We start from the raw sequence: 115,343 nt of genomic DNA, 5'->3' as shown, positions 1-115,343 counted from the left end.
GCTCCCTTTTGATTGAATTCATCCTCCATTAAAATTCCATCAGAAAACAATTTATCTTGGTCCCAATCAATCCATTGTCCATACAAACCACCCCAATCGGTCAATTCTTCTATTAATCTATTCGAAATTTTAATGGCTTCTATATCAAGGTTGCAACCGCATCTCACACACCAAATCGGGTCTGCACCAACATCCCCTTCCACTTTTATATCCTTTGTTTCTCCGCATTCACAACAACAGTTCATACATTTCATCTCTCCTTGGATATTACTGGCTGCCCGAAAGAATCAATTGCCTTAGTTGATTTGTCGTCGCCGTCGATGTTAGATAAGTTTCTCCTTCTCCCACCATATACATAAGGGTGCTTCTTTCACCCTCCTCCCCCAACCACAGATGAATAGCGTGAGCAGGAAACCCGCCGTCATATTCCACCATAACATCATACTCCGGCAAGTGTTTATTGATTTTTGATTGATGCTCCTTAACCGAGGTTTTAATTGCCTGTTCGACCGTTTTTATGGATTGTTCGTCTTGGAAGGAATAGATGATTTCTTCATTCATCTCCCCGGCCCCATTTGATATGGATATGTTGATTTCTTTTATCTTTTCATCTAACAAAACCATCGCACTTTCATGGTTTTGTTGACAACCTACAATAAGCGAAAAAACTTACTAGTATAAACAAAAAATATATAACCTTCACTGTCATCTCCCCTTAATAAACGTTCACTCCATATGTACGAATAACCTGATCAATTGGCCTCACTAAATTTGAGGCTGAACAAAGAAACATTTCAACTACACAAGAAAGGACCATTAATTGAATTTATTCAACGAAAGCCGCAATATGGTCTTCTAGATAGCAAAAATAAGACGGGTAAAAAGAAAAAGACCCCGAAATCGCAAGTATCCTTTGCGAAATCAGGGTCGGATGGCAAAATATTTTCATTCAACTGAAGAATGGTTTTTAATCAGGCTTTTTAACAATCTCCGCTACAGCTTCTATATGACCCGTTTGCGGGAACATGTCAACTGGCTGCACTTGTTTTGTTTCATAACCACCGTCTTCCAAGATCCGCAAATCTCTAGCCAATGTCGATGGATTACACGATACATAGACAATTCGCTCCGGCTGCATAGTCACCATTGCCTGTAGTAAATCCTCGTCACACCCTTTTCTCGGTGGATCGACAACAATGACATCTGGACGCAGTCCTTGTGCGTTCCACCATGGCATTACTTTTTCAGCTTCGCCCACATAGAAATCTGCGTTTTCAATCTTGTTTAACTTGGCATTTTCTTTTGCATCCGAAATAGCTTCTGGGACGATCTCCACCCCGTAAACCTTTTTGGCCTTTTGAGCAAGAAACAAGGAAATTGTACCGATACCACAATAAGCATCAATGACTGTTTCGGTACCGGTGAGGCTGGCATATTCCAGCGCTGTATCATACAAATGCTTTGTCTGCGGAGGGTTTACTTGATAAAAAGATTTTGCCGAAATGGCAAACTTGATATCCCCGATAGTGTCATAAATATACTTATTTCCCCACAGCACTTTTGTATTCTTTCCAAAAATGACGTTCGTTTTTTCTTTATTCACGTTATGGACGATAGACTTTATTTGCGGATAGGTTTCATGCAGTTCTTTTATTAATTCTTCTTGTTTCGGGAGTTTCTCTGTCCTGGTGATCAGCACGATCATCGTCTCACCGGTTTGCTGACCGGTTCTTACCATGATATGCCGGAGAACACCTTTATCATTTTCTTCACTGTAAGCCGTGATGCCTAAACGATCAGCGATTCTGCGGACTGCTTCAACCATTCGATCATTCACTTCATCTTGAATAACACATGTATCCATTCCTTCAATGATGTGATGGCTCCGTTTTTGGTAAAATCCGGTGATTAATTCTCCATCTCGTTCACCAACCGGAATTTGGACTTTATTCCGATACCTCCATGGATCATTCATCCCGATGGTTGGATGAACAGGAACATTTTCCAAGTGAGCAATTTTGCGTAATGCATTTTTTACCTGATTTTGTTTCATCTTCAACTGAAGGTCATAACTCATGTGCTGTAATTGGCATCCCCCGCATTGGATGTACACATCACAGGGTGGTTCGACACGATCAGGGCTGACTTCTGAAACATTCAGTAACTTACCGAATCCAAAGTTTTTGTTGACCTTTATCACTTTGACTTTGGCTTTTTCACCGGGCAGAGCATATGGAACAAACAATGGATAGCCATCCACTTTTCCGACTCCAGCCCCCTCATGGGTCAAATCCTGGAAGGTCAATTCTATTGTCTGGTTCTTTTTTACAGGTGGCTTTTGCTTAGCCATAACTATCATCGTCCTTCTTGTAAATTGCTGTCAAAAGTTTACCACACTTCGATTCAGAAAGGAAATTTAGCGGCATGTTTGCTGCACGTTTTGACAAGAACTATATTTCCTGGGAAATATGGTGTTATTTAGCGACAAATAGTAAGAGCCAAACCAGTGCTCCGTCTTTTGGAGAAGTTTGTCTTGCTGATATACTCTCTATCTACAAAAACCTCGCTATAGTAATTTTCACCCAACCGGCGTGAACACCCCTTAATTGTAGAGAGAGACTGCGACATAGTGAAGACTTCCTCTCCTACTGATTACAAATGACTGGTATGGAGTCAAATAGAAAAGGAACAGTCCGAAGACCCCACAGCTGGTGTGTTGCCAGCGAGGAGGCTGAAGCGCCCCCCACGGAAAGGGAGTATTTTTCCGCAACGCTGTATAGGAAGTCACGCTAGTTTATGTCGTAGTTTATGGACCTTGAAACACTGTCTTTTTCTATTTTTCTATAAGACGAGAAAAGAGACTTCCACTTGGGAAATCTCTTTTCTGATGGTTATTGTTTCTGAATTTTCCAGATGTCATTTGCGTATTCCTGAATGGTTCTGTCACTAGAGAATTTGCCGGAATGTGCGATATTTATCAAGCTCTTCGACAGCCAGGTATCTTTATCCCGGTATTCCTGATCGACTAGTTGTTGTGTCTCGGTGTAGGCGTCAAAATCTTTCAAAATAAAGTAAGGATCATTGTTATAAAGCAAGTGGTAATAAATATCCTTGAATTCGATTTCCTGTGAGCCGAATTCCCCACCATTTAACTGATTCATGATATCGGCTATACGCTCGTCTGTATTATAAATATCCCGGGCGACATATGCACCTGTCCGATAATATTCAAATACTTCCTCGGACTGCAAACCAAAAATAAAGATATTCGGGTCTCCTACCAGATTTTTAATCTCGATGTTGGCGCCATCTAAAGTGCCGATGGTAAGAGCACCATTCATCATCATCTTCATATTTCCTGTTCCAGAAGCCTCTTTTCCAGCAGTGGAGATTTGTTCGCTCAAATCCGCTGCAGGAATGATTCTTTCAGCGAGGCTCACATTATAATTTTCCAGAAAAATCACTTTCAGCTTACCTTTGATCTCTGGATCATGATTGACGATAGACGCCACCGTATTGATCAACTTGATGATTTCCTTGGCGAAATAATAACCCGGGGCAGCTTTGGCTCCAAATATAAATGTCCGTGGCGTGATATCCAACTGTGGATGGTTTTTTAATTCATTGTATAAATGGATTACATGGAAAATGTTGAGCAGTTGCCGTTTATATTCATGCAGACGTTTTATCTGAACATCAAATATAGAATTTTCATCTACTACAATCCCTGTTTTTTCATGAATAAAATTGGCCAATGATTCTTTGTTGGCCCGCTTAATTTGGCCAAGCTTGTCAAGAAACGGGCGGTCTTTGGAATAGCGAAGCAGGTTCGTCAGCTCATTAGGGCGGCTGATCCAGCGTGGCCCAATCGTTTCAGTTATCAAAGAAGTCAACTTCGGATTCACCTGCATCAGCCAACGGCGATGCGTGATACCATTTGTCTTGTTGTTGAATTTCTCCGGGTACAATGCATAGAAATTTTTCATTTCCTGCTTTTTAAGGATTTCTGTATGAAGTTTTGCCACTCCATTGACACTGAAACTGCCGACTACCGCCAGTCTTGCCATATGAATTTGATCATCTGCTATAATCGCCATTTCGGGAATTTTGTCCCTTAATTCCGGGTAGTCAAACCAAATCCCCTGGCAGAACCGCTCATTAATTTCGTCGATGATCATATACAAGCGCGGCAACAATGATTTAATCATATCTTTTGGCCATTTCTCGAGGGCCTCACTTAGTGTGGTATGGTTAGTATAGGCCACTACATTGGAAGTTATCTCCCAAGCCTTCTCCCAGCCGAACCCCTCTTCATCCATCAGAATCCTCATTAATTCCGGAACTGTGAGACTTGGATGGGTATCGTTGATCTGAATAACTACCTTTTCCGGTAAATGAGCGAGTGAACGCCGTACATTTTGCTTGTATTCTCGCAAAATGCTCTTCAAACTTGCTGATACCAGAAAATATTGCTGACGAATCCTTAAAATTTTCCCTTCATAGCTTGAATCGTCCGGATAAAGAAACCCGGAAATTTGCTCGATTGATCGATTATGCTCCAAATGATGATAATACTGGGCAGTGTGACTTGTTTGAAGGTCTGATTCCACTGCTGGTGACTCCGCACTCCACATACGCAAGGTATTGACCACTTGATTGTTATAGCCAACAACCGGTACATCATAAGGAACAGCCAAGACTTTATCCGTGTTCTCATGTCTAAACTCCAGCGATCCATTCCGCTTTTTGAACATGTGGACCTCTCCACCGAAGTGGACCTCGACAGCCTCTTCTGCCTTTCTGATTTCCCAAGGATATTCCTCTTTAAGCCAGTAGTCAGGCAGTTCTGTCTGATGGCCATTGATGAACCTTTGTTCAAACATTCCGTACCGGTACCTAATTCCGCATCCATGTCCTGGATAACTCAAAGAAGCCATTGATTCCAAAAAACAAGCAGCAAGCCGTCCAAGGCCCCCATTGCCAAGACCCGGGTCCTTTTCCTGGGCATATATGTCTTCAGGACTGTAACCTAATTTTACAATTGCTTCATTACATTCCTTTAAGAGGCCGATATTCAAAAGGTTACTTTCCACAAGGCGTCCAATCAAAAATTCCATCGATAAATAATAAATCTGTTTAGGCTGCTTTTGCTTATAGTTTTCTTCGGTCTGGGTCCAGCTTTTATTAATCTCTTCATTTACAATCGAACTGATCGCATAGTAAATATCCTTGTTGGTAGCATTTTCGATGGTTGTACCTCGCAGCAACTCCACTTTGCTCTTTATTTCATCCACTAATTCATCTATGGTCCGTTTCGTCAACGTCTTTTTCACTCCCTGCACACCGGTTAGAAACAAGTGTGTCGCTTTTAATAAAAAAACTTGGCAGTTACGCCAAGTTTTTCAGCCCATCCATGAATGGATTATGCTTCTCTATTGGCATATGAAGTATTGATTTTATATACAGACTCTACCATCGATTCATACAAATCTGCATATTCCAACGCAGAATCCTTCCAGCTGAAATGGCTTTTATTTACGTTTTTAAGCAGTTTATTCCATTGTTCCGGCTGATAATAAATATGCAGAGAATAACGGAGTACAGCAAGCAGATCATGGGCATTGTAATTGGAAAAACTAAAACCGTTTCCTGTTCCCGATACTTCATTGTAAGCAGTAACCGTATCTTTTAAACCGCCCGTCTCCCGTACAATCGGCACTGTTTTATACTGGAGTGCAATCAACTGGGAAAGTCCGCAAGGCTCGAACTTGGAAGGCATAATGAAAAAGTCGGCACCGGCATACATCTGCCTTGCCAATCCTTCATCAAAGCCACGGTAGAATGCCAGCTTGTCCGGATTCCGTTCAGCGGCATGGTGGAAATAATGCTCGAACTCTTGATCACCTGTCCCAAGAATCAGGCATTGGACATCTTCCAGAAGGAATTCATCTATAATCGCTTCAAGTAAATGCAGACCTTTTTGCTCGACAAGACGGGTGATTAAAACATACATCGGTTTTTCAGGATCAACAGGCAATCCGAATTTCTCCTGAAGAGCAGCCTTGTTTTCCTTCTTCTTCACTCTTGAATACTTATAATTTGATATAAGATGAGGATCCCTCATCGGATTGTATTCTTGGACATCAATACCGTTGATTACCCCGGTCAGATCCTCCTGCCGGTCTACCAGGATTTGGTGGAGACCTTCTCCATAGTATGGCATCTTGATTTCTTCCGCATAGGTCGGGCTTACAGTAGTAATCTTATCGGCATGGAATATCCCACTCTTCATACAGTTTATAAGCCCATTCCATTCCATCCCGCCGATATGCTCGTGTGACATATTGAACAAGTCATCGTATGCATCGATCGGCACGATTCCCTGGTATTTAATGTTATGGATTGTAAAAATGGTTTTCATATTGTCGACAGGTTCAAAGATTTTTGCAAAAGCTACTGCCAGTCCTGCCTGCCAGTCATGAGCATGTAGGATATCGGGTTCAAAGTCGAGAACGGAGATTGCCTCTATTACTGCTCTGCTGAAGAAAATAAATCGTTCTCCGTCATCATAATATCCATATACCCCTCTTCGGCTGAAATAATAGTCATTTCCGACAAAATAATATATAACATCTTGGTGGGACAATTTATGGATTGTTGCTTCCTGATTTCTCCAGCCTATAGGAACCTGGATAGAGGTGATCAATTCCATCTGCTCTCTCCAGACTTGCGGAATTTCCCCGTAGTAAGGAAGGATCACTCGTACATCGGCCTGTTCTGTGCGGTTTAACTCTTGAGGAAGTGAGCCGACTACATCCGCCAATCCCCCCGTCTTCACAAACGGGGTGCACTCCGATGCGACAAACAAGACTTTTTTCTTCATTTTCCTTCCCCCTTATATAGTTCTCCTTTTCGCGATGACAAATGGTTGCTCTTTGACACCCGTCAGTCGCTGGTTCTCTGTTACGGTAACATCTTTATCGAGTATCACATTTTCGAGATGGACTCCCGGCTCAATGGTACACCTTTGCATCAGGATCGAATTCTTCACAGTGGCGCCTGCTTTAACATGAACGCCCCGGAAAAGGATACTGTTATCGACATCCCCATCGATTACACAACCGTTGGCCAACAACGAACGGTTGACTCTTGATCCTTCTCTGTATTTGGTTGGCGGTTGGTTTCCGATTTTCGTCATCACAAGGGCATTATTGTAAAACAGACTTTCGAAGTTTTCGGTATCTAACAGATTCATATTGTGTCTGTAAAAACTTTCAATCGAGTTGATCACGGCACTATAACCGTTTGTCTCGTACACTTGTACATTCAATCTGTCCAGGTTTGCTTTGATAGCATCGATAAAGAAATGGTCTTTATAATGAGCGATACACTCGTCCACCAACTCAAGCAACAGCTTCTTGCTTATAATATATACCCCTGTAAAAATCCGGTGGTTGTAAGGGTCATTAGAAAGGTTGTTAACCCAGCCTCCTTCATCAGAAGTAATCTTCAGACAGGAATCGTGTTCCGGATACAGTTCATCATACGTAGCGGAAATGAGGGTGATATCTGCTTGTCTGTCCAGATGGAATTGGAAGGCATCCTGGTAATCTGCATTATTGATAAACTGGCTGCCACTTATGAGAACATAAGAAGAACGGCCCCTTTCAAAGTAGTCCCTATTGTTATGAAAATGGCTTAAGTCCCCTTTGGAAATGTCTGAGGGATCGTTCCAGTCAGGCGGCAGTATAAACAGTCCACCGTGCCGGCGATCTAAGTCCCAATCGGCCCCTGTCCCCAAGTGATCCATCAGGGAACGGTATTTTTTTCTGGCAAAAATGGCAACATCCTGAACACCGGACATCACCATATTGGAGAGAGCAAAATCAATCAGCCTGTACCTTGCAGCAAACGGGGCTGCAGCGCCGCATCTAAAGTAGGTAAGTTCATTCAAAAAGTCATGTTCATTTTCCAGATTAATTAGTCCCATCATCGTATCCATTTTATTTGCCTCCTAAGGGTTTACTTTTGACCGTTATAGTAGATATAGCTAATGGAGGGCCTGTCTTCCAGGCCCTTGATATTAATCAAGTCACCAGTTGCAAATTCCCCTCATACACTACCAGAGGTTCCTCATCTGGATTCGAAATTATTTCGACATTATCCGGAATAGTCATTCCTTCCATTACAATTACACGTTCGAGGACAGTATTTTTCCCTACTGTTACACTCGGGTGAAGGATTGATTGCCTGATCCTGCTTCCTTCTCCCACCCCTACATTCTCAAACAAGACAGATTGATCGACGCTTCCAGATATACGGCATCCAGAATTGATCAGCGAACTGGTCACTGTCGCTTCTTCATCAATTAGCTGTGCCGGATAGTTGGAATCATGAGAATACGTCCGCCAATCATTATTGTTCAGCGATACAGAAAGGTCTTCTTGCAGGAGATCCATGTGGGCTTCCCAGTAACTTTCGATTGTTCCAACATCTTTCCAATAGCCTTCAAAACGATAGGCATACAATTTCAAGCCATTTTGAATCATGGCTGGTATGATATCCTTCCCGAAGTCATGGTCGGATTCTGCTGAAACAGCGTCTTCTTCCAAATATTTTTTTAATGTTTTCCATTTGAAAATATAAATTCCCATTGAGGCGAGGTTGCTTTTAGCATGTTTTGGTTTTTCATCAAATTCATAAATGCGTAGGTCATCAGTGGTGTTGAGAATTCCGAATCGGGAGGTTTCTTTCCATGGAACTTCTACCACGGAAAGAGTGGCATCTGCTTCCGTTTCCTTATGATGGCGAAGCAGTTTGTCATAGTCCATATGATAAATATGGTCTCCGGAAATAACCAGGAGATATTCCGGATCGTATTGCTCGATGAAATGAATGTTTTTGGTGATAGCGTCGGCCGTGCCAAGATACCAGCTTCCACCAGAGTGTTCCGTATAAGGAGATAAAATGGAAAGGCCGTCTTGGCGGTCCAGATCCCACGCTTTTCCCACTCCGATATGCTTATGAAGAATAAGAGGGGAATACTGCGTTAGTACCCCTACTGTATGAATCCTTGAATTCACACAATTACTCAGGGCAAAATCGATGATGCGGTATCTTCCTCCGAATGGAACGGCTGGTTTTGCCAGGTTTTTCGTCAACAGCCCCAGTCTTGTTCCTGCTCCTCCAGCTAATAACATTCCGACACATTCTTTTTTCATTCGCTACTCCTCCTCGGCATTATGTTGGTGCATAACTTTTTTGAAAACGGAAATTGCTAGGGGTGGAATCTTCACTTTTAAATACTGGCTTTGACCATGCCACTCTTCAGGAAAGGTGAAATACTCACCTTTGTTGAGCTGACCTGAACCACCGAACGCATCAGAATCAGAATTAAACACCTCCTGATAAGTACCGGCTCTTGGCACGCCGACTTTGTAGTCATAATAAACATTCGGGGTAAAGTTGCAAAGTATTATCAAATCGTCTTCCGTTTGTCTGCCGATTCTCCTGAAAGCAATTACACTTTGATCTACATTGTGTGGATCGATCCAGTCGAACCCGTCCGGTTGATGATCCAGCTCATATAGTGCAGGCTCGTTTACATAAAAATGATTTAAGTGTTTCACATAATCAAATAATGAACGATGAAGGGGATAATCAAAAAGCAGCCAGTCTAATTCTTCTTGGTCTTTCCATTCGATATACTGGCCGAATTCTCCTCCCATAAATAGTAATTTTTTTCCGGGATGTGCCATCATATAACCGTATAACAGCCTCAAATTGGCAAATTGCTGCCACTGATCACCCGGCATCTTGTTGAGCAGGGATCTCTTTCCATGGACAACTTCATCGTGCGAAAGAGGAAGCACGAAGTTCTCAGAAAAGGTGTACATGAAAGAAAACGTCAACAAATTATGATGCCATTTACGATATACCGGATCATATTTCATGTATCTGAGCATATCGTTCATCCAGCCCATGTTCCATTTAAAGTTAAAGCCCAGTCCGCCGGCATAAGTTGGAGCACTGATTGCAGGCAGGTCTGAACTGTCTTCGGCCATCATCAACGTGTTCGGATAGTATTCAAAAACTATTTCATTCAACTTCTTGATGAATGCTATAGCCTCCAGGTGTTCTTCGCCGCCGAAAGAATTGGTGATGCGTTCCTCCCCATTATGCTTGTCGAAATTCAAATAGAGCATGCTCGCAACGGCATCCACCCTGAGGCCGTCTATATGGAACTCTTCCAGCCAGAAGATGGCATTGGAAATCAAAAAACTTTGGACCTCCGGGCGCCCAAAGTCAAAAGTCAATGTCCCCCAAGACCGTTTTTCCGCCTTTCTTTCATCGGCGTATTCAAACAATGGGGTTCCATCAAACAATCTAAGGCCATGGGCGTCTTTACAAAAGTGGCCCGGCACCCAATCCATAATCACCCCTATTCCGTTCAAGTGACATTGATCGACAAAATACTTGAAATCAGCGGGTGTGCCATAACGGCTTGTAACGGAATAATAACCAGTGATTTGGTATCCCCATGACAAGTCAAAGGGATGTTCTGCCAACGGCAGCAGCTCGATATGGGTATAGCCTAAATCCTTCACGTATGGTATTAGTTCATCGACGAGTTCTCGATAGGAAAAGTATTCGCCGTCCTCCTTCGTTTTCCAGGAACCTGGATGCACTTCATAAATATTGATCGGCGCATTGTGCGGTTTCAGCTCTTTCTTCTTTTTCTGCCATTGACTATCCTTCCACGTGTACTCTAAATCGAAAGGCGTAAGTGATGCAGTATTCGGCCGTAACTCTGATTGGAATGCATATGGATCAGCCTTTAAAAAAGGGGCACCGCTTTTCGGAGTGATTTTGTATTTATAGCGGGTACCGCTCGGGATGTCATCAAAAAATCCGCCCCATATCCCTTCCGTATTTAATCTTTTCAACGTATGTTTTTTGTTTTTCCAATCATTGAAATCACCTACTAGCTCTACAGAAAGCGCATTGGGTGCCCAGACAGTAAAGCGGAAACCCTTTTTCTTTTCATGTTGGACAGAATGGCAGCCAAGCATCTTGTAACTGTGATAGTAGGTACCTTGATGGAACAGGTAAATTTGCTGGTCAGAGATGGGAATGGACATAAAATACTCCTTTCCATGTTAGTAATTTGGAATTTTTATAGGAACAAAATAATTTGTTTTTCAGTAAAATAAAGAGGAAAGTTGTAAACGTTTTCTGATGAAAGAATATCTTAATTATAGAAGCCGATGCATAATCAGGATTTAATTCTGCCAAATTTGGGGTATTCTATTATTATTCTATCATGATTTCGGTTAATAGTGTAGAAAATTGGAAATAATGAAAAAATATTCTATAAACTTATTATTCGAAGCATATAATTACACAATAATATGAGAAACGGGGAACTTTACAATGGAAAAGTCCATTGCTTGGATAGATGATGTGAAGATGTTGGCCGTGTATATTGGAGAAACAGAGGTTTTGGGTGAGGAAAAGCCAGTCGTATTTTGGCAGAATAACAGACTGGAAGGAAAAATAGAGAAACTTGCTTCCGACGATTATGCTGTCCTCGTCTTCGAGGAAGAGATCCCATTAGGATATGAGATGGAACTTCAATGGGGAGAACACCGATTCTCCGTACATCCGAGGGGGATTGTCCGTACGCCATGGTTTGATGAACGGTATGATGCTACCGACGAGAAGCTCGGGGCTGTCTATACGGAAACAGCAACCACTTTCTCGGTTTGGTCTCCAACCGCCATCCGAATGACTTTGCATGTCAACGACAATCCATATGAAATGGAGAGAAAGGACAACGGTGTTTGGGAACGGACTTTGGAGGGCAACTGGAAAAACGCCCGGTATTATTATGAAGTGACCACCAACGGAAAAAACCTGACAACCAATGACCCTTATGCAAAAAGCATGACAGCAAACAGCGGATTTGGCATAGTACTAGATTCCGCATCCACTGACCCCTCCCATTTCAGAGATTACGAGAAACCGGCAATCGACCATGCAAAAGATGCTATCATATATGAACTGCATGTGCGGGATGCAACCATTTTTCCAGACAGCGGAGTCGAAAACAAGGGGAAATTTTTAGGTTTATCCGAGAAAGATACGAGAACTTCTTCTGGCCATAGTACCGGATTATCATATATAAAAGACCTTGGCTGTACACATGTCCAGCTCCTCCCTGTCAATGACTTTGCACGTGTGGATGAATCCAAGCCTGACGGGGGGTATAACTGGGGATACGATCCTTTGTATTATCAAGTGCCAGAAGGAAGCTATGCCCTTGACGCCACGGACCCGGAATCAAGAGTAAGAGAAGCGAAACAAATGATCAAAGCATTTCACGAAGAGGATCTTTCCGTCATTCTGGATGTTGTGTACAACCATGTTTTCATCCAGGAAGAATCTCCTTTTGAAAAATTGGTGCCGGGTTATTATTTCCGTTATCACCAAGTGGACATATTAAGCAATGGTACAGGTACAGGCAATGACATTGCCTCAGAACGGCGGATGGTCCGGAAATTCATCCTCGACACTATTGATTATTGGCTTAGTGAATTCCGCGTCGACGGATTCCGCTTTGACTTGATGGGGATAATGGATGTTAAAACGATGCTTGCCATCAAGGAACGCTGCGAAAGGGAATCAGCTCCTGTCCTGCTGCTTGGCGAAGGTTGGGAACTGGACACCCCGCTCCCGCCAGAACAGAAAGCAACTATATTCCAATCACATCAGTTGAAAGGTATCAGCTTCTTCAATGACAAATTCAGGGATTCCATTAAAGGAAATCTTTTCGAGCAGACAGATGTAGGATTTGCCAATGGAGACGGCCGGTACATTGAACTGCTTCCGCAGCTTATTTCCGGTTCTTGTCTGCCCGACCACGGCGAGCAGTCTGTCACGGAACCATTCCAGTCGGTCAACTATGTAGAGTGCCATGATAACCACACTCTCTGGGATAAGCTGGAGCTTTCCAATGAGGAACAGACAAGGGAAGTACGAAAAAGCATTCATCAAATTGCCACCGGTCTGACTTTGCTCAGTCAGGGAATACCGTTTCTGCATGCCGGCCAGGAATGGTTCCGGACAAAACAAGGAGATGAAAACAGCTATATCTCGGGGGATGAAATAAATCAACTGGACTGGAGCCAAAGGGTACGGGAGGCCGAAAACATCGAATGGGTCAAAGCATTGATTGCGTTGCGGAAAAAATACCATATGTTCCGGCTGGCAACTGTTGATGAAATTAAAGAACGGCTCCACATCCTGAAAACACCTGATCCCGTATTTGGTTTTACTTTATTCGGTGATGACGAGGATCTTGCCATCTTTGTCAACCCTCTTCAAAAATCGTTCCAAATTCACCTCCCTTCTCCTGGAAGATGGGAAAAACTGCTCAGCAACCATACTGGCGGGATGTCGCCTTTATGCTGTATTGTTGGGGAACAAATGCACATCGAACCATATGAATTGACCATCCTGAAAAAACCAAGAGTATAAATAAAATACCCGGGCGCATAAGCACCCGGGTATTTTGTATTAATCTTCGACATGATTCTTTCTGTTTTTCTTTTCTTGTTCTTTTTCGACAAAAATCTCCGGAACAAAATATTCGATATGGCGGTAAAGATTGACGAACTCACCTGGAAGATCGCCACCATACTCTCCATCGATGTTCAACTGCATTTTCTCTTCCGTGTGAACCTTGATTCGGTTCGCCCTTGTATGAACAATGAGACTGTCTTCCAAATGAGCTCCTCTCAATGCAAGAGTCGCCACTCGAATAAAATCAGCAACGTTGGCTTTCTTCAATATCAACAAATCAAACATACCATCATCCATGGTAGCACCCGGTGCCAATTTTTCAAAACCTCCAACCGAATTCGTATTGGCAACCAGGAACAACATGATTTCGCCTTGGAACAGCTTGCCGTCATATTCAATCTCTACTTTGGTAGGTCTCAATGAAGGCAGCATTTCGACTCCTTTTAAGTAATAAGCCAACTGGCCAAGCATGGTTTTCAACTTACTCGGAACTTCATATGATAGTTCTGTCAGCTTTCCGCCTCCGGCAATATTCATAAAGTATTGGTCGTTGACCTTGCCAATATCCAATGCCATCGTTCTATCCTCTAATATAACATCCACTGCTTTCTGTATATTTCGGGGAATCGATAGTGCTCTGGCCAAATCATTTGTCGTCCCGACAGGAATGATGCCAAGCCTTGGTCTGTAATCATTACCTGCAATGCCATTGATCACTTCATTGATTGTCCCATCACCGCCGGCTGCTATCACAATATCAAATTTCCTGTCTACAGCGATCTCCGCCGCCTTTGTGGCATCACCGGCGCATGTAGTTGCATGTGCAGATGTTTCATAACCCGCTTGTTCCAAGCGTTCCAAGACACTAGGCAGTTCTTTTTTGAACGCTTCTCTTCCTGAAGTCGGGTTGTATATAATCCGGGCCCTTTTCATAGGTCTCCCCCTGTTCCGTCTATCATTACATCCTGAAAAAGCATGTGATTGATCATTCATCAGATTAGAAGCCAGAAACTTTTCTGTTCATCTTGTCCTAATCCATTATACATCATAGCCGTTTTTGTTCGATTTGAAAAGTTATTTTGGTCGTCATTAAAAAGAATTAGGACCGCTTCGCATTAGAAGCAGCCCTATAGAAAAAGATTCTAACGCTTGTCCATTTCCTCTTTCAGTATCTTATTAACCATCGGAGGATTGGCCTGACCTTTCGTCGCTTTCATGACTTGTCCGACTAGGAAGCCGAGTGCACGGTCTTTTCCGTTCTTGTAATCTTCGATTGATTGTTCGTTCTCATCTAGGATGCCAGTGATGATTTCTTTCAGCTGTCCCTCATCAGAAATTTGGACAAGGCCTTTCTCTTTGACGATTTTTTCCGGATCTCCGCCTTTCTCCACTAGTTCAGAGAAAACCTTTTTGGCAATCTTGGAAGAAATCGTACCGTCTTCAATGAGTTTAATCATTTTTGCAAGTCCTTCAGGTGTCAACTCCAAGTCATGGAGCTCCAACTGCTGCTTGTTCATATAGGCGGAAACTTCCCCCATCAGCCAATTGGATGCCTGCTTGATATCTGCTCCCTGATTGATCGTTTCCTCAAAGAAATCGGACATTTCTTTCGTACCTGTCAGTACCATCGCATCATATGCCGGCAGTTCCAGTTCATTGACATAACGTTGTTTACGGGCATCTGGAAGTTCCGGGATATCTGCGCGGATCCGCTCTTTCCATTCCTCGTCAATGTATAAAGGAACAAGGTCCGGTTCAGGGAAATAACGATAATCGTCAGATCCTTCTTTCACCCTCATAAGAATGGTTTCCTTTGTCTGTTCATCATAACGTCTGGTTTCCTGCAAGATCTCTCCGCCTGACAGCAACACTTTTTGCTGGCGCTTTTCCTCGAATTCCAACCCTTTTTGTACAAAAGAGAATGAATTAAGGTTTTTCAGTTCCGTCTTTACACCGAACTCTTCTTGTCCGATTGGACGTATAGAAAGATTGGCATCACATCTAAGCGAGCCTTCTTCCATTTTACAATCCGATACACCAGTGTACTGAATGATATTCTTCAACTTCTCCAAGTAGGCATATGCTTCCTGTGGAGAGCGGATATCCGGCTCAGAAACGATTTCAATCAATGGTGTACCTTGTCTGTTGAAGTCGACCAGGGAGTAACCATCATCGCTATGTGTCAATTTACCGGCATCTTCTTCCAGATGAAGACGGGTGATGCCGATTTTCTTTTTGACACCGTCTACTTCGATCTCAATCCAGCCATTTTCTCCGATCGGCTGGTCGAATTGGGAAATTTGATATGCCTTCGGATTGTCCGGATAGAAATAATTCTTCCGATCGAATTTAGTATCCGTAGCGATATCACAGTTTAACGCCATAGCTGCTTTCATGGCAAAGTTGACAGCTTCTTCGTTCAGAACAGGCAGAACACCAGGATAACCCAGGTCGATAGGATTCACATTAGAATTAGGCTCTGCTCCGAAATGGTTGAAACTCGGACTGAATATCTTGGAGTCTGTTTTTAATTCAACATGGACCTCCAACCCGATAATCGTTTCAAAATTCATTACTTGGCACCTCCTAATTCAGGTTGTTTTTTGTGATGGTCTGTTGCCTGCTCGAATGCATAAGCAGTGCGGAGCATCGTGCTTTCATCGAAATGCTTGGCGATAATCTGGAGCCCGATTGGCAGGCCTTCGCTCGAGAACCCGCAAGGAATCGACATGCCAGGAACACCTGCAAGGTTGATCGGAATCGTCAAAATGTCGTTTGCATACATGGTCAACGGATCATCGATGATCTCGCCGACTTTGAATGCAGGAGTAGGCGTTGTAGGACCTATGATGACATCGTAGTCTTCAAAAACTTTGTCGAAATCGTTTTTAATCAATGTACGGACTTTTTGTGCTTTTTTATAATAAGCGTCATAGTAACCGGAACTCAATGCGAACGTACCGAGCATTATCCGGCGTTTCACTTCATCTCCGAAACCTTCGCTTCTTGATCGCTTGAACATATCCAGCATATTGTCTGCTTGTTCAGAACGGACGCCATAACGGACACCGTCAAAGCGGGCAAGGTTTGCAGATGCTTCTGATGAAGAAAGAAGGTAATAAGCTGCAACCGCATAGCGGGAATGAGGCAGGGATACTTCTTCCCAAGTAGCACCCAAGTCTTCATATACCTTTAAAGCATTCATGACAGCTTCTTTCACCTCTGGCGCTACTCCTTCCTGCAAATACTCAGACGGAACAGCAATACGAAGCCCTTTAACATCTTGCTTAAGTGCTTCACTATAGTCCGGGATGTCTACATTGGCAGAAGTAGTGTCCATTGGATCATGGCCGACAATGGCCTGCAGCAAATGAGCGTTGTCTTCCACTGTCCGGGTGATCGGTCCGATTTGGTCTAAAGAAGAAGCGAACGCCACTAAGCCAAAACGGGAAACAAGACCATATGTAGGTTTTGACCCAACAACACCGCAGAATGCAGCCGGCTGGCGAATCGAACCCCCAGTATCAGAACCTAAAGAAAAGAATACCTCTTTTGCAGCAACAGCTGCAGCAGAACCACCACTTGAACCTCCAGGCACATAATCTGTATTCCAAGGATTGCGTGTGGCATAATAGCTGGAGTTTTCATTGGAAGACCCCATCGCAAATTCATCCATATTCAGCTTTCCAATGTTCACCGTTTTTTCCTGATCCAATTTCTGAACAACCGTTGCATCATAAAGCGGATCGGTGAAGTTGTCTAAAAACTGGCTTGCACATGTGGTGCGGAGACCTTTTGTTACGATATTATCTTTAATACCAATAGGCATGCCGAACAACAAGCTGCGTTCCCCTGCTTCCTGTTCATCCAATTCTTTTGCCTTTGCTTTGGCATTCTCTTCATCTAACGTAAGGAATGCTTTGACTTTACCGTCTACTTCATTAATTCTTTGATAAGATTCCGAAACCAAATCACTGACTGTGATTTCTTTTCGATTCAGCATCTCCTGTAACTCTTTTAATGTATAATCAAAAAGCGACATTGCTTTAGGCCTCCTTATTCTAATATGGATGGTACGCGGAACTGGCCATCCTTCTGATCTGGTGCATTTTTCAGCGCATCTTCTTTTTCGATCCATTTTTTCGGTTCGTCTTTACGCATAACGTTCTTCAAATCTAAGACGTGTGTAGTAGGTTCGACGTTTTCTGTATCTAATTCATTTAAACTTTCTGCATAATCAATGATATCACCAAGCTGCCGGGTCATTTTCTCTACTTCCTCATCCGTAAGAGCAAGGCGCGCAAGGTGTGCAACATGCTTTACTTCTTCTTTTGAGATATCAGCCATCTCAGTCACCTCCAGATTTTATGTATCCATATGCTTCCAATCAAAAAAGTCCTTTTGTTTAAAAGCATTTAATTCTCTTATACGATTAATAACAATACTTATGATGATAGCAAAAAAATACGATAATTGGCAACTTGTAGCAATATCGGCTTGAGATTTTTTTATGTTTAAAGATACAGTTTCAATGGAAAAAGACAAGTCAGACAGAACAAGCTGTTTCCCTCCCTTTTTCTTTTTTGTTCATAAGAATCAGTTTGGGCTAAAGAGAAGCTTGTTAAACCATTAAAAAAGAGCCCTTCAGAAGAAGGACCCTTTCCAGGTATTAATATTTGGATTTTGCTTCGTCAAATTCAGCTTCTGCTTCCGGATGCGGTTTACCGGCCATACTAACAAGTACGGCTACAATCAAATTCAACAAGAAACCTGGGACAATTTCATAAAGGTCGAAAATACCCCCAGAAAGGAAATCTCCCCAAACAACTACGGTTACTGCACCGACGATAATTCCTGCGAGCGCACCGTTTCTTGTAATTCCTTTCCAGAACAAGGAAAGCAGAATAATAGGTCCGAACGCTGCACCAAAACCAGCCCACGCATAACTTACAAGCTCAAGTACAGAGCTGTCCGGATTCGATGCGACAAGTGTCGCTATCAATGCAATGATGATTACTGCGCCGCGGCCCACCCAGACAAGCTCGCGCTCACTTGCATTCTTGCGGAGAATAGCCTTATAGAAATCTTCTGCAACAGCCGATGAGGAAACAAGCAGCTGAGAGTCAATTGTACTCATGATTGCAGACAGAATCGCCGCTAACAAAATACCTGCGATAATCGGATCAAATAAGATTTGAGAAAAAGCAATAAAGATTTTTTCAGGGTCTGCAAGCATTTGAATGCCATTTTGGTTGACTACCTCAATACCGAATTGAGACAAAACGCCAACATCCTGTGTATTAATAAACGCAAGCCCTGCAAAACCTGTGAATACTGCCCCATAGAGTCCCAATACCATCCAAGTTGTACCGATAAACTTGGCCATCGGTACATCCTTCGGCGAACGAAGTGCCATGAATCTTGTAATGATATGCGGCTGTCCGAAATAACCAAGCCCCCATGCCATGGATGAAATGATGGCAAGAGTTCCGACACCGGCTACCATGTTCAAGTGACCAGGATTGATCTGTCCTACTGCATTCACAGTGGCATCCCAGCCACCGATAACGAAGATAGCTCTTATCGGTACGATGATCAGCGCTAAGAACATCAAGATCCCTTGAATGAAATCCGTCCAGCTGACAGCAAGGAATCCTCCCAGGAATGTATAGGAAACAATAACTACAGCACCAATCCAAAGTGCCTGTGTATATGTCAATCCGAATGACGCCTCAAATAGCTTTGCGCCACCCACCATTCCAGAAGATGTATAAAAAGTGAAGAATACCAATATGACAATTGCAGAAATCACACGCAATATGTGGGAACCGTCGCGGAAACGGTTTTCTAAGAAGTCCGGAATCGTGATGGAATTATTTGATACTTCCGTATAAACTCTAAGTCGCTTCGCTACGAACTGCCAGTTCAAATAAGCACCAATTGCAAGCCCGACAGCCATCCATCCTTCTGCCATTCCTGTGGCATAGATAGCACCAGGCAATCCAAGTAATAGCCAACTACTCATATCGGAGGCACCGGCACTAAGTGCGGCAACTCCAGGCCCTAACCTTCTTCCACCAAGTACATAATCTGATAAGTCATTAGTTAATCGGTAGGAAATGACCCCAATCAGGAGCATACCCAATAAATAAACAATAAACGTAATTAACGTTGCTGTTCCCATGTGTTTCTATTCTCTCCTCTCAGTAAATAAAGTGATGATCGACAAAATAATCAAAATCGGCATAGGTACAAATAACCAAAACCACGTTGCACCTGTAAGTGCGAAATCTTCCATTTTTCTACCCCCTTTTTATACATCGTGTATGCATTTTCGTTTTTATCATGCATCGAACGGTAAAAACGAAAACACAGACACAACATTCCAACTATAACACAACATAAAATTCAGAACATTCAGTAATATATTTAAAATTCCATTCAATTAATAAATATGCACTATATTTCGTTTATTTTTGTATATTTTACTCTATGGATAATATCTATTCATGAAATTTAATAAAATTAAATGAGCAATTTTCCCTGTATGCGCTTTAATTAACTGTTTTTGTTTTGTTAAAAGTAGACAAAAAAATACCCGGAACAAATGTGTTCCGGGCAAGATAATGAAGATAATTTATTTTCGGTTGATTAATAGAAAAGATCGGTGGAAAGAACTCCAGGTTCAGCATCTCTGTGTGCTAATTCAAAAGATAGCACTCCTGGCTCCGCATCTCTATGTGCCAATTCAAAAGATAGCACTCCTGGCTCTGCATCTCTATGTGCCAATTCAAAAGATAATACTCCTGGCTCTGCATCTCTATGTGCCAATTCAAAAGATAATACTCCTGGCTCTGCATCTCTATGTGAGAAGTCTTTTGCGATATTTCCTGTTTCGTTTGCTACAAATAATAATCCCCCTACCATTACAGTGGCAGCAATTGTTCTAATAAAAGACTTTTTCATCATTTATTCCTCCTATATTTTTATTAATTGTTCATAAGCAAAATTTGTAAGTTTATAATACTTAGTTGATAGTTTATATCTACTTAAGTTTTCATAGTGCTTACCAACCATATTGGCATATACTATTAAACTCGCATAATCCTTTTGCTTCTGCAAATAAGGTATTAATTCACCTACAACTAGGTTTTCAAATTTTTCATTATCTCCATTTAAAGCATAATCATAGGTCTTCAATTCATAAATGTAAGCCTTATACCGACTTTTATCGAGCTGATCAATTATTTCAAATCCTTCATTCACCATTTCCCTACAATCATTATAATTATGACTAATATAATATTCTCGCATTAGGGAAGTTATTGCAATTAGTCTTTCTTTTAACTTTAACAACTCTTTCTTGGCCAGCACCTTTTTATAGCATTTTATAGAATTTAGAGTATCTCCTTTTGATGCATATAAATTAGCCAGATTAATATTAGTTAATTGTATTAGTTCTTCGTTTTTATTTAACTTAGCTAAATGTTGAGCAAGATTATAATTTTTTATCGCCTTATCATAAACCCTTATTCTTCGGTAAGAAATTCCTAATAGTATATGACACTGGGAACATCTTAAGAAATTATAGTTTTTACTAAATGCTTCCAAAGCTTGGTTCGCATAATCAATGACTTCTAGAGTATTTCGTAATTTACTATGTGTTACAGCTATTGCGTATTTTATATCTGCAGTTTCATCTTCACTTAATTCAACTTTGTTGATTATTTCTTCTGCAAGTTTATAATACCTCATGGCTTGATTGGGTTCTTCTATTATAGAGTTGTAGTTCCCATTGAATTTCAGCCAATAATACTCTTGATGTTGGTCAAATGTATCAGTTACTTGTTTAAGATGATTAATTTGTCGTTGAGCAAGCTTGACCTCATCAATTACAAGATAGTATCTAATTTTGTGAATCTCAAACATAGCTTGCAGTTCTGAGTATGATTTACCAATTCGGCTATTAAGCTCTTTGAATAATAAGACTATTTTTTCTTTATCTTGAAATTCAAACAGCATATCAAACCAATCTTGGCACTTCTCTTTAAGATCAGAATCTTCATCCTCTTGCAGCTCTACTCCTAATCTCCCACAGAGAAGATTGATCACATCTGAACTTGGTTCTGTTTTGCCGTTTTCAATTTTCGACAAATAAGATTCTGAAACGATCCCTTCGGCTAACTCTTCTTGTGTCATATTCTGTTTGATTCTATGTAGTTTAATAAAAGGACCAATTTCCATAGATTGCCCACCTCATAAACTCATTTAGGCAAATTTCCTACTTCCCTACAGACTAGAATTAGATAATATGAACTAATCTATAAAGATAGTAATTCCTATGAGTATATAATACCACATCTTGTTAAAATTCATATTGGGAAAGTTTGAAGGGAATATCAGTTATTAACGCCCTAAAAACTTTCCTACTTTCCTAAACCAGGAAACCCCCTTGCCAATTCGACAAGAGGGTTTAAAAAATCTATAGCATTTCAGACGTTGTTTTAGGCTGCATTAGATGGGACAAGTAATCTGGTCCACCGGCTTTAGAGTCTGTGCCGGACATATTGAAACCACCGAATGGATGGTATCCAACAATCGCGGCTGTACACCCGCGGTTAAAGTAAAGGTTACCGACATGGAAGTCTTCTCGAGCCTGTTCGATATGTTCCCGGTTGTTCGTAATGACCGCCCCAGTCAGGCCATATTCGGTATTATTGGCAATGTCAATTGCTTCGTCAAAATTCTTAGCCTTTGTAAAGCCTACAACCGGGCCAAAAATTTCTTCCTGCATAATTCGGGAGTCTGGTGCCAAATCAGCAAAAATGGTCGGATTTACGAACCAGCCTTTGGAATTATCGCCAGTTCCTCCTTCTACAAGTCTTCCCTCTTCCTTGCCGATATTAATATACTCAAGGATTTTGTCATAAGCTGCCTCATCGATGACAGGCCCCATGTAGGTATCATGTAATGCAGGATTTTGGACATTGACTTGTCTTGTCTTTTCCGCCACCCGCTCAAGCAATTCATCGTAAACAGCTTCATGTGCGACTACCCTGGAGCATGCAGAGCATTTCTGGCCGGAAAAGCCAAAAGCGGAATAAGTTATCGCGTCCGCTGCCAATTCCAAATCGGCACTTTCATCAACTACTATCGTGTCTTTTCCGCCCATCTCAATGATAGAGCGCTTGAGCCACTTTTGCCCTGGCTGCACGACAGCTGCCCGTTCGTAAATTCTTGTTCCAACTTCCCTCGAGCCTGTAAAATTAATGAAACGCGTCCGGGGATGATCTACCAGGTAGTCTCCTACTTCAGAACCGCTTCCCGGTACAAAGTTGACTACCCCAGCAGGCATTCCGGCTTCCTCCAGTACTTCCATCAACTTATAAGCAATAATCGGTGTAGCACTGGCCGGTTTCAAAAGAACTGTATTGCCAGTGACAAGTGGAGCCACTGTTGTCCCAGCCATTATCGCGAATAAGAAGTTCCATGGTGATATGACAATTCCCACACCGAGCGGAATATAATGAAGCCGGTTATTTTCAATTTCACGACTGTTGATTTCTTCACCGTTCTTCATCTCCAACATTTGCCGTCCATAGTATTCCATAAAGTCAATTGCTTCCGCCGTATCCGCATCAGCTTCTTTCCAAGGTTTGCCGCCTTCTTTGACCAGATGCGCAGTAAACTCATGTTTACGGCGGCGGACAATGGCAGCAGCCCGGAACAGAATGTCTGCACGCATCTCAGGATTGGTCTTTCTCCACCACTGAAATGTTTCATCAGCCACTTTCATAGCTCTCTCGGCAAGCTCTTGATTCGCTTTGGAAACATATCCGATAATCTCATCTTTATCGGCAGGATTATAGGACACAATTTTATCTTCGGTTGTGATCCGCTCTCCGCCAATGATTAACGGGTACTCTTTTCCAAGCTCAGCTTCGGCCTTTTTGATTTCCGCTTCCAACGCTTTCCGATTCGCTTCAATCGTAAAATCTGTAAAAGGTTCGTGCTTGTACGGTGTTACCATGAACATGACCTCCTTATTCTATGAAAACATCTGCCTGAACACTTGCTATATGGTCTGTCAGGTCAATACAGTTCTAATTTTAACTGATAATTTTGAAGACTTCAAACAATTCCAAGATGCCTATTCATAGATATGGACTTCAGGTTCTTCCTGGCCAGGATCCCTTGTAATCAGGCTCTCCTGTTTATTATTGGAGGTAATATTAATTTCGAGAGCATGATAGGTTTCAAATGTTTCCATAACCAGACCATATACGTACTGTGTAAAGCCGACCACTTCTGCTTTACCTTTAAATTCGATCGGAATTTCCAATTTCATCTTCTTCAGCTGGCCGTCTTCGTAATAACCATTCCCGATTACACTGACATAGTTCGGAAAATACTTAGCGACATCTCGTTCGAAATATTCGACCCTGTCATTGTCATCCGGGTATTTCTCTTCTGCTTCATCTGATGGAAAAAGAATATTTTCCTCGTCGATCGTTTTCCAGTCTTCGATTGTTGTTCCATTAGCGGAAACAGAGGTCTTGGCCACAAAGTTACCCGGGACAAGTGCTCCTCTGTCTTCTTCCCGGTACAAAGCAATCATAATAGGAACATCAGGTACATCTTCCATCGAACGGAGCCTGTCCAACACTTCCTGTGCGATTTGCTTACCCTGTTTCAGCATTTCTGACTGGCTGATTTCTTCGTAGTAATATGGACCACCAATTTCGGTTTGGAAGCGGTAGTTCGATTTCATTGCCAGTCCAATGGAGATTCCGCCGAGTTCGACGACATCCTCGCTTTCTTTACGCAAAAAGTTATGTTCGAGTATGTGGGATAAATACCTCGGGTTATTCCTTTCATCCTCGATTTTCTCCTCGGTTTCCTTGCCTTCAGCATCTTCTATCGCCGGATTCAATCCCGAATCGTCCACTTCGCTTTCTTCATCTTCCTCTTTTTCCTCTGTGCTTTCATCACGTCCAAGCCAGTCATAAATAATATCTTCGTCTAAATATTGGCCTTCTTGAAAGTAATACTGGTCAGGATCAAATGTATCCTTCGCATGCCTTCTGAGCCCTTCTTCAAACTCATCGATATCGAGACGGTTGGCGATTTGTCCGACAATGACACCCCTGGCTTCACTCAGCTTATACGGCAGAATGACCTTATATTCTTCTTCATCGATATTATAGCTTGGGATGATTGCTGTCTCCTGATTTGTCTCATCCTGACTTCCGCTCTCTTCAATCACTTCTTCTCCATTATCAAAGGATGGGGCGCATCCTGCTGTAAACAGAAGAATGCACAAGCCCATCATCCCTATTTTCTTCACTCGTTTCACTCCTACTCATCCAAGGCAGTTTTCAATTGTTGTTCGTCCCAAATTTCCACATCCAATTCTTTTGCCTTGTCATACTTTGAGCCAGCGTCTGCTCCTGCAATCAATAAATCTGTTTTCGCACTGACGCTGCCAGTAACCTTTCCACCCAGCGTTTCGATTTTTTCTTTTGCTTCCTGGCGTGTAAATAGTTCCATCTTTCCAGTCAACACAATTGTTTTGCCAGCAAAAATGGAATCTTCCTTCTGATCGGATTTTCTTATTCCTGTATATTCTGTATTCAAGCCAAGGGCTTTCAATTCATCTATCAACTCATTGACCTGTGGTTTAGCAAAATAACGTACAACCGAATCAGCCATCTTTTCGCCAATTTCATTTACAGCGGTCAAGCGTTGCAAATCAGCTTCGCGCAGACGATCGATCGTTTCGAATTCCTGTGCCAATGTCCGGGCTGCCTTAGCTCCGACATAACGAATACCCAAACCAAACAACAGCCGCTCCAACGAGTTGCCTTTTGACACGTCAATCGCCTTCAGTAGATTATCGACTGATTTTTCGCCCATACGTTCCAGTTGTAGCAGTTCTTCCCTGTCCAATTTATAAATATCAGAAATATGGTGGACAAGGTTTTCCCTGAATAACTGCTCGATGACCTTTTCTCCAAGCCCATCGATATTCATCGCATTCCGCGACACAAAGTGGATGAGCCCTTCTTTCAGCTGGGCAGGACAATTCGGGTTGATGCATCTTAGAGCGACTTCTTCCTCTAGCCTTACCAGCCCGCTACCACAAGCCGGGCATTCCGTCGGCATGTGGAATTCTTCCTCTTCGCCTGTCCGCTGATCCTCCATGACCCGGACGACTTCCGGAATAATATCGCCCGCTTTTTTTATAACAACTGTATCGCCTATGCGGATATCCTTCTCACGAATCAAGTCTTCATTGTGCAAGGAAGCCCTTTGCACAGTGGTCCCAGCCACCTTCACAGGCTCTAATAAAGCTGTCGGCGTTACCACACCGGTCCTGCCTACACTTAGCTCGATATCAAATAATTTGGTCACAGCCTCTTCAGCCGGGAATTTATAGGCAATCGCCCAGCGTGGACTTTTGGCCGTGAAACCAAGCTTTTCCTGCTGATCGATCCTGTCTACTTTGATAACAATTCCATCTATTTCATAGCTTAATTCCGGGCGTTTCTCCACCCACTGATTGACGAAATCGATCACTTCCTCGATTGTCTGGCACTTCCGCCATTCAGGATTCGTTTTAAAGCCCAGTTCCTTCAGGTGCTGCAGACGTTCACTGTGTGAAGCCAGCGTTCCCGCTTCCCACTGCCCTACACCATAAAGGAAAATATCGAGATTACGTTTGGCGGCGATTTTCGGATCAAGCTGGCGAAGTGATCCTGCAGCGGCGTTTCTCGGATTGGCAAACGGTTCTTCCCCATTCTCTTCTTTCGCTGCATTCAAGGCCAAAAACGATTTCTGCGGCATGTAAGCTTCTCCACGCACTTCCATTGCCTCCTGCTGCTTTATTTGCAACGGGATACTGCGGATTGTCCGTAAGTTCACCGTAATATCTTCACCGATATTTCCATCGCCACGAGTAGCACCCTGCACGAATCTTCCATCTTCGTAAGTCAAGGAGACCGCAAGTCCATCGATTTTCAACTCACATACGTAAGTAACGTCTTCTTTCAGACCTTCCCTAACTCTACGGTCGAAATCCCGCAGATCTTGTTCGCTGAATGCATTGCCAAGACTTAGCATCGGAACCGTGTGCTGCACCTTTTCAAAAGCGTCGATCGGTTCCCCCCCAACGCGCTGAGTAGGTGAATCAGGCGTGATTAATTCCGGAAAAGCCTCTTCCAAATCGATTAATTCACGCATCTTCTTATCGTACTCATAATCAGGGACACTAGGTTGATCAAGAACATGATATTCATGGTTATATTTGTTCAGTAATTCTCTTAACTGTTTGATTTCTGCTTTGGCTTGTTCTAGGTTCATGCCGGACACCTCAATAATTTATTCTTTAGTTATTGGCGCGAATTTCGCCAGGAGCCGTTTGATTCCTGTCGGTGCTGGAAAAGCGATGTCCAGTTCCATTGCTTCCCCTTCACCATGTACCTTGACGACAGTTCCCTGTCCCCATTTCTTGTGATTGGCCTTGTCGCCCGGCTGCCAGCCGAGGGATTCTCCACCTGTTGTTTGTTGCTGCTTCATTCTCTTTGCAGAGCGCTTCGGAGCCGCAAACGGATCTGGTTTTTGTTTGGTTCTACCGAGACCGAATGGGGACTGCTTGGTTTCTTCCAATCCATCAATGAGTTCTTCCGGTATTTCATTGATAAAGCGGCTGACGGGGTTCATGTTCGTCCTTCCAAACAACGTCCTCATCTTGGCATGGGTAAGATGCAGAATTTTTTCCGCTCTCGTAATCCCTACATAAGCAAGTCTCCGCTCTTCTTCCATCTCTTCTTCATCCATGATCGAGCGGCTGTGAGGAAAGACGTTCTCCTCCATCCCGACCAGGAAAACAACCGGGAACTCAAGCCCTTTGGCCGCATGCAATGTCATCAATACGACTTTATCATCGCCCATCGGGTCCTCATCGACACGGTCGATGTCGGCAATAAGCGCCAAGTCTGTCAAAAACGCAATCAATGTTTTGTCTTCACTGTTTTCTTCAAAGTGTGTCGTAACCGTTTTGAATTCTTCCAAGTTCTCAAGGCGGCTCTGCGCTTCTATGCTGCGTTCATTCAGCAGCATTTCTTCATAGCCTGTCCCTTTCAAGACGGCTTCAACCATGTCTGTCGCCGACAGGAACTCTTGCTGCTTTGTCCAGTTTCTGATCATTTGTCCGAACTCGGCCAACGATTTGGCCGCTTTGGCACTCACACCCGTAAAGTCCACTTCCTGGACAGCGGTATATAACGAAATACCATGATCCGTAGCGTATGCCTGCAATTTATCGAGGGATGTTTTTCCTACACCGCGTTTTGGTTCATTCACCACGCGTGCAAAACTCAGGTCATCATCCGGATTAGCGATCAGCCGCAAGTAGGCAAGCATATCCTTGATTTCTTTACGATCGTAGAACTTTGTACCGCCGATGATTTGATAAGGGATATTCGCCTTCACAAACGTTTCCTCTACAGAACGCGATTGAGCATTGGTCCGGTATAAGACGGCGATATCCTTATAGCTGAATTCGGACGAACGGACAAATTCCTCTACTTTATCAGCTACATAAAGACCCTCATCCTGTTCGGTAGCTGCTTGATAATAGTTGATTTTCGTTCCTTCCGCATTATCCGTCCACAGATTTTTCGGCTTTCTGCCGGTATTGTTTTGAATAACGGTATTCGCCGCATCGAGAATCGACTTTGTCGAACGGTAATTCTGTTCGAGCATGACAGTCGTAGCATTCGGGTAATCTTTTTCGAAGGAGAGGATGTTCTGGATGTCAGCACCTCTCCAACGGTAGATCGATTGGTCAGAATCCCCGACAACACACAGATTCTGGTAGCGGTCGGCAAGCTGCTTGACCAAGTAATACTGCGCATGGTTGGTATCCTGATACTCATCAACATGAATATACTGGAATCTGCGCTGATAATATTCCAGTACTTCCGGAACACGCGAAAACAGGTTGATCGTCTGCATGATCAAGTCGTCGAAATCCAACGACTGATTTTTCCGCAATGTCTTTTGATAATTCTCATAAACTTCGGCAACCTGTCTCTCATAAAAACCGCCGACTTCCTTACTATACTGCTCAGGGGTAATTAATTCGTTTTTAGCAGAGCTGATGGCACCCAGCATCGCTCTCGGTTCGAATTTTTTCGGGTCCATATTGAGGTTTTTGATTATTTGTTTGATGACCGACAATTGATCACTGCTATCCAGAATGGAAAAATTGCTGTTGATGCCAATCCGGTCTATGTCCCGGCGCAATATCCGCACACACATAGAGTGGAAAGTCGACACCCAAATGTCCGTGGCCTGATGCCCGACTAATTGATATACCCTTTCTTTCATTTCTCTCGCTGCTTTATTGGTAAAAGTAATTGCTAAGATACTTCGTGGAGAGACTTCTTTTTCCTCCATCAAATAAGCGATCCTGTGTGTAAGAGCCCGCGTCTTTCCACTGCCTGCTCCTGCCATGATCAATAGCGGCCCTTCCGTATGCTTCACCGCTTTTCGTTGTTCTTCATTCAATCCTTTCAGCAAGTCACCCATTGTTTGACTCACATAGACACCACCTTTTATCCTTTTACTGCTTTCACTGTCTTCAGAGCCTTTTTGAAATCATCATAAATACTGTTGCCGACTACGATGACATCGGCGTGTTCTTTCATTTCCCGCGCTTGTTCCGGTCCGGCTATCCCGCCGCCATAAAACAAGAGTGTATCGCCCAGCTCTTTACTTACTTTCTCCACTAACAAGGGATCTCCGTATGTTCCACTGTATTCCATATAAAAAATCGGCAAGTGGAACAGGTTTTCCGCCATCTGTGCAAAAGCAATCACATCTTCTTCCGATGGCAGGTAACTATTTGTCGCTTGGAAAGCTTTCGACTCTTCATTCAGGATGCAATATCCTTCTGCCATCAGTTCTTCCCAATCAATTACATTGCCGAATTCTTTTACTGCCTGGTGTTGTATGTCCATCATCCATTTCTTTTCATTACTGTTGAGGACCATCGGTATATAGTAAAAATCGAAACCAGGTGTGATGGATTCCAAATTTGAAACCTCGAGCACACATGGAACGGTATAACGTCGTATTCTAGCCAGCAAATGGAGCACATCATCAAGCGTTACATTATCCGTTCCGCCGACAATGACAGCATCAGTGCCGGAATCACAAAGTTGCTCTAATTCCTTGTCCCCGATTTCCTTGGCCGGATCTAATTTAAAGACATGCTTCCATTTCTTCATATCGTACATGCACTTACTACCTCCAAAAGGATTTCCTATCTTCCAAGCCTTTATAGCGAGAGAAAATATGGTCGGATCGATTTTTATCCATTTACTCATTATAGCAAAAATCCCGTTTACTATTGAGTGAAAAAAGGGTGAACTTACAGATTTATTATGTAAGAATACAGAATATCGAACGAGAAATGGAACAATGCAGCCTACAACATCACCGAATTTACCATATTCGGCAGAAAACGGAAAAAAAGTGCGGGCAGCAAAATACCCGCACTTTTATATTATCTCTCTTTGTCTCTCTTACTCCTGCCCCTGTATGCTACTTTTCGTCAGCAGGAAATGCAAGGCCGATTTGGTTTCTCGTTTCCTCCAGCAATGCAGCGGTAGTATAGGTACGCTCAAACGAATTGACATCCGACTCGGTTTTTCCCTGTTCGATCAGTTCGATGAATGCCTTTGCTTCATAATACATCGCCTGCTCTTCCTGCGGTCTGGAAATATCTTCTGTCGTACCGTCGTTATACTTGATTTCCACACGTGTCGGCGTATTGATATTATCAAGAAGAATACAACCTTTCTCCCCTTGAATCTCAGTCGGTATATGGGAATTCGAGATTTTGGAATACATGACGGCACCGTTGAGGGAATCATAATCGAAAATGACACTTCCCTGCCCGTCTACCCCGGAATCAAGCATTAGGCTGTTCGCCTTCAGGCTATTCGGTTTTCCGAACAAAGCCACCATAGGATAAATGCAGTAAACCCCAATGTCCATCAATGATCCGTTGGACAGCTCCGGTTTGAATGCATTAAGGACTGTGCCTTCTTTATAAGCATCATATCTGGAGGAATACTGGCAATAACTTGCGAAATACCGTCTTACTTCTCCGATTTTGTGCAAGTTTTCCTGTACTGCCTGAAAGTTTGGAAGGAATGTTGTCTTCAACGCCTCCATCAGCAATACTCCTGATTGTTTGGCCGTATCGATCATTTCCCGAACTTCTTTTGTATTGGAAGCGATCGACTTCTCGACCAAAACATGTTTGCCATTTTGCATACATAACGTGGCATGCTCCTGATGCATGGAATTAGGGCTTGCTATATATACTGCATCAAATTGATCGCTCTTGCAGAATTCCTCTATATCTGTGTAGATATTCGGTGCCCCGAATTTCCTGGCAAACTCGTCCGCTTTTTCTTCTGTGCGAGAATAAACAGCGGCTAAGGAGAAGCTGTCCACTTTTGATGCTGCATTGATGAAGTGTTCCGTTATCCAATTTGTTCCGATGATTCCGAATTTGACCATGGTTTGTCCCCTTTCACTGCTACGATGGTTTTGTAAAGTTTAGTTTGTTTCACTCTTCTTCTGTTTCTTTTTTGTTGTCTTCAATTCTGTCCAGGACCATGGAATAAGCATCATTTCCGTAATTAAGACACCTTTTCACACGGGAGATGGTGGTGGTAGAGGCTTTCGATTCCTCGACGATCACCCCATATGTATAACCTTCTTTCAGCATCTTTGCCACGAGGAGCCGCTGGGATAGTGACTGAATTTCACTTATCGTCGCAATGTCATCAAAAAACCGGTAACACTCTTCCTTGTCTTTCAATGAAAGGATCGCCTCGAATAATTGATCTAACTGCTCTCCTCTTAGTTTATCTATTTGCATCCATGTACACTCCTTATTAGAGGTTGTTACTAGCAATCTTATTTGATTGTGACGGAACTTTCCAGCCCTTTACTTTCCGGTAGTACGTTGATCCATGTCTTTCCGGGTACGAAACCAACTTGGCTCCCGTCTTTATAAGGCAATATACGGCCATCGACATTTCTCCATTCAACCACTTGCAGCTTCCCCTTTTGAAGTAGGTAAGCATTTCCTCCAGACTTCAAATCTACTTCACGGCGTCCTGCATCATCGATTACCTTGTGGGCTGTTTCGATTAAAAACACATTGTCCAGTTGGATCGGGACGTTACTATCCAATTCGACTGATTGATCTTCTGCATTGTAACGGCTATATTTCTCCTCTTCTTCATTGTAAACATATCTCGTTGGTGTTGTATCGTAATGGAAGGAAACTTCTGCCGTTTCTCTCCCCTCGATTTTAGCTGTTTCTTCTTCCTGTAAAAACGGCAAAGGTTGATGATCCATCTCCACCTGGTACCCCTGATTGCCTGCTTCTTCATATATATTGTCAAACAATAAATAGGAATTATGTGGAGCCACTCTTGTACTCGATCTCTTGAATAGATAATTATCATTATCGTAATAAGATCCGTTTAAATTATCGACAACTCCGCTGCGAAGCTCTTCTTCTATATGTGTCGCAGCTCCATGATAGACGTACAGCGCACTGTAACCCTTGGCAAGCTGGTAGTAATACTCCCTTGCGCTCCGTACCGGTCCGACTTCAGTTGGCTGCTCACTTTGAAATAGAGCCATGAACCTGGTGATATTGCCTTCTGCCAGAATTTCAAACACAATATCCGCTTTGCTGAGTCCCGTTTGCGGCCTTGCCTTAGCATGGTTGTTCACCATAACGGCCACTATCCGGTCATCGACAGGCTCATTTGTACGGAGCCCTGTGAGCGGATATATATTCTTCCCTTCCACTTCGTTTTCCTTTTCGTCACTTGCAACTTTTTCTTCTTCTGCATTTTGTGGTGGAACCTCTTCACCTGTTTGGTTTTCCGGTCTTTGATCATCCTCATTTTTCTGATCAGAACAGGCAGCCAAGAACAGAAGAGCCAATAAAATTCCGATGAATGACACAAGCCACTTTTTTCTCATAATCCCCACACTTTCTGCCAAGCATTGAAAAGAGGTGATAAAGATAGGAAAACACCACAAATTGTAGTGTTTTCCTAGTAATGCCCTATTCATCTCTCTTTCCATAATTCTACCGCATGATCGCCGGAAATAGAACCTCTTTCTTCTTAACGTCCACAATTCCCTGCGGAGTGATCCTGATGAAAGGCAAGTGTATGGATGATAGAAACAGAAGGTTGTATACTGGATCCGTAAATTGATATCCATAGTCTTTCAACAAGCTCTTGAACGTTTGCTCCAACTCGATAAGCTCCTCCATTTTGCCGTCATACATCATCCCCGCCAAAGCCAGCGGGAGTTCAAAGATGATTTCTCCTTGATCGGCCAACACGATTCCACCGCCGATTTCTTTCATCCTTTTGAAAGCTGTCATCATATCCTGCTTGTTTTTTCCAATGGCTAAAATATCTCCCGTACCTGAATAGGAACTGACAAGTCCGCCAAGTTTATCGGTAAAACCTTTGATAATCGTATTGACCCGCCAGCCGCCATGTTTATCCATGAGCATGAGGAAAGCTTCGGAATGATTTTTACCAAGCTCCTCCACAGAAGCATCGATGGTAAGCGGATAAGCTTTAATGATGACATCATTGACCATTTCCATACCAATCGGCTGTGAAAACTGGAGATCGTCTTCACACAGATCCCAATCAAGAGACAAAGGCTGGACCCCGAGTTCTTTCCATGCAATTGAACGGTCGGAGTCGATTGGTTTTCCATGTTTTTTCATCCAGACACCTTTGGCCAGTACAGCTTCAGGATTCGGATTGTCCTTGGCTGTTAGTATATTGATGTGGGCAACCTGGCCGGGAGCGATACTGCCAAGCCGGTCTCTCATATTGAAGTGTTTGGCCGCGTTGTAACTCGCCATCATATAGGCTTCTTCCACGGGAACCCCCTGCTCGATCGCGATTTGAAGACACTGGTTCATCATCCCACCTTCATAGAAAGAAGGAGTGGACCCGTCCGTAGTCATGGTTACTTGTTCAAAATTAGTCACTCCGAGTTCCCGCATTTCTTTCAACAAATCAGCCAAATCAGGACGAATCGAGGAATACCTCAATCCTACTTGATACCCCATTTGCAGTCGGTCGACCGCTTCCTGCCCGGTCATTGCCTCATGATCAGCGCTGGCTCCTAAAAGTTTCATCTTGACCAAAGTATGCTCGGAAGCTCCAGGGAAATGTCCTTCGATCGGTTTTCCCAGCCGTTTGGTCTCCTGCATCCAATACAATATCCGATCATCGTCTTTCAACACTTGGGGCCAGGATGTAAGTTCCCCACCCTGTACCACCGCTTCATGTTCCAGCCATGCCAGCACTTCCGGATTGTTAAACAGCATTTGTTCGTTTTGCAGGCATGTTTGGGAATCAAATCTTGCCCACCAATACATGGAGACAGGGAAATTCATAAATTCATCCAACAATGTAAACGCTTTCTTTCTGTTTAACAAATAAAGCCAAACCAAGTTGTCATTCATCAAGGTGGTTGTTCCGGTTTGCGCCGCGTATTCAGCAAGTTCTTTTGGGTTATATAATTGGAAAGGATGGGCATGGGGTTCAATGTAACCCGGAACGGCGTATTTGCCCTCACCATCCACTATTTCTATATCGGTAATATCTGCAGGCATCTTATCCCCTACATAGACAATTCTGTCATCATAAACCCAGATATTTGCTTTGATCCATTGCTTTAAAAAAACATTTAAATAGACGACATTTTTAATTATTATGGTTGGAGAAAGCAAACCATCGATAACGGAAACATGTTCTCTAAGTTCCTTGTTTCTCCATCGGTAAAGGTGTTCATTCATGTGAATTCTCCTCAAATGTAATCGTTTACTATATCCTACCACATGTCTCCTTGTTTTCACTAAGTAATTTGCTTTATTGTAACAGAAAGTTAACATTTACAATGCGTGAAAAAGGAAGAACGTTTTCTTCGTCCTTCCTTCAACATTTTTTAAAAACCTATATCTTTACGGTAGAAAAAGTGCTCATCACGGTCGAATCTTTCCAAATATTTGTACACTGAGGACTGTGCAAGGTGCTGTTCCCTTTGTTTGGAGCCCACTAACAGCACTCTTCCTCCAGAAGATCGAAGGCGGGCGCCGTCAAGTTTCGTTCCTGCATGGATGACGAAGCACTCCTCTTTTCCTTCCTGCTTCAATTCCGGGAGCTGTATCCCTTTTTCATAACTGCCGGGATAACCCTTCGAAGCTACAACTGTACCGATACAGTATGCTTCTTCCCAGGCAAGCTGTGGATCTTTTCCCTTTTTCACATCCACAATCACTTGGATAAGGTCGTTTTGCAGTAAAGGCAAGACTACTTGAGTTTCCGGATCACCGAACCTGGCATTGAATTCGATCACCTGGGGACCTTGGTCTGTCTCGATCAATCCAGCGTAAAGGATTCCGGAAAAGGGCCTGCCTTCTTGAACCATGCCTTTTGCTGCCGGCACAAGAATATTCCGTACAGCTGTTTCGACGACGTGCTCCCTCAACTCCGGAATCGGGGCATAGGCACCCATGCCCCCGGTATTTGGTCCCTCGTCGCCATCATACGCCCGTTTGTGGTCACGAGCCGGCACCATCGGGTATACATTTTCTCCGTCTACAAACGCCATCAGCGAAAATTCTTTTCCTTCTAAGAATTGTTCCACCACTATTCTTGATCCAGCATTGCCGAATTGATTGTCCAATAACATTCTGTCGACAGCCGCAAAGGCCTCCTGCTTGTCAACGGCCACCACAACTCCCTTTCCTGCCGCCAGACCGTCAGCTTTGATGACAATCGGAGCTCCTTGATTTTCGATATAAGCCTTTGCCTGTTCAGCATCTGTAAAAGTTTGATAGGCGGCGGTAGGTATGCGGTATTTTTCCATAAAGGATTTGGCAAAATCCTTGCTTCCTTCGATTAAGGCAGCATCTTTTCTTGGTCCGAAAATATTCAAGCCGGCTTCCTCAAATGCATCAACAATTCCCGCATTCAATGGCACTTCCGGTCCCACTATCGTCCAATCAATTTGATGTTCTACAGCAAACGCAAGCAGTTCGTCTATCTGATCATCCCCTATATCTAAACAGACAGCTTTGTCTTGAGTCCCACCGTTACCAGGGGCTGCATAAATTTTCTCCACTTCCTGACTTAGAGATAATTTTTCGATAATGCTGTGTTCTCTTCCACCACTGCCGACAACTAAAACTTTCACCAAATTCCCCCTGTTCTTCGTAGTCCATTATGTAAACCGCGGACGAATAAGCGATCGGGCAATTCCCGACCGCCAGCCATCCTGGTTCCGAATCAATGTTTGAAATGCCTCATCCCGGTAAATACCATCGCAATCCCATGCTTATCACATGCAAGGATGGAGTCTTCATCCCGTTTTGACCCACCAGGCTGGATGATTGCCTTGATGCCCGCTTCAGCAGCAGCTTCTACCGTATCTGGCATTGGGAAAAAAGCATCGGAAGCCATTACAGCACCTTGAGCCTTGTCACCGGCTTGCTCCAAAGCAATTTTGGCAGCTCCGACGCGATTCATTTGCCCTGCACCAACTCCTAGTGTCTGGTCCTGCTTGGCCACCACAATGGCATTTGACTTAACATGTTTAACGACTTTCCATGAGAACAACAACTCTTCTAATTCTTCCTCTGATGGTTTTCTCTTGGTTGGCACTGTTAAATCTTCCGCCGAGACAGCACCGTTATCGGCGTCCTGCACCAATAACCCGCCAACGACGCTGACAACCTTCTGCTGTTTGTTCGCACCCGCTTCCATTGGGATTTCCAATAGTCGGATGTTTTTCTTCACTGTCAGAATTTCCATCGCTTTAGCTGAGAAAGAAGGAGCAATCACAATTTCCAAAAAGATATCCTTCAATTGATCAGCCGTATCTTCATCGACTTCCTGGTTCAACGCTACAATACCACCGAAAATGGACACCGGATCAGCTTCATAGGCCTTTGCAAATGCTTGTGAAATTGTCTGGCCGATGCCCACTCCACAAGGATTCATGTGCTTAACCGCTACAGCGGCTGGACCCTGGTATTCCAATACGATTTCCAATGCAGCATTCGCATCTTGGATATTGTTATAAGAAAGTTCTTTTCCGTGGAGCTGATTGGCGTTGGCGATTGATGCCCCTTTTACATTGCCTTCTTTGTAGAAAGCAGCTTCCTGGTGTGGGTTTTCGCCATATCTCAGTGTCTGGACTTTTTCATATGTAAGAGTGAGTGTATCCGTGTTTTTCTCGTCCGTAATCTCCGAAAAATAACCGGCGATCATCGCATCGTAATTGGCAGTATGGCGGAACACTTTGGCTGCTAGTATCTTGCGCGATTCCTTTGTTAATGACTGTTGTTCGAGCTGCTCCAATACAGGCTGATAATCGGCAGGGTCTACGATTACCGTTACATCGTGGAAATTTTTAGCTGCTGCACGAAGCATTGTCGGACCGCCGATATCGATATTTTCGATTGCATCTTCTTCTGTAACGCCTTCTTTTTCAATCGTTTGTTTAAACGGATATAAATTGACCACTACGATGTCGATCGGGTCAATATCCCGTTCTTCCAACTGCTGTTTATGGGAGGGATTATCTCTTTGAGCCAATAATCCACTGTGGATATTGGGATGAAGTGTTTTTACTCTGCCATCCAAAATTTCATCGAATTTGGTAATGTCTGAAACCGGTACAGCCGGAAGTCCAGCTTCTTGCAGCTTCTTCAGCGTCCCGCCGGTCGAAATGATTTCATAACCCAGCCGATCCAGCCCTCCGGCAAAATCGAGCAGGTTACTTTTATCTGATACACTGATCAATGCACGTTTTTTCATGAGTTGATCTCCTCTCTTGGAATAGATGTTAATAGTGCTTGAATCGTTTTAGGAAAAAGCTCATGCTCTATTGCTTGTATTCTCTTCTGAAGCGTGAGCCTGTCATCCTGTGACTCTATCCGGACCGCCTCTTGTTCGATAATCTTTCCTGTATCCATTCCTGCATCTACAAAATGAATGGTCACACCGGTTAACTTGACACCTGCATCCAGCGCTTGCCCGATGGCATCCTTTCCCGGAAAAGCCGGCAAAAGAGACGGATGGATGTTCACTATCCGATTTTCAAACGCTGATAAAAGCGTCGGTCCGACCAAACGCATGTAGCCGGCAAGGATAATCCATTCAACGCCGATCTCTCTTAGTTTTAAGAGGATTTCCGTTTCATAGCTTTGTTTGGAGGGATATAGTTTGGCATCAAAGGTCCATACAGGGATGGAGAGGGACTCCGCTTTTTCTATTACTTCAGCTCCAGGTTTATCACAAACGAGGATCTCAATCTCCCCATCTACTGTTCCTTTGGTTATTTCTTTGGCTATAAACTCGAAATTGCTGCCTGTACCCGAAGCAAAGACGGCGAGTTTCTTCTTCATTGGCTGAATTTCACTCCCCGCTCCTCCACGACCTCTCCAATCAGAAATGCATTCTCGTTCATTTCTTTCATTAAATCTAATGCCCGGTCTTTTTCTTGCTGCGGAACGATGACCGCAAGACCGATACCCGTGTTGAAAACCCCAAGCATGTCCTCAAAAGAGATACCGCCATACGTTTCTAAAAAGCGGAAAATCGGAGGAATTTCCCACGAATTCTGCTTGATTTTGACACCAAGATTCTCTGGGAGTGCCCTTGGCAGGTTTTCGTAAAATCCCCCACCTGTAATATGCGAAATTCCGTTCACTGTGATGTGTTTCTTTAACTTCTTCACAGCCGAAGCATATATCCTGGTCGGCTCCAACAATTCTTCGCCCAATGGCCGATCCAAACCTGGATAGACCCGATGTAGATCGAGTTCCTTCTCTGCCACAATCTTCCGGACTAAGGAAAATCCATTGGAATGGACCCCGCTCGAGGCAATCCCGATAACCGCATCGCCTGCCGTTACACCATTGCCCGTAATAAGCTGCTGCTTTTCTGCGATTCCGACTACAAAGCCCGCGAGGTCGTATTCTCCATCTTGATACATACCGGGCATCTCAGCTGTCTCGCCGCCGATAAGCGCACTACCGCTTTCCCTGCAGCCGTCAGAGATTCCCTTGACGATTTGTTCGATCTTAAGTGGTTCGTTTTTGCCACATGCTATATAGTCAAGAAAAAACAGTGGGTCGGCACCTTGGGCCAGGATGTCATTCACACACATGGCCACCAGGTCAATACCTACTGTATCATGTTTATCCATTTCAAAGGCAAGCTTAAGCTTCGTACCAACACCATCTGTGCCGGATACTAAAACGGGCTCTTTGTAGGAGAAAGAGGTCAATTCGAACAAACCCGCAAAAGAGCCGACACCGCCCAGCACTTCCTCGCGGTTCGTCGTCTGAATATGCTTTTTCATTAAATCAACTGCTTGATAACCGGCATTGACATCGACACCGGCCTGTTTGTAAATCTCACTCATTGTCCCGCTCCTTCTCTGCTTATGCCTTTTAGTTGTTTCTGCATGGGTCCCGGACAATTATCCTTTTTCCAAGGGAAGGACGGTTTCCGGGTATATTTCCGTCGGATAATTCCCTGTGAAACAAGCATTGCAAATGCCATGCTCGAGCATGTCTTTCTTTTTGACGATCGATTTTTCCAATCCTGCTGTTGTCAGATATGCCAGGCTGTCCGCCCCGATCAATTCACGGATCTCTTCAGTGCTATGATTGGATGCAATCAATTCGCCTTTTGTGGATGTATCTATACCATAGTAGCAAGGGTTTTCGATTGGCGGAGAAGCAATCCGGACATGAACCTCCGTAGCGCCCGCTTCTTTCAAAAGCCTTACAATCCGCTTACTAGTAGTGCCGCGCACAATAGAATCATCGACCATAACGACTCGCTTCCCTTCGACGATTCCCCGCACTGCAGAAAGTTTCATCTTCACCCCTTGTTCCCTTAATTCCTGGGAAGGCTGGATGAATGTCCTTCCTACATAACGGTTTTTGATCAACCCAAGTTCATACGGAATGCCGGTCGCTTCAGAAAAGCCGATAGCCGCAGAAATACTGGAATCCGGAACGCCTGTCACGACATCCGCATCGATTGGTGCTTCATACGCAAGCTCTTTCCCCATCGTTTTTCTGGAAGCATGGACATTAACCCCATCAAGATTGCTGTCAGGACGGGAAAAATAGACATATTCCATGGAACAGAGCGTACGTTGAATTGGTGATGCGAACTTTCTCGAGTGGAGGCCGTTTTCATCTATAATCAATAACTCCCCAGGCTCGATTTCTCTGATATAGGAAGCACCGATCACGTCGAAAGCGCATGTTTCGGACGATATGACATAAGAACCACCGAGCATTCCAAGGGAAAGCGGCCTCAACCCCCGTGGATCGAGCGCCACAAACAGCTGCTTTTCTGTCATGATCGAGAAGGCATAAGCCCCTTTAATCATGCTCAACGCCTGAATAATCGCTTCATCCATGGCAAGGTGTCCGCTCCGTTTAATCAAATGGGCCAGCACCTCCGTGTCCGAAGTAGTCTGGAGGATGCTCCCCTGTGCTTCAAGCTGATTTTTTAATGCATAGGCATTTACCAAGTTGCCGTTATGGGCCAATGCCATACTTTCCTTTTGGGACCGGAAGACAAGAGGCTGTACGTTCTCATAGCCTCCACCTCCCTGTGTGGCATAGCGGACATGACCGAGCGCACTGTTTCCTTTCAACCGGGAAAATTCATCTTGCTCAAATACCTCATTTATCAATCCGTTCCCTTTGTGCAAATGCAAAGCTTCTCCATCGCTTGTAACGATACCCGCACCTTCCTGACCGCGGTGTTGAAGGGCGTGCAATCCGTAATAAGCGACTTCAGCCGCTTTCTCGTGTCCCCAGATTGCAAAAACCCCGCATTCTTCGTTTAGTCCTTTGATTTCAGCAAGCATGGTATAGCCCCTTTCCATAATGCTTTCAAGCTTTCGACAGATTCACACACTACTTTTTCTCCGTTGATAGTCGCTTGATAGCTGCCCGAATCAGTTACTTCTCCGATGGATCGGACATTTTCGACCATAGCCTCGAACTGCTGTCTTTTTTCCTTTGGTACAGACACGACAAACCGGGACTGTGTTTCACTGAATAATTCTGCAACAGGGTCACCATCCAGTACTATCTCTATTCCCAAATTGCCTGCAAAGCAGCCTTCCGCCAAAGCAACAGCAAGTCCGCCTTCTGCTACATCATGTGCAGATGACACAACTCCTGCCTTAATCGCCTCAAGCAGCTGCTCCTGTCGAGTCGATTCCACCTTCAGGTCAATGGCGGGAGCTTTTCCGAAATAGCGGTTTTCCATCACATTCTGCAGTTCACTGCCGCCGAATTCCGCTTTTGTTTCCCCGATGAGGTAAATGGTATCCCCGGCATGTTGGAAAAAGGACGACGTGACATGCGCAAGCGATTCCGCCAATCCTACCATTCCAACAACAGGGGTAGGGAAGATTGCTTGATTGTTAGATTCATTGTAAAGAGAAACATTCCCGCTGATTACCGGTGTGTTCAATGCAAGACTCGCTTCACTCATGCCTTCAACACTTTTTTCCATCTGCCAGAAGTTTTCGGGTTTGTCTGGATTACCGAAGTTTAGTCCATCCGTTAAAGCCATTGGCCTGGCACCGGAGCAGACAATATTGCGGGCAGCCTCTGCCACAGCTATCTTCCCGCCTGTTTCGGGATCCAGGTAAATATACCGGGAATTGCAGTCGGTCGTGATGGCAAGTGCCTTGTCGGTTCCACGGACCCGGACAACCGCTGCATCTGAACCAGGGTTGACCACTGTATTGGTTTGAACCATGGAATCATACTGGTCATACACCCATTCCTTACTGGCAATGGTCGGCTGCTGCAACAGCGCCTTTAATGTTTCTGCATAGTTTTTGATTCCTTCCGGATAATAATCGTCCATTTGCTGAAACGATTGAAAATATTCCGGTACACGCGATGGTTTATGGTAAACAGGGGCATCTTCGGCCAGTGTGTCAACAGGGATGTCTGTAACAATTTCCCCTTTATGCAGCAAACGGAACTGATGATCGTCTGTAACCTTGCCGACCGCTACCGCTTCAAGGCCGTATTTTTCAAATACATCAATGATTTCCTGTTCTTTTCCCTTTTCGACTACCAGCAACATCCGTTCCTGTGATTCGGACAACATTAATTCATATGGTGTCATGTCAAGTTCACGCTGTGGCACTAAGTCCAAATCCATTTCCATACCAGTACCCGCCTTACTCGCCATCTCACTAGCCGAAGATGTCAGGCCGGCCGCTCCCATATCCTGCATCCCGATCAGTGAATCAAAGTGGATGACTTCCAGACAGGCTTCGATGAGCAGTTTTTCCATAAACGGATCGCCGACCTGTACGGACGGGCGTTTGCTTTCAGATTCTTCCGACAAATCTTCCGAAGCGAAGGTCGCTCCGTGGATTCCATCTCTTCCAGTCGGTGCACCAGCATACAGGACAGTATTTCCAATTCCTGCAGCTATCCCTTTTTGAATATCCTTCTGATCGATCAAACCAACACACATGGCATTCACCAATGGATTGCCTTCATAACAATTATCGAATTGCACTTCCCCGCCAACGGTCGGAACCCCGACACAGTTGCCGTATCCGGCGATCCCATTGACAACTTCTTCGAAAAGATATTTGACACGGTCTGTCGTCAAATTGCCGAACCGTAGAGAATTAAGCAGTGCAACAGGGCGGGCGCCCATCGAGAAGACATCGCGAATAATTCCGCCGACCCCTGTCGCAGCTCCTTGATATGGCTCAACAGCAGATGGATGGTTGTGACTTTCGATTTTGAATACTGCCGCTTTCCCTTCGCCAATATCGATGATTCCAGCACCCTCACCAGGTCCTTGTAAGACATGCGGCGCCTTTGTCGGGAACTTTTTCAAGAGGGGCTTGGATGTTTTATAACTGCAGTGCTCGGACCACATAACAGAGAAAATTCCTGTTTCTGTGAAATTCGGCTGTCTCTTCAGCACTTTTTTAATATGCTGGTACTCTTCATCTGTCAGCCCCATGTCTTTGTATATTTTATCTTGTTCAATCAGATCCGGGGTGATTTCAGGCGCCTGCAACATATGCTTCCCTCCAGTGGTTTAAAACGGATTTGAACAACTTCAAGCCATCGGCACTGCCTAACAACTGGTCTGTCGCACGCTCAGGGTGAGGCATCATGCCGAGGACATTCCCTTCTTTATTGATAATTCCGGCAATGTCCGCTACAGAACCATTCGGATTATCGGAATACGTAAATACAATCTGGTTGTTTGCTTCTAATTCGGCCAGTACGTTTTCGTCACAATAGTAATTGCCTTCTCCATGTGCGATTGGTAGAACAATTTTCTCCTGATCGCTGTAGCCGTTCGTAAACTGGGTTTGATTGTTTCGAACGACCAACTCTTCCTGATGGCACATAAACTTCAATTCTTTGTTTCTCAACATGGCTCCGGGGAGCAGGCCTGCTTCCAACAACACTTGAAAACCGTTGCAGACTCCAAGCACAGGGACACCATCTTCTGCTCTTTGCTTGATTTCTGTGACAATCGGCGAAGTGGAGGCAATCGCACCTGAGCGTAAATAATCGCCATAAGAAAAACCACCTGGAAGTAAAATAGCATCATAGTCTTCCAGATTTGCATCCTCATACCAGACTAGTTCCGCTTCTTCCTGAAGAGATTCTGTCACAGCATAATACATGTCTCTGTCGCAATTCGAACCGGGAAAAACAATCACAGCGAACTTCACAGGGCGATACCCTCCTCGATCGTGTACTTGTATTCCTCGACAACCGGATTAGCCAACAACTTGGCACACATTTCTTCTACTTGTTTTTCGACATCGGCGTTTTCGTCCAGCTGCAGTTCCATATACTTGCCTACTCTGGCTTCCTTGACATCCGGATATCCCAACTTATTCAGTGACTCCTGTACGGCTTTTCCTTGTGGATCCAGTACTCCTTGTTTCAAGGTAATGTAAATTTTCACTTTTTTCATATTGCCGCCCCCAAGCGTTGAAGAATATTATCGTACACTGTGATTAAATCTCCTAAGTCTTCCCGAAATACATCTTTATCCATTTTTTCACCAGTTTTCAAATCCCATAGCCGGCAAGTGTCAGGTGAAATCTCATCAGACAGGATGATATCTCCGTTTGCATCCCTGCCAAATTCCAATTTAAAATCGGCAATCGCCAAGTTGATTTTTTCGAAGAAGGTCTGCAACTCCTTGTTTATTTGAAGCGCCATTGATTTGATCTGCTGCAATTCCTCCGGATTCAAATCGGTCAACAAAAGGGCATGCTCATCGTTGATCAGCGGATCATCAAGTTCGTCTTTTTTGTAAAAAAGCTCCACAAGCGGAGGAGTGAAGGTCGTCTTTTCTTTGATACCAAGGCGTCTGGTAATACTTCCTGCAGCTATATTCCTTACCACCACTTCTGCCGGAATGATGCTTGTTTTACGTACCAGCTGTTCCGTATCATTCAAACCTTTTTCATAATGGCTTCGTATTCCTCTGTCCCGCAGAAATTCGAACACTTTCCCGGAAATTAAGTTGTTGTATTTCCCTTTGCCTTCAAAGCTGGCTTTCTTCTTGCCGTTAAAAGCAGTTGCATCATTTTTATAGGAGAGAACCAGCAAGTCCTCATTGTTTTCCGCCTGAAAAACCTGTTTCGCTTTTCCCTCGTATAGAAGTTCGCCCTTCACGTCCCTCACCCCATCCATTTAATTAGTTAAGACCAATCCGTTCGAAGATTCCATCGACATTCTTCAAGTGGTACGTATAATCAAAGCAATCGTCGATCTGCTCCTGCGTCAATAAGGAAGTGATCCGTCCCTCGGCTTCGATCAATCCTTTGAAATGAATTCCTTGCTCCCATGCTTTCATCGCATTCGGCTGAACGATGTCATATGCTTCTTCTCTGCTCATGCCTTTATCAATCAATGCAAGCAGGACTCTTTGTGAAAAAATAACCCCATAGGTCTTATCGATATTTGCTTTCATGTTTTCCGGGAACACCGTCAAATTTTTCACGATATTGGCAAACCGGTTCAACATATAATTCAACGCGATCGTTGCATCTGGCAGGATTATCCGTTCTGCAGAAGAATGCGAAATATCCCGTTCATGCCATAAAGCAACATTTTCATAGGCAGTCACCATGTGGCCGCGCAGCACCCTGGCCATCCCTGTCATATTCTCCGAACCGATTGGATTGCGTTTGTGCGGCATGGCTGATGATCCTTTTTGTCCTTTAGCAAAGAATTCTTCTACTTCTCTTGTCTCTGTTTTTTGCAGGTTTCTGATTTCCACCGCAAATTTTTCAATAGACGTAGCGACCAATGATAATGTCGATACATAATGGGCATGGCGGTCACGCTGCAAGGTTTGAGTGGAAACAGATGCAGGCGTAAGGCCTAGTTTTTCACAAACATATTGCTCTACCTTTGGATCGATATTCGCATACGTCCCGACTGCCCCGGACAGCTTTCCTGCTTCGATCGTTTTGGCAGCCGCATTGAAACGTTCCAAGTTGCGCTTCATTTCTTCATACCAAAGAGCCATCTTCAAGCCGAAGGTGGTCGGCTCTGCATGAACGCCGTGGGTTCTGCCCATCATCACGGTATGTTGATGTTCTTTAGCCTTGTCGGCCAGAATATCGATAAATCTTTCGATGTCCTTGCGAAGAATATCATTGGCCTGTTTTAACAAATAAGAAAGAGCTGTGTCGACTACATCCGTGGAAGTAAGACCATAGTGTACCCATTTCCGCTCTTCTCCCAAGGTTTCTGATACTGCTCTTGTGAATGCCACGACATCATGCCTTGTTTCCTGTTCGATTTCGTAAATGCGATTCACATCGAACGAAGCATTGGCACGGAGTTTTTTCACATCTTCTTCCGGGATGACCCCAAGCTCGCTCCATGCTTCACATGCAAGAATCTCCACTTCCAGCCATGCTTTGAATCTATTTTCATCAGTCCAAATGGACCCCATTTCTTCTCTTGTATAGCGATTTATCATCGTGCTACCTCCTGTAATACATCTGTCTGTTTCCTATGTTATTTTGTTGAACCGCCGCTCATGGCCGCTCTTTTCTCTCGTAAGAGGATCAGGTCCTCGGCTTTTTCACCGACAATGGTAATATGCCCCATTTTCCTGTTTGGTTTCACGCCATCTTTACCGTAAATATGTACATGTGCATTCGCGAATGCCGAACCGTCTTCCAGCAGTCCGTCGATATCCTCACCCAGCAGGTTTATCATTTCGGCAGAGCCGTGGAATAAAACCGGAATCAAAGGAAGTCCGCAGATTGCTCGAATATGCTGCTCAAATTGAGAAACATTGCACGCCTCGATAGTGTAATGTCCGGAATTATGCGGCCTAGGTGCCATTTCATTAAGATAAATATCATCCTGTTTCACAAACATCTCAATGGCAAATGTCCCTACAAGATCCAGGCGCTCTGCAACTGTTTCTGCGGCAGAGACAGCTTTTTCCTTTACCTTTTCATTTACTCGCGCCGGAGCGATGGTCCGGTGTAGAATGTGATTGGAATGTTCATTTTCCGCGAGCGGGAAAAAGGTTATCTCACCAGAAACCGATCGTGTGAATACAATGGATATTTCTTTTTCAAAAGCAACAAATTGTTCCACAATACAGCGATTTGCTTTCTCCAAAAAAACGACTGCTTCATCGATGTCCGCTCCGTCCTGAACCATCATCTGCCCTTTACCGTCGTAGCCGCCCCTGCATGTTTTGACCACACACGGATAGCCGATCCGGTAGACAGCCTCCCGGAGTTCTTGTTCCGTTGTCACGATGGCGAACTCCGGTACTGGGAGGCCATCTTGTGCCATCGCTTGTTTCTCCTGCTCCCTGTCTTGGGTGACTTCAAGAGAATGAGCCCCTTGTGGCAGCAATCCTTGTTTTTCCAAGTATCTCGCAGCTTCTAAATCCACGTTTTCAAACTCATAAGTAACAACATCACTGCAGGTCGCCAATTGTTTAACAGCCTCCATGTCGTCGTATGCCGCTTCAATATGGCGGTCAGCCACCTGTGCTGCAGGGCAATCAGGTGTGGGGTCTAAAACTGCGATGCGATAGCCCATATGCTTGGCAGCTGTCGCCATCATTCTCCCGAGTTGCCCACCACCTAAAATTCCAATCGTACTTCCCGGTAAAATGCTATTTCTCTGCAAGTTGATCCCTCATTTCTTTCACATTGCTTCTCTGTTGTTCCTGAAATGATTCCAATCTTTCTGCCACTTCTTCATCAAAAGCTCCGATGATTTGGGCGGCGAGAAGACCTGCGTTTTTGGCTCCGGCTTTCCCGATAGCCACCGTTGCCACCGGAACACCGCCAGGCATTTGAACGATGGAAAGCAAGGAGTCCATGCCATCTAGCGCTTTCGACTGTACTGGAACACCGATAACCGGTAAGGTTGTTTTAGCCGCAACCATCCCAGGAAGATGTGCTGCACCTCCTGCACCGGCAATTATCACTTTCAATCCCCTGTCACGGGCTTGACCGGCATATTCAAACATATCATCCGGAGTACGGTGGGCCGAAATTACATCCTTTTCATAAGAGATGTCCAACTGATCAAGCATTTCACATGTGTATTTCATCGTCTCCCAGTCAGAAACGCTCCCCATAATCACTCCTACAATTGCCATCTGAAACATTCCCCCTCTTCCCGATTATCCGTGGAAACTAAAAACGCCCATCCATTCCCTCATAAAGAGAGAAGATGAATGGGCATAAACCGGGCGCATGACATGCATCCATTAAACCACAGCACGAAGCCATAGTTCATCCTCCCTCATAGTCCGCCATTTACGGTAGCGGGTAGAGACTATCGGGCCATATTCCCGAAATTATATGAGGTTCCTATTTTATTTATCGTTCATTTTAAATTGTCAGATTCCCTAGTGCAATTCTATGATAACAAGCTTTACTTATTTGGTCAATTAAAATTCGAACAATAGATAGTCGCTTTTTTTTATTGTTCGGATTTGGAGGGTTTCACATCAAATACGATCTTCCGGCCTACAGGTTCATAAGTTATTTCACCGTTCTCTTCCACTTCCTGAAAGACAGGTTCTTCTGTTCTCCGCACAGGGACGAACCCCTCCCTCTCGATCCTGTCGAGACATTGGTCAATCGTTTCTTGCGGCCCTACTTCGAATTTCCTCGAATTATTGGTCGAGCTGGGCTGTCTCTTTTTCTTTTTGTTCTTGTTTTTTGCCACTTTTTATACGACTCCTTCTTACTTGTTTCACCCAGAATCCGCCATAAATTTGTTTAGGTTCGTAAGCAATAATGAAAGCTTTCGGGTCAATGAGACGAATGGTTTCGTACAAGTTCAATTCATACTTCCTAGGTGTCAGGATCTGCATAGACAGTCTGTCTCCGTCCATTCCATAGGCATACCAGCTGGTTACCCCGTAACCTTTATCCCGCAATTGTTTCGTGAACTCAATCTCCGGGTCAGAGGAGATGACATTGACAGTAATATAACCAAGCGCCAGTTTTTCTTCAATAATCGAACCGACCACGACCCCAATCCCAAAACCGAGTGCATAGGCGATGATATTTTGGATTTGATCCAAATTGTCCAGAACTAAGCCTAGTCCGAGAACATAAATTGTTATTTCGAACATACTGACGAAAGCAGCGATATAACGCCTTCCTTTGAGTGTCAGTATCATTCTTATCGTAGAAAAAGTTACATAAACAATGTTGATGATTAAAATAATCGACACCATGATGATTGCATTATCCAGCACGATTCAGCCTCCTAAAAAATTGCTGATTCTTTTACGGAGATGGCAGGCCATTCACCCATAAATAATTTCTTGCATACACTATATCCCATTTAGGTTGGGAAAAACAACTATTTACAGGGGGAAAAAACAGATGGATCCGTTCAAAAACATGAGCGATTGGAAAAGAAACATGGATAGTTTTTTCGGAGACAATTTTTGGAATGAATTTGAAGGGATTTTGAAACCGCAGCTCCCTCAAGTCAATCTCTATAAGAAGGATAAAGAAATCATATGCATCGCCAGCATTCCCGGTCTTCGTGATCTTAACAACATAGAGGTGTTTGTCTTTGAGTCAACCTTGGAGATAAAGGGGGACATTAAAATATCAGAACCCGGCACGCAACTTCTGCAGGAAGAGATTCTCCAAGGGTCATTCGAGCGTAAAATAGACCTTCCATACGCTGTACGGGATGATAAAATCGAAGCAGCTTACCAGCGCGGCTTGCTTGTCATAAGACTGCACCGCCTGATAACAAGTGAAAACAAAACGAACAAGATAGCGATAAAGGATTTGGAAGATAATTATTGACCATAAAAAAAGGGAGCTTTGAACAAAATCAAAGCCCCTTTCCCCTTGCCTTTATCACATTATTATTTGGTTGATTAAATACTTAGTTGAGGCAAACTGTAACATAGTGACAATTCTATTTTTTGAAGTTTTCACTCCTTCTGATGTTAGTTTAGTGCTAACCCAACGCTGTGGTAAAATACTCGCTTTCCACGGGGAACGCTTCAGCCTCCTCGCTGGCAAAAAGCGCCAACTGCGGGGTCTTCAGACTGTTCCTTTCCCGTTGGAGTCTCACATTTTACCACAGCTTTTAATGGCATTCTGTAATAGTAAGAGGAAATAACAGTTGAGGAGTTATAGAGATTTTTCTAACCAAAATGCAGAACATACCAAACCATGAGCCTGGATTTTTGGCTGAAAATAACCCATGTTAGATATATTGAAGGACCACTTCTCACTTGATCAGTAAATCTATCTTGNCATACCAGCTGGTTACCCCGTAACCTTTATCCCGCAATTGTTTCGTGAACTCAATCTCCGGGTCAGAGGAGATGACATTGACAGTAATATAACCAAGCGCCAGTTTTTCTTCAATAATCGAACCGACCACGACCCCAATCCCAAAACCGAGTGCATAGGCGATGATATTTTGGATTTGATCCAAATTGTCCAGAACTAAGCCTAGTCCGAGAACATAAATTGTTATTTCGAACATACTGACGAAAGCAGCGATATAACGCCTTCCTTTGAGTGTCAGTATCATTCTTATCGTAGAAAAAGTTACATAAACAATGTTGATGATTAAAATAATCGACACCATGATGATTGCATTATCCAGCACGATTCAGCCTCCTAAAAAATTGCTGATTCTTTTACGGAGATGGCAGGCCATTCACCCATAAATAATTTCTTGCATACACTATATCCCATTTAGGTTGGGAAAAACAACTATTTACAGGGGGAAAAAACAGATGGATCCGTTCAAAAACATGAGCGATTGGAAAAGAAACATGGATAGTTTTTTCGGAGACAATTTTTGGAATGAATTTGAAGGGATTTTGAAACCGCAGCTCCCTCAAGTCAATCTCTATAAGAAGGATAAAGAAATCATATGCATCGCCAGCATTCCCGGTCTTCGTGATCTTAACAACATAGAGGTGTTTGTCTTTGAGTCAACCTTGGAGATAAAGGGGGACATTAAAATATCAGAACCCGGCACGCAACTTCTGCAGGAAGAGATTCTCCAAGGGTCATTCGAGCGTAAAATAGACCTTCCATACGCTGTACGGGATGATAAAATCGAAGCAGCTTACCAGCGCGGCTTGCTTGTCATAAGACTGCACCGCCTGATAACAAGTGAAAACAAAACGAACAAGATAGCGATAAAGGATTTGGAAGATAATTATTGACCATAAAAAAAGGGAGCTTTGAACAAAATCAAAGCCCCTTTCCCCTTGCCTTTATCACATTATTATTTGGTTGATTAAATACTTAGTTGAGGCAAACTGTAACATAGTGACAATTCTATTTTTTGAAGTTTTCACTCCTTCTGATGTTAGTTTAGTGCTAACCCAACGCTGTGGTAAAATACTCGCTTTCCACGGGGAACGCTTCAGCCTCCTCGCTGGCAAAAAGCGCCAACTGCGGGGTCTTCAGACTGTTCCTTTCCCGTTGGAGTCTCACATTTTACCACAGCTTTTAATGGCATTCTGTAATAGTAAGAGGAAATAACAGTTGAGGAGTTATAGAGATTTTTCTAACCAAAATGCAGAACATACCAAACCATGAGCCTGGATTTTTGGCTGAAAATAACCCATGTTAGATATATTGAAGGACCACTTCTCACTTGATCAGTAAATCTATCTTGAGCGGAGGAAAAATGCGACACTCCTTGAAAATAAAGTTCGATTTTCTGCGTGCGGTGTAAATGCATGGATGTCTTTTCAAAGTCCTGGGGGAAGAGCAGCTTCCGAAGACCCCGCAGTGAGCGCTTTTTGCTCAAGAGGAGGCTGAGGTGCTGCCCCCGGAAAGGGAGTATTTTTCCGTAGCGCCGGACTACCACTCAACCTGAAAAGAATGGAAGGAAGCCCCACTGAAGTTATGTCACAGTTTATGGTAATTGTTTATAAGCAATAATTGGGTGGGGCGTGTTTTTTCACAGCCCCACCCATTTATCAAAAAACTGTTTTTTACTAACTTAAGAAAACAAAATATAGAATGAAGATGATGAACAGGAAGTACATGATCGGGTGTATTTCTTTTGCCCTTCCCTTGATTAGCATCGTAATCGGGTAGAATACAAAGCCGATGGCAATTCCAGTTGCGATACTGTAAGTAAGCGGCATGGCAATGACAGTAAAGAAAGCAGGAACCGCGATTTCGAACTTATCCCATTCAATATCACGTAATGTTGTACACATCAGCACACCAACAATGATCAAGGCTGGAGCTGTTACTTCAGCCGTTATGATACCCAATAACGGAGAGAACAGCAGGGCCAGAAGGAAGAATCCAGCTGTTACAACAGAAGCAAAACCTGTTCTCCCGCCGGCACTCACACCAGTAGTTGATTCTACATAAGAAGTGGTGGTCGATGTCCCTAATGCAGCACCAACAACTGTGGCAGCAGAGTCTGAGAACAATGCTTTACCTGCACGTGGTAGTTTGTTGTCTTTCATAAAGCCCGCCTTGGTAGCGACAGCCACAATCGTACCGGCAGTATCAAAGAAATCGACGAATAGGAAAGTCAAAATGACGACAAGCATCTGAATAGTAAAAATATCACCAAAGTGCGCAAATGCCTGACCGAATGTCGGCGCAAGGCTTGGTACCGGACCGACGACATCATCGATGCCCGTAGGAGGTGCAATCAGCCCTACTACCATTCCGGCAATCGCTGTAATGATCATGCCATAGAATACGCCGCCTTTAACATTGGAAGCAAGCAGTACAACCGTCACAACAACTCCGAATATGGCCAACAAGGTGTTTGCATTGGTCAAATCTCCTAATGCAACTACTGTGTCCGGGTTTCCGACCACAATTCCGGAGTTTTGAAAACCGATAAAAGCAATGAACAAACCGATACCTGCTCCGACTGCCATTTTCAAGTTACCGGGAATAGCATTGATGATTTTCTCCCGAAGACCGGTAAGTGTCAACACGATAAAAATCAGTCCAGATGCCAACACCCCAGCTAATGCTGTTTCCCAAGGAATACCATAACCAAGGACAACCGTGTAAGCAAAAAACGCGTTCAACCCCATACCAGGTGCAAGGGCGATTGGATATTTAGCAAGGACCCCCATGATCAAACTACCGACAGCCGCTGCTAAAGCAGTCGCTGTGAACACGGCTCCCTGGTCGATTCTGGTTACTCCCTCCGGAAGTTCCTCTACACCGACAAGCGCCAATGTCGCCGGATTGACAAATAATATATAGGCCATTGCCAGAAACGTAGTCAGGCCGGCAATGAATTCTGTCCGGAAGTTGGTCCCTAGTTCTTCAAACCGGAAATATTTTTTCATGACTTTTCTCCCCCATTTCCGTCGTTTTTTATAAGGTTTTGTTTAATTTGAGAATAAATACCGATAAGCCATAAAAAAACACTCCTGGCTTAAGCCAGGAGTGTCACCAGAAAAACTCCACCGGGAACTGCCACAAAGGAAGATACCTTCCACGGCAATTCACCAGCGTAGTCAGACCATTTACGGTAGTCCGGTAGAAACTCATGGGCCTTATCCCCAAAATTATACGACGGTGTTTTGTTTATATATTAATGATTACATATAATATATTACTTATTACCTATACACTCGTCAACCCTTTTTCCGAACATTTTGTTTGTAAGAACATCTAACGTTCGTTAAGTTTCCACCTATTCCCATTCAATTGTTGCTGGCGGCTTGCTTGTCACATCATATACCACACGGTTTATATGTTCTACTTCGTTAACGATTCTAGTCGAGATTTTTTCCAAAACATCCCAAGGGATCCTTGCCCAGTCTGACGTCATGCCGTCAATAGATGTCACAGCACGGATGCCAATTGTATAGTCATAAGTGCGCACGTCACCCATTACTCCCACACTGCGGATGTCCGGAAGAACAGTGAAATATTGCCAGATATCCTTCTCCAGACCAGCATTCTTTATTTCTTCACGCAAGATTGCATCGGATTCACGGACAATTTCCACCTTTTGCTCGGTTACTTCACCGAGAACTCTGATACCAAGACCAGGTCCCGGGAATGGCTGTCTCCATACAACTTCTTCTGGCACACCCAACTCCAAACCAAGCGCTCTTACTTCATCTTTAAACAAGGTGTTGAGGGGTTCCAGCAATTCAAATTGCATATTCTCAGGAAGTCCCCCAACGTTGTGGTGGGACTTAATTGTCTGTGCTGTCTCAGTACCGCTCTCTACTATATCTGTGTATAAAGTTCCTTGTGCAAGAAAGTCGATGTCTTTCAATTTTTCAGCTTCGTCATCAAATACGTAGATGAACTCGTTGCCGATTATTTTCCGCTTTTGCTCAGGGTCGGAAACACCTCTAAGTTTGCTCATGAACCTTTCTTCCGCATCGACACGGATGATGTTCATATGGAATCCATCGCGGAACGTCTCCATCACCATATCGCCTTCATTTTTTCTTAACAGGCCATGATCGACAAAAATACAAGTCAATTGGTCGCCAATTGCTTTATGGATCAAAGCGGCAACAACAGAAGAATCGACCCCGCCGCTAAGTGCGCATAATACTTTCCTGTCGCCGACTTTTGCTTGGATTTTTTCCACTTCCTGCTGGACAAAATTTTCCATCGTCCAGTCTCCCTCACATTTGCATGCACCGAATACAAATTGCTTGAGCAAATGATTTCCGTATTCTGTATTTCTAACCTCGGGATGGAATTGAACTCCATACAAATCGTTGTCCACATCACTCATCGCGGCAACTGGAGTGGAGGTACTTGTTGCATCGATTCTGAAACCTTGAGGCGGTTCGAATATTTTGTCACTATGACTCATCCAAACTGTCTGTGTTTCTGGAGTATCTTCAAATAAAAGAGACGGATTGGACAACTTGATATCAGCTTTTCCGTATTCCCGTTCTTTCGCTCTTCTGACATCCCCGCCAAAATGCTTCGTCATCAGCTGCATGCCATAACAAATCCCAAGAACAGGGATTCCTAAATCAAATATCCCCTGATCGCACCTAAAACTGTTTTCATCATAAACACTGTGCGGTCCACCTGAAAGGATGATGCCTTTCGGATTCATTTTCCTGATCGTATCAGCCGTCAACTTATGGGAATGCAGTTCACTGTAAACACCGAATTCTCTTATTCTTCTGGTGATCAACTGATTATATTGGCTGCCGAAATCCAGCACTAAAATCATCTCATTGTTTTCCAACCCGTCCATCTCCTTTACATCATATATTACTTAATCTGTTCTGCATCGATAAAATGCATGCAATATAGAGTTTTAGCAGTAATAATATAATTACTCTGCGTACTCTATTGTATAAAAAAATTCTGCCCTCCAACTATAGGAAGGCAGAATTCTGTTAACTATGCGCATACGGCACAAGAAATTTCCACCTTCATAGTCAAGACATTATCGGTGTCCTGGTAGAGACTCTCGAACCATATTATCGAGGATATATGAAGAATCTATGATAATTAGTTTGATGCAGAATGAAAGAGTCTAAACAAAACTCTTGCAGAATCGTTACTATTCTATCAGTGGGTATACAACAGGTCAAGACAATGCCTGTTTGATTAAATTTTCCCACAATTCAGTCACTTTATTCCATTGCGACTGATCTTGATCATTTCGGTAAATAAGCCGCTCATAATGCTGTGTAAGCCGGGACATTTCTGTGGACTGAAATGCATGGTCTACATCCCTTGCATACTCCCTTAGGGTTTGTCCTTCCTTCCGGACAATCCCTTTATGGCTCAGTATTTTCAATAAATAATGGTAGGCATCCTGATATGTCTTGGCATCATTTCTTTTCTTGTATTTGTTTAACAGAATATAAGTCATCCAGCGGTATCTGGTGTAATACAACGTTATACCAAGAACCAGAACACCGCCGATCCATATGAGCCATGTCCAACTTACCGATGCCTCACTGCCGGCAGAATTGACTGTCGAGCTTTCCTCTTCCTCTCCACCAATTTCCTGATGGTTTGCAGGAAGTTCTTCTTCCTCTTGTTCTTCCGGACTCGAAGCAGCTACAGACTCGTTTTCTTCCCGGTCCTCATAGAAGTCGATCGGGTTGCTGAACCCCTGTGTCGGTTCAAACGGAACCCATCCGATTCCAGGAAAGTAGGCTTCCACCCAGGAGTGTGCGTTTGAATTCGTTACCTCAAATCTATCGAGGTTTTCGGGCGTATCGCCTTGTCTTTGCATCGGTTCTCCACCGGTGAATCCTTTCACCCAGCGTGCCGGGATATCGAGGCTCCGCAGCAGGACTACCATCGATGTAGAGTAGTTATCGCAGTATCCTACTTTTGTTTCGAACAGAAACTGATCGACATAATCCTGATTCGAATTAGGGACAGCAACATCTGTTGTCCTGTATGCAAAACCATTTTGGCCGAAATATTGCTCAACGGCTTTTACTTTTCCATATCGGGTTTCTTCTTCCGACACTATTTGATTGGCAAGATTTCCAACCCTCCGCGGCAATCCGTCAGGAAGCTGCAAGTACATGTCCTTAATGTTCTGCGGGTCATCACCTCCGGCTTCTTCAAGTACATCAATGGAAAAAGAAGGACTGTCATAGCTGACCTGATATTCTTCTCCCGCCTGCCGTTCAGGACCCTCCACGGCAATCGCGCCCGAAGTCCGGTCTAGAAGATAGTTAACATCATCAGCACCAGCTACAGAATCCAAACCATACGGATATACTAATTTGGAAAAGAACGCATTCCGTTCAAACGATACGCTTCCCTCCCTTCTTTCTGTCTCCACTGCAGATTTGTCAAACACAGTCGAATCTATCGACCTGACACCAGTTTGTTCATACTCCGGTTCAGCAGAACGTTCCCACCCTTTACCTGTATAAACATCCTTTGACTCGATTCTCCAGTAGTGAGATTCTTGCACTTCTGCGTAAAACACCGTGGCATTATCCTGAATAAAGGAACCCCCCAGACGGGTATCATCCTCTCCGTATCCTACCTTCTGTACTCCGTTGCCGCCTCCTTCATTGAACCCGGCGCTGTCCGAGGTACTGGTTAGATAGGGAACCGGATCAGGCCACTGCGGATCAAGCTTTGGTGCGGCATAACCGACTATACTGGAAAAGAACACTACAGCAATCAGCGGCAGGATCCATGCAGACATCTTTTTTGCCCCAATGAGCGGCATGGCTTCTTTGCCTAATTCTTTGTAAAAGTTGTTTATGCCAAGAGCAATTAGCGATATGGCAAAAGTACGGACAATTGCCGTGTCGGCACGATAAGTGGTAAAGGTATCCAAGACCGTTAAATAGATAAAAGTCAGCAGGATAAAGAAAAAGACCCGCTTTGCCACAACAAACCAGTAATAAAGCAAGTAACTCATCAGCCAAAGTAATAATAAAAACAACAAACTGCGAAACAATGGTGTTATTTGAATCCATTGCTGGTTTGCCATCATCTCTATATTAAATTGCATGTGCAGATATACGAGGTAGAACCACGCTTTACTGAACATTTGCTCCGATATGAACAAGCCATCAAGCACAAACAAGAGGCCGATCAATTTGAGGGGAGTAGACAGCCACCATTTGATCCTCAACATGGAAATAAGGAAACAAAAAGCGGTATATATCACGAAAACTGACAAGCTGCCTGTCTCGGTCACTGTATCCAAAGGCCGCAGCCACTCCCAAAGCAATAGAAAACCGCATAGATAGATGACAGTTTGATAGAGTAACGGCTGATAATGGCGAATAAAACCATCCATTATGTGCTCACCTCGAATTTTTGCTGGGTTAATTGTTCTTCCGTCAACACGTTCACCGAAATGCCACTGGAGGACAAGTGATGGATAATACGCGTATCTTCTTCCGTTACTTGAGAAGTAGGTTTTATCAAAAACAGAATGATTTTTCGGCTTTTCTTTTTCAAGTCTTCCACCGAGGAAATGGCAGACCACTCTAAATGAGTTGTAACCAGAAATGTAACCAATCCGTTCGGGATTTTCCTAAGTTCTCCGCTCATCTGCTGGGAAAACGAAGCAGTTCCTCCCGGCTGGATTCTAGCCAGGTAGTTCGAGGCTGTTTCCAGCTTTTCAGGGCTTTGGTCAAACGGCACAAAGATTTTTTCCTCTCCAAGTGCCAGGAAAGAAACTTGTGATGAATTGTTTTTTATATATTTGAGCAAGGAACCGGTCACCTCGATACTTCCTTCAAAAGCAACCTCGTTCAATCCAGTGGTTTGACAAGCATCCAGGACAACCAGGATACTGGTGCTCTTCTCTTGTTCAAACTCTTTCGTCATGACGGTGTTTTTCTTTGCGGTGTTTTTCCAGTCGATCCAGGAAAACCTGTCACCCGGCATGTATTCCCGCACACCTGTTACGACGTTAGTGTTTCTTGCATTTATTGTATAAGAAGCAGTGGTACCTTCATCAAAACTGGTAACATTTTGCCTGAATGAAATGTCACGCTGATATGGGTAGACGAGCATATAGCTATCCGTCAAATAAATATGTTCTTTTTTCACAAATCCAAAAAAATCACCTGTCTTGATCCGGAAGGCTTTCAAATGATGTTCACCGCGGGGAACATTGTCCAATGTATAACTAACAGTAAGGTGCCGTCTGAACCACGGGAAAAAGATCGCTTTGACCACTCTTTTTTCTTCAAGCAGATCCGCTTTATCCATATGACGGTACTTCATACGGTTCGTATCTTTTTTTTGCAGACTTTCAGGAAAAAATTCCTCCACCACACAATAATAAAGCGGGAAAGGAATCTTTCTGTACAGATGAATTTCCGCTTCCACGTTTTCAGAAGCACGAACGATATGTTTTGAAAGCTTACGGGAAACAGTCCAATTGGAAATGGGATAGAGCAACAATAGAAACAGGTAGAGGATTATTGGCAAAAAACTGTAAAATAAAAACCAGCTGACAAATCCGCCTTGGAACATGGCGTAGGAGTAGAACACACCAAACAAGACAATCACGGACAGAAACTTCGCTGCCAAGGATAGAGACAACCTCATCTACTATATTCCTTCCGCACCGGAATCGAGACGCCTTCCAACAACTCATGGATAATCATTTCCGAAGTCCTTCCTTCGAATTTCGACTCTGAAGTCAGGATAAGTCGATGCGACAGAACAAACGGAGCCAGGTACTTTACATCGTCAGGCAGCACATAGTCCCGGTCACAAATGAATGCGTATGCTTTAGCTGCTTTCATTAAAGCAATGGATCCTCTTGGACTGACTCCGAGATAGACGGATGCATGGTTTCTGGTGGCTGTTACTAAGTCGATGATGTACCTTTGTACTGTTCTGTCGACAAACACTTCCTTGACCAGTCCCTGAATTTCCAATAATTCGGTCTTATCCATGACAGCCTGGACTTCCTGGATTGGATGTATTCCAGAAGTCTTATCAAGCATTTCCAATTCTTCATTTACGCTAGGATAACCCATTTTCAACTTAAGCAGGAAACGGTCAAGCTGTGCCTCTGGCAATGGGTATGTACCTTCATACTCTATCGGGTTTTGCGTCGCCATGACGAAGAAAGGCCGTTCCAATTCAATAGTCTTCCCATCGACCGTTACGCTTTTCTCTTCCATTCCTTCCAGCAGTGATGACTGTGTTTTGGGAGAAGTTCTGTTTATCTCATCTGCCAGGACAATATTTCCCAGTATCGGACCTCCCCTGAACTCAAAAGCCATTTCTTTAGGATTGTATATAGATACCCCAGTAACATCCGATGGCAACAAGTCAGGTGTGAACTGGATTCTCTTAAATTCGCAATCTAGTGATTTAGCTAGTGTTCTGACAAGCATCGTCTTTCCCACTCCCGGAACATCCTCCAAGAGGACATGCCCTTCTGCCAGCAGAGCGACCAGGCTCAATGTGGCCGGTTCATCTTTACCAACCATTACTTTGCGGATATTTTTCAATACTTTATTAATCTTGGAGTTGTACAAAAAGGTTTGCTGCGTCATAAAAATACATACTCCTTCCAAATTTATAAGTTCATTTACCTATATTTGTCGTTTTTATATTCTATGAAGGAAGTCATCCTCCACCTATAACTATACTACATCTCTGTAGGTACAGTCCAAGCAGTGCCGTTATAAATACTTGTAAATTTTAAATTTTCAGAACAAGTGAACCAACTGCCCAATTTCCAATGGGATAAGCTCTTCCCGGGCACCAGCACAATAAGATATCTTATCTTGAAAAAGAGGGTGATTTTTTGTTTGGTAAAAAGAAAGAAGCAATGAGGCACATGCAGCAACTACCTGGATACGGCAGCCAGCCCTACGGTTACAATCAGCCATATCCTGGCGGTTCCGGTTTTCCGTCATTCGGCCCCGGTTATGGGGGACCATATGGAGGCATGGGACAGTATGGTCAATTTGATGGCCATTATGGAAATATGGGCATGTTCGGACAGCCTGGAGGATTCTATGGACCAATGGGTCAATTTGGCCAACCCGGCGGATCCTATGGTCAGTATGGCCAATCCGGAGAACCTTTTGGAATGATGAATCCTTATGGACAGATGGGCTACGGATCCGGACAGCAAGGCCTTCCTTTTGGACAGCAGTTCCCAGGTGGCTATAATGACTTCGATGACTTTGACTAATAAAGCGATTCTATATAAATAAAAGCTAAAAAAACAAGGAGGAACCCCCTTGTTTTTTTTGTATCTGAACCTTGAGGTGACTTTCTCTTAAAAGAGATTTTGCGGTTTTGGTGCTCCCGCTTCGTCTTGTCCGGTAAGACCGGCCATCATAGGCATCGACTGCTGGATTGTTTTTCCCATGCCCTGACCCTTAGTCATGCTGTAATAAGCAGCTGCTCCTATTCCTACAGACGCTACTAAAGGGATCCACATATTGTTGTTTCGTTTAGCCACAACGATTCACCCCCTTGATCTTGGTTCCTCTTTAATTTCTCCTGTTCGGACAGAACCATGCAAGGAATAATCAGGATGGAACCGGCAAAAAATTCAGGCTGGACAGTATGTATATTTGCCTTTATTCAAGCAATAATACGCCTATTACCAGTTAAGGGAGTGCATTTGTTTGCTGAATTCGAACCAAAGTCTGGAGCTTGTTTATCAGGTGGATATAAGTGGATTTCAGAGGAAATGAAAACATACCTGATCCCGGTCTGGAAGGCATTGGATCCTGTCTACTTTAAGCTCTCCCGTCTCACATACCCTTCCGATGAAGAACTGCCGGAAAATATTTTCCGGGTGAGAATTACAAAATATAAAGGCCGGAACGTAACCCTTTCTGATGGCACTACAATTAATAAAAATGACCTGTTAATAAAAATCCACTTACACAATATCCGACTTTTAAGCGAAATAAAAGACATCAAAAGTGAAGTAACCAGAGGCAGAATCATTTTTCAATATGTAAAACAGTCACTGCCTATTTTGGAGAACTACATTAATAATCATAAAAAAAACAGTGAAATCAAAGGCATTATCGGCATTTCCATGCTGAACAGAGGCTGTCAGCGGCTTGGATTCGATGTGATCGGCATTTCCCATCCGCTCTACCGGAGGTTCAAACGGATCAGTTGCCTAATGATCAACCTTCTTTCCCATAGTCATTCATCCAAATCTTCCTCCCCAAGCTACTTATTTATGTCTAAAGAAAAATTGTCCATTATGTACAACAAAGAAAGCTGTTAAATTCGATTAACAGCTTTCTTTATCTTAGTTGGCAGCCTTCCACGCTTCTGCTTTCTCCTCCGGAAGAGAAAATGCGTGCAGACTAATTTCCGGGCGGCTGCCGATCCGGATGTTGACGCCGGTCTGGCCAAGCCCCTCACTGATATAGAATGGTTTACCATCTCGCGAATGAAGTCCCTTGATCATATTCATTTTCACTAATTTGCCCATCTTGACCAAATGATATGGCTTTGGATAACAGATCTGCCCACCGTGAAAATGTCCGGAGAGGAGATAGTCGAACGAATAATCTTTCATGTGAAGAACGAGGTTCGGGTCATGGGTGAGCACTAAATTGATACCGCCCCTCAGTCCCTTGTAAGAGGACGGTAAATCGCTTCTTTTTGTACTGAAATCATCGATTCCGATAATATTAAGCTGTTTCCCTCTTACATCTACTGTACAGCTTTCATTTCGCATCACTGTGCAGTCATACTGCTGCAGTGTATTTATCAATGCATCCAAGTCTTTATGACGTAAAACATAATCGTGGTTGCCTAAAACGGCATATATTCCATGTGTGGCGTTTAATTTTTGAAGGATTTTCAGATAAGGAATTAGTTTGGGTATCGTGCGCTTACGGTCGAGAAAGTCTCCTGTCAAAGCAATCAAATCAATCGGTTCATCTTTCACTTTCTCATACAGTTCATCAGGTGAAATAGATATATTCTCCAGATGCAAATCGGATAAATGCAAAATATGAAGGACTGAACCTGGGTTGCTCTTATTATCACCGACTTGGATTCTTTTTACAGAAACTTTTTGCGTGTTTTTATAGGCTTTTGTTACACAATATAGTAAAAGAATAAATAATGCAGAGTAGAATAAGATATTCATTTCCATCACTCCCCGATTACTGATTATACAGGATAAGCTATCCGATTGTTACGGTAATTCATGCCAGGGATTCCAATGGTGGACTTGTTCATGATTTATGCTTGAAGAGGTGTACAATGAATCAATCTAAGACTGTTTTGTTCCTGCCATTTTTACAGATGCCCTCCGGACATCATCAGGTGGCGGACTCCCTTATGACAGGGTTAAAAAATCAGCTTCCACACCTCCATTGTAAAAAGTTGGAGATACTATCATACAGCTATGGCAGGACGGAAGCTCTTGTATCTGGAATCTATTTGAATTGGATCAGGTATTTCCCGGCTTCTTACAATTGGCTTTACCGAGGCAGTGTCTATAAGAAAGCCGCTCTTCCGGGAAAGTTCCGTTTCTATGAACTATTATTTTTAACGCACATGAAGAAGCTCGTGGAAGAAATACAGCCAGACTGCATCATCTGCACCCATGCGCTGCCGTCCTACATGCTGAGTCAATTGAAAACGAGGGACCAATTGTCCATCCCGGTTATCAATGTCTATACCGATTATTTTATCCATCGGTTTTGGGGAATCAGTCATATTGACTATCACTTCGTTTCATCGCTTGGCATGAAAAACTTGCTCCTGCAAAAAGGGGTGAAAGAACACCAAATCTATTGCACTGGTATACCAGTGCACCAGGACATACAAGTTATACAAGATTGGGAAAGAAAACAGGACAAATCCCTTTTGTCTATTCTGGTCACTGGAGGCAGTTTGGGTGTCGGGGCTATTACAGAACTGATCGGCCGTTTGTCCCCAGGGGGAAAAATAACCTATTACGTACTTTGCGGAAAAAACAAAGCCTTGTTCCAGTCCATTAAAAACAGGAACAATCCTTTTCTTATCCCGCTCCCATACATAGAAAGCAGGAAAGAAATGAACGATTTATATGATATGGCAGACGGTATTTTAACAAAGCCCGGCGGTGTCACGATCAGTGAATGTCTGGTCAAACACAAGCCTATTTTTATTTATGACGCTTTACCAGGCCAGGAAATGATCAATTTAGAGCAACTGCAAACATTGGGACTTATCTTCCTACTCGATAACTGGAGAAGGATGACATCTCCTCTAGATGAAGTACTGTTGGCTTTTTATGAAAACAATTCAAAATGGAACAACCACCGGTCATCTCTTTCTGCGTATCATCAGCAGCTAGAACCACTTGGTGCAGCTGAAATTATCAGTAAGTTAATTTAAGGCATGAAAAAGGCGCACCCGCTCCTGACGGTTTGCGCCACTTGTCCTCTAAACAATATCCCATGTCACCGGTGTTCCTTTTTTGATATCCTTGCTGACACTTTTGCCAAGCAGGATATCATAGTATTTTGGAGGTAACCCAAGGCCTGGGCGGATGATTCTGACATTTTCTTTGGAAAGAGTTTCTCCCTTCTTCATGTCTTTCACTATATACAAGGAACGCCGGTATTTTTTTGATGCCTCTTCCGCTTTCGTGTAACCATAACGAACGGTTCCAAGCGATTGCCATGCCCGTCTGGTTTCCAGAACGAGCGTCTTCAGTTCCTCAGGTTCGGCTGAAAAGTCCGCATCCACTCCGCCGTCTGCCCGTGACAGGGTGAGGTGTTTTTCAATAATCGGGGCTCCTAAGGCAACACTGGCAACAGCCACCCCGCTCCCTATTGTATGGTCTGAGAGACCGACTTCACAGTTGAACATTGTCTTCATATGAGGAATCGTCAATATATTGGTGTTCTCCGGGGAGGCAGGGTATGTACTGGTACACTTTAACAGAATTAAGTCTTTACAGCCTGCATCTCTGGCCGTTTCGACGGTTTCTTCTATTTCCGAAACAGAGCACATGCCGGTTGAAATGATCATTGGCTTTTTTGTTTCTGCTACTTTACGAATCAATGGTAAATCCGTACATTCAAAGGAAGCAATTTTATAGCATGGTACATGGAGGGATTCCAAAAATTCCACAGCAGTTCCATCAAACGGGGTGCTGAAACCGACCATTCCCAATTCTTTACAGCGGTCAAAAATTGGCTGGTGCCATTCCCACGGAGTGTGGGCCTCTTGATATAGATCGAACAGGGATTTGTTCTTCCAAATACTCTCGAAATCACGGATCATGAAATCGTCTGACGTTTCATTTAATGTCATGGTATCCGCAGTGTATGTCTGGATTTTCAAAGCATGGGCCCCTGACTTTGCCGCCGCTTCCACGATTTCCAGCGCCCGCTCTAGTGATTGATTATGATTGCCGGACATTTCCGCGATAATAAAAGGTGGATGGCCGGTGCCAATTCCCCGTTCCCCTAGTTTGATCTCTTTCAACTTGTTTCACCTCCAAACATGTTTGACAGTTTCGCCCTGTGTACGGGCCATTTATCTGCTGATAACTCCATTTGGATGACGTCGATTTTTTTTCCGTCTTTATGAACCCGGCCGGTGACTCTCCCTGTTGTTTCAAACCCTAATTTAACATGATAACGGTAACTTGCCTTGTTCGTTTCAATCACTTCCGCACAGACCTTTTCAATACCAGTCTCATCAAAGATTTTATCAAGCGCCAACATCGCCATTATTGTACCTGCACCTTTTGGAGCGGACTTTTCCCCTATATAAAAACCCCACTCACATGTTCCTTTTTCCTTGTCGATATTTCTGAAGCTGACCACGCCAAGGCGCTGTATATTTAGCGAAAAAACAAATACCAAGGAACAATCATCATCGGTTACTTTTTCGAACCATTTGCAATGCTCTTCCCAAGTAATGTAATGGTCGGTGTACATCCACTGCTTAATCCGCTCGGAATTACGCCAGTTGAGTACCGTTTTTAAATCTTCGAAGGTGATCGGTTTTAAATGAAAGTCTTCCATCTTTACCATTAGGCTTCACCCTTCACTAGTTCTTCTGCTACAGAACCAAACGCAAAACCATTCATCAACTTTATGGAATTATCGCTCATTTTTTTTACCATGGCAGGACGCGCAATAATGAATTCCAGTTGATCAGCCACTTTTTCCGCATCTACTTCTCCGCTTTTGCCCAGATGCTGAATGGCCCCTAATTCCGATAAATAGGAAAGAATTCCTGTCTGGTTCGGAGCTGTTTCAATTGTGACAGCAGGCAATCCAAGAAGGCACCTTTCCCAAGTGGTCGTACCGCCTGCTCCAACCGCCAGATCCGCTGCGGCCATAAGACTTGCCAAATAATCGATTTGGAAATGAAGATGTACATTCGGGAGGTCATCGCATAACCTGCTGATTGACCGTTGATTTTTATTGGAATAGCCTATCACTACATCGATGGCAAGTTCGGGCCTCTTGAGGAGCAGGACTGCTTTTAGAGCTTTCATTGTTTCATTGGTTGGATCACTCCCCCCAAAGGAAATCAACACCTTCTCCACCATTCCCGTCCTTTCTTTCACAGGCAAATTCCGGAATTCCTCTCTTAACAAAAGGTATTTCGGTCCTAACAATGCAGTAGCTGTCTTAGGAATTAATGTTTGATAGCGTGTTTCCATGTCCTTATAAAGATTCTGATCCAACAGAAGATCACAATCATGGTTACGGTCTGCAAGATCATCAATCACCATTATTTTTTTCGCTAGCGACCTTATCGATTGTTCCCATTTGAAATCCAAACCATAGTGATCAACAACCAGCCAGTCAACATCCTTTTTCCCTTTTAGCACCTTTCTTGTTTGGACAGCGTCTACCTTCCAGTGTTGCTTATGCCAGCGTAAATTATCATCGCTCCTGGAAGTGGCCGGTAAAGGGATAAGCCCAAATCCGTTATCTTTTATATATTCCAACATGTTTCCAGGTAATTCTCGGCAAATAAAAGTAACTTCGGCATTCTTCTGCCGTAACTCTTTCGCCAGGACGATGCACCTCATCACATGGCCAGTTCCAATATCCCGGGAAGCATCCGTCCGTATCAAAATGTTCATATTCTCACGCTTTCAGTCTTTTTTCTGTTCGACGTGGGCATTGATTGCTTTCCATTCCGGCTTCTGTTCAAGCAGTTGGATGATATCTTCCATTGTAAAATGCGGTTTTGCGGGATATAGATTTTCGATTATTTTCCTTACCAATTTGAAGTCTTCCGCGGTGTCAACTGTCCAGCGGTGCTTACTATAGTTGATGGAGTTTGAAACATTTCGGAGATGAAATATCTCCGGGTGGCTGACCATATATCTTGTGACATGTTCCCGTTCTGATTGTAATGAAGCATTCTGATAAGCTTCTGTCAGTGCTTGCAGCGAAAACACTTCCGTGTCCATCCCTCTCGGCAATGTACGGTTTAAGGTGTTAGAGACATATTGGAGCGGATAATCATGGTGAAAAAACGTTTCAGTCACTTTGTCAATTTGGGCCGGATCAATAAGCGGGCAGTCCGCAGTCAGACGGACAATCACATCCGCTTTCTCTCGAACAGCTGCGAGGTAGTATCTTTCTAATACATCAGCTTCAGATCCCCTAAAACAAGGGACATTGATTGACTTGCACAAGGAGACAATTGCATCATCGGCAGATTCCTTTGTGGTAGCAACCAACAGTTGGTCAATATCCCGTGCTCTCTGTACACGTTCTATTTCGTAGGTTAACAGAGCCTTTCCAAGCACTTGTTTAAGAACTTTTCCCGGAAGCCTTGTCGATCCCATCCGGGCCTGAATGATTGCTGCCACTTTCATTTAACCACCTCCATCAGACCGAATAATAGGAAATCACTTTTTCCACCCCGGCAATGACATCATCGATATCCTGCTCCGACATTTTCGGGAACAACGGCAAAGTGATAATTTCCTTATATACCTTTTCCGCTTGAGGACACAATCCTTTTTTAAAACCAAGCTGCTCATAAAATGGATGGAAGTAAACCGGAATATAATGAACATTTACGCCGATGTTTTCTTTTTGCAGCGCCTTGAAAATTTCGTTGCGGTCGGCCTTCAACTTCTTATAGTCGAGTCTTATGATATATAGATGCCAGCTTGATTCACTGTGCTGCTTGTGTGCAGGAATGAGAATGTGCTCGGATTTACTAAATGTCTCGTTGTATTTTCGTGCATATTCTCTCCGCTTTGATACAAAAGCCTTAATCTTTTTGGACTGGCTCACACCCAAGGCTGCCTGGATATCGGTCATACGATAATTAAAACCCAGCTCCTGCATCTCGTAATACCAGGGCTCTTTTAGATGTAGCAATTTTTCCTGATTTCTTGTTATTCCATGGCTTCGGAAAGTAATTAATTTTTCGTAATAGTCATCATTGTTAGTGGTAATCATTCCGCCTTCCCCGGTCGTGATGTGTTTGACTGGATGGAAGCTGAACATTGTCATGTCTGCAACCGATCCGATATTTTTCCCTTTGTAAACAGCACCTAAAGCATGTGCGGCGTCATCAATTACCACTAATCCGTGCTTATCGGCCAATGCCTTTATTTCATCATAATCGGCCGGGTTGCCTGTGAAATCAACCGGGATAATCGCTTTTGTCTTTTCGTTGATAAGCTGTTCGATAGCTTGAGGAGAGATGTTGTAAGTGTGAGGATCTATGTCGGCGAATACCGGAGTCCCGCCCATGTAAAGAATACTGTTGGAAGTAGCAGCAAAAGTCATTGGGGTAGTAATCACTTCATCGCTTTCTGTAATGCCGGCAGCATAGCAGGCGGCATGCAATGCTGCCGTTCCGCTTGAAAAAGCCACCGCATGTTTCGAACCGGTAAAATTGGCAATGGCACTCTCAAAAGCCTCGATTGTTGGCCCTGTCGTAATGTAATCGCCTTTCAGCACATCGACTACGGCTTTGATATCCTCCTCATCTATTGATTGCCTCCCATAGGGCAGATAGGAAGATCGTACCGGCTTTCCACCATGTAAAGCAAGACTCTCTTTGTTATCCATACTCTCATCCTTTAAATTTTTGCTGTTTTAATCCATTCTTCGGTCTTGCTGATACCCTCATCCAAAGTATATTCCGGCTCCCAGTCAAGCAGTTCTTTCGCCTTGCTGTAATCGCATAACAACTTCGGTATCTCACTCTGTGGATGGATATGCGGAATATGTTCAATCCGTTCTTCATCCTCCACGATTAATTCCGCCAACTCATTGATACTGACATCTTCTCCAAGGCCTGCATTGACGATTTCCCCATCAACATGCTCGGAATATCCGGACTCGACAACAAACCGGGCACAGTCTTCCACATACAGAAGATCTCTTGTTTGATTGCCATCTCCGTAAATCTGCAATGTTTTGCCAGCTAATTTGTTTTTGAGGAAAATGGCAACTACTCCACCCTCTCCTCCTGTTTTCTGATATGGGCCATACGTATTAAATGGACGAATAACAACCGCAGGAAGGCCATATGCATAGTAATAGGACAACACCATGTTTTCAGCTGCAAGCTTCGCACCTGCATACGGCGAAGCTGGTTTTACCGGATCCGTTTCATTTATCCCATCGTCGCTTTGGGCACGGTCATAGACCATGCATGTACTCATAAACACGATTTTCACCTTATGCTTTTTACATTGTTCCAAGACATTGAATGTGCCGATGACGTCGTTATCAAATGTCTCTTTGGGACGATCAATACTATCCTGTACATTGATACTTGCTCCAAGGTGATAGCAAACATCAAACTCATTGATAAATAAGTGATTAAGAAACCGATTATCCTTTATGTCACCTTTCACAAACTTGATAAAGTTTTTATGGGCTCTGAGCTTACCCAGATTTTCTATTCTTCCATTCGAAAGGTCATCCAGGACCCACACCCGATTGCCATCTTGCAGCAGCCTGGCAACTACCCACCTGCCAATAAAACCTGCCCCTCCCGTTACAAGAACGTTCAATGCCCTCATCCTTTCTGTCCTTCTCCAACCATCATATTTATTACTGCCAGAATATATTCCAGGAAACCAAAAGTATTCGCCCTTACAGGCTGTTACTGAAAAACATATATTATTGTATAAGCATCGCAATCCTATTAATAATCAAGGAGAATGTCATATGTCTTTTCCTGAAGGAAAAAATGCCATTGAAGGTGACTCTCCCATTGTGATAGTAGAAACAGCCAAGTGCCGGGATTGGCAAAGTTTTTCTTATGCTCCTGAAGGTTGGCATTACTTGTGCGAAACAATTAAGGAGTACAGGGGTAACCCAGCTATAAAATACCAAGAATCTATCTTGCATAAATACTATCAATCCTTCCAACCCAAGACGATTGAGGAAAGCTTGTTTTACGGGGAAAACTCCCCGCTCAAGCGTCTTTTCCAGCCTCAGCGAAATGTGGACCAGTTGCCATGGGGAATTGCCTTCAACATGAACCCAAACAAGAACAATCAGCATTTCGGTCCTAATTCAGAACCTTTCGTACAGAAGGAATTTAGTAGAACCATCAACATTTACAAAAAAATAGCATCCACCGGTTATCAACCGGAGAATTACAAGGACGGTTATATTAAAGGTCATTTCCTGAAAAAGAAAGACGATTATCGTTTTATACTCTCCGGAGGTCAGCATCGCATGGCCGCCCTGGGTGTTTTAGGATATGAGAAAGTAGCCGTCAAAATCTATCCCAAGTGGGAAAGGGTTATTGATATAGAAGATGCCCCCGCATGGCCGCTGGTCCAGGATGGAACTTACAAACTGGACAAAGCCTTGGAGATTTTCAATGCTTATTTCTTAAACAATGGAAGGGAAAGAGCCAAAAAGATAAATCTGCTAAATTAAAAAGCTACCCGATTCTATAGCTAGAATGGAGTAGCTGTTTTTTTACGTCCGGAAAAGCATTAGCGGTCTTTCTCCGAGATTCCGAAGGTTTTTGGTGTAAGTTAAGATTTCCGGATTGCGGCTTTGCAAGTTTTCCCATATCCCTTCCACCCGGTCTGCATTGTATCCCCCTTTCGCTTCTTCTAATGCAGATGCTTCGATAAACACTAATTCAGGATCTTCAAAGAGCATATCGATTACTTGATTGTATTCTTCGAAATGATGCAAGATGCTCAGCGCCAAAATGACATCAAACTTTTCTTGTTTAATGATTTTCCTCAACTCGTCTGCACTTACATGGCGATTGATCAATTTCACTTTTTTATTATCGTTTTGTTTTGCAATATCATTGATTCTTTTATTAGATTCAATCATTGTCACTTCCGCATTGAAGTCTTCTGCGATTCTAAAAGAAAAATAGCCAAAGTTGGCACCTAAGTCGAGCACAGTGAATGGTTTATCTGATTTATACTTGGTTAATTGCTCTTTTATTTTGTTGTATCTATTTTCACATTCACGTTGGCCTTTTTGGACTACTTTACCCTTCACCCAAATATCCTGATACATAATATTCACTCCTTTTATTTTTCGTTGTCCATTTACATTTTGGACCGCATTTATCAACCCGCCACGAACATTTGCTCTAGCTCAATTACCATAAACTGTGACATAACTTCAGTGTGACTTCCTTTCATCCTTTTCGGATTGAATGCTAAGCCGGCGCTGCGGAAAAATACTCGCTTTCCGTGGGGAACGCTTCAGCCTCCTCGCTGGCAAAAAAGCGCCAACTGTGGGGTCTTCAGACTGTTCCTTTCCCACTGGAGTCTCGCATTTTTCCGCAGCTTGGTATAGTGTTCTGATTAGATGAGAAATGATCCTGAAAGGTGTCTAGCATGGTTCTCCCTTCCAAAAATGGAGAAAACCTTTATCAGTATAGAATTCGTAGACTCTCCTATAGTCACTTACTGTACAGGACTCACTACGAGTCTTCGGGATCTTGCCCTTCTCCTAGAGTTTAAAACCATCCATGGATTTACACAGCAAGAGGAGTGTAAGCAGTTTGCCGCTAGGATAGAAAATTTCCATCATTTCTCTAACTTGGATATACTTAATATTAAATTCAGAAAACCTCTAACAGCGAAGGCAGAACACGCAGACTCCTATGGGAACAGCACGCGTCCGAAGACCCCGTAAAGAAGCGTTCTTTGCTTCTGCGGAGGCTGAGGCCGTGCCCATGGAAAGCGAAGTGTTCTGCCGCAGCGAGTACCAACACTCAATGAACATCAGAATGAGAGAAAACGTCACAAAAAATAATTGTCACTACGTCGCAGTTTGCCTCAATTGTGAGGTTGGAAATGAGACAAGAGACTATTTCTGCACACTGGCTATATTTTAGTAAACGGTGGTTAGTTGGGCTGATTGATTAATCTATTAATCAATTTTCTCAGTCTGACGCCTGATAGTTCTGAATCGGGATAGGCATATTTAAGGAAGTTTTGCCTTGTTAGATCGACGTACCCCCGACAATCCGGATCATGGAAATACCGGATGACCTGTTCCCCCAATGTTTGAGGATTAGACTGAACCAAATCTTTCAAGTTGTTATAGTAACCGGAATAACTAGGGATGTTCGTGTATAAAATAAACACCGGTTTATTGGCTAGCATGGCTTCTAATCCTACAGTTGAAGCGTAGGAAACGACACAGTCCACATGGGGAAGAAGATCGTAAAGATCGAACGATTGTGTAGAATAGGCAGTTGGAAACTCGCTTGTAAGGGGATGGGGACTGCTTCCCGGAAAATCTTTTATCAAGATATTTACGTCCAGCTTTTGGCAAATAGTTTTAATAAGCAACCGGTATTTATCCATATTCCGGTTTCCTCTGACGACAATCATGATGGTTTTCTTGCTTTTATCGAGGCCTAGTTGTTTGTATAGTTTCGATCTGGATATATTCGGAAAGCCGAATGCCTGATCAAATCGAGGATGGCCGATGACCTCCACAGAACCTTCGGGAGCACCTCTCTGCAGAAACCAGTCCCGTTCAAAATCCCCATAAACGGCATCTACTGTAGCAATCTTCGGAATATATCCAAACTCATTTCCGACAATGCCATGCTGCATACATATAGTAGGAATCCCTTTTTCGGCGGCACACAAAGCCAGTATCCTGGCTATATAACTGTGTGTGCTGGATAAGATTAGGCAAGACGTGGAAACCTCTTCCAGGAAAAGGATGGATTGGTCGATCCGATTGATGGTTTCCATGATTTTTTTGTTTAACAGCGCTTGGAACATTTTGTCCTGATACAGATGATGTCCTTTATGTGATTTGATGATAGCCCTGGCCCGACTCTGAACTTGCATAATTGCTTTCCTGGTATTGATTGGATAGTCACTCAAATACTTTACCGGTAGATTATGAACATTCTTTGCTACCCTGTGAACCGTCTTCTTTTTGGCATTCTTGACGCCGGCCATCACGATCATTGTTTTAGATCGCTTAAAATGCTCCTGATACGTCTTTTTCGGAAATCGAAGGATGGTATCATAATTGATCACAACTTTCCCATTTTTGTTCTTGACCAACGGTCTCTTTTTGTGGAATCGAACATATTTATTAAAGACTGATTGGACTTGTTTTTGATTCTTGACTTGATTTTTAAAATTGGCACTGAATTCCTCATTCGATAAGGATTCCCACAGATTTTTGTTATTCCTTATCAGGCTTGGTAAGTGGATCAAATAGGATAAAGAAAATCCTTTATACTTCAAGCTCTCGAAGTCTTTTATAAAATCAAGGTACAAAGACCAATAATTCTTCATATAAGTGTTCATCAAATCATCCTAACATTTTATAAATCTAGCTAATCAACTTGTTAACCAGGTTTTTCAGCCTGGCACCGGACATCCCTAAATCAGGATAAGCATAACGGAGGAATTTAGCCCGCTTGTTGTCAGCGTAACTTTTCCACTTACTGGTCGTAAGAACTTTGTTGATAATCTCTCCGAGTGAACGTGGATCGGATTGCACCAATTTCCCCAAGTTTGTATAGTAGCCGGTGTATCCAGAAAAGTTTTCATTTAAGACAAATACTGTTTTTTGGGCAAGCATTGCTTCCAGACCAACTGTAGAGGAGTAGGAGACCACCGCATCTACATTTGGAAATATGTCGTAAATACTGTAATCTTGAGTGGATTTTACAAAGGAGAACTCTTTTGTCAGTGCATGAGGCGTTTTACTCGGATAATTTTTTATAATGATATTAATAGGGAGTTTTTTGGAAACAGTTTTAATTAGTGTCCTCCATTTTGCGATGTCATTATCTCCTCTGACAGCAATCATGAGTGTCTTCTTATTAGAGTCCAGCCCCAACGTTTTATTGAATTTCGCCCGGTCCACTTTCGGTTGTTGAAACGCCTGATCAAATCTCGGATGCCCCACAATAGCAAGCGACTTATCGGCAGCTCCCATTCTTTTGAACCAATCTTTTTCGAACTTCCCGTAAACTGCATCTACTGTGGCCACTTTTGGAATATAGCCAAGTTCACTGGAAATAATGCCATGTTGCATACATATGGTCGGGATGCCCATTTTAGCTGCAACGACCGCCAATATACGACTTCTGTAACTATGTGTAGTTGAAACGATGATACAAGAAACAGAGACCTTGCTCAAAAAAACTCTAGACATTTCAATATGATGGACAACTGTGGCAATATTGTTTAAAAACCATTTCTGAAAGTCCGATCTCTTATAAAAATGGTGATCGTCATATGCCTTAAACATCGCTTTTGCTTTGGTTTGCATTTTGCTTATTGCCTTCCGGGAATCGACTGCATAATTTTCGAGATAATAATATGGGATGCTCTTTTTTCCTTTTTTGGTCTTTTTCTTAGGGACTGTCTTTACTGATTTCACGGCACTTAAATTAACGGTCTTAGTAAGAGGAAGAACTTTCTTCGATTCCAGTCGGGTTGCTTTTAACTTAACACCTTTATGTTCCTTTTTCTTTGAACTGGGTGATTTTGCGTGTTTCTGCCTTCCGTTTGCTGGTTTTGCTGATTTTGCCGGCTTTTTCTTACCGCTTAATAGCTTCCCACTTTTTTTGCCTTTAGCAGCACTTGATTTGGTCTGTTTTCCTTTTGTCAACAAGATCGTGTTAGATGGACTGAAATAATGAGCAATGGTCCTGGGCGGAAAGCGAAGTAACTTATCGACATGTATGACGACTTTTCCTTTTTTATTCTTTACAATAGGCCGCTGGTGCACCTGTACAAACTTATTAAACAAAGCTTGGAATTCTCTTTCATCTTTCACTTGTTTTCTTAGATTCCGAGAAAATCTAGCACCTTTCAACTCATTGTTTATCTGGGCGTTGTTCAACAGTAAACTGGGAAGATGACATAGATATGGAAGAGAGAAGCCCTTATAATTCAATTTTTCAAAGTCTTGTAGAAATTCTACATACAAGGACCAATAATTTGTCAAAAAAGTATCCATAATAACCTCCTGTACATTTTGTTTTTATAGTAATGCAGCTCTTTTTAACAGTGACCTTAATTCATCGGTGGTAATTGGCTCCTGTCCCTTTGAACTGTATGTTCCTGTCCTTGCCTTTTTTGCATTGCTGTATGTTACATGATTACTGACATTACCCGGGATAATATACATCCCCGGCAATTCCAAGGCTGATTTGGATTCATCATGAGTCATCAGCTCTTCATACATCTTTTCTCCCGGTCTTAACCCAACTACTTCTACGTCAATGTTCTTCCGCTCCAAACTATATTTGCTGCACATTTCTTCTATCAAGATGTCTGCCAAATCACCTATTTTAATAACAGGCATTTTCAAGACGAACACTTCTCCCCCTTTCGCCTCTTTCAAAGCCTTGATCGTCAATTCCGTAGCCTGATCCAATGTCATCATGAAACGCGTCATCTCTTTGTCCGTCACGGTTATCTTCTTGCCCTTCAACAACCTTTCTTTAAATAGGGGGATAACTGATCCTCTCGATCCCATCACATTGCCAAAACGGACACTTGCGAATACTGTACTGCCTCTTATTCCATTTTGACCAGCTGCGGAAATCAGCCGCTCAGCTATCAGTTTGGTAGCACCATAGGTATTAGTAGGCGAGATCGCCTTATCCGAGCTGGTAAATACCACCTTTTTCACTTCTTGGGCTATAGCAGCTTTCATTACATTATTAGTGCCATGTATATTTGTTTTAACAGCTTCATAGGGGTTGAATTCACACGATTCCACTCTTTTCATAGCTGCTACGTGGATCACATAATCGATATCACGCATAGCTGTAAACAGACTGTCATAATCCCGAACATCCCCGATAATAAAGCGTAGTTTATCATTGCTGTCCATATCGATAAAAAACTGTTGCTGTTTATATTCATCCCGGCTGAAAACCTTAATTATCCGGGGGGATTCCTTTAAAATACTACGGACAATGCTTCTTCCTATTGTCCCGGTACCTCCGATGACTAAAATTTTCTTGTCTTTAAAATACACACCTTTTCCTTCTTTCCTCGTTAGATTGTTCGTTGCTCAAATTAGGATGATATGCATACTTCTCCCTTGGTACTATATATGTATATTAAGAAATCTAACATCGGTTAAAGACCCCGGCCTATTAATCTCTTAACAATTTATAGGAAAACTTAATTTAGGAAAAGAAGAACCGGGAGCATCCATTTTATTTGGAAACTCCCGGTGGTTAACCCTCAAAATACGAGCATTGAATTTAAGTATAAGAAATCCGGTAAAGGTTTTCGCCCAGTTCTTTTACAACCGTTCCACTTCCACCTTCCACTTCATCGAGCTTACGATAGAATTGACTTATTTCTTCCTTTGTCAAAGAAAATATACGCTTGCGCTTTTTCGCATAACCTTTTTTGACATTCCCGGTTGGTTCCTTGCGGGAAGGTTTATATAATGGAATTTGGTTACATAAGTCAATAATTGCTTCATGGGCATACTTTCCTTCATACCAATGGCAATAACGCACCAAGTCATTTTTACTTTGATCGGTATCTTTATATACCAACGCCTCTTCCAGAATGGAACATACTGCTTCTTTTGTTGAAGCCATAATCCCCAATTGGTTCGGGAGGTTCACCTCCCTCTTGTTAGGGGGAAAAGGTACATAGGATATAAGCGTTCTTCCAAGCAAAGATGCCTCAATACCCGAAGTGCAGCCATTGTGAATAACGACCTTGGCAGCCGCCAGCCATTTCGCTATATTTCCTTCATGAATTACATGGACATTTTTATTAGTACTGAATGCTTTGGAATAAGCTTGAAAGCTTTCGCCAGGATGCGGCCTGATTACAAAGTTCGTTTCCGGATATTGCGTGCTGACTTCTCCCACCAGCTCCAGAAAGCTGAAATACAATTTCTTTATGTGTTTAAAGTGAACATTGTCTTTTTTACCTTTTGCTGAGTTATAGCGGGAAAATCTAGTATTTATCAAGACAAAATCTCCATATTTTTCGATGACTTGTTCAGATTCTTTTTGATAAAGGCGCCTGAATTTCGGTGCCAATAAATCAAATCTTGGATTTCCGGTTATATGACACTTTTCTGCTAGGTCTGGGTAACCCTTGGTAATAATCCTATGCTGGAACTCTCCCCAACAATATTCTTGTACAACTAATTCCAACATATCCTTCCGCATTCTGTCCTGAAGGTACTGCTTCCCTTTGATTAGCAGTCCTTCTTCATCGAGCTCGACAATTTTGTGACGATTAGCATTTGCTCTGGTAATCACTCTTTTCCTGAAGCCATGCGGATAACCTTTTGAAAAGAAGATGCCCTCCGGATATATATCGGAGGCCAATTCGACCATAATATGGTCGCCAATTACTACTTCATATCCTTTTTTTGCAGCATAATATGCCAACAACAGTTTGGCATCTAATTCCCTCACCTTAATTTCCACCGGCAGATATAACCATCGTTTTTTATCCAATCACGAACAACCCTTCTCGAATCCTAATTTTCCATAACCTTTAACCTTCATAACTGTACAGTTGAGCGAAACTGCGACATAGTGACATTTTTATTTCCTGTGATTCTGATGATTGTTAAGACACTTCGCTTTCCTCGGGAACGGCTTCAACCAGGGGACTACTTGAATAAACATCCTTGCTGCCTTGGGTCGAGGAATCTGCTACGAAGCTTAACTGGAAGACGCAGACCGATCATTCGGGGTCTTCGGACTCGCGCTTTTTTCTGCAGGAGTTATTTGAGTTTTTAGACTAGTAATAAGCATGCTAGACATTTTTCTCGAATTCCCTAACAATTAACTAAAAATCAATCCTAAGAAGCGGATAATTTCTTAACTTTTTGAATGTATACTTCATTTTCTGCATGCGGTGGTAAACTCATGGAGGTCATTTCAATTTTTAGAGAAGGACAGTCCCGAAAAACCGCATTGAATGCGACGGAGTGCCCATGTTAGAAACATTTTCAGGATTTTTTCCACTTAATCAGAAAACTATTCTAAGCTGCGGAAAAATACGAGACTCCAGTGGGAAAGGAACAGTCTGAAGACCCCACAGCCGTTGGTTTTCCGGCGAGGAGGCTGAAGCGTCCCCACGGAATGCGAGTGTTTTTCCGCAGCGCTGGACCACCACTCATTCCGAAAAGGATGGGAGAAAGCCACACTTAAGTTATGTCGCCGTTTATGGTTTTAGCGCAGGGTGTACAAGTAAGATAGATTCTTAAATTCATGCAAAATAAGCTTCTTTTCTAATTTATGTTTTCGCCTTCAAGATATCGATAATGTCGTTATAGGCCCGTCTGCTTTCGTCTATCATTGAATCAAGTGACTTCAAAATCACTTCTAGATCGGCTGAATTCGCGCCTGAGTCGCTATTCTCCGAATTCTGCTGATGATCCATTTGGATAAACAAGTAGGTAATCAGCATATCAAGCGTGTTGTTCTCTAAAAAAATGAAGCTATTGTTATCCCTTCCGCTATCAACCTTTTTCATCCTGTCGGTATATTCCTTCATCTGATGACGGATTAATTCTTTCAGCAAATGCTGTTCCTCGTTATTAGTCATCGTTATCCCCCTCTTCCACCTTGCCATTGATACTGATATGGTTAAGTGAGTTGACGCCTTCCTTAATCTCCTCTCCATATACAAATCCCAATATACTCCCCGTATAAGAGGACTTTGGCTGCCATTTAACTTGGAAATTAGAAAAAGATAGTGTCTCGGAAGGCTCCAGGGGATGATCCGGAGTTGGTTTCAGCCAAAACTCCTCTTTTTCTGACGGATCATTTATCCGTTCCCATGCATTTGCCATTCTGATGGTTTGTTTGGAATCTTTATAAGTATATTTTCCGGAGAATTCAAAAGGTGAGGCTGCGGAAACCTTGATACAGATATATGGGTTTGTCAGTGGTTTCGTACCTAAGTTATGGATGTGAAAAGAACCCAGACAGAAGTTTTCCTGCTTTGGTTCATGGGCAATGCTTAAGGAATAAGTGAAATAACTGATAACTTGAAGATTATTTTCGAGGTTCATTTCAGAGACCAATGACCTGATCTCTTTCCAATAAGAGGTATTCATTTCCTGTAAGGCGGCAATCTTTTTGCGGACTTCTCTCATGGTGTGCATGACATTACTCACCTCCATAAAAAATAAAGAGAGGAGTGTACTTCCTCTCTTTATCCTATGCTTGATGATAATTAATCATCACCATTATTGCCATTGCCGTTTCCGTTAGGGAACACTACTGGACATTGTGGTGGAATAGTTGGTGCTGGGCATGGCGGGATTGGAAGAATGTCTCTTGGCTGACAGAAGTCTGCGACAATTTCAAGAGTAACATCATAAGTTGACTGAATGCTTTGGCATAGACGGACTGTAACAGTTACATCAAGCTCATCAGCTTCGGTAGTTGTCCCTGCATCACATGCAGCAGCACATACAAAACAATCCAAGTCTGTGTATGTGACATCAATGTCAGTACCCTCAGGTGCACAAAGAATAACTTGTTCACAACGGGTGAATTCAGCAGTACCTACTTCTACAGTCGCTCCGCCAAGCTCAGGAATCAAGTCTACAAAAATAGTTACCTCGAAGTTTTTACGGATGTTCACCAGTTGTAACGTCACCAATGCTCCGTCAACTACGAATTCCTGATCGATTCGATCCAAAACAACAATAGGGTCTACCTCTGCAGGTGCCACTGTACATGAAACAGTATCGATGTCAATATCATCACACTCTAGGTCGTCGCCAGTAACAGGATTCACAGGCAAATCCAAGTCAGTCAGGCTTAGGTCAAAGGTTGCTTCATTTACGATCCAGTCATATACCTTCTCTGTGTTAATGCAAAGGAGTTCCTGACCCCCCGTTAAATTTTTTGCTTGCATGTAGCAAACACCTCCAAATAAGATTAGTTTCATTCATAGCCTATGACAAGAGGCAGCAAAACGTTTAATGAATTAGCGGAAAGTATCATGATATTTGTGAAGTTGGGCGAATAACATAGTTATAGGAGTACGTCCCAATAAGAAACAAAGCTTCAAAAGCAAATGCATAGATTAGATGACGGAATTTATTTGCATGCACTGAATTTAAAAACTGCACATTTGTCACGGATTGATGATTCATCAATAGTATATTAATGTGCTGTAAAAGGGTGAATGGTAATGAGTCAATATCGACTGTATAACTCAGAAGATATTCACAAGCTGGAACAAGAGCTGGAATTTTACAAAGATACCCTGCAAGCCGTAGACTCCGGTCATGCATATGAATATCTCAAGAAACAACGTGAGTTATATAACTTGAATGTAAAATTTTCAACTATTAAAGGAGAAATGAAGGTTATGGAAGAGAATTACCAAGAAAGAATATCGGGTTATGAAAGACGGGAAAAGAATGTTTCGTCGCAGATCCAGACACTTGAAGAGTCCCTTTCTCAATTAAAGTATGACGTCAGGATGATTAAGAGTGAAATGGAACGGTTGCGCTTTTCCGAACTACTGGATAAAGTAAACATCGTAATCAATAAAACGGATGACCATCTTTACCAAGTAAAGAAAGAAATCGACTCACAAAGGGAAGAATTCAACGAGCTGAGAAACGAGCTGAAACCGAATCCCGGCGGAGGGACGCCACAAGCTCCAAGACAATCTGAATACCGGCGCTTACAAAACATGCTTCAGTCCACGGGCAATATAGAGCAGTACTATCATCAAAAAAAAACTAACGAGGTAAATAGTCAAGCATACAGAAATTCTATGACATATAACCAACATTCCGCTCCACCAAGGTCTTTTGGTGCTTCCAATGATTCGACTCCGATGCGGAAAGGCAAGAAAATGTTCAGGAACTCTCAATATGATCTAAACAAAAACATCATCACAAGGACAACTACCTCAAAGAATATGAAAGGGAAAAAAAAAGCTGAAAACCCTGGGATAGAGAGGAAACTGCCAGAAGGTTCAAAAGAACAGGTTTCGCCCTTTCCCACGGGAAACACCGGCAAAGAAAAAAAGGAAGATAAAAATCATGCAGAAAAAAACATCGTAAATGTAAATCCTGAAGAGTCCTCAGCCAAGCTAGAAGCAAAGCCCATTGCCTCTCATTATTTCACGACATCCCCACCAAAGAACCAGGAAAAAACGCCAAAAACATCTTCCAGCCAGCTGAAAATCCAGGAGAATGAACATCCAACACAGGAGGAATCCCCTGAACAGAAATCAAAAACAGCAAAACCAGCATCCCTTAAACAAGAACAGGCAAACCAGTCGTCTGCAGCAGATCAGCCATCCTCCAAAAAGCCAGAATCTAAGCAAAAGGATGAGAAAGATGGGAAGGAACAAGAAACCGAAAACAAAAAGATGGAATTCGCCTCCTTTTTCTCTCTCTTTAAGAAGATCTAACATGTTTATGCAGAAGCTCTTTGTCTCAGAATCAGTTTATCAAGAAATGCTTGAACACGGCAGAGATAACTTGCCTTACGAAGCATGCGGCCTGCTGTCAGGCAATGGCAGCAGGATTAACCATTTCTGGCCTCTGGTTAACGAAATTCAATCGGCAAGCCGCTTCTTTATAAAAAAAGAAACAGTAGAAAAAAACATAAAAAAAATTGATCATCTGGAAGAACAGGTATTAGCAATCTATCATACTCACCCGACTACAGCCCCTGTTCCTTCCAGTTATGATCTTCTCCACCACCCTGATGAGAACATTAGCATGGTGATCATTTCATATAAGACAGAAACACCAATCGCCAGATGTTATTTTATTCAAGGCTCCACCTATGATGAAGGCCTTTTTTGCGTGCAACCAACTTGAAAGTCCAAACTTTTTAGCAGGAACCATACTATAATGCAGTATAAAAAAGAAGGGAGTGGAGGATTTGAAAGGGAAAAATGTGAAAAAGAAAGTTGTGAATTCAAGTTTTATAAAGCCTTCTTCAACACCGATTGTAATGAATTCTTCTTCCATTAAAAGAGTAAGTACGCTAAGAAAACGCGGCGGATGCTGCATGAAGACAAGTTAAATAATGGTTATGCATAATTTATTATGTACTCCTTCGAATAGGATTTAAGAACGGTCTGATTATCAATCATCCAGTCAGTTGATAATTAATCTTGGTGAGGCTGTAAAGAGAAAATCTTCGCCTGCCATGCATTCCCATGTAAATAATGTGCAGATTATTTATGTAAAATGTCAGGCTCCAGGAGGGAAGATTCTTGGAAAGCCTCATTCTTTTTTTTGCGCCCCGCGTGCAAAGCCTGTCAAACTTCCTTAAGTGTTAGCCGCAATTTTTATACACTCCATCAAGGAAGCATACCGGACAAGCAAGTTCCTTTACACTCGGAAACAAAGGTCTACCATCTCTCAACCTCCGCAAACTTGGTCTTTGGCAGCTGCAGCCGGAAGCACGTCCCTTCTGCATTGCTTTCCACAATATCAATAGACCCCCTGTGCGAGTACATGACTTTGTTACAAAAAGGCAGTCCCAAACCAAGCCCATCAGCCTTGTTGCTATTATATGGCAGAAAAACTTTCTCCCAATTTTCCTGATCGATGCCCGATCCGCAGTCTTTCATATCGATGACGACCTGTTGATTTATCTCGCATACTTCGAATCTAATGACTCTTTTCACTCTGCCGGGAGGAATAGCCTCGATTGCGTTTTTAATCAGATTGACGAGCGCCTGGATGAGGTAAGTTTCGTTAATATGCCCTCTTACAGCTTTCTTTTCGGACATAATATCAATCACTGTACCAGACTCTTGCAATTTATCATCCATTATTTCTTCAGCTGTTTGGATGCATCTGATAATATCTTTATTTTCAAACTCCAATTCGAAATCATTTCTTAGAAACCGTTTGTAAGCATTGACCAAGTTTGATAACTGTTTGCTTGAAGTAATGACATGTCCCATCATCTTAGCTGTCTGAGGTTCCAATTTCTGTATTGATGGGATTATCTCCGAATACCCTTTGATAACCGATAGAGAGTTGTTCACTTCATGGATTAAACTTGCTGTCACATTCCCCATAGAGTCAAGTTTGTTCTGCCGATGTACGACACTTAAATATTCCATATTCAGTTCATTATACATTTTAATAAAAGATAACATGACGACGATAGAAAAGATCAATACCGCGATACTGCTAATCAATAGCTGATAACCCGGCACAAGGTTTATCAGACCTAATAGAAATAGAGCCAATGAAGAAACAACAAGGGTTTTGATAAACGACTTCATGATGGACTTTTCCATACTATTGCTTACAATTATGAGCAATAACAAGATGAATAAAAGGAGTGCCAGATGGATAAAAAAAGCAAATCCCCAATCCCCATAAACCGGATAGAAATAATGGAAATCCAACTGCTCATTTTCTAATATTACTAACCGCTCCACTCCCAAACTCGACCAGTTGATTCCATAGACAAGCACTGCACTTAAGAAAGCAGCATAAAGCGTTTTTTTGCTTAATATCCGCTTGGCCATTCGATCAATCAGCCGATTATTGCCAGGTTTAAAGCCGTTGCACACTTCATAGGCAATAAATAAAATAACGGGAAGTGCTGCTATAGGACCAATCCGGAATAACTTGAATAAAAACAAGGAAACAGAGTCACTGATACCTGATTTGACAGCATATAACACCGATATATCGATCTGCCAGAGTGTAATACATAACATCGATAAAAAAATCAACCAAGTCAATTTACTCTTCTCATACAAAAAGAACAAAGCGTAACCCAGGAACAGCGGAATCAACCCGATAACAAAAATAAGCACGGCAAAAATCATTTTCATTCACATCCACAACGTATTTAACATATCCATGACAACTTGCACAAAAAATCCCCATAAAAAAAGAAAGCCTCAAGAAATAGGCCCTCTTTCGATTCCAGTTTCTTTTCAGCGGCCCGGCTGCCATAGTGTCGAACACCTTAGGCCCGTGGCTTTGCGACCTTACCTTTCGATAAGTTTGCCTTTTGAACACTTTGATTTTGGTTATATTATAACAAAATTCCAACATTCCCAAATGGTTTTTCGTGAATTTCTTGCAAAAAACCAAGTGAATTACTTGCATATCGTTTTAACTACATATTTTTATCCGCTCTATTCCTTCTTGCTCCAAAATAAAAGAAAACAATGAAGGAGCAGTTTCTTTAGTAAATATATATAAAGACAGTTTGTTTATATTGAAACCCTTTCTCTTATCATCCGTACTACTAATAAACCAAAACATGGAGGGAATAAATTGCAGGCCATAAGTATTTTAGTAGAGTTATTAGGACTAATCATCGATTTTCAATTTATGAAGGAAGTAACAGAAAAGGATATTGAGAAAAATATCGAACAATTGAAGAAATATGCATGGTTTCAGGATTACCTCAAAGATGATGCCCGCCGGCAGTTGATTGTTCAAAATAAAGATGTCCGTCATAAGATTGGGAAATTCAAAACGAAAAAGTTGGAGAGGGAATCCTATAATGCAAGGTGTCATGAAAAATTGGAGAAGGTCTTATCTGAAAAGTTATAAGCCGGTACTTGGCACGAAAAGATTCCGAGTTTTGCCTTACTAAAGCGGAAAATAAAAAACCTCTCCTAAGCAGTGTTCACTTAGGCAGAGGTTAGAATTGATTCTTTTGGATGCGTCCTTCTCAAGGAAACACTATTTGGTTACTGTGCCTGCATCAGCCGGATGTACTCCATGACGATAGAAATCAGCATCGATCGGGTCAAGTGGCTTACGCCCAAGGATGAGGTCTGCTGCCTTTTCTGCCAGCATCAACACAGGTGCATGGATGTTGCCGTTCGTAACATAAGGCATAGCAGAAGCATCGACCACCCGGACATTGTCCAGACCATGGACCTTCATGGTGTGTGGATCCACAACAGCCATAGGGTCTGAAGCAGGTCCCATTTTTGCTGTACAAGATGGATGAAGTGCCGTCTCAGCATCTTCTCTCACCCACTCCAAGATTTCCTCTTCGGTTTGTACAGCAGGGCCGGGTGATATTTCGCCGCCATTATAAGGTTTCATTGCTGGTTGAGACATAATATCCCGAGTAATCCTGATTGCTTCCACCCACTCGCGTCTATCTTGTTCCGTAGAAAGATAGTTGTAAACCATGCTCGGATGCTCTTTAGGATTTTTCGAACGAATCTTCAATGAACCGCGGGCATCTGAATACATAGGTCCGATGTGTACTTGGAATCCATGCTTCGTGTCCGCTTTCTGCCCATCATACCGTACCGCTACAGGTAGGAAATGGAACATCAAGTTCGGATAGTCGACATCCTCGTTCGATCGGACGAAACCTCCGCCTTCGAAATGATTCGTCGCTGCAGCTCCTGTACGTCCGAGCATCCACTGCAAACCGATAAACGGCATGCGTGCTTTGTTTAGGTTCGGCTGTTCGGAAACTGGAACCGGGCAAGCGTGTTGCACATAGACCTCGAGGTGATCCTGGAGATTTTCTCCTACACCAGGAAGATTGACTACAGGTTTAATGCCAAGAGAGCGCAGGTGTTCGGCATCTCCGACCCCCGAAAGTTGAAGAAGTTGCGGCGTGTTGATGGCACCGCCTGAAAGGATTACTTCTCCCGCTTTTACTTGATGAGTCTTTCCATTCCGTTGATAGGTCAATCCTTTAGCCCGAGTACCCTCAAAGTCGATACTCGTCACGAAAGCACGGGTCTTCACCGTTAGATTCTCGCGCTTCATCGCCGGATGCAGATAAGCGCGTGAAGCCGACAGCCGCTGACCTTTGTATACATGCTTGTCAAACGGACCGAACCCTTCCTGGCGAAAACCGTTCACATCGGGAGTCCGTGAGTAACCAGCCTCCACACCTGCTTCAAAGAAGGCTTGGAATAATGGATTTTTTGCTGGACCCCGCTCTAATTTGACAGGTCCGTCATGGCCGCGGAGATCATCATCAGGAGATCCCAATGCATTTTCCAAACGCTTGAAATATGGAAGACAATGCGCAAAATCCCACGTTTCCATACCCTCGTCGGCGCCCCAGCGTTCATAGTCCATCGGATTTCCCCGTTGATAAATCATCCCGTTGATAGAACTCGATCCTCCGAGCACCTTTCCTCTAGCGTGCTTGATACGCCGGTTATTCATATAAGGTTCAGGATCGGATTCATATTTCCAGTCATAGAGGCTTTTGCCTGCCGGGAACGGCAAAGCCGCCGGCATTTGGATCAATAGGTCCCATGAATAGTCACTTCGTCCCGCCTCTAAAACCAGAACACTTTTTTTGCCATCTTCACTCAGACGGTCGCCTAGTACAGAACCTGCACTACCGCCGCCAACAATTACAATGTCATATGTTTCAGTCATTTTGTGTTCCTCCTTGATGTTAAATGGAAAGGAAGCCTTCTTCCTTGTTCAAATCTATTAGTTAGGTTGTTTTTTGTCGCAACATTTCAGTAGCTTTCAAGCGTTTCGGACCTTTTCCTCACGCTGCACTTAGAACCAATTGATCGGTTCGGGGTTAAGGTTTTGGAAGATATGCTTTGTTTCTGTATATTCTTCCATGCCCAGTCTGCCTAGTTCGCGTCCAATACCAGATTGCTTAAACCCTCCCCACGGAGCATGCGGGAAATAAAGGTTGAATTCATTGATCCAAACAGTACCCATGCGCATTTTTGCTGCACAGCGTTCAGCTTTTGCGATATCGTTTGTCCAAACGCCGCCGGCAAGTCCGTAGATGGAGTCATTAGCAAGCTTGACTGCTTCTTCTTCTGTATGGAATTTCTCCACTGTGATCACAGGACCAAAAGCTTCTTCTTGTACAATGCTCATTTCTGTGGAGCAGCCTGTGAAAATAGTTGGTAAGTAGAAAAATCCTTTTTGCAATTCAGGGTCATCCGGACGCCTGCCGCCAACTGCCAAGACAGCCCCTTCCTCAATCCCTGCTTCTACATACTTTTCTACTTTAGCAAGATGTTCCGCTGAAATAAGCGGCCCCATTTGAGTGTCTTCGTCAAATCCGCTACCGAGCTTGAAACTTTTCACTCGTTCCACAAGGGCGCTGACGAATTCATCATGAATGCTTTCTTCTACAATCAGTCTTGTACCGGCTGAACAAATTTGTCCTGCATGGAAAAATACTCCGTTCAGCGCTTGGTCGACAGCTGTTTCAAAATCCGCATCTGCAAAGACGACATTCGGGTTTTTCCCCCCAAGCTCCAGTGCGAGTTTCTTAACGTTCACGCTTGCAGCTTGCATGATTTTCTTGCCGGTGACAATCCCTCCTGTAAACGAAATAAGATCTACGTCTCTGTTGTCAGATAACTCTGCACCAACTATATCGCCTGCACCAAGAACTAAATTGGCAACACCGGCAGGCACCCCAGCCTCTTCCATTAATTCAAATACTTTTATGGTGGTAAGCGGTGTAATTTCACTCGGCTTCATGATAAGCGTATTTCCTGTCGCAAGTGCAGGAGCCAGCTTCCAGGACGCTTGCAGTAAAGGGTAATTCCAAGGGGTGATTTGCGCACATACCCCGACTGGTTCATGAACCACTTTACTGATAGAGTTCGGAACTGGAGAATCCACTAGTTCGCCCCCATCTTTATCGGCAAGTTCTGCATAATACCGGAACACTCCGGCAATATCATCCATGTCTCCCCGGCTTTCTTCTACTGTCTTGCCAGTATCCAATGATTCTAAGTGAGCCAACTCTTGTTTGTCTCTTTCAATCAATTCAGCGATTTTCCTTACGATAGCCCCTCGCTCTGTTGCCGGGGCAGAAGCCCATTCTCCCTTATCAAAAGTTTCTCTTGCGGCAGCGATGGCTGCTTTTGTATCTGATTCATCACTTTCAGGGACAATAGCAATAATTTCCTGATTGAATGGATTAATTATATTCCTCGTATTGCCCGAGCTTGCGTCTACCCATTTTCCGTTAATGTATTGTTGTCGGTTAAGTTCCATATTTATCAACTCCAATTTCTAAGAGTGTTAAGTTTATTAAAAATTTATTTAACGTTCTAAACACTAACATGTCTTTTTAAGACTGTCAAACTAAATTGAAATCTTATTAATAAGAAGAATTAAAAGAAGGCTTAATGGTTATGGTGATAAGGGTGACAGCTATTCGAGCCTTTTCAGAGGGCCAATTTCCATTTGACATTCTATCTGAACACGTTATGATAAATTCGTAAAGAACATTTGATAAGTTTTTAATCGAGTTTACTTTTCATAAAAGGAGCGACCCTATGAGTGAACCTACTGAAAGACCGAGCCTCAGGATAGAAGAAGCCAAAGATAAAGTCATTAGCGCTATTGCAGAAACGATGGACTTATACGGGGTAACACCAGCCGCTGCAAATTTATATGCCACAATGTACTTTGAAGACCAGATGACGCTTGATGAGATGCGTACAGAGCTTGGGATGAGTAAACCGAGCATGAGCACCAGCGTCCGCAGGCTTCAAGAAATAGAAATGGTGAAAAAGACATTTACACGCGGTTCCAGGAAACATACTTATGTAGCTGAGAAAAATTTCTTCCGTTCCTTTATGACGTTCTACTGTCTAATGTGGGAACGTGAAGTGAAAATGAATTTAGAGGCAATTGAAGAAGCACAAAAAGATTTCATAGATGTCGTAAAAGATTCCAGCAGTACACCGGAAATTGTTGCAAAAGCAAAGAAATACTATGACCAGTTGGAAGAATCCAAAACATACTACCACTGGTTGGATGATTTAGTGGAAAGTATACGAAGCGGCAAGATTTTCGAATTCTTACCGAAAGATCAAAAAGAGTAAGGTAACAAGAAATGATCAGGTAGTCTATAGAAAAGCTATAAACTACCTGGCTCTACCGATGCCACACTCTCTTTATTAAATAAAGGGAAGGTTTCGTCATGCATCATCGTTAAATAAATTCTTAATACATTTAATTTTTAAAGTGTATAGGAATGTATATACAAAAAGCAAAGGGAGTTTTTCAACATGGACAAGTGGAAAAAAAGACTTAGCGTTATTTTAACGGTTGTAATGGTTGGTGTACTGGCAGCATGCGGAAACAGCAATGGAGAAACAACCAGCGACCAAAAAAATTCAGATCAAAGTGGTACAGAAATAACAATTGGTCAAATTAACTGGGCTGAGAATGTTGCCGTAACAAATATGTGGAAAGTGATTTTAGAAAATAACGATTACAACGTGAAGTTAAGCAATCTGAACATGGGTAGTACAATGAAAGCATTGGAAAGCGGCGAGCTGGATGCTAGTTTGGAAATATGGCTGCCGGTACAGGATGCAAATTATTTGGATAAATACCAAGATACAGTCAATTTTTCAGATGCTACCTGGTACGATAATGCAAAAGTAGGACTTGTCGTGCCCTCTTATGTAGAAGAGGTTGATAGCGTAGAAGACTTAAATGAACATAAAGAAATGTTCGATAGCGAAATCGTCGGATTCAACCCAGGCGCAGGGACAATGGAGGTAACGGAGCAGTTAATCAAGGATTATGATCTTGAATTCGAACTGCTGCCAAGCTCTGAATCTGCAATGTTAACTGAAATCGGAAATGCAATAAGTAATGAAGAACCCATCGTGGCACCACTTTGGAGCCCACACTGGGTATTCTCCAAATACGATTTGAAATTCCTGGAAGATCCACAGAAAACATATGGCGGCACCGAAAAAATCCACCATGCTACAAGACAAGGATTTGAAGAAGATTATCCCGAAGTAAGCGAATGGTTTAAGAATTGGAAGATGGATGATCAACAAATCGGAGAGCTTATTGAGTATGTGGAAGGCTCCGAAGACCCGCTTGACGGAGCCGAGAAATGGGTCGAAGAGAACCAAGCATTAATTGATGAGTGGGTAAAATAATAACAGGATAATTAAAGAAAAAAAGAAGTTGGTCTCCACCTATTGTGGAGGCTGGCTTCTTTTTTTCTTTGTAAACATGCCTTAGCCTTTCAGTTAGTGAAATGGCATCTTCGGTTTCGTCTATTTACGGGAAATGATTTACTTCGCGAGACAGTTAATCTTGTTATCGAAATTATCTCAAGCGTCCAATCCGCCCATTTTTATCCTTTAATCAATTAATAGCTTAAAAACCACCGGCTTATCACTGCTAACTTGACTTGCAGCAATCTCCAACCCTTTTTCAGTTCTTTCCCAAGCCGGTTTTTCATCGAATCCCAGTACCGACACATCTTTAATGATGCCGTGAAAATGAGGAAGTTTAGAGGCGTCTTGCTCAGCAAGGGACTGAATCGTGACTTTCCCGTCTTCCGGAAATTTCAATATGGTTGCATATAAATATGATCCATTTACGGTGAAGCGAATATCTTCTGAAGTAAACACTTTTGATTCACTGTCAGTGAACTGCCCTTCTTCGATTTGGGTTGGTCCTTCTCCAGATTTTCGCCATACTTTACTATCATAGATAGCTTCCCCGTTCACTTTTAACCAGCTGCCGATTTCTAACAAGATTGCCTTATCTTCTTCCGGTATCGTGCCATCCGCTTTAGGCCCGATATTCAATAATAAACTGCCATTTTTGCTTACAATATCGACGAGGTCACAAATGATTTCTTGGGCGGTTTTATAGTGATTATTTTCTGTATAACACCAGGAATTTTTGGCTACAGCTGTGTCTGTTTGCCAGAAATAAGGCTTCTGTTCGGAGAACTGGCCTCTTTCTATATCTACCACCGCCGAGCCGAACATAAAGGCGTCATGTTTATAGTTAATGGCCACATCGATTCCCCATTCTTCCGCCCGGTTGTAATAGTATGCAGCAAATTTCTTCAAATAGGGCTTAACAGCATGGTGCTGAATCCACCAGTCAAAATACATGATTTTAGGACGATAACGATCGACGATTTCACAGGTGCGAATCAACCAGTCTTCCAGAAACTCCTGTGACGGAGAAGGACTGTATAAATCGTGGTGATGGAATTCCGGCATAGCCGGCCAATACAAGTCTCCTCTCTCGAGCGGTTCTTTGATATCACTTTCAAATTCTTTTCCATGTCCCATAAAAAACCAATGTTCAATCCGGTGAGTAGAGGTGCATAATGAAAGGTCCCTTTTCTCTAATGCCGTTTTCAATTCGCCTATAACATCCCGTTTCGGTCCCATTTCATAAGCATTAAAACGAGAGATCTCACTCTTATACATTTGGAACCCATCATGATGTTCAGCCACAGGCATCACATAACGGGCGCCAGCCGCTTTAAAAAGTTCGGCCCATTCCTCCGCATTAAAACATTCTGCTTTGAACATCGGTATAAAGTCCTTGTAACCAAACTCCTTATGACTGCCATAAGTTTTTAAATGGTGTTCATACTCTTTCGACCCCTGTATATACATATTTCTCGGATACCACTCGTTGCCAAATGCCGGAACCGCATATACTCCCCAATGGATGAAGATTCCGAACTTTGCATCGCGATACCAGTCAGCCAACTTATAATCCGAAAGAGATTCCCAATTATCCTTAAATTTTCCTTTTTCAATCACTCGGGAAATTTCGTTTAGATAATCTTTAGCTTGTTGAACTTTCATCCAACTTCCTCCTTTGATTTTATATCCATTCCACACTCCTTCTGGCTCTTACCTTTTCATCCTATTTAATTCCAGGCCATTATCCCGCTTGTCCATGTTTTGTTGTGAATGGGTTGCAGGATATCAAGCACTGCTTCCAACAGTTCTTCATTTATTGGTTCTTCTGTCCATTCAATGTTTTTGATGATGTTCCGCTCACTTGCCGTACTAACTAAAGTAGTAGGAATGCAATCATTCCGGACTGAAAACTGAATAGCCAGCTTCGCCAGATTTTCCCCGTTACTTTCACAAAAAGCCGCGGCTTTTTGACAAGCAAGCTTGATTTCTTCATCTGCCGGATGCCAACCGGCGACTGGACGGGAACTTAACAATCCCATCGACAATGGGGAGGCGTTCACCAATCCTGTCTTTTTTTGTTGCAGCATAGGAACAAGAGATAAAAGAGATGTATCATTCAAAGAATAATGGCAATAGGATAGAATCACATCTAAGTGTGCGGTTTCAAGGACTTTTTCAAAAATGGTCAGCGGCAAACCAGACACCCCATAAAAACGGATTTTCCCTTGTTTTTTCAATTCTTCCAATGCAGGTATTCCTTCCCCCATCACTTGCTCATAAGAACCGAACTCTATGTCATGAAGATATAAAATATCCAAATAGTCAGTACCAAGACGCTGGAGGCTTTCCTCCAAGCTTCGCTTAATTTTTTGCTTAGAAAAATCAAACTCTGTCTCTCCATACCTCCCTGCCTTAGTAGAAAGAAAATACTTGTCCCGCGGAATATCGACCAAAGCCTTTCCTAAAACAGTTTCCGCTTTTGTTAATCCATAATAAGGAGAAACATCAATTAGGTTGATCCCCTGATCAACGGCTGCATGCACAGATTTGATGCCTTCCGCTTCATTAATTTCCCTAAAAACAGATCCCAGTGAAGAGGCTCCATAGCTAAGCACGGATACATCCAGTCCAGTTTCCCCGAGTTTCCTGTATTTCATCTTCTTCCTCCTCTATCTGCCAAGCTTATAAAATTCTAGTGCATTTCCCCCATACAACCGTGCTTTCTCTTCTTTGGAAATATCTTCAGGAAGGGTTTGATGTAGTAGATTGTAGACTTCTTCATAACTGCCTGATAATAAACAAACAGGCCAATCGCTCCCATACATCACTCTGTCCATCCCAAAACAATGCATAATATGATGCACATAAGGAATAAACTCTTCCTTTTTCCAGTTATGATGGTTAGCTTCTGTGACCATCCCAGACAACTTACAGTAGATGGTTGGATGGCTCGCAATTTCTTCCATGTGCTTTTTCCACGGTTCTAACTTGCCTTGTGCGATTTCCGGTTTAGCAAGATGGTCTATGACCCCTCTTAACCGAACTTTGTTTAACATTTCGCAAACGGCAGTAAGTTGACTGGAAAGAACTAAAAGGTCAACCGGTATGTCCAACTCCCCTAAGTGTGACAACGCTTTCGAAAAATCAGGTTCTAAGATGACATTTTCATCTTCCATATCTTGGATCATGATACGAATGCCGACAAACTTAGGATGCTTTCTTAACATCTCTAACTGTTCTTTATAAGCGGGATTTTCCAAGTCAATCCAGCCTACCACGCCAATAATAGAATCCGTTTGATCGCTCAGGGAAAGGAGGAAATTTGTTTCTTCCGCCGTTGGAGCAGCTTGCACCACAATCGTTTTGTCTATATCACATTTCTTTAAAAAAGGAGCAAGATCCTCTTCCAGGAAATCACGGTAAAGCACAGGCACTTCCGGTGTAATCCATCCGTAGTCTCCTCTACTGATTTTCCAATAATGCTGATGCGCATCGATACGCATACCAATCCCTCCCCATTTATTCTGCAATTACCCCTTTCTTGAGGATAATATTTGCATAAAGTGCTTTTTCACCTGTCGCGACAACCGCATAGGCGAGTTTCGCTCGTTCATAAAAGGAAAATCTTTCTTCATAGGCAAAAGGGCTGTTTAAAGAAGTCTGCCTTAATATAGTGGATTCGTACTCTTCCCAGATTGGTGTTTCTACAGGGTCTCCTTGTACCACTTCCATTAATGCAACGGGCTTCTCCGTATAGGTGTCCAGCGGAAATAGTTGCAAAATGGCTTCTAATAGTTTTGTTGTGCCGTGGCCATCACAGCGGATAACTTGGTTGCCATGACTGGCTGCCGGAAAATTGGCATCGGCAAGCACTATTTCGTCCCCGTGTCCCATTTCCATCAATACTTTTAATAACTCAGGGGAAAGGATTGGCGGAATTCCTTTTAACATATTTCTCATCCTCGCTTCCTATAATTCTACCATTGCTTTGACTACTCCGTTCTCTGGTTTCAACCAGTTTTCAAACTCACCGATTAAGCCGTCGAAACCAGCCCGATGGGTGATATAACGATCAGCATTAATGCGCCCATCCTGTATGGCTTCCTTTACCAATTCAAAATCTGCTCTGGTTGCATTTCTGCTTGCCAACAATGTAAGTTCTTTTGCATGGAAAAGCGGATCAGCAAATGCGATGTTATCCTTCACTAGTCCGACATAGACCAATTTGCCCCCGTTAGCTGGATAATGGAAAGTTTGTTCCATCGATTTGCTGTTTCCTGTCGCATCAAACACAATGGAAGGCATATCTCCGTTTGTTATCTCCTTTAATTGTTCGACTGGATTATGTTTGGCATGAACAACCTCATCTGCTTTGGCCCATTCACGGGAAAAACGCAATCGTTCTTCATTGATATCCATCGCGATTACTTTCGCACCTTTTTGTTCGGCGATGGACATGACCCCTAAACCAATCGGACCGGCACCAACGACCAGGACAGTTTCTCCTTCTTTCAGTTCAGACCGCCTGACAGCATGTGCCCCAATACTTAACGGCTCCAGGATGGCTGCTTCATCCAATGTTAATCCATTCGTCTGGATAAGATGATCATCCGGCACGGAAATTTGCTCGCACATCCCGCCATCAAAGTGAACACCTAAAACCCGCAAATTCGCACAACAATTCGGCATACCTTTTCTGCATACCATACAATCACCGCATTCCATGTAGGGGATAATGGCTACTTGGTCACCTTTTTGCAGAGCAGACGATGTTTTTTCGGTAGAATCCACGACACCTGCAAGTTCGTGGCCAAGTCTCCTCGGATATTCAAAGAACGGTTGGTTTCCCGCAAAAGCGTGAAGGTCTGTACCACATATCCCAATTCGCTTGATATTGACAATGGAATTGCCTTTTTTGGGTTTGGGAAGTTCCACTTCTGCCCACTTAAAGACACCCGGTTGCTCACAAATAATCGAACGCATCACAATCACCCCTTCGAAAATTCCCTCAAAAAACACTTTCATTTAGATTAGCAATAATAAATGGAAATAAAAATGACATTTTTTGCTTTGTTTATACTATTTTTTGATATAAAGTAAAGATAGGTGATAATCATGAAAGTAATGAAAAAAAATTCCGATTCTCCATTTTCTTTTTCATTTGTATATAAGGATAGTAAGGACCCGTATAAGGAATTGCCAACGCATATCCATGATTTTCATGAAATTATTTATGTCCATAAAGGGAAGGGCACCTTTTTCATTAATAACACTGTCTATGAAATGGGGAGAGGGGACGTATTCATCGTTCCGAATGATACCATTCATTACACCGCCCCTGATAATGATGATTTAATTATGTCATCTGTGATTTTTTTCAGTCCTGCTTTGATCCAAACAACCTCTATCGATGAAAATTTTTCCTACTTATCTATCATTGAGAAGATTAAGAGAAACAAGCACTATAAACTATCACTTCCAGATAAAAACCAATCCATCATGGAAGACTATCTCCATGCCATACAAATCGAGTTAAGCGAAAAACAACTGGGGTCCATCCATGCAGCAATATTGACCACCCATCAAGTATTGCTCTTTTTATCCCGGTTCAGCATCAAACAATCAGAGCATGAATTCAGGGAAACAGATTTTAGCAGCTACTGGATTAATGAGATTTTCACGTATATGGATCGTAATCTACAAGGCAATTTGTCTTTAAGCCTGTTAGCGGAGAGAGCTCATGTTAGTCCGGCCCATTTAAGCCGGGTTTTCAAGCAAATAACCGGAATGGGTTTTAATGTTTACCTGAACAAAAGAAGGACTTTTCGAGCAAAGGAGTTACTATGTAGTACCGACTATCCAATTGTCTATATTGCCGAATTAAGCGGCTTCGAGAGCACACCTCATTTTTATCGCACTTTTAAAAAGTACGCAGGCGCGACACCGGCAAAGTATCGAAAAAGTAAGACAGACCCGGGAACCGGCACAATCTAGAGTTCAACGGCCATGAGCCCTGTAAAACTATCTATATTGGATGCTAAAAAAAAGAAAGGTAGACATAGTCTCCTTTCTTTTACCTATTGGGAAGATATACTTCTCACTTCTCTTAAGGGATACCTTCTCTCTGGATGTCGATCATTCCTCACCGGCTTGGATTACACCTATCTTCCAGGTAAGAGGATAAAGAGACCGGGGACAAAGTTGTCTGCGTGCATAAAACCTCCGGTAAGGTCCGGTCAATTGAGTGTAAAAGTTTCACCCCAGTCTCTTCCCTTTTATTCCCTCCCCTTGGTGCGTTGATTGATGGCATCGATATCGTAAGGATAGCTTACAAACAATTCACTTGCTTTGTTTAAGCGTTCTCGCAGGTCTTCGGATAACGACCATCCGGCAGAAGCCAAGTTGGCTTCAAGCTGCTCCATTGTACGCGCACCGATTATCGGAGCAGTGACACCACGGCTGTTCAAAACCCAATTGATGGCAGTTTGAGCCGGTGTTTTACCTGCTTCTTCTGCAACACTATATAAGGTATCTAACAAATCCCATGTATAATCGTTATTGTACTTCGTCCATGACTCACTGTACCCTTTTTCTTCCGCAACAGATATACGGGAATCTTCCGGTGGCTTAACCATGTCGCGTGTAAACTTTCCGCTCAGCCATCCACCGCGCAGCGGACTCCAAGGAATCACTCCTAAGCCTTCATTTTCACAAACATCGATTAATTCATATTCGGTTGCACGGCACAGCAAATTATATTGAGGCTGCAGGCAAACAAATGGTTCCCAACCTTTATGTTTGCTTATGTCTATTGCTTTTTGAAGCTGCCAACCTTTAAAGTTGCTTGCTCCGATGTAACGGACAAGGCCTTCACGGACAAGGTCATGCAATGTGCTTAGTGTTTCTTCTATAGGTGTGCGAGGGTCCCATGCGTGCACCTGGTAAAGATCGATATAATCAGTTCCAAGTCGATGCAAGCTCTCTTTCACCCCGGAGATAATATGTTTCCTGCTCAAACCTACATCGTTCGGTCCTTCCCCCATCGGAAAACGAACTTTTGTGGCAACAACATAATCATCGCGGCGTTGGTTCTTCAACCACTTACCGACAATTTCTTCGGAGGCACCACGGGTATAGACATCGGCAGTATCAATAAAGTTACCGCCTTCTTCCACAAACCGGTTTAAAATGCTGAAGCTGTCCATTTCACTTGTTTCACGACCTAATGTCATCGTCCCCAGACAAAGCTCACTTACCCGCAGACCTGTTTTCCCCAAATAACGATATTCCATCGATTTCACACTCCTCCTAAGATATATCACTCAATTCGGAACTAATGGCAAACTGCAGTGATGCCAGTTCGATTCCGCTTTTACCAAATAGGTACGAACCCGTCAATTTCTTTCAATATAGATTCGATTTCTGTTAATACATCATCAGAAAGTTCCACTTCAGAGGCTTTTACATTTTCAGTGACCTGTTCCGGACGGCTTGCTCCGACAATTGCAGAGCTGACACCAGGCTGCCTCAAAATCCATGCAACAGCTAGTTGGGACAATTTAATATTTAAATCACCCGCGATGCCTTCCAAGCGGGCGACACGTTCTAGGACATCATCATTCAAATAGCTCTTGATCCAACGATTGATGTTTTCATTTGCTGCGCGGGTATTGGTAGGAATCTCTTGGCCTGGTTTATATTTACCTGTAAGGATCCCTTGTGCCAACGGCGAAAAGACAACCTGTCCGATTCCCTCTTTCTCCGAAATGGGCAACACTTCTTTTTCGATATAGCGTACAAGCATGTTATATATCGGCTGATTTGACACGAGGGGACGCAGGTTTTTTTCTTTGGTGATATGGACTGCATCTGTAATCTGTGCTGCCGTCCATTCACTGACACCGTAATACAAAATCTTACCCTGTTGAACCAAATCATCCAATGTACGTAATGTTTCTTCGGTCGGCGTATCTTCATCGAACCGATGACATTGATAAAGATCAAGATAATCAACACCCAGCCGCTTTAAACTGGCATCACATTGTTCTGTGATGTGCTTTCGTGAAAGTCCACGGTCATTCGGGCCGTCTCCCATCGGGAAAAAGACTTTTGTCGCCAACACATAACTTTCCCTGGAAAAAGGCTTGAGGGCTTCACCCACCACTTTTTCGGCCTCGCCCCTATTATAGGCATTTGCTGTATCAAAAAAATTGACGCCAAGTTCATAAGCCTGATGAATACAGTCAATGGCGTTTTGGTTCCCTACCGTTTCTCCATAAGTCAACCAGCTGCCAAGTCCTATTTCGCTAACCTTCAACCCGCTATTACCTAAACGACGATATTTCATTTCAAGCACTCCTGTCATGAATTTATGGTTTGTAACTCCATTACAGATTCCATAGAAAAACTACTTGAGCCTGAGAGAGAATGTAGATTACCAGATGTAAATATTTCAATAGACCATTTATCGGTTATTTCTTTTTCACTTCGACCCCTGCCAATTCTTCATAACATTTTATTACGGCACTCATGTCTTCAGCCCCAAACCCTTTAGCCCTCGCCATCTGGAACATTTCTTTTACCAAGGACAAAACCGGGGTTGGCAGTTCAAGGTCTTTTGCAACATCAGCTGCCAGTCCTAAATCTTTATAGATAAGATCCGTCATAAAATGAGGCGAAAAATCTCTGTTTAATACTTTCGGGCCTTTGTTATCCATCATCCCGCTTCTAGCTCCGCCTCCGCTGACAACTTTTATAAACAGCTCAGGGTCCACACCTGATTTAGTCGCCATCGTTATGGCTTCTGAGAAGGATAAAAGGTTAATAGCCCCCATCGTATTATTCGCTAGTTTTGTATAAGAACCTGCCCCGTTTTCCCCCATATAATAAGCTTGTTTTCCCATCGCGTAAAAGAGAGGCTCGCATTTTTCAAAGATTTCTTTCTTTCCCCCAACCATAAACGTTAGTATGCCTTCAATAGCTTGAGGTTCACTGCCTGTGACAGGAGCATCCAGCATCTCGATGCCTTCGTTTAAAAGGTTATCCGCCACTTTTTTACTTGTATTCGGCGAAATCGTACTGCTGTCGACAACAATCAAACCAGCATGCGCCCCTTTGATTATGCCTTCTTCGCCTAAAATGACTTCTTCAACGGCCTGGTCCGCAGTCAGCATAGTGAAAACCACATCACTTTTCTCGGCAGCTTCTTTAGGTGAGGATGCGTTGGCTGCTCCTTGTTTCTGAAGGGATTCGGCTTTATTTCTCGTGCGATTATACACAATGACTTCATAATCGTTTTTCAATAAATGTCCCGCCATTGGAAGTCCCATCGTACCCAATCCGATAAAGCCAATCTTTTTCATTGTGTTTTCCTCCTTTACTTTCAAATCGATTCTATTTGGGCCCAGTTACTCCCGGTGAGTCCTCTTCTAACTATTGCTTGATAGGAATCCAAGTTCTCCACGAACCTCTGATTCATCAATAAATTATCTGTCTTGTTTAAATAGTATAAATAGTAAAACTATTCATTTAAAGTACTGAATTTTTTTTGATATAATAGTAAATAGGTTACATAGTATCAAAATTATAGTAACTATCATACGGGTGGGAGAGGGATTCAATTGGAAAAAGTAGTAGAATGTTCAATTGAAAAAGCACTTAATATTATCGGTGGTAAATGGTCATTTCTCGTATTACGGGAATTATTTGAAGGAACGAAACGATTTGGGGAATTAAAAAAAGCGATTCAGAACATCAGCCCAAAAGCGTTAACAGATACGTTGCGTCACTTGGAAGAAAATGAAATCGTTATCAGAAAAGCCTATCCGACAGTACCTGTAACGGTCGAATATTCATTGACTGAAAAAGGACATGCCTTCCATAAGATTATTAAAGAAATGAAGTTATGGGGAGCGCAGTGGACATAAATGCGTTAAATCCGATTATGTAACCGCATACAATAATTAAAACAATAAATGTCGTCAAAATAATTATGTTAGGGGCCTAATTTGCATCTATGTTTTTGAGCTAATATTTTTTTTAAAACTTGAGGAGGAAATGGAATGGGGAATAATAAAGTAGTTGTAGTGACAGGTGCAACGCGGGGAATCGGGCGTAATACCGCCTTATTTTTTGCAGAAAAGGGATATACCGTAATTGGTACAGGCAGGGATGCTGAAAAATTAAAAGCAGTAGGAGCAGAACTTGAAAACTATTCAACCAACCATTCCATGCAAGCGATGGATGTGACACGGCCAACCGAGGTTGGACAAGTGGTGGACAATGTAATGACTCATTATGGACGAATTGATGTCTGGATTAATAATGCCGGCGCATTTAAAGCGATTGGTCCCACCTGGGAAGTAAAACAGGAAGATTGGATCAGTGATGTAACCACTAACTTATTCGGTACATTCCACTGTATCCAAGCGATAGTACCAGTTATGATCAACCAAGGTTATGGCACTATTATCAACATTGCAGGCGGCGGCACCGTTGATTCTTTCAAATACGGCAACGGCTATGGCACCTCTAAAACCGGTGTGGCAAGACTGACAGAAAACTTATCGGAAGAATTAGAGGATACTTCTGTAAAGGTATTTGCATTAGATCCAGGGTTAAATGATACCGATATGACTCGTTATCAGAGAGAGACAACTGTCGGACAACGCTACTTAAATGAAATAGAAAGTTTATTTGAGAAAAATGTTGATGTACCCCCTCACCAGGCTCCACAGTGGGCCTATTACATGGCAGCGGGGGAGCTGGATGACTTCAGGGGCAGAGTCGTATCCGTGTATGATGACTTAGAGAACTTAAAGAATACAATTGATCAAGGCATCGATCCTGACTTTCATAAGCTCCGGCTTATTAAGTAGAAAGTTGTTCTTGCAAAAACCCCTTTGGTTATCGCAACCAAAAGGGGTTTTTTTCTCAAATTATATTTTTTAATTAGTTCATTCTTGTCAGATCATAAAAGTTGAGAAAAAGGATCAGTCGATTCCATATATCTTTACTCAAAGGCAGATGGTTTGTTGTGTAATAGGTATTGATCTAGTGCTTGTTGCAAGGTTCCCAACTTCTTAGTGTCTTTATCGAATCTAATTCCAGATTCCATCATTTCTTTTGCAATATCCCTACGCAATCCTGTTATGACAGTAGAACATCCCATCATGGAAATCCCATCAATAAGTTTTAAAAGTTGAGCGGTAACTTCTCTGTCCATACTAGCAACACCAGATAAATCCATAATTAACGTATGAATACGCAAATTTGATACCTCTGTCAAGACTTTCTCCTGAAGAATTTGAATACGATTCTCATCAATTGCTCCAATTAACGGAAGCACGCTAATCGTATCGTTGATTGGGATAATTGGAACGGAGAGGTTTTCGACTAATTCTTTTTGTGCGCTGATTAAAGAATCCTTATATGTAGAGTAATCGATAAAAAATGTATTCAAAAACATGTCTACTCTATTATTTATCTCTTGTTCCAGTCGAAAAAAATCATCTATTTTATATTTGTTTATTAGTTCATAATATTTGTGTATAAAGATCCATAACGTTCTACGAATAGCTTGTACCCATTCCAGCTTAAAGGTTAGTTCGATGGAATGTGTCGCCCAGGCTATTCCTTCTTTTTTCGCAAATAGTTTCAGGTCATTATCTTCATGATTAATAATATAGGAAGTTAATTGGTGTGCATTATTAACCAGATCTATATTACCAATTCTCAATATTTCTTCGATTTTATCTTTCACATTTACTGCTTCAGACAACAAAGTAGATTCAAAAATTTCCTTATTCGCTTCGAAAAATTCTTTTAATGTAAATGAAGGTTCGAAAACAATATCCATTTTTATTCTCCTTTTAAGCATTACTGAAAGAACTGTAATATATTTTGGTATCTAAGTTGGATCATAGCTAAATAAACTCATACAAAGACTAAAACATTATTACCCTTTTTTATAGCAGCCCAAACATATCAGTTCATTAATTTTCTTAGAAAAATTGCTTAACTTGATATAAGTACATGTTCCCATAACTAATTCAGGAAAAAAAGAGGCAATGATTTCCATGTTTGTGTCTTTCACTTAAATTAATAGCTGGCTCCTCTATAAAGCAATCGATTTATTCAATCTTATTGATCAAAAGTAATCGGAATTTTTAGCTATTTCCATACCGGCGCTCTTTCTTACTGCTTATTTTACTATTGTTATGTAAGTGAAATTAAAAATGGTTTCCTGATTTGGAAACCATTTTTGTAATGGACCATATATGTTACCCATTCGCTTATCCTTTTTCATATAAAGCAGATAATCAATTACTATTCACTTTCTCAGTAAAAGTAATAACTTTGTATTGTGTACCTAAAACAATGAAAGCCCTGCCTCTCTTTCATCCTTACGGCTCCTTGTCCGTGCCAGTGTGATTCAGGATTGCAAAAACCAAGTGACTAATTTATCGAGTTTTTTGATGGAAACATCAATCGTTCGTAAAAAGAAATTTTAAATAATAATAATGGAATAGATTGTAGTAATGACAATAGAGGTAAGTACTCTAAAAGAGTTGAAGAAGAAATGATTATTTATGATTAACCTTAACAGAAACTATTTAATTGATTTTCTGTAATCCCTTTAACCAATCTCAGTTCACTGATCAAAAATTCATGTGCATTAGCCAACATTTTTTTTTCGCTTGAATTAAGTGCCTTCTCTTTCTTTATACGCAATAAATCTCGTACAACTTCAGCACCTTCTTGTATACTTCCAGATTTTATTTTGTCCGTATTCACTTTATACCTTTGTTTCCACGGAATTAATCTATCTGATTCTCCATGCTGAAAAATGTGGATGACGTGTTTCAATGCAATTAAATCGGTAACTGGGCGTATATTTGAACTCAATATTTTACCCGTAGGAATCATGATTTGCATATTACTGATCAACATCTCTATGACATAATACTGTTGCTTTTCTCCTGCGATTTCCTTTTCTTCTATGGCTTTAATTATACCTGCTCCTTGCATTGGATAAACAATATTGTCGCCAACTTGAAACAAATAATCCACCTCCATATATGGTAACCTTCTTAAGGTTAACACACATGCAGTTATTAATCAAATTTATTATTTTATCATAATTTTATTTTTATAGTCAACAACTTTTTTCTTTATAACCCAAAATATCAATAACAATAGAAATCTTGCTGATCACCAGTGAATGGAAGATTAAGACTTCGTACTTTTTCAATATTGTGTGATACTTTTTTAGCTAGAGGAGCAATAGGTCTAGATGCATTTAAAACCAACTAATCAACCACAACATAAAGCACTGGATTACCTCTTACTTATACAAAACCTCCTCTTTAATTATTCTTACAAATTGGTCCGCCTCCTCTAAGAATGGATAGTGGGCAGATTCATTGAAAAAGTACAGACCCTTTTCAGGTGCTTGGATCATATCTATATATTCTCCCCCAAGCGTTGCCGTCATCGGGAAGTCCTTATTCCCGATAAAAAAGTGAACAGGTATATCGAAATGAAAGGGCAGCAAGCGAAGGTTACCAGTAACAACCTCCCGAATTAGCACCGGGTAAGAAGTGAGGATCCCTAATAAAATATTAAATTTTTCTTTAGCAGTAAGATCAGGATAATGAAGAATATCGAGTGTCAGTTGTAAGTAGGAGTATCTTCTTTCCAACAAGTTATTTCGTGATCGTATTATCTTCCTTAAAATTTGCAGGTACCCGCCTTTTTTAGAACCCATTACTTTTGCCGGCACACCAAGCTGGCCAATTCCTAGATAGGCATGATAAAGGTCGGGTAATTCCGCAGCTGCTCTAGCTCCAATAATTGTTCCCCAGGAGTGAGCTAAAAGATAAATTTTGCTTTTCCCGTACTTCTCACTTAGATGTTTGGTTAATTCCATCGTATCTTCAACAAGTTGCTCCACAGATTTAAACCCTTTGCTCTCTTTACCAAAAGACATACCAGTGCCCCGCTGATCCCAGTAACAAACCGTAAAGTGTTCTTCCAAGTTTTTGCTTGTCTGTCTGAATGTTGGATAATTTGGAATACCCGGCCCCCCATGGAGAAACAAAAGCAGTGGATTATTTATATTATTTCCTTTTATTATCATCCCTTGCGTCTGCTTATTAATTTCTACATATTCCTTTAGGTGAATGCCATAGTAATTATTTGTTTCTGAAAATCTAGCACTCTTGTTGATCGCCTCTCCCTCCTGAGAAGAACTGCCATCATCCATTAAAAAACCTCCCGAACTACTACTGAATAACGGAAATGCTCGGAAACAATTAGAGTCGCTTCCTTATCCCTGTATCGATTCCCCTGGAATTTTGTCCTGTAAACGTTGAAGCGTTGAGTTGACAAAAATGATTTTTAGGATGCTCATATGGGAATCGATCGACCTCGTTTTTACCTTTTTACTCCAAAACGCGGAGAATATAATGTATCCCTGGATAACCAAAAAGTTATTCAAGTGTGACTTTCTATGGAGTGAAAAGAAGCGAAAAAAAGAGAAGAAAAAACTGGCGGCAGGGAGAATTTATTGGGTTAAACTTAGTTAACAAACCAATGTACCTGTACTGTTTATTAAGTTTAATTTATAACAGACAGGTAATAGTTATAATAAATAATGAAGGAGCTATGTTTGTTTTCAGATGGTAAATAGGAGGTACGAATCATGTCAATTTTGACGAAAGTTACAAAGCTGCTGAACAATCCCAAAGTGAAAAAAGGAGTTAAAGAAAAAGGAGTACCGACGGTAAAAAAAGAAATTGAAAAGAGAAAAAACAAATCGAAGTGAGACAATCGCAGGTTGTTGCGGTTGTCTTTTTTGTGGCGAATATTAGCGTTGTTAACTGTCCTATCCAAGGGATACTACCAGTCAAATGAGTATTACGAACGCAAACCAATTAACCCAAGAGGAAATAGAGATGATAGGCAAGCCTAACGGCGAGACATGAGGAAGGATTTCATCCCTTTTGGGTAGAGAAAGTAATTGTCTCGAAGGTAATAGATACTTTCAATCCTACATAGCTGATGCCTAATAAAAAAGCAAGCCCCTCGTTCTTCTTTCATAAAAACCACTCAAATTATTAATCATTCTAAGAACATCCCTTTTTGATCTATTTATATAAAGCCCCTCTCAAAAGTTTATGAACTCTTGAGAGGCTTGTAGATTTAGTAAACGATTATTTACCGTTCATCCGTCCCACCCATTGATAGAGAAGGTTATTATATAGGGGAAGATTTTTGTGGATTTTAACTGCTACTTCTTCATTATAGGTATGGACGGTTAAATTACGATCATTTACCATCTCCAAAGCCAGAACGGCTTCTTCATCCTCTAACAAGTGGACCTCCCTGCAACTGCGAATGACGCTCTTCGGAGAGCCGGCATCCACCCCTTCTACTTCATACAAATATTGCTTCGCCGCTTTCCAACTAGCCTCAAAAGTGAATTCAAATCGTTGAATCGCTGCATCTCGTTCCACATCGTTCGGGTTTTTAAGGTTAGCTAGCTTTTCAAAGGCAGCCAACGCTTTTTCTGCTGCTTCTAATCGTTGACGTAATCTTTCCATAAGATCCCCTCCTTTTTCACTTGTTGGACTAGAGATTCTTTGGCCTCATGTAAATCCACCACATCTACCTTGTAAGGAATGGTAGACTCTTCTATTTGCTCGATCAGTTTATTCCATTTAAAAGGAGAGATCGGGGAGTGAGATTCGATAGCGATGTCGATATCCGAACTATTTTTTTCTTCCTGTCGGGCCCAAGAACCAAATAAGTAAATACGCGCTTTTTCCTTACCAAGTTGTTCATTCAAAATCGATTTTAGTTGTTCTAATATTCGCTCTCGTAAATCTTCAGGACATCCCATAATATCCCTACCTCTTTTTTGTCCTATTATAGCATATGTATATCTTCTCTTTGATGGATTTTCCTTCTCCACTTTCCCCAAGCAGAAATTCGATTGCTATCATGACCATTATTAATGTAGATTCCTTTATTGAGACTTTACAGTTATTGCAAAAAAATCTCCATTAAATACACAAAGGTTATACATTTTGAATTTCATTCATGTATTTTTAATATTCGTCCCACCCATTATTTTGTCTATCAAAATAACTTCATCTGCTGCCCACTGCTATTTTCATCACCGCCATCTTTGGCTTTATAATCCATCGATTTATATCCCTGCATGCGCTTTTCATACATGTTCTTCAACTCGGGAACCTGATAATCAACATAATCATATACTTTTACAACAGTCTTATCCGTATGAACACGATACAACCTACCGACATATTGCTGTAGCGTTCCTTTCCAGGCGATTGGCATGGCGAGGAAAAGAGTGTCCAGTCTAGCATTGTCAAATCCTTCTCCGATATACTTACCGGTAGCGATAATAAGCCTTTCTTCATTATCTGATAGGTTTTCTATTAGCTTTAATCATACTTGCTCTTCTTGCTTACTCAACTTACCTGTTAATACGATTATATTCTTAGCAAATCCTTCAAAGAGCTTCTTCAATTCATTCACATGTTCTATCCGCTCTGTCAAAATAATTGGATATGCATTATTCTCAAGTTCTTTTAATACATCCATTAAATATGAGTAGCATCACTATGTCTTAATTGATAAGGCGTTCTTTATTAATTTTTGCGCAACTGAAAACCCGTTTAATGCTATATCGAATAACCTTAATACTCATTCCTTCTTAGATTCTTCTTTTTAATAAATATCCACTCTGATCAGTGCATTTCCTCTAATATATCTCCAACCAAAGCAAACAAACTTCATTAAAGCAGATTTCTCTTTCTTCCCTGTAAACACTCCAATTTATTAACCTTGGTGTTATACAAATGTATCCTCCCGGCTAATATTTAAGAATAAAAGAAAAGCCTCTCAAGAGTTTATAGACTCTTTGAGAGGCTTACAGATTTAATAACGATTTTAACACCAGTCAAAATCCAGTCAAACCTATGATGAAAGGGTTTTGGGGGCTATCACATCATGCCGCCCATTCACTGTATTAACTAAATAACCGAAGATAATATATAAAAACCCCTATATAATCGGTTTTCTAACTTTACGATATAAGTATGAAATTAAATAAGATATCAGTATTAATAAAGAAAATCCAGTCAATATCCAGTCTGGGATACTAACTCATACAAGCAACGTAACGACCTACAACTTGGCTGTTGGAGTGTATATGATTAAACTTTATAAGGAGGGGTGTAATACCAGCAAATTAACCCCTTTGGGGATTAAATCTGATGGATCCAAATAGAAATGGAGCAATAATTATGAATCCTGCCCCATTTCTGCCCCAAAGGAACATATTCTTAATTATTCGAGTTTCTTCATTTATTTCTTAGGATGTGGGGTCTTGATGTTATTTTTGCGCTTATATTCTTTGAGTTGATCACGCAACTGTTGACTCATTGGCCCCCCTATTAAATTCAATATCGTTTTTAAAATAGAATAGGTTACTAACCACAATAGATTATAGTCGAAACTTGATCAACGAGTCTAAAACAATTATAAAATTATACCATATAATAGTATTAGAACTATAATAAAGGAGGTTTATCATGGCACTTGAACTTATGAAGCTTCAAATTACAGCTTCATCTACTATTTCTGTAGATCCAACACCCGAAAAATTCTTTCATGTAACTACTGGAGAGACAGCTGCAGGAACTACTTTATCAATCGATACAGCCGATTTTTTCGATGACTCAGGCGCAGCTGCTACCGATCTACCAACACTCGCTACAGATAATAGTTATTATAATGTTTATATTAATGGTGTGATGCAAATGGGTGGAATTTCAACTTATACCCCAGGTGCTACTACGGTTGGATCACTCGATATTGATGTACCAGCAGGTGGGGATCCGATTATCACAGGTTCACCAATAGTATTAGAAGTAGTAAACTATACTCCAACCTCTAGTACAGATATTACAACTTAATTATGAATAAATAAGGGCTTCTATAGTTGAAACCCTTATTTATTATGACTGATAAATAGTAATGAACTGAAGAGTTATAGGAGTATTTTTTGCCGGTATACTATCTGTATTTAAACTCAAATAACCTTTTTTTACTGTATAGGTGTTTGGCGGTTGTAATACTCCATTTACGAAAAGATTAATATAAGAAACAGTTTCGGGATCTAAAATACCCTGCTGTCCATATTCCTTCAGTTCATCTTCATTAGTGTAGATGGAACATCTTCCGTCTGATAAAGTATTATATTGATAAGTATCCACTTTAAAGGGTTTGGGTTTAGGTCTTGACCTCATAGATATTTTAATTTTAATTTCATCGGTTGAAGATTGCCAATCATAGACCATACGAGTGTTGATCTTGTGCTTATTTTTCTTCCCCATACATACCACCTAATTTAAAACTTTCTTTATTGTATGTTTTTCTACAATGTATGTTTGTACGATGCAAATACTTTTCCACACAATAACAGCATTTCCGCATACACCTAAAATATAAAAAGCTTTCTTCTATCTTGCCGTGACAAGGCTTCCCGCCCTGCCAGTTAATCGTCAAAGCTCCGTAACTTTGTTCAGGAGCTGGAGCCTTGACCACCTGCCGTCTTTCACCATATATACTGCATTTTCCATCGAGTCTATATCAGCCGTTTCTAGTTTTTTCGCTGCATCTGCCAATGTAAGCCCCCCTCGTAATAGACAGAAGATGGATTGTTTCCGGGATGCGATCTGGTAGGACTGTGCATTGAAATGGTCCGATATTAATTTTAAAAGTGCAACCACCCGTATCACTAAGACTCTTTACAATGAAAACAACAATAAAAGATATACTCCCATATATCAAAACAAAAGGACGCTTCCGACAAGATTTCAAATCTTTACGGAAACGCCCTTCAAAAGACTGTTTCAGATTAAAATATTACCTACTTGTGACTTTACCGGTGTTTTGGGTAGGAGGATGTTTTCTCTAAAACCCTTTATATCAAGGTTTTTTAGAGATTTTTTACATCATACCGCCCATTTACTCGCTTGCTTTAAATAATATCCCCTGTAAAACCTTGTTAAAACAAGGGTTGCCTTAGAAGTAAATTGAACAAACACTATAAGAAAATAAACCTTTAACCGAGTGGGCTAACGTGTTTTTAAAGTGTTTGGTTCACAAACTGAAAGAAGAAATAAACACTGTAGCCTAGAAGAGCCAGACCACTTATTAAAAGAATAGCTTGTCTACTCTTTTTGTTTAGCCATCTTCCTCCAAGATGTAAAAGTATAGCTAATAAAACAAACCATAATAACGCACCTAATAAAACTGCTAATGGAGAAACCATAGAAATGCTATTTTTTATTGAAAGAAATTATTACCCCCCCTTAGATGTTTGAAAAAACTCAACTAAATGATCAATTGTCTCTTCTTCAACCCAACACTCAATATTTTTCCCTTGGCGGTCCATACGTATTAATCCCGTGCGTCTGAGTTCCTTAAGGTGATGGTAAACCTTCGATGGTGCAATATTTAATCCTTCTCCTAATCCCCCCACGGTTAACCGCATTTCTTCCTCTGTGCTCAGTTCACCCGGATTAATTACAGTACTCGGCTAAATAAAGAAAAATGTTTAACCGATGTACTAGACTAGAGGAGAATATGAGCAAAACAATCAAGAACTTTAACGATCTCAAATTATTATGTAAGCCTTAAATAAGAAGCGTCCAAAGATTCTAAAATTACCGATGCAAGCTTAACACCTAAATAATAAATAAGTAGCTTCATACAATCACTTCCAGGTTAACTCATAGACATTATAAAAACGTAATCTTTATATGGCTAATAATATACTGTTGAGTCACTTTTATATCTAAAAAACCCAACCATACTTATACAACTTCAAGTATAGTTTTTATTTTAGCTAGTGGCTCTTGTATGTATGGAAAGGAATGAAAGAGTTGAGTAAACAAATTAGAATCATGACCATTTTTGGTACAAGACCAGAAGCCATTAAATTAGCCCCTTTAACCTTAGAACTTAAGAAAAGATCGAGAGTTTTTAAAAACATCAGTAGCTGTAACTGCCCAACATAGATATATGCTGGATCAAGTACTGGAGGCCTTTAACATTGTGCCAAATTTTGATTTAAATATTATGAAAGAGAACCCATCCCTAACCGAAATAACCGTTAATGTCCTTGAAGGGTTAAGCACTCTATTACAAAAGGAAAAGTCCCACCTAGTTCTTGTGCATGGAGATACAACTACGACACTCGTAGCTTCCTTGGCAGCTTTTTATAATCAAATTCCTATTGGGCACATAGAGGCCGGCTTACGGAGATGGAACAAAAAGTCCCCGTTTCCAGAAGAAGTAAATAGGCAGCTAACAGGGATTCTTGCAGATTTACACTTTGCTCCTACAGAAACAGCTATGAAAACTCTGATTGCTGAAGGAAAAAACAAAAAAATATCTTTGTTACAGGGAACACCGCTATTGATGCATTATATACGACAGTGAGTTCTTCCTATACACATCCCATATTAGAAAAACTAGGTACAAAACGACTCGTTTTAGTAACTATCCACAGAAGGGAAAGCTTGGGCTATCCTATGGAACAAATGCTAAAGCTATTAAACATACCCTGGATATTCATGAAGATGTGTATGTAGTTTTTCCTTTACATCTAAATCCTAGAGTGCAGCAAACAGCTAACGATATTTTAGGAAACCACCAACGTATTAAGCTCATTAATCCTCTAAATGTAATAGATTTTCATAACTTTTCTTCCCGTGCCTATATGATTTTGACTGACTCAGGGGGGATTCAAGAAGAAGCCCCCTCCCTTGGAGTTCCGGTTATAGTTTTACATGATACAACAGAACGCCCTGAAGGAATAGAAGCTGGGGTACTCCGGTTAGCTGGAACAACTTATGAGGATATCTTTCAGCTTACTCATAAACTTCTTTCTGACCCAAAGAACCATAAAACTATGGTTGATTCTATAAATCCATATGGTGATGGAAAGGCCTCAGTAAGAATTGTGGAAGCAATTCTTTATTATCCCAGTTTACATCATCACAGACCTGCACCTTTCTCGCCGCAATAATTCAACCTTCAATAATGTAAGAGTTGATCATAATTAAAAAAATATAAGATGAGCACTTTTCAGTGTAAAGACGTGCCTTTTACTAGGTTATATGTGGAAAAAAAGAACCAAAATCGTTTGAATTCATAATTTATTTTATAACAGTATCTTTTACGAAGGAGGGGAGGAGAAAGTGGAAATTACCCCGTTACCAGCAGTAAAGCAAGACTTTTGCATAGTTGCAAACAGAATTTACGACTGGGTCATAACACAAGTAGATACTAAAGAATGTTACAAAGGGTGCGAGGGACTAAAAACACTTAATTTTCAGTGCGGAAATATAAGTGGTTTAGAAGAAGAAGGATCTTTAATGGGAGAATGTTATTTGACTGACGTTGATGGGAATCCTGTCTCCCCTACTGAAGGTCTGGTATGCAGAGAACTACCTATTATAAACGGCAGGAAAGAAACAAGTATTCAAACCCCTGAAGGGTCCATCGTCACTTTACAGTTTGTCAAGCTGCTTACCCAAGGTTTTTTTATTGTACGACTCTCCAATAACTTAGGCGAGAATTGTATTTCCCTGCCCCAACCATTTGCTATTACCGAGAAAGTACTTCTTTCCAAACCAGAAAATACTGAAATTAATTGCGATATTCTAGATTTCAGTTGCGATGTTGATGTGATATGCAACCATGACAATCAAGGAAATTCATTTTTTCAGCAAATCGATGTCGAACTTTCTATAAGCCAAAGTATCCAAGCTTTTAGAGAAGAAACCCTTCTTTTAAAAGCGAAAGAGTGTACACCAAGAATTGGCTACTAATGGGTATAAAATTCTGATCACCCTATAGTCATATTGTACAGCACTCCCCAAGTATATTAATTAAGAGATGGATATCCACCAATTTGTTGCTCCAAATTCAGCACTCCCTTTTATTAAACTTAAAAATAAGTTGATCCTTCCCTACTTTAAATTTTCCATTTCATAAACCAAAGGGAGTGATACATATGTGTCCGAAAGGCTCCGGTGATTCCAATTCCAACGATAAAAAACGCAATAGAGTAAACTGCTCTTTAGAGGGCATAGCCAATGCAAACTGTGGGCCAGAGTGCTGCTGCACGATAAATGTAGTAAAAAATGTGTTGGCTGCTACTATAGCCGGGGGAACTTTGGACACGGTCGACAGCCTTCTCGGAGCTACAATTACAGGCGGGACATTAGATAGTATAGAAGAAATTCAGGCTGCAACGATAACCGGGGGCACCATCAACACGGTAGAAAACATCTTAGGAGCTACTCTTCTCGGTGGAACGATCAATGCAATTACTGGCACGATAACGACGGAAATTCCTTCTGTCACGATTACCGGTGGAACGATCAATACCGTAGAAGAAGTACTGGCTGGGACCATTGTTGGCGGTACGATTGATACCGTAGATTCTATTCTTGGGGCCACTATTACCGACGGATTCATTAACGCTACTATCCTCGGCGGCACTGTAACGGCAGAAATCGCTTCTGTGACCGTGACAGGCGGGACCATCAATGTTATTGAGGAAATTCTCGCTTCCACTGTGGTTGGCGGAACCATTGATACCGTCGACAGCGTTCTCGGGGCCACGGTATCTGCCGGAACCATCAATACCGTTGAAGAGGTCCTGGCTGCCACCATTGTCGGCGGCACAATCGATACTGTTGATAGTATTCTCGGAGCTACTATTACCGACGGATTCATCAATGCCACCATCCTCGGTGGCACAGTAACGGCGGAGATCGATTCCGTCACCGTGACAGGTGGGACCATCAATGTCATTGAAGAAGTCCTCGCTTCCACTGTGGTGGGCGGGACCATCAATACCGTGGAAGAGGTCCTGGCTACCACCATCGTTGGCGGCACAATCGATACCGTTGATAGTATTCTCGGAGCTACTATTACCGACGGATTCATCAATGCCACCATCCTCGGTGGCACAGTAACGGCGGAAGTCGCTTCCGTCACCGTGACGGGAGGAACCATCAATGTCATTGAAGAAGTCCTCGCTTCCACTGTGGTGGGCGGGACCATCAATACCGTGGAAGAAGTCCTGGCTGCCACCATCGTTGGCGGGACCATTGATACCATCGACAGCGTTCTCGGGGCCACGGTCTCTGCCGGAACCATCAATACCGTGGAAGAGGTCCTGGCTGCCACCATCGTCGGCGGCACAATCGATACCGTCGATAGTATTCTCGGGGCTACCATTACCGATGGATTCATTAACGCCACCATCCTCGGGGGGACGGTAACGGCGGAGATCGCTTCCGTCACCGTGACGGGCGGAACCATCAATGTCATTGAAGAAGTCCTTGCTTCTACCATCGTCGGCGGCACAATCGATACTGTTGATAGTATTCTCGGAGCTACTATTACCGACGGATTCATCAATGCCACCATCCTCGGCGGGACAGTAACAGCGGAGATCGCTTCCGTCACCGTGACAGGTGGGACCATCAATGTCATCGAAGAAGTCCTTGCTTCTACCATCGTCGGCGGCACAATCGATACCGTCGATAGTATTCTCGGGGCTACCATTACCGATGGATTCATTAACGCCACCATCCTCGGTGGCACAGTAACGGCGGAAGTCGCTTCCGTCACCGTGACGGGCGGGACTATCAATGTCATCGAAGAAGTCCTCGCTTCCACCGTGGTTGGCGGAACCATTGATACCGTCGATAGTATTCTCGGGGCTACCATTACCGATGGATTCATTAACGCCACTATCCTCGGCGGGACGGTAACGGCAGAAGTCGCTTCCGTCACCGTTACAGGCGGGACCATCAATGTCATCGAAGAAGTCCTCGCTTCCACCGTGGTTGGCGGAACCATTGACACCATTGATAGTATTCTCGGAGCTACTATTACCGATGGATTCATCAATGCCACCATCCTCGGTGGCACAGTAACGGCGGAAGTCGCTTCCGTCACCGTGACGGGTGGAACCATCAATGTCATTGAAGAAGTCCTCGCTTCCACCGTGGTGGGCGGAACCATCAATACCGTTGAAGAGGTCCTGGCTGCCACCATTGTCGGCGGCACAATCGATACTGTTGATAGTATTCTCGGAGCTACTATTACCGACGGATTCATCAATGCCACCATCCTCGGTGGCACAGTAACGGCGGAGATCGATTCCGTCACCGTGACAGGTGGGACCATCAATGTCATTGAAGAAGTCCTCGCTTCCACTGTGGTGGGCGGGACCATCAATACCGTGGAAGAGGTCCTGGCTACCACCATCGTTGGCGGCACAATCGATACCGTTGATAGTATTCTCGGAGCTACTATTACCGACGGATTCATCAATGCCACCATCCTCGGTGGCACAGTAACGGCGGAAGTCGATTCCGTCACCGTGACAGGCGGGACCATCAATACCGTGGAAGAGGTCCTGGCTACCACCATCGTCGGCGGCACAATCGATACTGTTGATAGTATTCTCGGAGCTACTATTACCGAAGGATTCATCAATGCCACCATCCTCGGTGGCACAGTAACGGCGGAAGTCGATTCCGTCACCGTGACGGGCGGGACTATCAATGTCATCGAAGAAGTCCTCGCTTCCACTGTGGTTGGCGGAACCATTGATACCGTCGACAGCGTGCTCGGGGCCACGGTCTCTGCCGGAACCATCAATACCGTGGAGGAGGTCCTGGCTGCCACCATTGTTGGCGGCACGATTGATACCATCGACAGCGTGCTCGGAGCTACCATTACCGATNACCGTTGAAGAGGTCCTGGCTGCCACCATTGTCGGCGGCACAATCGATACTGTTGATAGTATTCTCGGAGCTACTATTACCGACGGATTCATCAATGCCACCATCCTCGGTGGCACAGTAACGGCGGAGATCGATTCCGTCACCGTGACAGGTGGGACCATCAATGTCATTGAAGAAGTCCTCGCTTCCACTGTGGTGGGCGGGACCATCAATACCGTGGAAGAGGTCCTGGCTACCACCATCGTTGGCGGCACAATCGATACCGTTGATAGTATTCTCGGAGCTACTATTACCGACGGATTCATCAATGCCACCATCCTCGGTGGCACAGTAACGGCGGAAGTCGATTCCGTCACCGTGACAGGCGGGACCATCAATACCGTGGAAGAGGTCCTGGCTACCACCATCGTCGGCGGCACAATCGATACTGTTGATAGTATTCTCGGAGCTACTATTACCGAAGGATTCATCAATGCCACCATCCTCGGTGGCACAGTAACGGCGGAAGTCGATTCCGTCACCGTGACGGGCGGGACTATCAATGTCATCGAAGAAGTCCTCGCTTCCACTGTGGTTGGCGGAACCATTGATACCGTCGACAGCGTGCTCGGGGCCACGGTCTCTGCCGGAACCATCAATACCGTGGAGGAGGTCCTGGCTGCCACCATTGTTGGCGGCACGATTGATACCATCGACAGCGTGCTCGGAGCTACCATTACCGATGGATTCATTAACGCTACCATCCTTGGCGGGACGGTCACGGCGGAAGTCGCTTCCGTCACCGTGACAGGCGGAACCATCAATGTCATTGAGGAAGTCCTCGCTTCCACTGTGGTTGGAGGTACCATCGATACCGTCGACAGCGTGCTCGGAGCCACGATCTCTGCCGGAACCATCAATACCATGGAGGAGGTCCTGGCTGCCACCATCGTTGGCGGCACGATTGATACCATCCACAGCGTGCTCGGAGCTACCATTACCAACGGATTCATTAATGCAACTATCCTCGGCGGCACTGTAACGGCGGAAGTCGCTTCCGTCACCGTAACAGGTGGGACCATCAATGTCATTGAGGAAGTCCTCGCTTCCACTGTCGTTGGCGGGACCATCGATACCATTGGTAGTATTCTTGGGGCCACCATTACCAATGGGTTCATTAACGCTACGATCCTCGGAGGTACCATTGATACCATCGAAAGTGTCCTCGGGGCCACTATCTCCGCAGGCACCATCAATACCGTGGAAGAGGTCCTGGCTACCACCATCGTTGGCGGCACAATCGATACCGTTGATAGTATTCTCGGAGCTACTATTACCGACGGATTCATCAATGCCACCATCCTCGGTGGCACAGTAACGGCGGAAGTCGCTTCCGTCACCGTGACGGGCGG

At 42.6% G+C, this 115,343-nt stretch carries 97 protein-coding genes, 2 pseudogenes and 4 riboswitches (1 of these 103 only partly in view); of the genes and pseudogenes, 19 read left to right on the top strand and 80 right to left on the bottom strand.

Going from position 1 to position 115,343, the window contains the following annotated elements:
• From CZ434_RS17360 to glgB, 8 genes are all read right to left on the bottom strand, one after another.
• A protein-coding gene (locus CZ434_RS17360) for a hypothetical protein (protein WP_077624291.1) crosses the window boundary here: on the bottom strand, positions 1–245 show its 5' portion. The gene continues 97 nt to the left of window position 1, outside the view; the window shows 245 of its 342 coding nt (coding positions 1–245); it begins with the start codon at positions 243–245; the stop codon falls past the left edge of the window.
• 22 nt (positions 246–267) lie between these two features.
• The gene (locus tag CZ434_RS17355) at positions 268–624 is read right to left on the bottom strand and encodes a YhfM domain-containing protein (RefSeq protein ID WP_077624290.1); all 357 of its coding nucleotides are present in this window, start codon (positions 622–624) and stop codon (positions 268–270) included.
• A 343-nt stretch (positions 625–967) separates the two neighbouring features.
• A complete protein-coding gene (rlmD, locus tag CZ434_RS17350; RefSeq protein WP_077624289.1) occupies positions 968–2,350 on the bottom strand; it encodes a 23S rRNA (uracil(1939)-C(5))-methyltransferase RlmD in 1,383 nt (460 codons plus the stop codon).
• A 541-nt stretch (positions 2,351–2,891) separates the two neighbouring features.
• Complete coding sequence (locus CZ434_RS17345; protein ID WP_077624288.1) at positions 2,892–5,333, bottom strand: glycogen/starch/alpha-glucan phosphorylase; 2,442 nt, start codon at positions 5,331–5,333, stop codon at positions 2,892–2,894.
• 89 nt (positions 5,334–5,422) lie between these two features.
• On the bottom strand, positions 5,423–6,883 hold the full coding sequence (glgA, locus tag CZ434_RS17340) for a glycogen synthase GlgA (protein WP_077624287.1): 1,461 nt from the start codon (positions 6,881–6,883) through the stop codon (positions 5,423–5,425).
• 12 nt (positions 6,884–6,895) lie between these two features.
• Positions 6,896–8,002, bottom strand: a complete 1,107-nt coding sequence (glgD, locus tag CZ434_RS17335) for a glucose-1-phosphate adenylyltransferase subunit GlgD (RefSeq protein ID WP_077624286.1) — start codon at positions 8,000–8,002, stop codon at positions 6,896–6,898.
• 85 nt (positions 8,003–8,087) lie between these two features.
• A complete protein-coding gene (locus CZ434_RS17330) occupies positions 8,088–9,221 on the bottom strand; it encodes a glucose-1-phosphate adenylyltransferase (protein ID WP_077624285.1) in 1,134 nt (377 codons plus the stop codon).
• 3 nt (positions 9,222–9,224) lie between these two features.
• Positions 9,225–11,141, bottom strand: a complete 1,917-nt coding sequence (glgB, locus tag CZ434_RS17325; RefSeq protein ID WP_077624284.1) for a 1,4-alpha-glucan branching protein GlgB — start codon at positions 11,139–11,141, stop codon at positions 9,225–9,227.
• A 292-nt stretch (positions 11,142–11,433) separates the two neighbouring features.
• Here glgB and pulA point away from each other — a divergent pair, with 292 nt between their 5' ends.
• Positions 11,434–13,539: a type I pullulanase gene (gene pulA, locus CZ434_RS17320; RefSeq protein WP_077624283.1), complete on the top strand. Its 2,106-nt coding sequence runs from the start codon at positions 11,434–11,436 to the stop codon at positions 13,537–13,539.
• A gap of 39 nt (positions 13,540–13,578) precedes the next feature.
• Here the strand turns inward: pulA and CZ434_RS17315 are convergent, their stop codons facing one another.
• The 30 genes from CZ434_RS17315 to CZ434_RS17170 form a co-directional block, all read right to left on the bottom strand.
• On the bottom strand, positions 13,579–14,517 hold the full coding sequence (locus CZ434_RS17315; protein WP_077624282.1) for a diacylglycerol kinase: 939 nt from the start codon (positions 14,515–14,517) through the stop codon (positions 13,579–13,581).
• Between the two features lie 209 nt (positions 14,518–14,726).
• The gene (gene gatB / locus CZ434_RS17310) at positions 14,727–16,157 is read right to left on the bottom strand and encodes an Asp-tRNA(Asn)/Glu-tRNA(Gln) amidotransferase subunit GatB (protein WP_077624281.1); all 1,431 of its coding nucleotides are present in this window, start codon (positions 16,155–16,157) and stop codon (positions 14,727–14,729) included.
• On the bottom strand, positions 16,157–17,626 hold the full coding sequence (gene gatA / locus CZ434_RS17305; RefSeq protein ID WP_077624280.1) for an Asp-tRNA(Asn)/Glu-tRNA(Gln) amidotransferase subunit GatA: 1,470 nt from the start codon (positions 17,624–17,626) through the stop codon (positions 16,157–16,159). The genes gatB and gatA overlap by 1 nt, the downstream gene beginning before the upstream one ends.
• A 14-nt stretch (positions 17,627–17,640) precedes the next feature.
• Positions 17,641–17,931, bottom strand: a complete 291-nt coding sequence (gene gatC / locus CZ434_RS17300; RefSeq protein WP_077624279.1) for an Asp-tRNA(Asn)/Glu-tRNA(Gln) amidotransferase subunit GatC — start codon at positions 17,929–17,931, stop codon at positions 17,641–17,643.
• 322 nt (positions 17,932–18,253) lie between these two features.
• Positions 18,254–19,768, bottom strand: coding sequence for a sodium/proline symporter PutP (gene putP / locus CZ434_RS17295; protein ID WP_077624278.1), 1,515 nt, complete (start codon positions 19,766–19,768; stop codon positions 18,254–18,256).
• A gap of 467 nt (positions 19,769–20,235) precedes the next feature.
• Positions 20,236–20,550 carry a hypothetical protein gene (locus CZ434_RS17290; protein ID WP_077624277.1) on the bottom strand — a complete coding sequence of 105 codons (315 nt, stop codon included), beginning with the start codon at positions 20,548–20,550 and terminating at the stop codon, positions 20,236–20,238.
• Positions 20,551–20,562: 12 nt separating this feature from the next.
• Positions 20,563–21,828, bottom strand: coding sequence for a helix-turn-helix domain-containing protein (locus tag CZ434_RS17285; RefSeq protein ID WP_077624276.1), 1,266 nt, complete (start codon positions 21,826–21,828; stop codon positions 20,563–20,565).
• 238 nt (positions 21,829–22,066) lie between these two features.
• Positions 22,067–23,614 (bottom strand): L-glutamate gamma-semialdehyde dehydrogenase, encoded by a 1,548-nt coding sequence (gene pruA / locus CZ434_RS17280; protein WP_077624275.1) that lies wholly within the window; start codon positions 23,612–23,614, stop codon positions 22,067–22,069.
• Positions 23,615–23,734: 120 nt separating this feature from the next.
• Positions 23,735–24,931 (bottom strand): CamS family sex pheromone protein, encoded by a 1,197-nt coding sequence (locus CZ434_RS17275; protein WP_077624274.1) that lies wholly within the window; start codon positions 24,929–24,931, stop codon positions 23,735–23,737.
• A gap of 11 nt (positions 24,932–24,942) precedes the next feature.
• Positions 24,943–26,946 (bottom strand): NAD-dependent DNA ligase LigA, encoded by a 2,004-nt coding sequence (gene ligA / locus CZ434_RS17270; protein WP_077624273.1) that lies wholly within the window; start codon positions 26,944–26,946, stop codon positions 24,943–24,945.
• Positions 26,947–26,964: 18 nt separating this feature from the next.
• Positions 26,965–29,178 carry a DNA helicase PcrA gene (pcrA, locus tag CZ434_RS17265; RefSeq protein WP_425442098.1) on the bottom strand — a complete coding sequence of 738 codons (2,214 nt, stop codon included), beginning with the start codon at positions 29,176–29,178 and terminating at the stop codon, positions 26,965–26,967.
• Between the two features lie 26 nt (positions 29,179–29,204).
• Entirely contained in the window at positions 29,205–29,888 is a 684-nt protein-coding gene (gene pcrB, locus CZ434_RS17260) for a heptaprenylglyceryl phosphate synthase (RefSeq protein WP_077624271.1), read from the bottom strand.
• 307 nt (positions 29,889–30,195) lie between these two features.
• Positions 30,196–31,182, bottom strand: a complete 987-nt coding sequence (locus tag CZ434_RS17255; RefSeq protein WP_077624270.1) for a Gfo/Idh/MocA family protein — start codon at positions 31,180–31,182, stop codon at positions 30,196–30,198.
• A gap of 49 nt (positions 31,183–31,231) precedes the next feature.
• Positions 31,232–31,546, bottom strand: coding sequence for a YerC/YecD family TrpR-related protein (locus CZ434_RS17250; RefSeq protein ID WP_077624269.1), 315 nt, complete (start codon positions 31,544–31,546; stop codon positions 31,232–31,234).
• 38 nt (positions 31,547–31,584) lie between these two features.
• Positions 31,585–32,670, bottom strand: a complete 1,086-nt coding sequence (locus tag CZ434_RS17245) for a DUF3048 domain-containing protein (RefSeq protein ID WP_077625238.1) — start codon at positions 32,668–32,670, stop codon at positions 31,585–31,587.
• 109 nt (positions 32,671–32,779) lie between these two features.
• Positions 32,780–34,522: an adenine deaminase C-terminal domain-containing protein gene (locus tag CZ434_RS17240; protein WP_077624268.1), complete on the bottom strand. Its 1,743-nt coding sequence runs from the start codon at positions 34,520–34,522 to the stop codon at positions 32,780–32,782.
• Between the two features lie 149 nt (positions 34,523–34,671).
• On the bottom strand, positions 34,672–35,922 hold the full coding sequence (purD, locus tag CZ434_RS17235; protein ID WP_077624267.1) for a phosphoribosylamine--glycine ligase: 1,251 nt from the start codon (positions 35,920–35,922) through the stop codon (positions 34,672–34,674).
• A gap of 92 nt (positions 35,923–36,014) precedes the next feature.
• Positions 36,015–37,547, bottom strand: coding sequence for a bifunctional phosphoribosylaminoimidazolecarboxamide formyltransferase/IMP cyclohydrolase (purH, locus tag CZ434_RS17230; protein WP_077624266.1), 1,533 nt, complete (start codon positions 37,545–37,547; stop codon positions 36,015–36,017).
• Complete coding sequence (gene purN, locus CZ434_RS17225; protein WP_077624265.1) at positions 37,544–38,137, bottom strand: phosphoribosylglycinamide formyltransferase; 594 nt, start codon at positions 38,135–38,137, stop codon at positions 37,544–37,546. The genes purH and purN overlap by 4 nt, the downstream gene beginning before the upstream one ends.
• Positions 38,134–39,159 (bottom strand): phosphoribosylformylglycinamidine cyclo-ligase, encoded by a 1,026-nt coding sequence (gene purM / locus CZ434_RS17220; RefSeq protein WP_077624264.1) that lies wholly within the window; start codon positions 39,157–39,159, stop codon positions 38,134–38,136. Before purM ends, purN begins: the two co-directional genes overlap by 4 nt.
• A 57-nt stretch (positions 39,160–39,216) precedes the next feature.
• Positions 39,217–40,629: an amidophosphoribosyltransferase gene (purF, locus tag CZ434_RS17215; protein ID WP_077624263.1), complete on the bottom strand. Its 1,413-nt coding sequence runs from the start codon at positions 40,627–40,629 to the stop codon at positions 39,217–39,219.
• On the bottom strand, positions 40,605–42,833 hold the full coding sequence (gene purL, locus CZ434_RS17210) for a phosphoribosylformylglycinamidine synthase subunit PurL (RefSeq protein WP_077624262.1): 2,229 nt from the start codon (positions 42,831–42,833) through the stop codon (positions 40,605–40,607). Before purL ends, purF begins: the two co-directional genes overlap by 25 nt.
• Positions 42,817–43,500 carry a phosphoribosylformylglycinamidine synthase subunit PurQ gene (purQ, locus tag CZ434_RS17205; RefSeq protein WP_077624261.1) on the bottom strand — a complete coding sequence of 228 codons (684 nt, stop codon included), beginning with the start codon at positions 43,498–43,500 and terminating at the stop codon, positions 42,817–42,819. The genes purL and purQ overlap by 17 nt, the downstream gene beginning before the upstream one ends.
• A complete protein-coding gene (gene purS / locus CZ434_RS17200; protein ID WP_077624260.1) occupies positions 43,497–43,748 on the bottom strand; it encodes a phosphoribosylformylglycinamidine synthase subunit PurS in 252 nt (83 codons plus the stop codon). Before purS ends, purQ begins: the two co-directional genes overlap by 4 nt.
• Positions 43,745–44,458, bottom strand: a complete 714-nt coding sequence (gene purC, locus CZ434_RS17195; RefSeq protein ID WP_077624259.1) for a phosphoribosylaminoimidazolesuccinocarboxamide synthase — start codon at positions 44,456–44,458, stop codon at positions 43,745–43,747. The genes purS and purC overlap by 4 nt, the downstream gene beginning before the upstream one ends.
• 22 nt (positions 44,459–44,480) lie before the next feature.
• Entirely contained in the window at positions 44,481–45,776 is a 1,296-nt protein-coding gene (gene purB / locus CZ434_RS17190; RefSeq protein WP_077624258.1) for an adenylosuccinate lyase, read from the bottom strand.
• A 38-nt stretch (positions 45,777–45,814) separates the two neighbouring features.
• Entirely contained in the window at positions 45,815–46,954 is a 1,140-nt protein-coding gene (purK, locus tag CZ434_RS17185) for a 5-(carboxyamino)imidazole ribonucleotide synthase (protein ID WP_077624257.1), read from the bottom strand.
• Entirely contained in the window at positions 46,941–47,432 is a 492-nt protein-coding gene (gene purE, locus CZ434_RS17180; RefSeq protein WP_077624256.1) for a 5-(carboxyamino)imidazole ribonucleotide mutase, read from the bottom strand. The genes purK and purE overlap by 14 nt, the downstream gene beginning before the upstream one ends.
• 129 nt (positions 47,433–47,561) lie before the next feature.
• Positions 47,562–47,661, bottom strand: a riboswitch (purine riboswitch).
• Positions 47,662–47,758: 97 nt separating this feature from the next.
• Positions 47,759–48,007, bottom strand: a complete 249-nt coding sequence (locus CZ434_RS17175) for an NETI motif-containing protein (protein ID WP_077624255.1) — start codon at positions 48,005–48,007, stop codon at positions 47,759–47,761.
• Positions 47,955–48,545 carry a DUF2179 domain-containing protein gene (locus CZ434_RS17170; RefSeq protein WP_077624254.1) on the bottom strand — a complete coding sequence of 197 codons (591 nt, stop codon included), beginning with the start codon at positions 48,543–48,545 and terminating at the stop codon, positions 47,955–47,957. Before CZ434_RS17170 ends, CZ434_RS17175 begins: the two co-directional genes overlap by 53 nt.
• Positions 48,546–48,675: 130 nt before the next feature.
• On the opposite strand from CZ434_RS17170, the gene CZ434_RS17165 reads away from it, so the two are divergent.
• Entirely contained in the window at positions 48,676–49,113 is a 438-nt protein-coding gene (locus CZ434_RS17165) for an Hsp20/alpha crystallin family protein (RefSeq protein ID WP_077624252.1), read from the top strand.
• A gap of 460 nt (positions 49,114–49,573) precedes the next feature.
• Here the strand turns inward: CZ434_RS17165 and CZ434_RS17160 are convergent.
• Positions 49,574–49,933: pseudogene (locus CZ434_RS17160) on the bottom strand (DUF2179 domain-containing protein); the annotation flags it as partial.
• Positions 49,934–50,063: 130 nt separating this feature from the next.
• Here CZ434_RS17160 and CZ434_RS17155 point away from each other — a divergent pair.
• Entirely contained in the window at positions 50,064–50,501 is a 438-nt protein-coding gene (locus CZ434_RS17155) for an Hsp20/alpha crystallin family protein (RefSeq protein WP_077624252.1), read from the top strand.
• Between the two features lie 783 nt (positions 50,502–51,284).
• Here the strand turns inward: CZ434_RS17155 and CZ434_RS17150 are convergent.
• From CZ434_RS17150 to CZ434_RS17130, 5 genes are all read right to left on the bottom strand, one after another.
• Positions 51,285–52,619, bottom strand: a complete 1,335-nt coding sequence (locus CZ434_RS17150; protein WP_077624251.1) for an NCS2 family permease — start codon at positions 52,617–52,619, stop codon at positions 51,285–51,287.
• A gap of 148 nt (positions 52,620–52,767) precedes the next feature.
• Positions 52,768–52,869: riboswitch (purine riboswitch) on the bottom strand.
• 100 nt (positions 52,870–52,969) lie between these two features.
• Positions 52,970–54,514 carry a glutamine-hydrolyzing GMP synthase gene (gene guaA, locus CZ434_RS17145; RefSeq protein ID WP_077624250.1) on the bottom strand — a complete coding sequence of 515 codons (1,545 nt, stop codon included), beginning with the start codon at positions 54,512–54,514 and terminating at the stop codon, positions 52,970–52,972.
• 164 nt (positions 54,515–54,678) lie between these two features.
• Positions 54,679–54,780: riboswitch (purine riboswitch) on the bottom strand.
• 73 nt (positions 54,781–54,853) lie between these two features.
• A complete protein-coding gene (locus tag CZ434_RS17140; protein WP_077624249.1) occupies positions 54,854–57,052 on the bottom strand; it encodes a DUF4129 domain-containing transglutaminase family protein in 2,199 nt (732 codons plus the stop codon).
• Positions 57,052–58,317: a DUF58 domain-containing protein gene (locus CZ434_RS17135; RefSeq protein ID WP_077624248.1), complete on the bottom strand. Its 1,266-nt coding sequence runs from the start codon at positions 58,315–58,317 to the stop codon at positions 57,052–57,054. The genes CZ434_RS17140 and CZ434_RS17135 overlap by 1 nt, the downstream gene beginning before the upstream one ends.
• Complete coding sequence (locus tag CZ434_RS17130) at positions 58,314–59,279, bottom strand: AAA family ATPase (protein WP_077624247.1); 966 nt, start codon at positions 59,277–59,279, stop codon at positions 58,314–58,316. The genes CZ434_RS17135 and CZ434_RS17130 overlap by 4 nt, the downstream gene beginning before the upstream one ends.
• A gap of 254 nt (positions 59,280–59,533) precedes the next feature.
• Between CZ434_RS17130 and CZ434_RS22545 the strand changes: the two genes are divergently transcribed.
• Entirely contained in the window at positions 59,534–59,926 is a 393-nt protein-coding gene (locus tag CZ434_RS22545) for a hypothetical protein (protein ID WP_077624246.1), read from the top strand.
• A gap of 87 nt (positions 59,927–60,013) precedes the next feature.
• On the opposite strand, the gene CZ434_RS17120 is transcribed toward CZ434_RS22545, so the two are convergent.
• Positions 60,014–60,199, bottom strand: a complete 186-nt coding sequence (locus CZ434_RS17120) for a hypothetical protein (RefSeq protein WP_077624245.1) — start codon at positions 60,197–60,199, stop codon at positions 60,014–60,016.
• Between the two features lie 75 nt (positions 60,200–60,274).
• Between CZ434_RS17120 and CZ434_RS17115 the strand changes: the two genes are divergently transcribed.
• Complete coding sequence (locus tag CZ434_RS17115) at positions 60,275–60,988, top strand: YkoP family protein (RefSeq protein ID WP_342745707.1); 714 nt, start codon at positions 60,275–60,277, stop codon at positions 60,986–60,988.
• Between the two features lie 24 nt (positions 60,989–61,012).
• On the opposite strand, the gene CZ434_RS17110 is transcribed toward CZ434_RS17115, so the two are convergent.
• Complete coding sequence (locus CZ434_RS17110) at positions 61,013–61,864, bottom strand: metallophosphoesterase (RefSeq protein ID WP_077624244.1); 852 nt, start codon at positions 61,862–61,864, stop codon at positions 61,013–61,015.
• Positions 61,865–61,980: 116 nt separating this feature from the next.
• On the opposite strand from CZ434_RS17110, the gene CZ434_RS17105 reads away from it, so the two are divergent.
• Positions 61,981–63,102: an MGDG synthase family glycosyltransferase gene (locus CZ434_RS17105; RefSeq protein WP_077624243.1), complete on the top strand. Its 1,122-nt coding sequence runs from the start codon at positions 61,981–61,983 to the stop codon at positions 63,100–63,102.
• A 48-nt stretch (positions 63,103–63,150) separates the two neighbouring features.
• On the opposite strand, the gene pseI is transcribed toward CZ434_RS17105, so the two are convergent.
• The 6 genes from pseI to CZ434_RS17075 are packed head-to-tail and all read right to left on the bottom strand — an operon-like array spanning position 63,151 to position 68,731.
• A complete protein-coding gene (gene pseI / locus CZ434_RS17100; protein ID WP_077624242.1) occupies positions 63,151–64,200 on the bottom strand; it encodes a pseudaminic acid synthase in 1,050 nt (349 codons plus the stop codon).
• Positions 64,197–64,754, bottom strand: coding sequence for a UDP-4-amino-4,6-dideoxy-N-acetyl-beta-L-altrosamine N-acetyltransferase (pseH, locus tag CZ434_RS17095; RefSeq protein ID WP_077624241.1), 558 nt, complete (start codon positions 64,752–64,754; stop codon positions 64,197–64,199). Before pseH ends, pseI begins: the two co-directional genes overlap by 4 nt.
• Positions 64,754–65,821, bottom strand: a complete 1,068-nt coding sequence (pseG, locus tag CZ434_RS17090; RefSeq protein WP_077624240.1) for a UDP-2,4-diacetamido-2,4,6-trideoxy-beta-L-altropyranose hydrolase — start codon at positions 65,819–65,821, stop codon at positions 64,754–64,756. Before pseG ends, pseH begins: the two co-directional genes overlap by 1 nt.
• A gap of 12 nt (positions 65,822–65,833) precedes the next feature.
• On the bottom strand, positions 65,834–66,565 hold the full coding sequence (locus tag CZ434_RS17085) for a cytidylyltransferase domain-containing protein (protein ID WP_077624239.1): 732 nt from the start codon (positions 66,563–66,565) through the stop codon (positions 65,834–65,836).
• 13 nt (positions 66,566–66,578) lie between these two features.
• A complete protein-coding gene (pseC, locus tag CZ434_RS17080) occupies positions 66,579–67,778 on the bottom strand; it encodes a UDP-4-amino-4,6-dideoxy-N-acetyl-beta-L-altrosamine transaminase (RefSeq protein ID WP_077624238.1) in 1,200 nt (399 codons plus the stop codon).
• Between the two features lie 11 nt (positions 67,779–67,789).
• A complete protein-coding gene (locus CZ434_RS17075; RefSeq protein ID WP_077625236.1) occupies positions 67,790–68,731 on the bottom strand; it encodes a dTDP-glucose 4,6-dehydratase in 942 nt (313 codons plus the stop codon).
• 157 nt (positions 68,732–68,888) lie between these two features.
• Between CZ434_RS17075 and CZ434_RS17070 the strand changes: the two genes are divergently transcribed.
• Entirely contained in the window at positions 68,889–69,611 is a 723-nt protein-coding gene (locus CZ434_RS17070) for a hypothetical protein (RefSeq protein ID WP_077624237.1), read from the top strand.
• A gap of 42 nt (positions 69,612–69,653) precedes the next feature.
• Here the strand turns inward: CZ434_RS17070 and CZ434_RS17065 are convergent, their stop codons facing one another.
• From CZ434_RS17065 to CZ434_RS17025, 8 genes are all read right to left on the bottom strand, one after another.
• Entirely contained in the window at positions 69,654–70,217 is a 564-nt protein-coding gene (locus CZ434_RS17065) for a class I SAM-dependent methyltransferase (protein WP_077624236.1), read from the bottom strand.
• Positions 70,218–71,056: 839 nt separating this feature from the next.
• Positions 71,057–72,490, bottom strand: a complete 1,434-nt coding sequence (locus tag CZ434_RS17055; RefSeq protein ID WP_077624234.1) for a hypothetical protein — start codon at positions 72,488–72,490, stop codon at positions 71,057–71,059.
• 25 nt (positions 72,491–72,515) lie between these two features.
• Positions 72,516–74,156, bottom strand: coding sequence for a hypothetical protein (locus CZ434_RS17050; RefSeq protein ID WP_077624233.1), 1,641 nt, complete (start codon positions 74,154–74,156; stop codon positions 72,516–72,518).
• Positions 74,157–74,180: 24 nt separating this feature from the next.
• Positions 74,181–75,185 carry an SDR family NAD(P)-dependent oxidoreductase gene (locus tag CZ434_RS17045; RefSeq protein WP_077624232.1) on the bottom strand — a complete coding sequence of 335 codons (1,005 nt, stop codon included), beginning with the start codon at positions 75,183–75,185 and terminating at the stop codon, positions 74,181–74,183.
• A gap of 232 nt (positions 75,186–75,417) precedes the next feature.
• Positions 75,418–76,644, bottom strand: a complete 1,227-nt coding sequence (locus CZ434_RS17040; protein WP_077624231.1) for a surface carbohydrate biosynthesis protein — start codon at positions 76,642–76,644, stop codon at positions 75,418–75,420.
• Positions 76,645–77,431: 787 nt separating this feature from the next.
• Positions 77,432–77,743 (bottom strand): hypothetical protein, encoded by a 312-nt coding sequence (locus tag CZ434_RS17035; protein ID WP_077624230.1) that lies wholly within the window; start codon positions 77,741–77,743, stop codon positions 77,432–77,434.
• Entirely contained in the window at positions 77,736–78,305 is a 570-nt protein-coding gene (locus CZ434_RS17030; RefSeq protein ID WP_077624229.1) for a hypothetical protein, read from the bottom strand. The genes CZ434_RS17035 and CZ434_RS17030 overlap by 8 nt, the downstream gene beginning before the upstream one ends.
• 71 nt (positions 78,306–78,376) lie before the next feature.
• Positions 78,377–79,066: a BMQ_0737 family morphogenetic spore coat protein gene (locus tag CZ434_RS17025; RefSeq protein ID WP_077624228.1), complete on the bottom strand. Its 690-nt coding sequence runs from the start codon at positions 79,064–79,066 to the stop codon at positions 78,377–78,379.
• Positions 79,067–79,345: 279 nt separating this feature from the next.
• On the opposite strand from CZ434_RS17025, the gene CZ434_RS22285 reads away from it, so the two are divergent.
• Both CZ434_RS22285 and CZ434_RS17020 read left to right on the top strand, forming a co-directional pair.
• Positions 79,346–80,584, top strand: coding sequence for a hypothetical protein (locus tag CZ434_RS22285; protein ID WP_179107305.1), 1,239 nt, complete (start codon positions 79,346–79,348; stop codon positions 80,582–80,584).
• 1 nt (position 80,585) lies between these two features.
• Positions 80,586–80,999 carry a M67 family metallopeptidase gene (locus tag CZ434_RS17020; protein WP_179107304.1) on the top strand — a complete coding sequence of 138 codons (414 nt, stop codon included), beginning with the start codon at positions 80,586–80,588 and terminating at the stop codon, positions 80,997–80,999.
• Between the two features lie 539 nt (positions 81,000–81,538).
• On the opposite strand, the gene CZ434_RS17015 is transcribed toward CZ434_RS17020, so the two are convergent.
• Positions 81,539–82,987, bottom strand: a complete 1,449-nt coding sequence (locus CZ434_RS17015; RefSeq protein WP_077624226.1) for a sensor histidine kinase — start codon at positions 82,985–82,987, stop codon at positions 81,539–81,541.
• Positions 82,988–83,091: 104 nt separating this feature from the next.
• Positions 83,092–83,177, bottom strand: a riboswitch (cyclic di-GMP riboswitch).
• A gap of 261 nt (positions 83,178–83,438) precedes the next feature.
• On the opposite strand from CZ434_RS17015, the gene CZ434_RS17010 reads away from it, so the two are divergent.
• Positions 83,439–83,720 carry a hypothetical protein gene (locus CZ434_RS17010; RefSeq protein ID WP_077624225.1) on the top strand — a complete coding sequence of 94 codons (282 nt, stop codon included), beginning with the start codon at positions 83,439–83,441 and terminating at the stop codon, positions 83,718–83,720.
• Between the two features lie 132 nt (positions 83,721–83,852).
• Here the strand turns inward: CZ434_RS17010 and betA are convergent, their stop codons facing one another.
• Positions 83,853–85,535 carry a choline dehydrogenase gene (gene betA / locus CZ434_RS17005; protein ID WP_077624224.1) on the bottom strand — a complete coding sequence of 561 codons (1,683 nt, stop codon included), beginning with the start codon at positions 85,533–85,535 and terminating at the stop codon, positions 83,853–83,855.
• Between the two features lie 129 nt (positions 85,536–85,664).
• Positions 85,665–87,137, bottom strand: coding sequence for a betaine-aldehyde dehydrogenase (gene betB, locus CZ434_RS17000; RefSeq protein ID WP_077624223.1), 1,473 nt, complete (start codon positions 87,135–87,137; stop codon positions 85,665–85,667).
• 284 nt (positions 87,138–87,421) lie between these two features.
• On the opposite strand from betB, the gene cudC reads away from it, so the two are divergent.
• Both cudC and CZ434_RS16990 read left to right on the top strand, forming a co-directional pair.
• Complete coding sequence (gene cudC / locus CZ434_RS16995) at positions 87,422–87,973, top strand: choline uptake/conversion transcriptional regulator CudC (protein WP_077624222.1); 552 nt, start codon at positions 87,422–87,424, stop codon at positions 87,971–87,973.
• A gap of 186 nt (positions 87,974–88,159) precedes the next feature.
• The gene (locus tag CZ434_RS16990; protein WP_077624221.1) at positions 88,160–89,053 is read left to right on the top strand and encodes a glycine betaine ABC transporter substrate-binding protein; all 894 of its coding nucleotides are present in this window, start codon (positions 88,160–88,162) and stop codon (positions 89,051–89,053) included.
• Positions 89,054–89,260: 207 nt separating this feature from the next.
• Here the strand turns inward: CZ434_RS16990 and CZ434_RS16985 are convergent, their stop codons facing one another.
• The 5 genes from CZ434_RS16985 to CZ434_RS16965 all read right to left on the bottom strand — a co-directional run bounded on the left by CZ434_RS16985 (position 89,261) and on the right by CZ434_RS16965 (position 94,060).
• On the bottom strand, positions 89,261–90,739 hold the full coding sequence (locus CZ434_RS16985; RefSeq protein ID WP_077624220.1) for an alpha-L-fucosidase: 1,479 nt from the start codon (positions 90,737–90,739) through the stop codon (positions 89,261–89,263).
• Positions 90,740–90,804: 65 nt separating this feature from the next.
• Positions 90,805–91,734, bottom strand: a complete 930-nt coding sequence (locus CZ434_RS16980) for an aldo/keto reductase (protein WP_077624219.1) — start codon at positions 91,732–91,734, stop codon at positions 90,805–90,807.
• 12 nt (positions 91,735–91,746) lie between these two features.
• Positions 91,747–92,580, bottom strand: a complete 834-nt coding sequence (locus tag CZ434_RS16975) for an amidohydrolase family protein (protein ID WP_179107303.1) — start codon at positions 92,578–92,580, stop codon at positions 91,747–91,749.
• Between the two features lie 16 nt (positions 92,581–92,596).
• The gene (fucU, locus tag CZ434_RS16970; protein ID WP_077624218.1) at positions 92,597–93,028 is read right to left on the bottom strand and encodes an L-fucose mutarotase; all 432 of its coding nucleotides are present in this window, start codon (positions 93,026–93,028) and stop codon (positions 92,597–92,599) included.
• An 18-nt stretch (positions 93,029–93,046) separates the two neighbouring features.
• The gene (locus tag CZ434_RS16965; RefSeq protein WP_077624217.1) at positions 93,047–94,060 is read right to left on the bottom strand and encodes a zinc-binding alcohol dehydrogenase family protein; all 1,014 of its coding nucleotides are present in this window, start codon (positions 94,058–94,060) and stop codon (positions 93,047–93,049) included.
• Positions 94,061–94,192: 132 nt separating this feature from the next.
• Here CZ434_RS16965 and CZ434_RS16960 point away from each other — a divergent pair, with 132 nt between their 5' ends.
• A complete protein-coding gene (locus CZ434_RS16960) occupies positions 94,193–95,071 on the top strand; it encodes an AraC family transcriptional regulator (RefSeq protein ID WP_077624216.1) in 879 nt (292 codons plus the stop codon).
• 281 nt (positions 95,072–95,352) lie between these two features.
• Here CZ434_RS16960 and CZ434_RS16955 read toward each other — a convergent pair whose 3' ends face one another.
• From CZ434_RS16955 to CZ434_RS16945, 3 genes are all read right to left on the bottom strand, one after another.
• Positions 95,353–96,369, bottom strand: a complete 1,017-nt coding sequence (locus CZ434_RS16955) for an aldo/keto reductase (RefSeq protein WP_077624215.1) — start codon at positions 96,367–96,369, stop codon at positions 95,353–95,355.
• An 80-nt stretch (positions 96,370–96,449) separates the two neighbouring features.
• Positions 96,450–97,424 (bottom strand): aldo/keto reductase family protein, encoded by a 975-nt coding sequence (locus CZ434_RS16950; RefSeq protein WP_077624214.1) that lies wholly within the window; start codon positions 97,422–97,424, stop codon positions 96,450–96,452.
• Between the two features lie 124 nt (positions 97,425–97,548).
• On the bottom strand, positions 97,549–98,439 hold the full coding sequence (locus CZ434_RS16945; RefSeq protein ID WP_077624213.1) for an NAD(P)-dependent oxidoreductase: 891 nt from the start codon (positions 98,437–98,439) through the stop codon (positions 97,549–97,551).
• A 258-nt stretch (positions 98,440–98,697) separates the two neighbouring features.
• Between CZ434_RS16945 and CZ434_RS16940 the strand changes: the two genes are divergently transcribed.
• A complete protein-coding gene (locus tag CZ434_RS16940) occupies positions 98,698–99,003 on the top strand; it encodes a winged helix-turn-helix transcriptional regulator (RefSeq protein WP_077624212.1) in 306 nt (101 codons plus the stop codon).
• Between the two features lie 135 nt (positions 99,004–99,138).
• Complete coding sequence (locus tag CZ434_RS16935) at positions 99,139–99,954, top strand: SDR family oxidoreductase (RefSeq protein WP_077624211.1); 816 nt, start codon at positions 99,139–99,141, stop codon at positions 99,952–99,954.
• A 134-nt stretch (positions 99,955–100,088) separates the two neighbouring features.
• Here CZ434_RS16935 and CZ434_RS16930 read toward each other — a convergent pair whose 3' ends face one another.
• The 3 genes from CZ434_RS16930 to CZ434_RS16920 form a co-directional block, all read right to left on the bottom strand.
• Positions 100,089–100,934: an STAS domain-containing protein gene (locus CZ434_RS16930; RefSeq protein ID WP_077624210.1), complete on the bottom strand. Its 846-nt coding sequence runs from the start codon at positions 100,932–100,934 to the stop codon at positions 100,089–100,091.
• A 743-nt stretch (positions 100,935–101,677) separates the two neighbouring features.
• The gene (locus tag CZ434_RS16925) at positions 101,678–102,154 is read right to left on the bottom strand and encodes a CarD family transcriptional regulator (RefSeq protein ID WP_077624209.1); all 477 of its coding nucleotides are present in this window, start codon (positions 102,152–102,154) and stop codon (positions 101,678–101,680) included.
• A 268-nt stretch (positions 102,155–102,422) separates the two neighbouring features.
• Complete coding sequence (locus tag CZ434_RS16920) at positions 102,423–103,343, bottom strand: alpha/beta fold hydrolase (protein ID WP_077624208.1); 921 nt, start codon at positions 103,341–103,343, stop codon at positions 102,423–102,425.
• A gap of 438 nt (positions 103,344–103,781) precedes the next feature.
• On the opposite strand from CZ434_RS16920, the gene CZ434_RS22705 reads away from it, so the two are divergent.
• Positions 103,782–103,904, top strand: coding sequence for a hypothetical protein (locus CZ434_RS22705; protein WP_281252283.1), 123 nt, complete (start codon positions 103,782–103,784; stop codon positions 103,902–103,904).
• 388 nt (positions 103,905–104,292) lie between these two features.
• Here CZ434_RS22705 and CZ434_RS16910 read toward each other — a convergent pair whose 3' ends face one another.
• From CZ434_RS16910 to CZ434_RS22540, 3 genes are all read right to left on the bottom strand, one after another.
• Complete coding sequence (locus CZ434_RS16910) at positions 104,293–104,682, bottom strand: HI0074 family nucleotidyltransferase substrate-binding subunit (protein ID WP_077624206.1); 390 nt, start codon at positions 104,680–104,682, stop codon at positions 104,293–104,295.
• Positions 104,658–104,981 carry a nucleotidyltransferase family protein gene (locus CZ434_RS16905; protein WP_077624205.1) on the bottom strand — a complete coding sequence of 108 codons (324 nt, stop codon included), beginning with the start codon at positions 104,979–104,981 and terminating at the stop codon, positions 104,658–104,660. The genes CZ434_RS16910 and CZ434_RS16905 overlap by 25 nt, the downstream gene beginning before the upstream one ends.
• A 239-nt stretch (positions 104,982–105,220) precedes the next feature.
• Complete coding sequence (locus tag CZ434_RS22540; RefSeq protein ID WP_179107302.1) at positions 105,221–105,397, bottom strand: hypothetical protein; 177 nt, start codon at positions 105,395–105,397, stop codon at positions 105,221–105,223.
• A 1,304-nt stretch (positions 105,398–106,701) separates the two neighbouring features.
• Here CZ434_RS22540 and CZ434_RS16895 point away from each other — a divergent pair.
• Positions 106,702–107,085, top strand: a complete 384-nt coding sequence (locus CZ434_RS16895) for a DUF4183 domain-containing protein (protein WP_077624203.1) — start codon at positions 106,702–106,704, stop codon at positions 107,083–107,085.
• A 42-nt stretch (positions 107,086–107,127) separates the two neighbouring features.
• On the opposite strand, the gene CZ434_RS16890 is transcribed toward CZ434_RS16895, so the two are convergent.
• The 3 genes from CZ434_RS16890 to CZ434_RS22815 all read right to left on the bottom strand — a co-directional run bounded on the left by CZ434_RS16890 (position 107,128) and on the right by CZ434_RS22815 (position 108,668).
• Positions 107,128–107,505 carry a DUF4183 domain-containing protein gene (locus CZ434_RS16890; protein WP_077624202.1) on the bottom strand — a complete coding sequence of 126 codons (378 nt, stop codon included), beginning with the start codon at positions 107,503–107,505 and terminating at the stop codon, positions 107,128–107,130.
• A gap of 168 nt (positions 107,506–107,673) precedes the next feature.
• The gene (locus tag CZ434_RS22700; protein WP_281252282.1) at positions 107,674–107,796 is read right to left on the bottom strand and encodes a hypothetical protein; all 123 of its coding nucleotides are present in this window, start codon (positions 107,794–107,796) and stop codon (positions 107,674–107,676) included.
• Positions 107,797–108,476: 680 nt separating this feature from the next.
• Positions 108,477–108,668 carry an ArsR/SmtB family transcription factor gene (locus CZ434_RS22815; protein WP_077624201.1) on the bottom strand — a complete coding sequence of 64 codons (192 nt, stop codon included), beginning with the start codon at positions 108,666–108,668 and terminating at the stop codon, positions 108,477–108,479.
• A gap of 391 nt (positions 108,669–109,059) precedes the next feature.
• Here CZ434_RS22815 and wecB point away from each other — a divergent pair.
• Together wecB and CZ434_RS16875 are read left to right on the top strand one after the other, a co-directional pair.
• A pseudogene (gene wecB / locus CZ434_RS16880) lies at positions 109,060–110,207 on the top strand (non-hydrolyzing UDP-N-acetylglucosamine 2-epimerase).
• 172 nt (positions 110,208–110,379) lie between these two features.
• Complete coding sequence (locus CZ434_RS16875) at positions 110,380–111,012, top strand: BMQ_0737 family morphogenetic spore coat protein (protein WP_077624200.1); 633 nt, start codon at positions 110,380–110,382, stop codon at positions 111,010–111,012.
• Positions 111,013–115,343: the final 4,331 nt, after the last annotated feature.

It is taken from the genome of Sediminibacillus massiliensis, from assembly GCF_900156915.1.
In the GTDB taxonomy this organism is placed as follows: domain Bacteria; phylum Bacillota; class Bacilli; order Bacillales; family Amphibacillaceae; genus Sediminibacillus_A; species Sediminibacillus_A massiliensis.
This window is presented reverse-complemented; position numbering and strand designations above follow the sequence as displayed.

What these genes read in the sequence shown, in the direction of transcription:
- CZ434_RS17355 (WP_077624290.1), bottom strand. Translation starts at nt 624, where the DNA reads ATGGTTTTGTTAGATGAAAAGATAAAAGAAATCAACATATCCATATCA.
- rlmD (WP_077624289.1), bottom strand. Translation starts at nt 2,350, where the DNA reads ATGGCTAAGCAAAAGCCACCTGTAAAAAAGAACCAGACAATAGAATTG.
- glgA (WP_077624287.1), bottom strand. Translation starts at nt 6,883, where the DNA reads ATGAAGAAAAAAGTCTTGTTTGTCGCATCGGAGTGCACCCCGTTTGTG.
- glgD (WP_077624286.1), bottom strand. Translation starts at nt 8,002, where the DNA reads ATGGATACGATGATGGGACTAATTAATCTGGAAAATGAACATGACTTT.
- CZ434_RS17330 (WP_077624285.1), bottom strand. Translation starts at nt 9,221, where the DNA reads ATGAAAAAAGAATGTGTCGGAATGTTATTAGCTGGAGGAGCAGGAACA.
- glgB (WP_077624284.1), bottom strand. Translation starts at nt 11,141, where the DNA reads ATGTCCATTCCCATCTCTGACCAGCAAATTTACCTGTTCCATCAAGGT.
- pulA (WP_077624283.1), top strand. Translation starts at nt 11,434, where the DNA reads ATGGAAAAGTCCATTGCTTGGATAGATGATGTGAAGATGTTGGCCGTG.
- CZ434_RS17315 (WP_077624282.1), bottom strand. Translation starts at nt 14,517, where the DNA reads ATGAAAAGGGCCCGGATTATATACAACCCGACTTCAGGAAGAGAAGCG.
- gatB (WP_077624281.1), bottom strand. Translation starts at nt 16,157, where the DNA reads ATGAATTTTGAAACGATTATCGGGTTGGAGGTCCATGTTGAATTAAAA.
- gatA (WP_077624280.1), bottom strand. Translation starts at nt 17,626, where the DNA reads ATGTCGCTTTTTGATTATACATTAAAAGAGTTACAGGAGATGCTGAAT.
- gatC (WP_077624279.1), bottom strand. Translation starts at nt 17,931, where the DNA reads ATGGCTGATATCTCAAAAGAAGAAGTAAAGCATGTTGCACACCTTGCG.
- putP (WP_077624278.1), bottom strand. Translation starts at nt 19,768, where the DNA reads ATGGGAACAGCAACGTTAATTACGTTTATTGTTTATTTATTGGGTATG.
- CZ434_RS17290 (WP_077624277.1), bottom strand. Translation starts at nt 20,550, where the DNA reads ATGAAAAAGTCTTTTATTAGAACAATTGCTGCCACTGTAATGGTAGGG.
- CZ434_RS17285 (WP_077624276.1), bottom strand. Translation starts at nt 21,828, where the DNA reads ATGGAAATTGGTCCTTTTATTAAACTACATAGAATCAAACAGAATATG.
- pruA (WP_077624275.1), bottom strand. Translation starts at nt 23,614, where the DNA reads ATGGTAACACCGTACAAGCACGAACCTTTTACAGATTTTACGATTGAA.
- ligA (WP_077624273.1), bottom strand. Translation starts at nt 26,946, where the DNA reads ATGAACCTAGAACAAGCCAAAGCAGAAATCAAACAGTTAAGAGAATTA.
- pcrA (WP_425442098.1), bottom strand. Translation starts at nt 29,178, where the DNA reads ATGGGTGACTTGCTGAAAGGATTGAATGAAGAACAACGAAAAGCGGTG.
- pcrB (WP_077624271.1), bottom strand. Translation starts at nt 29,888, where the DNA reads ATGTACGATATGAAGAAATGGAAGCATGTCTTTAAATTAGATCCGGCC.
- CZ434_RS17255 (WP_077624270.1), bottom strand. Translation starts at nt 31,182, where the DNA reads ATGGTCAAATTCGGAATCATCGGAACAAATTGGATAACGGAACACTTC.
- CZ434_RS17250 (WP_077624269.1), bottom strand. Translation starts at nt 31,546, where the DNA reads ATGCAAATAGATAAACTAAGAGGAGAGCAGTTAGATCAATTATTCGAG.
- CZ434_RS17245 (WP_077625238.1), bottom strand. Translation starts at nt 32,670, where the DNA reads ATGAGAAAAAAGTGGCTTGTGTCATTCATCGGAATTTTATTGGCTCTT.
- CZ434_RS17240 (WP_077624268.1), bottom strand. Translation starts at nt 34,522, where the DNA reads ATGAATGAACACCTTTACCGATGGAGAAACAAGGAACTTAGAGAACAT.
- purH (WP_077624266.1), bottom strand. Translation starts at nt 37,547, where the DNA reads ATGAAAAAACGTGCATTGATCAGTGTATCAGATAAAAGTAACCTGCTC.
- purN (WP_077624265.1), bottom strand. Translation starts at nt 38,137, where the DNA reads ATGAAGAAGAAACTCGCCGTCTTTGCTTCGGGTACAGGCAGCAATTTC.
- purM (WP_077624264.1), bottom strand. Translation starts at nt 39,159, where the DNA reads ATGAGTGAGATTTACAAACAGGCCGGTGTCGATGTCAATGCCGGTTAT.
- purF (WP_077624263.1), bottom strand. Translation starts at nt 40,629, where the DNA reads ATGCTTGCTGAAATCAAAGGACTAAACGAAGAATGCGGGGTTTTTGCA.
- purL (WP_077624262.1), bottom strand. Translation starts at nt 42,833, where the DNA reads ATGTTGCAGGCGCCTGAAATCACCCCGGATCTGATTGAACAAGATAAA.
- purS (WP_077624260.1), bottom strand. Translation starts at nt 43,748, where the DNA reads ATGAAAAAAGTGAAAATTTACATTACCTTGAAACAAGGAGTACTGGAT.
- purB (WP_077624258.1), bottom strand. Translation starts at nt 45,776, where the DNA reads ATGATAAATCGCTATACAAGAGAAGAAATGGGGTCCATTTGGACTGAT.
- purE (WP_077624256.1), bottom strand. Translation starts at nt 47,432, where the DNA reads ATGGCAATTGTAGGAGTGATTATGGGGAGCGTTTCTGACTGGGAGACG.
- CZ434_RS17165 (WP_077624252.1), top strand. Translation starts at nt 48,676, where the DNA reads ATGGATCCGTTCAAAAACATGAGCGATTGGAAAAGAAACATGGATAGT.
- CZ434_RS17155 (WP_077624252.1), top strand. Translation starts at nt 50,064, where the DNA reads ATGGATCCGTTCAAAAACATGAGCGATTGGAAAAGAAACATGGATAGT.
- CZ434_RS17150 (WP_077624251.1), bottom strand. Translation starts at nt 52,619, where the DNA reads ATGAAAAAATATTTCCGGTTTGAAGAACTAGGGACCAACTTCCGGACA.
- guaA (WP_077624250.1), bottom strand. Translation starts at nt 54,514, where the DNA reads ATGGACGGGTTGGAAAACAATGAGATGATTTTAGTGCTGGATTTCGGC.
- CZ434_RS17140 (WP_077624249.1), bottom strand. Translation starts at nt 57,052, where the DNA reads ATGGATGGTTTTATTCGCCATTATCAGCCGTTACTCTATCAAACTGTC.
- CZ434_RS17135 (WP_077624248.1), bottom strand. Translation starts at nt 58,317, where the DNA reads ATGAGGTTGTCTCTATCCTTGGCAGCGAAGTTTCTGTCCGTGATTGTC.
- CZ434_RS17130 (WP_077624247.1), bottom strand. Translation starts at nt 59,279, where the DNA reads ATGACGCAGCAAACCTTTTTGTACAACTCCAAGATTAATAAAGTATTG.
- CZ434_RS17115 (WP_342745707.1), top strand. Translation starts at nt 60,275, where the DNA reads ATGGAACCGGCAAAAAATTCAGGCTGGACAGTATGTATATTTGCCTTT.
- CZ434_RS17110 (WP_077624244.1), bottom strand. Translation starts at nt 61,864, where the DNA reads ATGAATATCTTATTCTACTCTGCATTATTTATTCTTTTACTATATTGT.
- CZ434_RS17105 (WP_077624243.1), top strand. Translation starts at nt 61,981, where the DNA reads ATGAATCAATCTAAGACTGTTTTGTTCCTGCCATTTTTACAGATGCCC.
- pseH (WP_077624241.1), bottom strand. Translation starts at nt 64,754, where the DNA reads ATGGTAAAGATGGAAGACTTTCATTTAAAACCGATCACCTTCGAAGAT.
- pseG (WP_077624240.1), bottom strand. Translation starts at nt 65,821, where the DNA reads ATGAACATTTTGATACGGACGGATGCTTCCCGGGATATTGGAACTGGC.
- CZ434_RS17085 (WP_077624239.1), bottom strand. Translation starts at nt 66,565, where the DNA reads ATGAAAGTGGCAGCAATCATTCAGGCCCGGATGGGATCGACAAGGCTT.
- pseC (WP_077624238.1), bottom strand. Translation starts at nt 67,778, where the DNA reads ATGGATAACAAAGAGAGTCTTGCTTTACATGGTGGAAAGCCGGTACGA.
- CZ434_RS17070 (WP_077624237.1), top strand. Translation starts at nt 68,889, where the DNA reads ATGTCTTTTCCTGAAGGAAAAAATGCCATTGAAGGTGACTCTCCCATT.
- CZ434_RS17065 (WP_077624236.1), bottom strand. Translation starts at nt 70,217, where the DNA reads ATGTATCAGGATATTTGGGTGAAGGGTAAAGTAGTCCAAAAAGGCCAA.
- CZ434_RS17055 (WP_077624234.1), bottom strand. Translation starts at nt 72,490, where the DNA reads ATGAACACTTATATGAAGAATTATTGGTCTTTGTACCTTGATTTTATA.
- CZ434_RS17050 (WP_077624233.1), bottom strand. Translation starts at nt 74,156, where the DNA reads ATGGATACTTTTTTGACAAATTATTGGTCCTTGTATGTAGAATTTCTA.
- CZ434_RS17035 (WP_077624230.1), bottom strand. Translation starts at nt 77,743, where the DNA reads ATGACTAATAACGAGGAACAGCATTTGCTGAAAGAATTAATCCGTCAT.
- CZ434_RS17030 (WP_077624229.1), bottom strand. Translation starts at nt 78,305, where the DNA reads ATGCACACCATGAGAGAAGTCCGCAAAAAGATTGCCGCCTTACAGGAA.
- CZ434_RS17025 (WP_077624228.1), bottom strand. Translation starts at nt 79,066, where the DNA reads ATGCAAGCAAAAAATTTAACGGGGGGTCAGGAACTCCTTTGCATTAAC.
- CZ434_RS22285 (WP_179107305.1), top strand. Translation starts at nt 79,346, where the DNA reads ATGAGTCAATATCGACTGTATAACTCAGAAGATATTCACAAGCTGGAA.
- CZ434_RS17020 (WP_179107304.1), top strand. Translation starts at nt 80,586, where the DNA reads ATGTTTATGCAGAAGCTCTTTGTCTCAGAATCAGTTTATCAAGAAATG.
- CZ434_RS17015 (WP_077624226.1), bottom strand. Translation starts at nt 82,987, where the DNA reads ATGAAAATGATTTTTGCCGTGCTTATTTTTGTTATCGGGTTGATTCCG.
- betA (WP_077624224.1), bottom strand. Translation starts at nt 85,535, where the DNA reads ATGACTGAAACATATGACATTGTAATTGTTGGCGGCGGTAGTGCAGGT.
- betB (WP_077624223.1), bottom strand. Translation starts at nt 87,137, where the DNA reads ATGGAACTTAACCGACAACAATACATTAACGGAAAATGGGTAGACGCA.
- cudC (WP_077624222.1), top strand. Translation starts at nt 87,422, where the DNA reads ATGAGTGAACCTACTGAAAGACCGAGCCTCAGGATAGAAGAAGCCAAA.
- CZ434_RS16990 (WP_077624221.1), top strand. Translation starts at nt 88,160, where the DNA reads ATGGACAAGTGGAAAAAAAGACTTAGCGTTATTTTAACGGTTGTAATG.
- CZ434_RS16985 (WP_077624220.1), bottom strand. Translation starts at nt 90,739, where the DNA reads ATGAAAGTTCAACAAGCTAAAGATTATCTAAACGAAATTTCCCGAGTG.
- CZ434_RS16980 (WP_077624219.1), bottom strand. Translation starts at nt 91,734, where the DNA reads ATGAAATACAGGAAACTCGGGGAAACTGGACTGGATGTATCCGTGCTT.
- CZ434_RS16975 (WP_179107303.1), bottom strand. Translation starts at nt 92,580, where the DNA reads ATGCGTATCGATGCGCATCAGCATTATTGGAAAATCAGTAGAGGAGAC.
- fucU (WP_077624218.1), bottom strand. Translation starts at nt 93,028, where the DNA reads ATGTTAAAAGGAATTCCGCCAATCCTTTCCCCTGAGTTATTAAAAGTA.
- CZ434_RS16965 (WP_077624217.1), bottom strand. Translation starts at nt 94,060, where the DNA reads ATGCGTTCGATTATTTGTGAGCAACCGGGTGTCTTTAAGTGGGCAGAA.
- CZ434_RS16960 (WP_077624216.1), top strand. Translation starts at nt 94,193, where the DNA reads ATGAAAGTAATGAAAAAAAATTCCGATTCTCCATTTTCTTTTTCATTT.
- CZ434_RS16955 (WP_077624215.1), bottom strand. Translation starts at nt 96,369, where the DNA reads ATGGAATATCGTTATTTGGGGAAAACAGGTCTGCGGGTAAGTGAGCTT.
- CZ434_RS16950 (WP_077624214.1), bottom strand. Translation starts at nt 97,424, where the DNA reads ATGAAATATCGTCGTTTAGGTAATAGCGGGTTGAAGGTTAGCGAAATA.
- CZ434_RS16945 (WP_077624213.1), bottom strand. Translation starts at nt 98,439, where the DNA reads ATGAAAAAGATTGGCTTTATCGGATTGGGTACGATGGGACTTCCAATG.
- CZ434_RS16935 (WP_077624211.1), top strand. Translation starts at nt 99,139, where the DNA reads ATGGGGAATAATAAAGTAGTTGTAGTGACAGGTGCAACGCGGGGAATC.
- CZ434_RS16930 (WP_077624210.1), bottom strand. Translation starts at nt 100,934, where the DNA reads ATGGATATTGTTTTCGAACCTTCATTTACATTAAAAGAATTTTTCGAA.
- CZ434_RS16925 (WP_077624209.1), bottom strand. Translation starts at nt 102,154, where the DNA reads ATGGAGGTGGATTATTTGTTTCAAGTTGGCGACAATATTGTTTATCCA.
- CZ434_RS16920 (WP_077624208.1), bottom strand. Translation starts at nt 103,343, where the DNA reads ATGGATGATGGCAGTTCTTCTCAGGAGGGAGAGGCGATCAACAAGAGT.
- CZ434_RS22705 (WP_281252283.1), top strand. Translation starts at nt 103,782, where the DNA reads ATGTCAATTTTGACGAAAGTTACAAAGCTGCTGAACAATCCCAAAGTG.
- CZ434_RS16910 (WP_077624206.1), bottom strand. Translation starts at nt 104,682, where the DNA reads ATGGAAAGATTACGTCAACGATTAGAAGCAGCAGAAAAAGCGTTGGCT.
- CZ434_RS16905 (WP_077624205.1), bottom strand. Translation starts at nt 104,981, where the DNA reads ATGGGATGTCCTGAAGATTTACGAGAGCGAATATTAGAACAACTAAAA.
- CZ434_RS16895 (WP_077624203.1), top strand. Translation starts at nt 106,702, where the DNA reads ATGGCACTTGAACTTATGAAGCTTCAAATTACAGCTTCATCTACTATT.
- CZ434_RS16890 (WP_077624202.1), bottom strand. Translation starts at nt 107,505, where the DNA reads ATGGGGAAGAAAAATAAGCACAAGATCAACACTCGTATGGTCTATGAT.
- CZ434_RS22815 (WP_077624201.1), bottom strand. Translation starts at nt 108,668, where the DNA reads ATGCGGTTAACCGTGGGGGGATTAGGAGAAGGATTAAATATTGCACCA.